General features: G+C 41.4%; 87 protein-coding genes and 1 tRNA gene (1 of these 88 running past the window's edge). 39 read left to right on the top strand and 49 right to left on the bottom strand.

The genetic code is table 11. The features are described 5' to 3' along the window. Positions 1 to 863, bottom strand: partial view of a PhoH family protein gene (locus tag WKR92_RS13895; protein ID WP_375558442.1) — the 5' portion only. 94 nt of this gene lie to the left of the window's left edge; the window shows 863 of its 957 coding nt (coding positions 1-863); it begins with the start codon at positions 861 to 863; its stop codon lies beyond the left edge, outside the window. Positions 864 to 1034: 171 nt separating this feature from the next. Here WKR92_RS13895 and WKR92_RS13890 point away from each other — a divergent pair, with 171 nt between their 5' ends. Genes WKR92_RS13890 through WKR92_RS13880 form a run of 3 tightly spaced genes read left to right on the top strand, consistent with a single transcriptional unit; the run spans position 1035 to position 4225 of the window. Further along, the gene (locus WKR92_RS13890) at positions 1035 to 1817 is read left to right on the top strand and encodes an SAM hydrolase/SAM-dependent halogenase family protein (RefSeq protein WP_375558441.1); all 783 of its coding nucleotides are present in this window, start codon (positions 1035 to 1037) and stop codon (positions 1815 to 1817) included. A 7-nt stretch (positions 1818 to 1824) separates the two neighbouring features. Next, entirely contained in the window at positions 1825 to 2355 is a 531-nt protein-coding gene (locus WKR92_RS13885; RefSeq protein WP_375558440.1) for a hypothetical protein, read from the top strand. A 43-nt stretch (positions 2356 to 2398) separates the two neighbouring features. Further along, on the top strand, positions 2399 to 4225 hold the full coding sequence (locus WKR92_RS13880; protein WP_375558439.1) for an ABC transporter ATP-binding protein: 1827 nt from the start codon (positions 2399 to 2401) through the stop codon (positions 4223 to 4225). Between the two features lie 152 nt (positions 4226 to 4377). On the opposite strand, the gene WKR92_RS13875 is transcribed toward WKR92_RS13880, so the two are convergent. From WKR92_RS13875 to WKR92_RS13865, 3 genes are read right to left on the bottom strand one after another with little or no spacing between them, the layout of a single operon-like run. Continuing rightward, the gene (locus tag WKR92_RS13875; protein WP_375558438.1) at positions 4378 to 5139 is read right to left on the bottom strand and encodes an ABC transporter ATP-binding protein; all 762 of its coding nucleotides are present in this window, start codon (positions 5137 to 5139) and stop codon (positions 4378 to 4380) included. A gap of 51 nt (positions 5140 to 5190) precedes the next feature. After that, the gene (locus tag WKR92_RS13870) at positions 5191 to 5910 is read right to left on the bottom strand and encodes a lysophospholipid acyltransferase family protein (protein ID WP_375558437.1); all 720 of its coding nucleotides are present in this window, start codon (positions 5908 to 5910) and stop codon (positions 5191 to 5193) included. 14 nt (positions 5911 to 5924) lie between these two features. Beyond that, the gene (locus WKR92_RS13865) at positions 5925 to 7028 is read right to left on the bottom strand and encodes a fatty acid desaturase family protein (protein ID WP_375558436.1); all 1104 of its coding nucleotides are present in this window, start codon (positions 7026 to 7028) and stop codon (positions 5925 to 5927) included. Positions 7029 to 7241: 213 nt separating this feature from the next. Between WKR92_RS13865 and trpS the strand changes: the two genes are divergently transcribed. Genes trpS through kdsB form a run of 3 tightly spaced genes read left to right on the top strand, consistent with a single transcriptional unit; the run spans position 7242 to position 9617 of the window. Beyond that, positions 7242 to 8237: a tryptophan--tRNA ligase gene (gene trpS / locus WKR92_RS13860; protein WP_375558435.1), complete on the top strand. Its 996-nt coding sequence runs from the start codon at positions 7242 to 7244 to the stop codon at positions 8235 to 8237. Between the two features lie 2 nt (positions 8238 to 8239). Continuing rightward, entirely contained in the window at positions 8240 to 8854 is a 615-nt protein-coding gene (locus WKR92_RS13855; RefSeq protein ID WP_375558434.1) for a deoxynucleoside kinase, read from the top strand. A gap of 16 nt (positions 8855 to 8870) precedes the next feature. After that, positions 8871 to 9617, top strand: coding sequence for a 3-deoxy-manno-octulosonate cytidylyltransferase (gene kdsB, locus WKR92_RS13850; protein ID WP_375558433.1), 747 nt, complete (start codon positions 8871 to 8873; stop codon positions 9615 to 9617). A 43-nt stretch (positions 9618 to 9660) separates the two neighbouring features. Here kdsB and WKR92_RS13845 read toward each other — a convergent pair whose 3' ends face one another. Further along, positions 9661 to 11448, bottom strand: coding sequence for a chloride channel protein (locus WKR92_RS13845; protein ID WP_375558432.1), 1788 nt, complete (start codon positions 11446 to 11448; stop codon positions 9661 to 9663). 68 nt (positions 11449 to 11516) lie between these two features. Here WKR92_RS13845 and WKR92_RS13840 point away from each other — a divergent pair, with 68 nt between their 5' ends. Continuing rightward, positions 11517 to 13658 (top strand): S46 family peptidase, encoded by a 2142-nt coding sequence (locus WKR92_RS13840; RefSeq protein ID WP_375558431.1) that lies wholly within the window; start codon positions 11517 to 11519, stop codon positions 13656 to 13658. On the opposite strand, the gene WKR92_RS13835 is transcribed toward WKR92_RS13840, so the two are convergent. From WKR92_RS13835 to WKR92_RS13825, 3 genes are all read right to left on the bottom strand, one after another. Next, the gene (locus tag WKR92_RS13835; RefSeq protein WP_375558430.1) at positions 13655 to 14842 is read right to left on the bottom strand and encodes a hypothetical protein; all 1188 of its coding nucleotides are present in this window, start codon (positions 14840 to 14842) and stop codon (positions 13655 to 13657) included. The two genes, WKR92_RS13840 and WKR92_RS13835, sit on opposite strands and share 4 nt — an antisense overlap. A 10-nt stretch (positions 14843 to 14852) precedes the next feature. Further along, a complete protein-coding gene (gene mce / locus WKR92_RS13830) occupies positions 14853 to 15254 on the bottom strand; it encodes a methylmalonyl-CoA epimerase (protein ID WP_375558429.1) in 402 nt (133 codons plus the stop codon). Between the two features lie 101 nt (positions 15255 to 15355). Next, positions 15356 to 15625, bottom strand: a complete 270-nt coding sequence (locus tag WKR92_RS13825) for a hypothetical protein (protein WP_375558428.1) — start codon at positions 15623 to 15625, stop codon at positions 15356 to 15358. 262 nt (positions 15626 to 15887) lie between these two features. Between WKR92_RS13825 and WKR92_RS13820 the strand changes: the two genes are divergently transcribed. Beyond that, positions 15888 to 16139 carry a hypothetical protein gene (locus tag WKR92_RS13820; protein ID WP_375558427.1) on the top strand — a complete coding sequence of 84 codons (252 nt, stop codon included), beginning with the start codon at positions 15888 to 15890 and terminating at the stop codon, positions 16137 to 16139. Here the strand turns inward: WKR92_RS13820 and WKR92_RS13815 are convergent, their stop codons facing one another. Continuing rightward, entirely contained in the window at positions 16140 to 17393 is a 1254-nt protein-coding gene (locus tag WKR92_RS13815; RefSeq protein WP_375558426.1) for a DEAD/DEAH box helicase, read from the bottom strand. A gap of 172 nt (positions 17394 to 17565) precedes the next feature. On the opposite strand from WKR92_RS13815, the gene pyrG reads away from it, so the two are divergent. Genes pyrG through WKR92_RS13800 form a run of 3 tightly spaced genes read left to right on the top strand, consistent with a single transcriptional unit; the run spans position 17566 to position 21572 of the window. Continuing rightward, positions 17566 to 19206, top strand: a complete 1641-nt coding sequence (gene pyrG, locus WKR92_RS13810) for a CTP synthase (protein WP_375558425.1) — start codon at positions 17566 to 17568, stop codon at positions 19204 to 19206. Positions 19207 to 19224: 18 nt separating this feature from the next. After that, positions 19225 to 21108 carry a membrane protein insertase YidC gene (gene yidC, locus WKR92_RS13805; RefSeq protein WP_375558424.1) on the top strand — a complete coding sequence of 628 codons (1884 nt, stop codon included), beginning with the start codon at positions 19225 to 19227 and terminating at the stop codon, positions 21106 to 21108. Positions 21109 to 21113: 5 nt separating this feature from the next. Then, positions 21114 to 21572, top strand: coding sequence for a Fur family transcriptional regulator (locus WKR92_RS13800; RefSeq protein WP_375558423.1), 459 nt, complete (start codon positions 21114 to 21116; stop codon positions 21570 to 21572). Between the two features lie 71 nt (positions 21573 to 21643). Here WKR92_RS13800 and WKR92_RS13795 read toward each other — a convergent pair whose 3' ends face one another. The 7 genes from WKR92_RS13795 to WKR92_RS13765 all read right to left on the bottom strand — a co-directional run bounded on the left by WKR92_RS13795 (position 21644) and on the right by WKR92_RS13765 (position 29245). Then, a complete protein-coding gene (locus WKR92_RS13795; RefSeq protein ID WP_017258669.1) occupies positions 21644 to 21865 on the bottom strand; it encodes a DUF2795 domain-containing protein in 222 nt (73 codons plus the stop codon). Positions 21866 to 21944: 79 nt separating this feature from the next. Beyond that, a complete protein-coding gene (locus tag WKR92_RS13790; protein ID WP_375558422.1) occupies positions 21945 to 22493 on the bottom strand; it encodes a cob(I)yrinic acid a,c-diamide adenosyltransferase in 549 nt (182 codons plus the stop codon). 11 nt (positions 22494 to 22504) lie between these two features. After that, positions 22505 to 23884: a putative oxidoreductase C-terminal domain-containing protein gene (locus WKR92_RS13785; protein ID WP_375558421.1), complete on the bottom strand. Its 1380-nt coding sequence runs from the start codon at positions 23882 to 23884 to the stop codon at positions 22505 to 22507. 72 nt (positions 23885 to 23956) lie between these two features. Continuing rightward, positions 23957 to 25363, bottom strand: a complete 1407-nt coding sequence (locus tag WKR92_RS13780) for a Gfo/Idh/MocA family protein (protein ID WP_375558420.1) — start codon at positions 25361 to 25363, stop codon at positions 23957 to 23959. A gap of 33 nt (positions 25364 to 25396) precedes the next feature. After that, positions 25397 to 27400: a DUF6807 family protein gene (locus tag WKR92_RS13775; protein ID WP_375558419.1), complete on the bottom strand. Its 2004-nt coding sequence runs from the start codon at positions 27398 to 27400 to the stop codon at positions 25397 to 25399. Positions 27401 to 27580: 180 nt separating this feature from the next. Then, entirely contained in the window at positions 27581 to 28678 is a 1098-nt protein-coding gene (locus WKR92_RS13770; RefSeq protein WP_375558418.1) for a trypsin-like peptidase domain-containing protein, read from the bottom strand. 6 nt (positions 28679 to 28684) lie between these two features. Beyond that, positions 28685 to 29245, bottom strand: coding sequence for an RNA polymerase sigma factor (locus tag WKR92_RS13765; RefSeq protein ID WP_375558417.1), 561 nt, complete (start codon positions 29243 to 29245; stop codon positions 28685 to 28687). Positions 29246 to 29441: 196 nt separating this feature from the next. Between WKR92_RS13765 and WKR92_RS13760 the strand changes: the two genes are divergently transcribed. Further along, complete coding sequence (locus tag WKR92_RS13760; RefSeq protein WP_375558416.1) at positions 29442 to 29636, top strand: hypothetical protein; 195 nt, start codon at positions 29442 to 29444, stop codon at positions 29634 to 29636. 107 nt (positions 29637 to 29743) lie between these two features. Then, positions 29744 to 31087 (top strand): adenylosuccinate lyase, encoded by a 1344-nt coding sequence (gene purB, locus WKR92_RS13755; protein ID WP_375558415.1) that lies wholly within the window; start codon positions 29744 to 29746, stop codon positions 31085 to 31087. Between the two features lie 18 nt (positions 31088 to 31105). On the opposite strand, the gene WKR92_RS13750 is transcribed toward purB, so the two are convergent. Beyond that, positions 31106 to 32500, bottom strand: coding sequence for a nucleotide sugar dehydrogenase (locus tag WKR92_RS13750; protein ID WP_375558414.1), 1395 nt, complete (start codon positions 32498 to 32500; stop codon positions 31106 to 31108). A gap of 89 nt (positions 32501 to 32589) precedes the next feature. Between WKR92_RS13750 and WKR92_RS13745 the strand changes: the two genes are divergently transcribed. Next, positions 32590 to 32672: transfer RNA gene (locus WKR92_RS13745), tRNA-Leu, on the top strand. A gap of 509 nt (positions 32673 to 33181) precedes the next feature. Here the strand turns inward: WKR92_RS13745 and WKR92_RS13740 are convergent. The 3 genes from WKR92_RS13740 to WKR92_RS13730 form a co-directional block, all read right to left on the bottom strand. Next, positions 33182 to 34741 carry a sulfatase family protein gene (locus WKR92_RS13740; RefSeq protein ID WP_375558413.1) on the bottom strand — a complete coding sequence of 520 codons (1560 nt, stop codon included), beginning with the start codon at positions 34739 to 34741 and terminating at the stop codon, positions 33182 to 33184. Positions 34742 to 34806: 65 nt separating this feature from the next. Continuing rightward, positions 34807 to 36084: a M16 family metallopeptidase gene (locus WKR92_RS13735; protein ID WP_375558412.1), complete on the bottom strand. Its 1278-nt coding sequence runs from the start codon at positions 36082 to 36084 to the stop codon at positions 34807 to 34809. Further along, a complete protein-coding gene (locus tag WKR92_RS13730) occupies positions 36077 to 37321 on the bottom strand; it encodes a M16 family metallopeptidase (RefSeq protein WP_375558411.1) in 1245 nt (414 codons plus the stop codon). Before WKR92_RS13730 ends, WKR92_RS13735 begins: the two co-directional genes overlap by 8 nt. 104 nt (positions 37322 to 37425) lie before the next feature. Between WKR92_RS13730 and WKR92_RS13725 the strand changes: the two genes are divergently transcribed. Beyond that, positions 37426 to 39405: an alpha-ketoacid dehydrogenase subunit alpha/beta gene (locus WKR92_RS13725; RefSeq protein WP_375558410.1), complete on the top strand. Its 1980-nt coding sequence runs from the start codon at positions 37426 to 37428 to the stop codon at positions 39403 to 39405. Positions 39406 to 39409: 4 nt separating this feature from the next. Here the strand turns inward: WKR92_RS13725 and WKR92_RS13720 are convergent, their stop codons facing one another. Beyond that, the gene (locus WKR92_RS13720; protein WP_375558409.1) at positions 39410 to 40840 is read right to left on the bottom strand and encodes an ATP-dependent DNA helicase; all 1431 of its coding nucleotides are present in this window, start codon (positions 40838 to 40840) and stop codon (positions 39410 to 39412) included. A 56-nt stretch (positions 40841 to 40896) separates the two neighbouring features. Here WKR92_RS13720 and WKR92_RS13715 point away from each other — a divergent pair, with 56 nt between their 5' ends. From WKR92_RS13715 to coaD, 3 genes are read left to right on the top strand one after another with little or no spacing between them, the layout of a single operon-like run. Continuing rightward, entirely contained in the window at positions 40897 to 41709 is an 813-nt protein-coding gene (locus tag WKR92_RS13715; protein ID WP_375558408.1) for a DUF3822 family protein, read from the top strand. Then, positions 41685 to 42227, top strand: coding sequence for a 16S rRNA (guanine(966)-N(2))-methyltransferase RsmD (gene rsmD, locus WKR92_RS13710; RefSeq protein WP_375558407.1), 543 nt, complete (start codon positions 41685 to 41687; stop codon positions 42225 to 42227). The genes WKR92_RS13715 and rsmD overlap by 25 nt, the downstream gene beginning before the upstream one ends. A gap of 5 nt (positions 42228 to 42232) precedes the next feature. Continuing rightward, the gene (gene coaD / locus WKR92_RS13705; RefSeq protein ID WP_375558406.1) at positions 42233 to 42718 is read left to right on the top strand and encodes a pantetheine-phosphate adenylyltransferase; all 486 of its coding nucleotides are present in this window, start codon (positions 42233 to 42235) and stop codon (positions 42716 to 42718) included. Between the two features lie 6 nt (positions 42719 to 42724). Here coaD and WKR92_RS13700 read toward each other — a convergent pair whose 3' ends face one another. Further along, positions 42725 to 43324 (bottom strand): NUDIX hydrolase, encoded by a 600-nt coding sequence (locus WKR92_RS13700; protein ID WP_375558405.1) that lies wholly within the window; start codon positions 43322 to 43324, stop codon positions 42725 to 42727. A gap of 22 nt (positions 43325 to 43346) precedes the next feature. On the opposite strand from WKR92_RS13700, the gene pyrE reads away from it, so the two are divergent. Both pyrE and WKR92_RS13690 read left to right on the top strand, forming a co-directional pair. Continuing rightward, positions 43347 to 44009, top strand: a complete 663-nt coding sequence (pyrE, locus tag WKR92_RS13695) for an orotate phosphoribosyltransferase (RefSeq protein ID WP_375558404.1) — start codon at positions 43347 to 43349, stop codon at positions 44007 to 44009. 26 nt (positions 44010 to 44035) lie between these two features. Continuing rightward, the gene (locus WKR92_RS13690; protein WP_375558403.1) at positions 44036 to 44431 is read left to right on the top strand and encodes an SRPBCC family protein; all 396 of its coding nucleotides are present in this window, start codon (positions 44036 to 44038) and stop codon (positions 44429 to 44431) included. On the opposite strand, the gene WKR92_RS13685 is transcribed toward WKR92_RS13690, so the two are convergent. The 6 genes from WKR92_RS13685 to arfB all read right to left on the bottom strand — a co-directional run bounded on the left by WKR92_RS13685 (position 44414) and on the right by arfB (position 49741). Beyond that, positions 44414 to 45010, bottom strand: coding sequence for a Maf family nucleotide pyrophosphatase (locus tag WKR92_RS13685; protein ID WP_375558402.1), 597 nt, complete (start codon positions 45008 to 45010; stop codon positions 44414 to 44416). The two genes, WKR92_RS13690 and WKR92_RS13685, sit on opposite strands and share 18 nt — an antisense overlap. Before the next feature lies 1 nt (position 45011). After that, complete coding sequence (locus tag WKR92_RS13680) at positions 45012 to 45533, bottom strand: KdsC family phosphatase (protein WP_375558401.1); 522 nt, start codon at positions 45531 to 45533, stop codon at positions 45012 to 45014. A gap of 1 nt (position 45534) precedes the next feature. Continuing rightward, positions 45535 to 46317, bottom strand: a complete 783-nt coding sequence (locus WKR92_RS13675) for a Rossmann-like and DUF2520 domain-containing protein (protein ID WP_375558400.1) — start codon at positions 46315 to 46317, stop codon at positions 45535 to 45537. 9 nt (positions 46318 to 46326) lie between these two features. Next, complete coding sequence (locus WKR92_RS13670; RefSeq protein WP_375558399.1) at positions 46327 to 48777, bottom strand: heme lyase CcmF/NrfE family subunit; 2451 nt, start codon at positions 48775 to 48777, stop codon at positions 46327 to 46329. A 49-nt stretch (positions 48778 to 48826) separates the two neighbouring features. Continuing rightward, positions 48827 to 49228: a cytochrome c maturation protein CcmE domain-containing protein gene (locus tag WKR92_RS13665; RefSeq protein ID WP_375558398.1), complete on the bottom strand. Its 402-nt coding sequence runs from the start codon at positions 49226 to 49228 to the stop codon at positions 48827 to 48829. A 102-nt stretch (positions 49229 to 49330) separates the two neighbouring features. Further along, positions 49331 to 49741, bottom strand: coding sequence for an alternative ribosome rescue aminoacyl-tRNA hydrolase ArfB (gene arfB, locus WKR92_RS13660; RefSeq protein ID WP_375558397.1), 411 nt, complete (start codon positions 49739 to 49741; stop codon positions 49331 to 49333). A gap of 323 nt (positions 49742 to 50064) precedes the next feature. Between arfB and cmk the strand changes: the two genes are divergently transcribed. Continuing rightward, entirely contained in the window at positions 50065 to 50751 is a 687-nt protein-coding gene (gene cmk / locus WKR92_RS13655) for a (d)CMP kinase (RefSeq protein WP_375558396.1), read from the top strand. Positions 50752 to 50863: 112 nt separating this feature from the next. Then, positions 50864 to 52798: a 30S ribosomal protein S1 gene (gene rpsA / locus WKR92_RS13650; RefSeq protein ID WP_375558395.1), complete on the top strand. Its 1935-nt coding sequence runs from the start codon at positions 50864 to 50866 to the stop codon at positions 52796 to 52798. A gap of 101 nt (positions 52799 to 52899) precedes the next feature. Here the strand turns inward: rpsA and WKR92_RS13645 are convergent, their stop codons facing one another. Further along, positions 52900 to 53199 (bottom strand): YgaP family membrane protein, encoded by a 300-nt coding sequence (locus tag WKR92_RS13645; RefSeq protein ID WP_375558394.1) that lies wholly within the window; start codon positions 53197 to 53199, stop codon positions 52900 to 52902. Positions 53200 to 53348: 149 nt separating this feature from the next. Here WKR92_RS13645 and WKR92_RS13640 point away from each other — a divergent pair, with 149 nt between their 5' ends. Next, positions 53349 to 53843: a hypothetical protein gene (locus tag WKR92_RS13640; RefSeq protein ID WP_375558393.1), complete on the top strand. Its 495-nt coding sequence runs from the start codon at positions 53349 to 53351 to the stop codon at positions 53841 to 53843. 9 nt (positions 53844 to 53852) lie between these two features. Here WKR92_RS13640 and WKR92_RS13635 read toward each other — a convergent pair whose 3' ends face one another. After that, on the bottom strand, positions 53853 to 54524 hold the full coding sequence (locus WKR92_RS13635; protein ID WP_375558392.1) for an MgtC/SapB family protein: 672 nt from the start codon (positions 54522 to 54524) through the stop codon (positions 53853 to 53855). Between the two features lie 85 nt (positions 54525 to 54609). On the opposite strand from WKR92_RS13635, the gene pnuC reads away from it, so the two are divergent. The 10 genes from pnuC (at position 54610) to WKR92_RS13585 (ending at position 72466) form a co-directional block, all read left to right on the top strand. Beyond that, a complete protein-coding gene (pnuC, locus tag WKR92_RS13630; RefSeq protein ID WP_375558391.1) occupies positions 54610 to 55209 on the top strand; it encodes a nicotinamide riboside transporter PnuC in 600 nt (199 codons plus the stop codon). A 109-nt stretch (positions 55210 to 55318) separates the two neighbouring features. After that, positions 55319 to 56995, top strand: a complete 1677-nt coding sequence (locus WKR92_RS13625) for an arylsulfatase (RefSeq protein WP_375558390.1) — start codon at positions 55319 to 55321, stop codon at positions 56993 to 56995. A gap of 109 nt (positions 56996 to 57104) precedes the next feature. Then, positions 57105 to 58781: a glycoside hydrolase family 32 protein gene (locus WKR92_RS13620; RefSeq protein WP_375558389.1), complete on the top strand. Its 1677-nt coding sequence runs from the start codon at positions 57105 to 57107 to the stop codon at positions 58779 to 58781. A 50-nt stretch (positions 58782 to 58831) separates the two neighbouring features. Next, positions 58832 to 61336 carry a family 20 glycosylhydrolase gene (locus tag WKR92_RS13615; protein WP_375558388.1) on the top strand — a complete coding sequence of 835 codons (2505 nt, stop codon included), beginning with the start codon at positions 58832 to 58834 and terminating at the stop codon, positions 61334 to 61336. Between the two features lie 82 nt (positions 61337 to 61418). Further along, complete coding sequence (locus WKR92_RS13610) at positions 61419 to 62300, top strand: phosphatase PAP2 family protein (RefSeq protein ID WP_375558387.1); 882 nt, start codon at positions 61419 to 61421, stop codon at positions 62298 to 62300. Positions 62301 to 62374: 74 nt separating this feature from the next. Then, positions 62375 to 63541, top strand: a complete 1167-nt coding sequence (locus WKR92_RS13605) for a Pycsar system effector family protein (RefSeq protein WP_375558386.1) — start codon at positions 62375 to 62377, stop codon at positions 63539 to 63541. A 6-nt stretch (positions 63542 to 63547) separates the two neighbouring features. After that, positions 63548 to 65611, top strand: coding sequence for a polyphosphate kinase 1 (gene ppk1 / locus WKR92_RS13600; RefSeq protein WP_375558385.1), 2064 nt, complete (start codon positions 63548 to 63550; stop codon positions 65609 to 65611). Next, complete coding sequence (locus WKR92_RS13595) at positions 65592 to 66464, top strand: SdiA-regulated domain-containing protein (protein WP_375558384.1); 873 nt, start codon at positions 65592 to 65594, stop codon at positions 66462 to 66464. Before ppk1 ends, WKR92_RS13595 begins: the two co-directional genes overlap by 20 nt. Further along, positions 66461 to 70075, top strand: coding sequence for a BamA/TamA family outer membrane protein (locus tag WKR92_RS13590; RefSeq protein WP_375558383.1), 3615 nt, complete (start codon positions 66461 to 66463; stop codon positions 70073 to 70075). The genes WKR92_RS13595 and WKR92_RS13590 overlap by 4 nt, the downstream gene beginning before the upstream one ends. Positions 70076 to 70096: 21 nt before the next feature. Further along, positions 70097 to 72466, top strand: coding sequence for a GAF domain-containing protein (locus tag WKR92_RS13585; RefSeq protein ID WP_375558382.1), 2370 nt, complete (start codon positions 70097 to 70099; stop codon positions 72464 to 72466). On the opposite strand, the gene WKR92_RS13580 is transcribed toward WKR92_RS13585, so the two are convergent. Next, complete coding sequence (locus WKR92_RS13580; protein WP_375558381.1) at positions 72463 to 73125, bottom strand: hypothetical protein; 663 nt, start codon at positions 73123 to 73125, stop codon at positions 72463 to 72465. The genes WKR92_RS13585 and WKR92_RS13580 overlap by 4 nt on opposite strands. 201 nt (positions 73126 to 73326) lie before the next feature. Between WKR92_RS13580 and WKR92_RS13575 the strand changes: the two genes are divergently transcribed. Continuing rightward, complete coding sequence (locus WKR92_RS13575; protein WP_375558380.1) at positions 73327 to 74487, top strand: serine hydrolase domain-containing protein; 1161 nt, start codon at positions 73327 to 73329, stop codon at positions 74485 to 74487. On the opposite strand, the gene WKR92_RS13570 is transcribed toward WKR92_RS13575, so the two are convergent. From WKR92_RS13570 to WKR92_RS13560, 3 genes are all read right to left on the bottom strand, one after another. Continuing rightward, positions 74471 to 75313 (bottom strand): glycerophosphodiester phosphodiesterase family protein, encoded by an 843-nt coding sequence (locus WKR92_RS13570; RefSeq protein WP_375558379.1) that lies wholly within the window; start codon positions 75311 to 75313, stop codon positions 74471 to 74473. The genes WKR92_RS13575 and WKR92_RS13570 overlap by 17 nt on opposite strands. A gap of 63 nt (positions 75314 to 75376) precedes the next feature. Next, on the bottom strand, positions 75377 to 77344 hold the full coding sequence (locus tag WKR92_RS13565) for a polysaccharide biosynthesis protein (protein ID WP_375558378.1): 1968 nt from the start codon (positions 77342 to 77344) through the stop codon (positions 75377 to 75379). 156 nt (positions 77345 to 77500) lie between these two features. After that, a complete protein-coding gene (locus tag WKR92_RS13560; protein ID WP_375558377.1) occupies positions 77501 to 78193 on the bottom strand; it encodes a DUF421 domain-containing protein in 693 nt (230 codons plus the stop codon). 267 nt (positions 78194 to 78460) lie between these two features. Between WKR92_RS13560 and WKR92_RS13555 the strand changes: the two genes are divergently transcribed. From WKR92_RS13555 to WKR92_RS13535, 5 genes are all read left to right on the top strand, one after another. Beyond that, positions 78461 to 79657 carry a PepSY-associated TM helix domain-containing protein gene (locus tag WKR92_RS13555; protein WP_375558376.1) on the top strand — a complete coding sequence of 399 codons (1197 nt, stop codon included), beginning with the start codon at positions 78461 to 78463 and terminating at the stop codon, positions 79655 to 79657. A 1-nt stretch (position 79658) separates the two neighbouring features. Continuing rightward, entirely contained in the window at positions 79659 to 79844 is a 186-nt protein-coding gene (locus WKR92_RS13550; RefSeq protein WP_375558375.1) for a hypothetical protein, read from the top strand. 114 nt (positions 79845 to 79958) lie between these two features. Continuing rightward, positions 79959 to 82472 (top strand): TonB-dependent receptor domain-containing protein, encoded by a 2514-nt coding sequence (locus tag WKR92_RS13545; protein ID WP_375558374.1) that lies wholly within the window; start codon positions 79959 to 79961, stop codon positions 82470 to 82472. Positions 82473 to 82867: 395 nt separating this feature from the next. Next, positions 82868 to 85981 carry a SusC/RagA family TonB-linked outer membrane protein gene (locus WKR92_RS13540; protein ID WP_375558373.1) on the top strand — a complete coding sequence of 1038 codons (3114 nt, stop codon included), beginning with the start codon at positions 82868 to 82870 and terminating at the stop codon, positions 85979 to 85981. An 11-nt stretch (positions 85982 to 85992) separates the two neighbouring features. Then, positions 85993 to 87750 (top strand): RagB/SusD family nutrient uptake outer membrane protein, encoded by a 1758-nt coding sequence (locus WKR92_RS13535; protein ID WP_375558372.1) that lies wholly within the window; start codon positions 85993 to 85995, stop codon positions 87748 to 87750. A 123-nt stretch (positions 87751 to 87873) separates the two neighbouring features. Here the strand turns inward: WKR92_RS13535 and WKR92_RS13530 are convergent, their stop codons facing one another. From WKR92_RS13530 to WKR92_RS13460, 15 genes are all read right to left on the bottom strand, one after another. Continuing rightward, complete coding sequence (locus tag WKR92_RS13530) at positions 87874 to 89838, bottom strand: c-type cytochrome (protein ID WP_375558371.1); 1965 nt, start codon at positions 89836 to 89838, stop codon at positions 87874 to 87876. Between the two features lie 25 nt (positions 89839 to 89863). After that, entirely contained in the window at positions 89864 to 91255 is a 1392-nt protein-coding gene (locus tag WKR92_RS13525; RefSeq protein ID WP_375558370.1) for a 3-keto-disaccharide hydrolase, read from the bottom strand. Between the two features lie 115 nt (positions 91256 to 91370). Continuing rightward, a complete protein-coding gene (locus WKR92_RS13520) occupies positions 91371 to 94112 on the bottom strand; it encodes a TonB-dependent receptor plug domain-containing protein (RefSeq protein WP_375558369.1) in 2742 nt (913 codons plus the stop codon). A 2-nt stretch (positions 94113 to 94114) separates the two neighbouring features. Continuing rightward, entirely contained in the window at positions 94115 to 95173 is a 1059-nt protein-coding gene (locus WKR92_RS13515; RefSeq protein WP_375558368.1) for a PKD domain-containing protein, read from the bottom strand. A 46-nt stretch (positions 95174 to 95219) separates the two neighbouring features. Beyond that, positions 95220 to 96596, bottom strand: a complete 1377-nt coding sequence (locus WKR92_RS13510) for a discoidin domain-containing protein (RefSeq protein ID WP_375558367.1) — start codon at positions 96594 to 96596, stop codon at positions 95220 to 95222. 55 nt (positions 96597 to 96651) lie between these two features. Beyond that, positions 96652 to 98373: an alkaline phosphatase family protein gene (locus tag WKR92_RS13505; protein WP_375558366.1), complete on the bottom strand. Its 1722-nt coding sequence runs from the start codon at positions 98371 to 98373 to the stop codon at positions 96652 to 96654. Positions 98374 to 98398: 25 nt separating this feature from the next. After that, positions 98399 to 100021, bottom strand: coding sequence for a DUF5008 domain-containing protein (locus WKR92_RS13500; protein WP_375558365.1), 1623 nt, complete (start codon positions 100019 to 100021; stop codon positions 98399 to 98401). Positions 100022 to 100055: 34 nt separating this feature from the next. Further along, positions 100056 to 100778, bottom strand: coding sequence for a fasciclin domain-containing protein (locus tag WKR92_RS13495; RefSeq protein ID WP_375558364.1), 723 nt, complete (start codon positions 100776 to 100778; stop codon positions 100056 to 100058). Positions 100779 to 100797: 19 nt separating this feature from the next. After that, positions 100798 to 102345, bottom strand: a complete 1548-nt coding sequence (locus WKR92_RS13490; protein ID WP_375558363.1) for a RagB/SusD family nutrient uptake outer membrane protein — start codon at positions 102343 to 102345, stop codon at positions 100798 to 100800. Between the two features lie 12 nt (positions 102346 to 102357). Beyond that, complete coding sequence (locus WKR92_RS13485) at positions 102358 to 105495, bottom strand: SusC/RagA family TonB-linked outer membrane protein (protein WP_375558362.1); 3138 nt, start codon at positions 105493 to 105495, stop codon at positions 102358 to 102360. A gap of 18 nt (positions 105496 to 105513) precedes the next feature. Then, positions 105514 to 106629, bottom strand: coding sequence for a DUF5007 domain-containing protein (locus WKR92_RS13480; protein WP_375558361.1), 1116 nt, complete (start codon positions 106627 to 106629; stop codon positions 105514 to 105516). 13 nt (positions 106630 to 106642) lie between these two features. Then, entirely contained in the window at positions 106643 to 107779 is a 1137-nt protein-coding gene (locus WKR92_RS13475; RefSeq protein WP_375558360.1) for a discoidin domain-containing protein, read from the bottom strand. An 11-nt stretch (positions 107780 to 107790) separates the two neighbouring features. Beyond that, positions 107791 to 109299, bottom strand: a complete 1509-nt coding sequence (locus tag WKR92_RS13470) for a RagB/SusD family nutrient uptake outer membrane protein (RefSeq protein WP_375558359.1) — start codon at positions 109297 to 109299, stop codon at positions 107791 to 107793. A gap of 32 nt (positions 109300 to 109331) precedes the next feature. Then, positions 109332 to 112301 (bottom strand): SusC/RagA family TonB-linked outer membrane protein, encoded by a 2970-nt coding sequence (locus tag WKR92_RS13465; RefSeq protein WP_375558358.1) that lies wholly within the window; start codon positions 112299 to 112301, stop codon positions 109332 to 109334. Between the two features lie 484 nt (positions 112302 to 112785). After that, positions 112786 to 115248 carry a glutaminase family protein gene (locus WKR92_RS13460; protein ID WP_375558357.1) on the bottom strand — a complete coding sequence of 821 codons (2463 nt, stop codon included), beginning with the start codon at positions 115246 to 115248 and terminating at the stop codon, positions 112786 to 112788. Positions 115249 to 115343 lie beyond the last annotated feature (95 nt).

Here is a 115343-nt window from a genome sequence, read left to right as displayed (position 1 = left end):
TTATCTAATAGTTTTATGGCTGTGTTTAACCCAGACTGCTGCTTTTTCGGCAAATCAATTTGTGTCACGTCTCCTGTGACAATGAACTTCGCCGTAGGTCCCATTCTTGTTAAGAACATCTTTAACTGAAGGTCTGTGGCATTTTGAGCTTCATCCAAAATAACAAAGCAGTTATCGAGGGTCCTACCGCGCATAAAAGCCAAAGGAGCCACTTCGATCACTCGGTTCTCAAGCATATATTTTAGACGCTCCGTGGGAATCATATCATCTAGAGCATCATAAAGGGGTCTTAAGTAAGGATCCACTTTTTCCTTCAAATCTCCCGGAAGAAAGCCTAAGTTCTCCCCCGCCTCTACCGCTGGACGAGTCAGTATGATCCGCTTAACCTCCTTGTTTTTTAATGCTCTCACCGCTAAAGCAACCGCGGTATAAGTTTTCCCTGTACCGGCCGGACCGATAGCAAAAAGTATATCATTTTTCGTAATACTATCAGCCATCTTCCGTTGGTTCGGTGTTCGTGCTTTGATAATCAAGCCATTTGCACCAAATACTAGAGGCTCCTCACCGCCTTTTGAACTTGGCTCCTCTGTCTTCTCTTCCCCGTCGCTTTTCTTTATATCAAAAATATTTTCGATGTCATGCGGATTCAATCGGTTAAATTTTTCTACGTGAGCTAAGATGGATTGAAAATAACTCTGGAAAGTCGCTAACTCGTTGATATCTCCTAACACTTTAAAATCGGTCCCGCGGGCCACCATTTTTAACTTTGGAAACTGCTTTCTGATTAGTTCAAAGTTTTCATTTTCAGGTCCCCACAAAACTGAGGGGTCTACCTGTTCCAGATTAATCTTTACTTCGCTCAAATTAATGTCTTTTGTTGGGTTAATTATATGCAATAAAAATTGAATATTTGCAGAGCAAAATCCTTACGCAAGATTACTAATAATGGTGGATAAAAAAAAGCAAAATAATTCTGCTTATGTTTGCAAGGATGAATTAAAAACGAATTCGGACTGTAGGAGATATTTTTAATAATGGGTATCATAACCTTAACGACAGATTTAGGACACAAAGATTTTTATCAGGCCGCGTTAAAAGGAAGCTTGCTTTCCTTACTGCCAGCGGTTCGAATCGTTGATATTTCACATGACATTGCACCCTTTGATCTGCAACAAGCAGCCTTTATCATTAAAAACTCCTATCACTATTTTCCTAAGAAAACCGTCCATCTCATTGGCGTAGATTCGGTCTATAATAAAGAGACCCGTTATCTCGCCATGAAGTATAAAGGTTACTATTTTATTGGTGCAGACAATGGTATTTTCTCGTTGATATTTGATGATCAACCTGAGGAGATTGTAGAAATTTCAATTATACAAGACCTAAAGTTTCTGCACTTCCCGCTGACAGACATCTTTGCCAAAGCTGCTTGTCATTTAGCCAAAGGAGGAAAGCTTTCAGAAATCGGCGAGCATGTTGACAATTTGGTCGAAAAGAAAACACTAGAGCCCATCGTAGACGACGACTCTATTCGAGGACGAGTTATCTATATCGATTCCTTTCAGAATGTTATTACTAATATTCATAAAGAGCTTTTCACACAGGTACAGAGAGATCGTCCTTTTGTGTTAAATTTCAAACGCAATGAAACTATCAGTCATCTAAGCTGGCATTACAACGAAGTTCCGGAGGGAGAAAAGCTTTGTCTTTTTGGAATTAGCAATTACCTCGAAATTGCTATCAATAAAGGGAATGCTAGCGGCTTACTGGGACTGAAAGCCGACGAAGTCGTTCGAATAGAATTTCTAAACAAATAAATAAACAATGTCTTTTTATCGAAGTTTATATCTCTGTTTATTCTTCACGTTTTCTTATGCACAAAGTTACGCACAAGATAGTCTTGCTTATGAGGTGCAGCGACAGCGAGTTAATGATCTACTTGATCAGCGCAGCGCACGCTTCGGTCAGTTTAATCAAAGCTTAGAAGCCAAAACAGGTATTTTTGGTCTAAAAACCAAGAAAGATATGCAAGCCTCCATTGATATCCTACGAGAAATTGTTCAGACTGATAATCGTATTTTTAAGGAGACAAAAGTTCTGTTAGATTATAAAGACATGGAGAAGAGCTTCATCTCTTATCAGGCAGAAGAAAACAAGGACCGTATCAACGGTTATGTAAACACCATCAGTAAACTCCAAAAACATCAGGAAGCTCAGAATCTCCAAATCCAAGAATTAGAAAATCAAAGCAATCGGTATTTGACCTTGCTTGTCTTTTGTTTTATTCTTGTCATTATTTTAGTCTTTATACTCTATAAGCTCAAATTTGGACGTAAAACAAAAGGTATCCATTAATTCTTAGTATTTTTGACCCCGTTATAGATCTCACAAATAAAGTATGGCACGTAAGACACCAACGTCTAAAGAAGAGCTTCCAAAAGCCAAAATAAATAAAGACACCATAAAAAGCGTAAAAAAACTTTTAAGGTACCTCAAACCCTACCGGACAAAATTTCTTATCGGTATGGTTTTTCTCTTCTTTTCGAGTGTTACTGTACTCGCCTTTCCGGCGCTGCTTGGTGCCATGATTGATGCCGCTCAATCCGTGCAAAAATATGACTGGCTCCCGATGAGCATTCAAACAATTGGTGTCATTTCATTTATAATAGTATTTTTCCAAGCCTTCGTATCCTTTTTTCGTATACGCTTATTTGTCGAAGTATCTGAAAAATCGATTGCCGACATTCGCCGCGACACCTATTTCAATCTGATATCGCTCCCTATGAACTTCTTTTCGAATCGATGGGTTGGAGAGCTAAACAGTCGCCTATCGGCAGACCTAACTCAGATTCAAACGACTATGACTACTACATTGGCGGAGATGATACGACAAATCATTTCGCTAATCGGTAGTTTAGTGTTCCTAATTATCGTATCACCAAAGCTTACTCTGCTAAACTTGACTATTCTTCCCTTAATGATTGTTGCAGCGGTCTTCTTCGGTCGTTTTATTAGGAACCTATCCAGAGAAACTCAAGATAAACTAGCCGATTCGAATACAATCATACAGGAAACCCTTCAAGGGATTTCCAATGTAAAAGCATTTGTTAATGAAGCTTTTGAAGCTGGGCGATATAAAAACTCACTATCAGAAGTTGTACAGGTTGCTATTCGTGGAGCCAATTATCGCGGAGCCTTTGTCGCATTTATCATCTTCTGCATTTTTGGTGCTATCATTGGAGTGATCTGGTACGGGTCGGTCTTAGTATACAACGGAGAACTGTCGGTCGGCGACTTAACAACCTATATTCTCTATTCAATGTTTGTAGCAGGATCCATGGGCAGCTTCCCTGATCTCTACGCGAATGTACAAAAAGCTGTAGGAGCTAGTGAACGGGTAATTGAGTTACTCGAGGAAAATAAGGAAGCAGTTTCATTGCAGCAGGTAGACCCGAGTCAAGTAGAAACACTATCGGGTAATCTTGCATTTGACCAAGTGCAATTCGCCTACCCTTCCAGAAAAGAAGTACCCGTTCTAAAGGGCATATCCTTTCAGGTAAAGGCTGGCGAGAAGCTCGCTATCGTCGGATCTAGCGGAAGTGGAAAGTCAACTATTGCTTCTTTAATACTACGCTTTTATGATCCACAAGGGGGTGTTATTAAGTTTGATGGTCAGCCAGCTGAGAGTTTTTCTTTAACCGATATTCGCAGCCAGATCGCCATTGTCCCCCAGGATGTTCTTTTATTCGGCGGTAGCATACGCGACAATATTGCCTACGGTAAACTCAATGCAACAGAAGAAGAAATCGTGGAAGCAGCGCAACGTGCTAATGCACACGAATTTATCTCTGGTTTTCCGGAAGGCTATCAAACCCTAGTTGGCGAGCGAGGTGTCAAACTCTCCGGTGGACAGCGTCAGCGGATTGCCATTGCCAGAGCTCTACTGAAGGATCCAGCCATTTTAATTCTCGACGAAGCAACATCTTCACTCGATTCTGAATCAGAACGACTTGTACAAGAGGCTTTGGAAGAACTACTTAAAAATCGGACATCCATCATCATCGCGCATCGTCTTTCCACAATCAGACAAGTAGACAAAATCATCGTTGTTAATAATGGCGAAGTAATAGAGAGTGGCACCCACGACGACCTCATGCAACAAGAGGGTGGCATGTATCGTTACCTGTCAGAGCTGCAAACAGAAAACAAACCAATTCAGCTCTAAGCTGTTTTGTTTATATGAAAAAATTATTCTTTAAGCTTTTATTAAGAATTAATAATGCTATCCTGCCACGATATGCGGGTAAAGACCCTTTAAATCTCACCGCCGTTCAAAAAGGGATATTGGCTTTTCGTTACTGGGTTCTCAAAAACGCTTTATAGATTTTCGCTATTTCGTCTCTCTTCATCCCTTAAAGCTTCTAAACGCGGCGATACACTCTTTACATTGTCATTACGATAGTCGTTTTCAATCAAACCGTCTCGCATTCTAACAATCCGATGTGCATGTTGTGCAATATCCTCCTCGTGCGTCACCAATACAATGGTATTGCCTTTCGAATGGATTTCTTCTAACAGACCCATGATCTCTACAGATGTTTTCGTATCCAAGTTACCAGTTGGCTCATCTGCTAAAATAATCGAAGGATTGTTAATCAGCGCACGTGCCACGGCTACCCGTTGCCGTTGTCCACCCGACAGTTCATTTGGTTTGTGATGAACACGATTACCTAATCCAACATTCTCCAGCGCTTCCTGTGCCCTAGCCAATCTATTGGTTTTATTAACACCAGAATATACCAAGGGCAAAGCCACATTGTCTAAAGAAGTTGAACGCGGCAATAGGTTGAATGTCTGGAAAACAAAACCGATTTCTTTGTTTCTCACATCCGCCAGATCATCTTCAGACATCTCACTCACACGAATGTTATTTAAATAATACTCGCCTCGAGTCGGCGTATCTAAACAACCTAAAATATTCATGAGGGTTGACTTCCCAGAACCTGATGGACCCATTAAGGCAACGAACTCTCCCTTATTGATCTGTAAGGAAACGGATTTTAATGCGTGGATGGTTTCCGTGCCGATAACGTACTTTCTTCCTATATCAGTAATGCTTATGAGAGCTTGATCTATCATTCTTAGTATCGCGTTTTTATTTTAGACTAAAGAGTCTGGTATTTGTTACGATTAGGTCGAATTTAAGTTCTTTTTAAAAAGGCCATACACCCTATCTCTTAGTTCGTTTGCCCCTATAGTCAAGTCTTCGTCTTCAATAGGCTTAAGTACGCGAATGTGAACGATCCCGGGTTTACTTCCTTTTTTTGCTCCGTCATCCCAAAATACTTTCCACGCATCTTCAATGACAACCGGCAAAATCGGAAGATTTAAGTCGACCGCCAACTTAAAGACACCATTCTTAAAAGGGTCAAGTACAGGTGGGTAATCTTCACCAATACCTCCTTCTGGGAATATAACAATGCTTTTCCCTTCCTGTAAGTACTCTTGTGCCCTCCGAAATGCACGGAATGACGACATCTTGCTGGTACGTTTAATCGGGATATCTATTGTTCGGAAGAAAAGTCCGGTTACGGGGTTTGTTAGCAACTCATCTTTCCCTATAAAAGAAAAGTCATGTTTACACACCTTGATCATTGCCGTAATATCTAAATTTGAGGTGTGATTCGCACAAACAATATAGTTTCGACCCCAGTCAACCTCCTTCTCCCATTGAATCTGATACTTAAAACCGACGAGCGACGAAGCTGCTAAGGCAATTTTTTTACGAATTTTTACAAAGGTCGAATAGCGCTTATGACTCTGTTTTCGTAAAATAAACAAAATCGGCCAAAACGGAATAAATATCAAGAAAACGGCTGCATAATATAAATTCCGATGTATGTGCTTCACGGCTTCTTAATACATTAAATTTCTCCATGCGCAAAAATCGATTCCTTTACGCCGCTTTTCTTCAGCAAATAATAATGGGACAACATCGCCTGGTACGCCGGATAGCATTTATATGGCAAATTATACTCCTCTGCATAACGACGGATAATAGGTGTGATTCTTGGGTAATACGTATGGGCAACATGTGGAAACAGGTGATGCGCCACGTGATGCGTAAAACCACCGAACAAGAAGTTCGCTAAAGGGCTGTCTGCACTAAAATCTTTTGTCACCATCAGCTGATGTTCTGCCCAAGTGCTATTCATCTTACCATCTTCCGGAGGCATAGGAAATACAGCGTCTTCATCCACATGAGTTGATATTAAAGCAACAACACCTAGTAAACTCGCAGAAATATGCATAACTAGCCAAGCTAGTAAAATCAAGTGCCATGGTTGAGACAGCACCAGAATAGGAATTCCGATTAGGTAGAAGAGATTAAAGATCTTCGCAGCAAACATCTTAACATATTCAATCCGCGGTATCTTCAGAATCCTTTTTAAGTAATTGTCTTTCGTCCCAAAGAAATCTTTAAAATCACGGATAAATAGCCAATTTAATGTGTATAATGGGTATAAAAGCCACATGTAAATATGCTGATATTTATGGATTTTTAGCAGTGGGCTGTCTGGAAACAGATGCACTAAATCGCTCTGCTTAATATCTGTATCCCAATTTTGAACATTCGGATACGGGTGATGTAATAACACGTGTCGTTTAGACCAGATGTAATTATTACTACCAAACAGCTCCAACACGTACATAAACCATTTGTTGTACTTCTTAGTCTTAAACACGGCGCCATGAGCAGCATCATGAAAAGCATTGATAAACAAGATGATGGTATTAAAGCCCAATAGGATATAAAAAAAGAACAACAAAAACGTGTTATTCCCAAATAGTAAAACACAAGCGTACAATACAAAATAGGATAGCAGAACTCCTATAGACTTAATCACATTCCGACGCTGAATCTTCGGATTGTTTAATACATTTTCTTGTACTTCTTTCTGCAGCTTCTTAAAGAAATCATCAGGGCCTGCTTTGCGGTACGTAGGTTTAACAAGTGTATCTTTCATTAAAATAAACAGATAAATAATTGCTCGAACAAAAACTGTAAAAATCCTATTAGCTACACAAAAATAACAATTAAACCCCATAATTCACCTCCCATTTGTATCAAATTGTTTGCGTAACGTCAAAATAGTTTACCTTGGTCACGAGACCGTGGAGTTAAATTATTCAAGACCAAGGCTTGCTGTATTGTAGGAAATCTGTATTTTCGCAGGTATATGGAAACAGTTGTTAGCGGTATCCGGAGCACCGGAAAATTACATTTAGGAAATTATTATGGGGCAATAAAGAATTTCCTGGAAATGCAGGATAATTATAATTGCTTTTTCTTTATAGCCGATTTGCATGCTCTTACCACGCATCCTACCTCAGCAGAAATGCATCAAAATGTTAGACAGGTAGTCACCGAATATTTAGCAGCTGGAATTGACCCGGAAAAAGCCACTATTTATGTACAGTCTGACGTTCCTGAGATTACCGAGCTTTATCTCTATCTCAATATGAACGCCTATTTAGGTGAATTGGAGCGCAGTGCTTCCTTTAAAGATAAGGTACGTTCGCATCCAGATAATGTCAATGCAGGCCTATTGACTTATCCGGTCTTAATGGCGGCGGACATTCTCATTCACCGAGCTACTAAGGTTCCTGTCGGTAAAGACCAAGAACAACACCTGGAAATGGCGCGGACCTTTGGCAATCGCTTCAACCGACTGTACCAGAATGACTACTTCCCCGAGCCATACGCCTTTAGCTTTGAACAAAAATTAGTAAAAATACCTGGGTTAGACGGGAAAGGGAAAATGGGAAAATCAGAGGGTGAAGGAAATGCAATCTATTTATCAGATTCACCTGATGTTATTCGTAAAAAAGTAAAGAAGGCAGTAACTGATTCAGGACCTACCGAAGAGAATCAAGAGAAGCCAGACTATATCCAAAACTTATTCGATCTCATGAAGATTGTCTCAAGCGAGGATACGTTAAACCATTTCGACGACTTGTACAATCGCTGTCAAATACGTTACGGTGATTTTAAGAAGCAGCTTGCGGAAGATATGATCATCGCAACCGCTCCAATTCGTAATCGTATTAATGACATTGCTAATGATCACGAGTATCTACAAAAGGTAGTTACCATGGGAGCTGAAAAAGCAAGAGCTTCTGCTCAAAAAACAATCTCTGACGTTCGTGAGCTCATCGGAATTAAGCCCTTTTAATTATGCATATAGCTATCGTTGGTAATATCGGTGCCGGCAAAACCACTTTAACAGAGCTGCTCGCTAAACAATTGGGTTATGAACCCCAGTTCGAAGCGGTCGAACACAATCCCTATCTGGAAGATTTCTATAGCGATATGAAGCGTTGGTCATTCAACCTACAGATTTTCTTTTTGAACAGTCGCTTTCGTCACATGTTAGCACTACAGAAAGAAAAACGCGATATCATCCAAGATCGTACAATCTATGAAGACGCTTATATCTTTGCAGAAAATCTACACGATATGGGTCTTATGAGCAAAAGGGACTTCGAAAACTACAGTAATATCTTTGAAAGTGTTTTACAGTTTGTAATCGCGCCAGATCTATTAATCTATTTAAAAGCATCTGTTCCAACATTAGTTAATAATATACAGATTCGGGGCCGCGACTACGAAGCGGGTATTCGCTTGGACTACCTATCGAAGCTAAACGACAAATATGAAAAGTGGATCAGTAGTTATAATCAAGGTAAATTGCTAATTCTCGACAAAGATAAGCTCGATTTCGCGAACCGAACTGAAGACTTGGCCTTTGTTATCGAAAGTGTAGAAAGAGAACTACACGGCCTGTTTTAGCGAAAACAAATCGAGCATGAAAACCATCGCCATCATACCAGCCAGATATGCATCTACCCGCTTTCCAGGCAAACCACTTATAGACATCGCCGGTAAGTCAATGATTCAGCGTGTATATGAGCGCACGAGCCAAGCGAAAAGTATACAGTCGGTGGTGGTTGCTACAGACGACCAACGAATAGCAGCTCACGTGCAAGAATTTGGCGGTCGCGTCATTATGACCTCTGAATCCCACACCAGTGGAACCGACCGTTGTGCGGAAGCGGCTTCTCATTTTGATGATGCCGATATAGTCGTCAATATCCAGGGAGATGAGCCGTTTATCCAAGCAGGACAGATCGATCTATTAACAGCCTGCTTTAAGGATGACTCGGTCAACATTGCCACGCTCATTAAAAAGGTGGATGACGCAGAAGATCTATTTAATCATAACATTCCCAAAGTCACTGTGACAAAGGGCATGAAGGCACTTTATTTTAGTCGCAGCACCATCCCCTATCTCCGCGACGCGGAGCAATCATCATGGCTCGATAAACATCTTTATTTTAAACACATCGGTATTTATGCTTTTCGTCGTTCTACTCTAATACAGTTGACGGAACTTCCACCATCTCCTCTCGAGCTGGCTGAGTCGCTCGAGCAATTGCGCTGGTTAGAGCATGGCTACAAAATACAAACAGCTGAAACTCCATACCAGTCACATGGCATTGATGTTCCAGATGATGTTGAGCGGGTAATTGCTCTATTTAAAGACGATCTTTAAGGAGGTCAACGTAGTGGTTCTTTCTAGCTGGTAACATTTTATTCTACTCCAAATAAGTTCCCATCCGCATTAACAGCGCTCTGTACTTATTGAAGATAGCCGACTTCGACACAAAACCCACGTATTTATTATTGGTATCTACCACTGGCAGAGTCCAGATGTCTTCCCGATCCATTTTCCGCATCACATCATACATATTCGCGTCGATCCGGATAACATCTTGTGGGGCCTGAGCTAATTCTTTCATCGTTTTCCCTCCCTGACTTTCGCCCACTAAAATCTCAAAGAGCTTTTCACTATATATAATACCTAACAATTCACGGTTATCGTCAACCACAGGAAAAATATTTCGTTTCGTATAAAGAATATCTAGTTTGCGGTCTATAGCTTTCTCGTCCGGGTGCAGTATTGTAAAATTCTTTTCCACCACGTATCTCAATTTCATCATCCGTAACACCGTTTTATCTTTATTTTCATAGGATAATAACTCTCCTTTTTCGGCAAGCGATTGTGTATATATCGAGTATTTTAATGCACTTTTGTTGATGAAATACGAAATGGCCGAAACGATCATTAAAGGAACCATTAAAGCATAACCACCGGTAATTTCCGCGATCAGAAAGATCCCCGTCAACGGAGCATGCATAATTCCACTTAGCGCACCGGCCATCCCTACCACAATAAAGTTAGCTGTATTCAATTCAACTAGTCCTGTGAGATTAACGCCGTGAGCAAAAGCAAAACCTAAGAGTCCGCCCATTACCAGACTAGGTCCAAAGTTACCCCCATTACCGCCACTGTGAAGCGTAAAAACCGTCGCGTAGGCCTTGGCGAAAACGGTGACTGCCGCATATAACACAACCAACCAACCAATATGTTGATATTCCTTGAAAATGCTATTAGACATCAAAGACAAGTTTTGCCCAGCCAACAGTTGCTGGATTGCCAAATAACCTTCTCCATATAATGCAGGAAAAACGAAAATTAAGATTCCGAGAATCAACCCGCTGACAATCGCTCGTCTGTATGGGTTTTTAAAATTATTAAACCAATTCGCAGCACGATAATTCAATCGGTTAAAGAAAATGGAAAACAGTCCTACTAAAATGGAGATAACGAAGTAAAAAAATAGAGATTCAACATGCCATGTATCAGTAACCAAATGGAATAAGGGTTCTTCATATAATAGCCTTGATACAACGGAAGAAGTAGCGGCTGCCATTAATAATGGAATAAAAGCCGGAATAGAAAACTCTGCCAACAGGATCTCAACTGCGAAGACAAGCCCCGCAACCGGACTATTAAAGGCACCAGCGATACCAGCCGCAGCACCACAGGCCAGTAACATCGTCACCTCTCGATAGTTTAATCCAAAAAAACGACCGATATTAGAACCGATTGCTGATCCACTTGCAACGATTGGTGCCTCCAGTCCTGCGGAGCCACCAAAACCCACAGTCAGCGCACTTGTAACAATTTGCGAATAGACATTATGTACCGGTATACGACTCGATCGGTTTGAGATGGAATACAAAATCGGTGTAATCCCATGTTCCATCTTTTTAGCCCTAATAAACTTTCGCACATAGAGTACGCTCAACAGAATCCCGACCATCGGAAACACGAGAAATAAATATCCTCTAAAATCCCAAGAAACATCATTTTGTAATACTGTAGCAATATAATGGGTTAATGCTTTGAGTGCAGAAGCCGCCAATCCTCCAATCAAACCAACGATCACCGCCAAGATGATCATAAAGTTTTTATTAGATATATGCTGTATTCTCCACTCGTTCAGCTTATTAACTACACGTATGGCCTTTTTTATCATGATCGTTTACTATTCGGAAAGTTCTTAACTTTGACAAATATAATATGTTCCACAGTATTTAATATTTTATGAAGATTTTTAACAAAAATACCTTAGCGATAGTTTTCCTTGTTATCGCGGGTTTCTGCAGCAATTCCTTCACGAACCTCGACGAAGGAATGTACCCATTAAGTGATCTGAACCGAGTCGACTTGAAAAAAGCCGGATTGGAAATCGACCGGACAGATATTTTTAATCCTGGAAATGTCGGACTGGTTGACGCTCTTGTCCGCGTTGGCGGATGTACAGGATCCTTTGTATCAGACGAAGGGCTTATCATAACCAACCATCACTGTGCATTCGGCGCTGTACAGGCAGCTAGCACGCCAGAGAACGATTATTTGACCAATGGTTTTGTCGCACCACAGAGAGGGCAGGAAATTGAAGCGAAAGGTTTAACCATTCGTATTACAGAAGGATATGAAGATGTTTCTGACCGCGTGCTGAAAGCTGCTGCATCAGCCCATGATCCAGCTGAAAGAATACGAATCATTACCAAAGAAAGACAAAAAATAGCACAAGAGGCAGAGAAAAAAGACCCCTCTATCAAGGCAGAGGTTTCGGAAATGTTTATCGGCAAAAGCTATGTACTCTTCCGTTATAAAACCATTGAAGATGTACGCTTGGTCTATGTACCGAAGGAAAGCATTGGAGTCTTTGGCGGGGAAAGTGATAACTGGGTATGGCCAAGACATACAGGCGATTTTGCCTTCCTCCGGGCTTATGTAGCACCGGACGGATCACCAGCTTCCTACTCGAAAGACAATGTTCCATACAACCCTAAAAAGCATTTAAAAGTAAACGCGCAAGGTGTTAAAGAAGGAGATTTTACCTTTATCCTTGGTTATCCGGGTCGCACCTTCCGTCACCGACCTGCACAATACATTGAATATCAAGAAAGATTCTTACTTCCATACACATCAGAACTTTACGAATTTCAAAATAAAGTAATGGAGGAAGCGGGAAAGAATAACAAGGCTACTGAAATCAGCTTAGCAACGCGCATCAAAAGAAATGCCAACGTAATGAAAAATTACCAAGGCAAAATGAAGGGACTGAACGGCATCCAACTTGTTGCAACGAAAGAAAAAGAAGACCAAGCCTTAGCGGAATTTATAGCAGCTAGCCCAGAGCTTAAGGATAACTATGGCAACTTGATGTCAGATATCGATCAATATTACCAAAAAGTTTTTGCGGATGCAAAACGCGATATGTGGTTCAGCCAAATCCATTCAAGTACCAGTCTATTGAATGCTGCTCGCTATATAAACTCATTTAAGGCCTCTTTAATCGCGAGCACCAACAAACCAAAAGCTTTTAAAGCCAATCTACCGAACTTAAAGAGTGCATTAGAAAGAATATATGACAGCTACTATTTTGACGTCGATAGCGCAATCTTCGGACATATGTTAGTTGACGGAGCGGAAATAGCAAGCGATCAACCTATCGCTGCCATGAAAATGGTTTCCAACCCATTACAGTTTGTTAATACCAGTCTTTCGTCATCAAAATTAAAAGACCGTGATTTTGTATTCAATGAATTATTAGAATCACCTGAAGCCCTACTTGGCTATTCCGATGAGCTTATGGTCTTTCAGCAAGCTATCAATCAACAACTTATAGAATTACGTCCTGAAGCAGAACGTCAAGAAGGAGTTCTCAATAAACTAATGGGCGATTATGTTGCAGTTAAAGAAAGGTTTCAAAAGAAAGACTTTATTCCCGATGCGAATAGCACACTACGTTTAACCTTCGGCTATATTCGGGGTTATTCGCCAGCAGACGCAACCTACGTAACACCTTTTACTACAATCAAAGGGATCATTGAAAAAGGTCGTATAGACAATCCAGAGTATGATTACCCTGAAAAAATCAGACAAGAGTGGGAAGCAAAAAACTTTGGAAAGTATGCTATGGATGAGTTAGGTGATGTACCGGTAAACATGCTATACAACATGGATACCACGGGTGGTAATTCGGGATCACCCATTATGAACTCCAAAGGAGAACTGGTAGGCGTCAACTTTGACCGTGCATACGACGCTACAATCAATGATTTTGCTTGGAATGAAAGCTATAGCCGGTCGATTGGTGTTGACATTCGCTACGTACTTTGGGTAGCTGACAAAATAGACAATGCCAACTTCCTGCTAGAGGAAATGGGTATTTAACTTATACGGATATAGCCGTAATAGTTTCTAATAAAAGCATTCCTGGAAATCCCTTTGGACGTACGGGAATGCTTTATTTCTTCACCCCAAGAGAAAATATCGAAACATATTGTCCTAACCGATGCATAGTCGCTAGTCGGCTCTCCCTTCTGATCGACCATCCGTAGACCGCCTTCGTAAGCCACCCAATGGTATTGAATGAAGTTTTTAAGATGGTAATGCGAGTGATTATAAAGCATATCCGAATCCACCAACAGAATTATCTTCGATCCCTGTTGGTAGTATCGATCCACCTCTTCTACCAGAATTTTCAATTTAATATTATCTTTCAGGTAATCCCGTATATACGTCTTTATAGGTGAAAATAATTTAAAGTGGGTGTTTTGATAGCCCAAGAAGTTCCGACCCAATTTGATCAAGATATGGGGCCAATTAATCGCACTCGCCACCTGACTTGCCCTACCTTGATATCCTAACCGACTTTCTACATTTCGCACTGAAGCTAATGTAATCCAATCGACATAGGCCATATTTCTTGGATATTGGTGATTCTTTTCTGGATCAATACGACACAAATATGCATTCGGTAAGATCAAGAAATTATTATGATGCGCATAACCGTACTGATGCAAGCGCAGGGCTAAGCGTTCATAGGTATCTGGATCGTCCTTAATCAAGAAGTAGAAAATACATGCAATACCACATAAAGAAGTGCTATGTTGACTTATTTTCCACGGGTATACTTTTCGCTCCGTTATCTCATTTAGTACTTGAGGTCTTTGAAACCAACGAAAAGCATAGTGTATCCAAAATTTAAACCTCCTTGGTCTGGTGACGACCGGAGTTCCACTTTCGTTCGTTGCTTCTTTAAAACGAAATTCTAACTGTAAGCCACCCCCTTGGAGTAAGGGGTTAACTACCGTGATTTGAAATGCTAACTCGTCTTCAGCATCAAGACGTCTATTTTGAGTATTTCGATCACTCTTAGGGAAGCAAAGCCTGATATCCCCGTCGGGAACCTGTTTGCTGTTGAGATAAAAACGGACCGATTCAATACCATCCACAGTAATATTCTGGCTTCCACCAAGCAGCAGACAATCATACTGTTTTTGAAGGATAAGACCCTCTTTTAAGTTGCCGCTACCATCGTAACCTAAGCTCGCTTTGATTATCTGTAGCTTCATTCTTAGCTATCTATTTGATCGACTGCACCAACTCTGTCAACACACCGTGACAGTCTTTTGGATGAATAAAACAAACCAGTTTATTATCAGCTCCTTTTCTTGGTTTATCATTCAAAACTCTGAAACCTTGCGCTTTAAATCGCTCAATTTCACTGTATATATCAATAACCTCGTACGCGATGTGATGAACCCCTTCGCCTCTCCTAGCTAGAAAATCAGCTATAGGGCCATTCTTGTCCATAGCTTCTAATAGCTCTATTTTGCTTTCACCAATTCTTAAAAAAGCAGTTTTTACATTTTCAGATATTACCGACTCTGTTTTATAACAAAGCCTATCCAACACCTTCTCGTATTTTGCAATCGCCTGCTTCAGGTCTACAACCGCAATCCCGATATGATCAATTTTCTCCATATACAAACAGTCTTTAACAAATATACGTGACCGTCTATAGATAAACAAAGCTGATCCCCGAGTTTGCAACTCGACTCTATTGTGGTGTTTATATTACGGTACTATCGAATATTAGGTGTAAGGTAGATAACCGTACTCCGATGTTTGTGATGCTTCCCTTTATTACCTTTGCCTTTTCCACGATTTCCTCTATTTTTTCGCTGACCAGGGGCAAAAGGTTTAGCCGATTTTGTACCAAATATCTTCTTGGCCTGTCCAGGTGGGAGACCATTGTTACCTCGTCCATTTGAATAGGTAGCACAGGATGACATGAAAGCCACACTTGCAATCATCGTAAGATATAAAAAGTATTTTCTTAAGTTCTTTTTCATAAATAATAAACATGCAAATACTACGCCATTATTTAAGAAACATTACATTTATAGTATCAAAACAATCCAATCAATATAACACTTAGAACAGGTGCGAAGAATATTCTTTTCTACATTATAAACCATTCTATTATCACCGAGCACAGATCGCTACAGAGTTTAGACAAAGTGGACTTGAGCCCCTGTCGACTGATTATGTTCATTATACACGTCCCTTATAAGCAATTAAAACAAGCACTATGCTTTAATTGTATTATAACATATGCATACAGATGAAGAAATAAAAAAGGAAGGATTCCGACAGCTCTCAGAAATGACCCCTGCGGAATTAGAAACACTTACGGAAATAGATTTCGAGGTAGTTCTACAAAAGAACGATGGCGGCTCCGAACGTTATACCATTTTCTTTGAAAGAGGCTTTGCTGACGAAAAGAGCGAATGGACTGTAAGAAACATTATCCGCCCAGATAAGCTTCAAGATCCCGAGCCGAAAAATAATGATACGATAGAGTAACTACCCTACTGCATCTGGTTTCTTTTTAGAAAAGTGTTTGCGTTGACCGTTCTTCCTAAATGGTTTTTTCTTTCGTCTGTTGTTTCCGTTTTTATTGGTTGAAGCTAAAGGATTAGACGGGCCTTCACCCAGAAACTCGGGTAAAGGAATAATATCCACTACCCTACCCATAAACTCTTCAATAGCCTTGAATTTTCGGAAATCCTTATTATTCACAAGTGTAATAGCTGTTCCGGTCGTTTCAGCACGAGCGGTACGTCCAATTCGGTGGATATAATCTTCCGGATCACCGGGAACGTCAAAGTTAACGACAAGATCGATTCCATCCACATCAATTCCTCGCGACAATACATCAGTTCCAATTAACACAGAAACCTTTTTATTTTTAAAATTCAACAAGATTTCTTGTCTTTCCTCTTGCTTTAAATCGGAGTGGAATGCTTTTACTTTTAAGCCCAACTTCCGCAGGTCAGTACTCAGATGCTTCACCTTCTCTTTGGTGGAAGCAAAAATAATGATGCTATTATAATCGCCTTCTTTTAGTAAAGAAAGCAAGAGCTTATTTTTTTGTTCGTCAAACGTGCGGTAAGCCTCTTGCTTGATTCCTTCTGCAGGTTTTGAAGTTGCTATATTGACATGTTGTGGATTATTAAGTAGCTTTTCAGCAAACTTTCTAATTTTTGCTGGCATAGTGGCCGAGAACATGAGCGTCTGTCTGACTTTAGGTAGCTTTCCAACAATACGCAATAAATCTTCTTGGAAACCCATATCGAGCATCCGGTCGGCTTCATCAAGTACAAGATATTTAAGTTGGTCTAGCAAAACACCGCCCGAATTCAAATGCGCAATTAACCGCCCGGGAGTGGCAATGACGATGTCTACCCCTTCTCTTAGAGAACGTCTTTGTTGTTCATAATCAATCCCATTACCACCGCCGTAGATAGCAATGGAGGTAATACCTGTAAAATAGGCAAGTCCTTCAACCTGCTGATCAATTTGCAAAGCCAGTTCTCTGGTAGGTGCCAATATCAATGCGCTAATGGGTGGTCTCTTTTCTAAACGACAAATACCATCCATAACTGGAAGCAAATAAGAAGCTGTCTTACCGGTGCCAGTTTGTGCACATGCGATAAGATCATGAGCTGATTGTACGATTGGAATGGCTTGGGTTTGTATCGGAGTTGGGGTTTTGAAACCCATGCTATTTAGACCATCTAATAATTGATCGTCAAAAGCAAAGTCAGTAAAAGTCAATAGTATATAGAATTAATTTAGTTACAAAAGTACGAAAAAAACGACCAATTAATCAATTATTATTATTTCGGTCTTGAAAACCAACAATAATTCTTACTTTTGTATCCCGTACGAAAACAATCAGAAAATAGTCTAAAAGCAATTTTTTTGAGGGTTTATCCAAAATAATGACATGACAAAATACATCTTCGTTACGGGCGGCGTTACCTCGTCTTTAGGTAAAGGTATTATTTCAGCATCCTTAGCTAAACTTCTTCAAGCACGTGGTTACAGTGTAACCATTCAAAAATTTGACCCTTATATCAATGTTGATCCAGGCACACTCAATCCGTATGAGCATGGCGAATGCTTTGTAACGGAAGACGGTGCCGAAACCGATTTGGACTTAGGGCATTATGAACGATTTTTGAACACGCCAACTTCACAAGCCAATAACATTACGACAGGTAGAATCTACCAACATGTAATTCAAAAGGAGCGTGCAGGCGATTACTTGGGTAAAACCGTTCAAGTTGTTCCACATATTACGGATGAAATTAAACGCAATATGCGGCTACTTGGTGAAAATGAAGATTACGACATTGTAATTACCGAATTAGGTGGTACTGTGGGTGATATTGAATCTTTGCCGTTTATTGAAGCTGTTCGCCAATTACGTTGGGAATTGGGCAATAACGACTCGTTGGTTATTCACCTCACATTAGTTCCATTTCTTGCAGCGGCTGGCGAGTTAAAAACAAAACCGACGCAACATTCGGTTAAAATGCTATTGGAATATGGCATTCAGCCCGATATTTTAGTTTGCAGAACAGAACACCATTTAACAAGCGAAATTCGTAAAAAACTAGCATTGTTCTGTAATGTTAATCTCAATGCTGTCGTCGAATCAATTGACGCTCCATCTATCTATGATGTGCCGCTCCTGATGATGAAAGAGCAGTTGGATAAAACGGTTTTAGCTAAATTGAAGTTACCGACTAAACCGGAACCAAATCTTGATCTTTGGAAAGCGTTTTTAGGAAAGTTAAAGAACCCCACTTCGGAAATTGGCATTGCATTAATAGGCAAGTATGTAGAGTTGCCCGATGCATATAAATCGATTACAGAAGCATTTATACACGCTGGTGCACAGAATGAATGCAAAGTTCATGTACATTGTCTTTCTTCTGAAGATATCACCGACGCCAATGTTGCCGATAAATTGAAGCACATGAGCGGAATCTTGGTGGCGCCCGGTTTTGGTGAACGTGGACTGGATGGAAAGATCCAATCTATTAAGTATGCACGTGAAAATCAGATTCCTTTCTTTGGTATCTGCTTGGGGATGCAATGTGCAGTAATTGAGTTTGCTCGCAATGTGCTGGGTTTAAAAGATGCGAACAGTTATGAAATGAATACCAAAACGAAGAATCCGGTGATCAACTTGATGGACGAGCAAAGAAAAGTGAAGGATTACGGCGGTACCATGCGTCTTGGATCATATCCATGTGAATTGAAAAAAGGAACGAAAGCGGCGTCAATCTACGGAAAAAGTAAAATTTCAGAGCGTCACAGACATCGTTATGAATTCAACAACAAGTATCTAAAAGACTTTGAAAGCAACGGGATGATTGCTTCAGGAATTAATCCGGAGAACAACTTGGTAGAGATCGTGGAACTAAAAAACCATCCATTCTTTGTTGGATCACAGTTTCACCCAGAATTAAAATCAACAGTTATAAATCCTCATCCACTTTTTGTTAACTTTGTGGCCGCTTCGCTGGCTTACTCGAAGAATCGTAGCGACGCTAAAAAGAAAGCAGAGAAAAAATAAACACATACGACACATACTATGGATAGAAATACCTTTACCGGACTCTTTTTGATGTTGCTTATCATTGTGGGCTCGGTATACCTTCTAAGACCTTCCGAAGAGGAGTTGAAACGAGAACAACTTCTTCAGGACTCAATAGCTAGAGCCAAATCTGCGCCAGCGGCGGGAGCTGATACGCAAACAGTCAATGCGGCGACCGATTCAACTGCTTTACTTGATAGTAATCGAGTTGCTTCGTCGCAAGACTCAATACCTGCTACCGGTCCCTTTGGTAGTGCAAAGAATGGAACAGCAAGAACCATCAGCCTGGAAAATGAGCTAATTAAAGTAAACATTAGCAACAAAGGAGGACGGATAGAATCTGTGGAGTTGCAAGACGAAACCGATTACTTAGGAAATCCTCTTATTATGTTCGAAGGCGATCAAAACACATTTGGATTACAGTTTTCAACTGCTGGGGTCAATGTCAATACAAACGATCTTTATTTCGAAACGACTAGTCAGGATGTTCAAGTTAACAGTGGGGATTCAGCCACAGTAAGCTTACGTCTCAATTATGGGGATGGAAAATACATCGATTACATCTATTCGCTAAAAGCGGAAAGCTACCAAGTAAGCTTGAACATCGTTACCAAAGGCATGCAAGATGTCGTAGCACCAACTCAGACATCGTTGTTATTAAACTGGTCAGCTACCTTGGGACAAAAGGAAAAAGACCTAAGTAACGAACAACGCTATGCGTCTGTTTACTATCGTACGGCAGAAGAAGATGTTGAGAACCTAAGTACGGGTAAGGATGACAAAGAAGATATCGGTAAAACACAGTGGGTATCGTTTAAACAGCACTTCTTTTCAAATACATTAATTGCAGATCAGTTTTTTGAAGGAGGTACCGTTGAAGTTAAAACTGTTCCCGATACAGACGTCGTTAAGGCTTATTCGACCAACTTAAATCTTGCTTTCGCACGTCAGGACATTAACAATTATCCCCTGCGCTTCTATTTTGGCCCTAACAAATACTCTACGTTAAAGAATCAGGGCTTGGCACTTGAACAACAGGTCGACTTAGGTTGGGGACCGATGAAGTGGATTAATCGCTTTATCACGCTACCGGTATTTAACGTATTGGAAGATTTCCACTTGGGTTACGGCTTGATCATCTTGATTTTAACTGTCCTGCTCAAACTCCTCCTTTCACCATTGAGTTACAAATCATATGTATCCATGGCGAAAATGCGTGTATTGAAACCCGAGATGGATGAGATTAAAGAGAAGGTCGGAAGCGACAACCCTACCCTGCTGCAACAGGAATATCTAAAACTCTATAAACAAGCAGGAGTAAACCCCATGGGTGGTTGTATACCAATGTTATTGCAAATGCCATTTACAATTGCCTTCTTCTTTTTCTTCCCGAATCTATTCGAGCTAAGAGGAGAAAGCTTCCTGTGGATGAATGACCTTTCTACATACGATGCTGTCATTACCTTCAAGCCTATTTTTGGAATCGGACATATTAGTCTGATGGTGGTACTGATGACCTTGGCCACATTGCTGTCGACATGGTATAATAACTCGGTATCAGGAGTTACAGGACAAATGAAGTACATCGGGTATTTTATGCCATTGATATTCTTATTTGTGTTAAATAGCTTCCCTTCTGGACTGACCTATTACTATTTCTTATCGACCGTATTTACTTTCGGACAGCAATTTACAATCCGTCAGTTTATCGATGACGAAAAAATACACGCTAAAATTCAGGAACACAAGAAGAAGCCGGAAACAAAAAAGAAGAAATCTGGTTTTCAAAAGAGAATGGAAGATTACATGCGCCAACAACAAGCAGCTGCAGGAAAGCAAAGCGGTTCCGTTTCTAAAACAGGTGGTGCTAAAAAGAAATAAAAGATATGCAGGGACAAGGTCGGAATTCAGCGAATAAGAAGAGTAAAGCGGAGAGATTGTTGCGTAAGCACAACCTAAAAGTAACGGTGCCCCGCTTAAGTGTTCTTTCCGTTATTTCAGAAAAGGAAACTGCAACCTCGCAACCTGACTTAGAAAAGATTTTAGGTAAAAGCGTAGATCGGGTAACTCTTTACCGTGTATTAAATGCGTTTGAAGAGAAAGGTATCCTTCATAAAATATTTGATCTTCACGGTACAGCAACCTATGCCTTATGCTCTGACGATTGCCCCGAACATATACACAGTGAAGAACACGTGCACTTTACCTGCTCGAAATGTAATAGTGTCTATTGTCTAGATGAAGTAACCCTACCTGCTATAAAGGTACCGAAGGGCTTTCAGCTAGATATGGTGGGGATTAATGCGGTTGGGGTGTGTGCCCATTGCAAATCCAAAATCAACTGATAAAATCATTTAAAATAAAAAAAGACGCTTAATTGAAGCGTCTTTTTTTATTTATTGTTCTCGTATCACTACTAATACTCATCTTCGTTAAAGAAGAAATCGTCTTTAGTAGGATAATCTGGCCATATTTCTTCGATATTTTCATAGGGTTCGCCGTCATCCTCAAGCGCTTGTAAGTTTTCAATAACTTCAACAGGAGCACCTGAACGGATTCCGTAGTCTATTAATTCATCTTTCGTTGCCGGCCAAGGTGCATCTTCTAAATGAGATGCTAACTCTAATGTCCAGTACATAGTTAATTTATTTATCAGTTCAATTTTCCGCAAAAATAGAATAATTTGTCAAATAAAAAAATTTATGAACTAATAATATCTAAACCCTTGGAACCCAGATATTTTCATTATTACCTGAGTCTAAAGCTACTTTTCGGGCTAAGACGAAAAGATAATCACTCAGACGATTCAGATAAATAATTACTTTTTCATCTACATAACTTGTTTCTGAAAGATGGACAGACAAACGCTCAGCACGACGACATACACATCTAGCCAAATGGCATGCAGACGAGGCCAATCCTCCACCTGGCAGGATAAAGTGCTTTAATGGAGGCAACTGTTCAGTCATTGTATCGATTTGCTCTTCTAAGAATTCAATATCGGTATTATATAAGTCAGGTATTTGCTTGGTAGACCGTTCAGGATCTGATGCAAGTGACGAGCCGATCGTAAAAAGCCGATCTTGAATTTCTTTCAGTGTATCATCCTGCTTCGAGTCGATCTCATAACTCCGAATTAAGCCAATATAAGAATTCAGCTCGTCGACCGTTCCGTAGCTTTCAATACGGAGGTGATGTTTGGCTACTTTGGCACCTCCAATCAGAGACGTTTGCCCCTTATCCCCCTTTTTTGTATATATCTTCATCACATTATATTTTATTGACCTTCCTTAGCTAACTCTAGAGCCTCGGTTGTTGTGTAGTATTTGGCAATCATATTAGGGACTTCCCAATCCGGCATATTGCCCTTTTTTAAATACTCAAGATACTTTTCAGTCACTTGTGCAAAATGCGCTTCGTGGCCTACCTTATATTCGTCCGGAACGAGTACTTCCCAGCCCTTGTCATACTCTTTCAACTCAACTCCCGGAAACTTTTCCTGTATTGTCTTCAGTCCAATCAAAAGTGCCTCTTTATATGCGTCGGTTTTTCCCTCTACGGGTTCTATATACAAGGCTGGTTTATAGCCCTGATCCGCACCTTGACGGATCACTAAGTTAGTTTTACTCCCTCTCATAATCGAGTAATGGGTATCGCCGGTACCTTCGGGAGCCTGAAAATTCCAAATGACGGAAACTTTGGTGTGAACACCTTTTAGTGTGTAATTCATCTCTCCATTCGAATATACCTTCAGGGAATCGCCCACGACATCCTTGTGAAGGTAGTCGGGATAATCAGACTGCTTGGTCGCCTCCTGAAATTGCTCCCTGCTCATCGTGGTAGGCCAACGCTTCGCAGACAGCATATTAATATCCCTCGTGTAATCGATCACTTCTCCCGGAAATAAAGACCATTGGATCATATCTACTAAATGTGTGGTTACATCTACTATTCCCTCTCCTTGTTGCGCTACGTCAAAAAACCAAGCAGGGCGGGTTAACGGATTGCCGGACACGTATTTAAAAAAATGGTGAACACTCTCTTTGGTTACCGCCGGATTATCCTCCGTTCCCATTTCCTGTTCACCATAAACATCTTTTAATAATGAAAATTCCTTTTGTAGCATAGTCGTAATCTCGTAACGCTCGGTCATGATATCGTATAAAAGCAAATCCTGTTCTTTTGCTTTATCAAAGGCAGTTTTCAGCACTTCGAATCCAGCGCGGTCAATTGCCATTGGCTTATCAGCCAATACATTGAACCCAGCAGCAATCGACTGGTCGATATAATTAATTTTATCCCGGTTATTCCCTGCAAGTACGACTACATTTCCCGCCTTTTCTTCAAGCATCTTTTCGAAATAATCAGAACCCGTATAAACCGCTTCTTTCCAAGCGGTTGGCTTGTCAGAATCAGAATTATATTGTTTAATCAACGCCATATGAGCATCTAACTCTGCACCTTCGGGGGCGTACACGTGAACTGTGGAGTCAACATCTGCGTACATACTTTTCTGCACCAATGCCGCGTGAAAGTGCCCGGGCGCAAGGGTCATAAGCTTTACTTTAGAATTCATTTCGTCAGAGGAATTATTGTTTGATGAGCCAGAGCAACCCGCTGCGAATAAAACAGTTAGGATCAAATAAATTTTCTTCATTTAAGATAAGGTTTGTATGAAAGCCAATTTTTCAGCTTCCAATATATGATTTTCTAATTTGTTTTTTCGACATTAACTATATTTATACTGAATATAGTTCGTCCCATAGGGATATCGTTGGGGTCTAGAAAGAAGTTTATTCGCTTCTATATTGTCTTTAAATTGTTCCTTATCGGGATCCCATTGTAATTTTCCGGGAACTTTCATCGCCGCATGAAGAATTAAGCAGGCACTGCACGACCGATGCGCCACTTCCACCGGGCTAATGGGTTCTTTTCCGTTCTCTATGCATTCCAACCAATTTTGGTGCTGCTCCGGACTTGCATATAAATGAACCTCATTAGCACCTATTTCCGATCCCAATATACTCGGATCACTTGCTTGAAAGGCTTGATTATCACCACTAGTCGGATCGCTTGCGGTAACACCTACATTTCCGCGCCCAACGAAAATCCAACCGTCGCTACCCTCAAAACGAACACCGTTCGGATAGTCGCCCATCAACATCTCGATTCCATTGGCATAACGTGCTCTAGCTTCGTATTTTCCATGAACATTCCATAAACCCGTCGTCGGAAATTCAGCGGTAGCTTCCACCTCAATTGGCCCCGTTAATTCGGTATCCATTCCCCAATGAGCAATATCAATATGATGGACACCCCAGCCCGTGATCATTCCAGCCCCAAATTGCTCCAAGCGCAACCACCCGCCACGATCATGTGGGTTCTCCGGATGCACACGATCAATCGTATAAGGCACATAAGGTGTTGAACCCAGCCACATGTCATAGTTAAAACCTTCAGGTATAGGCATCTCGGCACTTGCTCCACCAGCCGGGTCAAACGGCAAACCTATTTTTACGGTATGAATTTTACCAATCCGACCATTGCGAACTAACTCACATGCTTTTTTAAATTGTGGCCATGGGTTCATGGACCGTTGTTGGCTTCCCAACTGGAACACGACACCTGCTTTCTGAACTGCATCGCTCATTTGTCGCCCTTCCTCAATCGTTAACGAAGTAGGTTTCTGAAGATAGATATGCTTATCTGCTAAAGCAGCCTCAATAGCCGGTTGTGCGTGCCAATGGTCCGGCGTACTGATAATAACTGCATCAATGTCTTTATTTTCCAACAATTCATGATAGTCGTCATAGGACTGGATTTCTGGAGAGCGATTGTCCCGTTTTGTGTACCAACCCTCTACTAATTTTTTACATCCTACGAGTCGTTCCCGATCTACATCACTTAAAGCAGTGATACGGACGTTTTTGTGTTTAAAGGTTTCCGGCAAATCGTGAGTCTGAGCAATACGTCCGCACCCAATCTGTCCGACATTAATCTTATTACTAGGTGCATCTTTCCCTAAAACGAAAGATGGGACGATGGATGGGAAACCAGCAAAAGCAGCGGAACCGGCTGCAGCCGTTTTTACAAAATCTCTACGGTTTATGGAAGAACCTGTTCGTGTATGTGTCATAAAATAATAATTTTAGATTTAAAAATTGAGACTTCAGTAGCGGACTTCATCGTCCCGTCCTCTTGCATAAGCTTCAGTGTAATCCAATGCGCCCGTTTCATTGAACACATACTGAATTCCCTGTAAAATATGCTGCATAAACACAGGATCCTGATAGCTTTCTTTCATATGGCCAAGGGTGCTTATCCAAATTGTACCTCCGTCAAACTTCTGATGCCACACTGCCGGATATAATTCACCAAAGTGTGCAGAGTGCTCTTTTACTAAACGCTCCTGATTGTCTGCTAAGCTGAGATCTAACGAATTCAAATCGTGCGCCATCAAAACCTTAATTCCAGGATACATCTCCTTTGTAAAATAACATTCATCCTTTCTGACCCATCTTTTCGGCAACCCTTCTACAGACGGATGCTCTGGTCGGATATTAACTACTGTAAACTCCTGGAGAACAGCATGCCAGGAAAAACTACCACCGACCATTTTCTTAAACCAAGTCCAATTCCTCTCTGTTCCGGTAACCGAGTGAATTCCAACAAAACCTCCACCTGCTTGTATATATCTGCGGAAGGCAAGCCGTTGATCATCTGTATCAAAGACATCGTTATTAGTGCTTGAAAATATGAGCAACTTGTATTGCTTTAAATTGTCTTCTGTAAAAACCGAGGGATCTTCTGAGACGTCGACTTGAAAATCGTACTCAGCACCAAGTTTTTTAATAGCCTCTACCGCATAGGGAATATTATCATGTACGAAGCCTTCGCCATTTTTGGTATAAAGCAAGACTTTGCGGCTTTCCTTCACGTCTGATGTTGAACCAGCAATGGCTCCAGCACTGAGATCGACTGCAACTTTTGGTGGGTGTGCATACTGCTGCCAAGCTTCTTCTGCACGCTGCTCGTCCATTTCTCCATTGTAAACAAGAAAGCGATATTTCTGAACATAAGTATTCCCCGGATAGAGCGGCCAATCCCGATCTTTCGTAGGTGAGAAATTGGCAAATACATCCCCCCGGCCATTGGTACCTTCAGGCCAGATTCGTAGCGGTTCAGGATGATTATAGTTTATCGGGTACGACATCATTAGTGCACCTCCATAATCGGCGCCCAAGCTGCCTTGTACAATTACCCAGCGTGCTTTGGTGCCATCAGCATTTTTACGAGTATTTCCTTCCGAGGTCAATACTTCGCTGTTATCGTCGTTCCATGCTTCCGTTGCCCTCCAACCCAAACCTCCATAGCGGTACTCCTGAAGGATGACTGGACTGGCAGAGGCGCAATCTAGCTCTACGGTAATATCCATGATGTAATAATCATCTTCTGTATCCGGTTTGTAGATTCGTACAGACTGTACTTCGTTAAGAGCAGTTTTTTCGCTGCCATCTTTTTTAAAGGCAATATGCTCATGTACTGTTTGATAATCTCCGTAAATAGCGCCTTGATTTCTTGAAATAAGATGAGCGAAACGAACAGTCCCTTTACCGTCTCTTATGTTCCAGAAGTCGACCGTATCACCGTCAAACAACACCCTGGTCCACGGATTCCATAGTCCGAAATGATGATAGTGATCGGGTGGGTCGATCCGCGTGAGCTCTTGTCCGTTCGGTGTCCAAAACGGATGGATAAAGCCGCTGCGCTTATAAGCACTGTCGACCCCCTCGGGTGGATAATGTGTTTTATAAACATAACGCAGTAGGTTATTTCCGGACGACTGGATGAGCAAGGCTCCATTCTGATCTAGGACCTGCACCGCAGCTTCAACTACGGTTGGCTTACCCTTGACAAGCTCAAAAACACGTTCCCTCTTTTTTTGCCCCTTTTTATTCGGACTTAGCAACCAGTGCATTTCCCTGTCTTGTCCATGTTCAATTTGGTATGCAACCGATCGGCGATCACCATCAGTTATTTCAAAAAGTGACAACATTGAATCAGGGAGCACGGTAATATCATCCAACGATACAGAGACCGGAACATGAAAGCTTCCCGAAGTATTGTTAATCGGCACAGTTAAGGTTGCTATTTTCTGGGCCGAAACCGACATAGTAAAAATAAAAAAGATAGAGGCAAGAACACTTCTAAGCATATAAGCACATAAATTTAGGTTTGAAAAACTAATTTAGTAATTTCAAAAGTGCTTATTCAACTTTATAGTAAAATTCTTTTCTAAAAAAAAAGCGTATTACCATAGATAATACGCTTTTTCTAGAAAAGATAGATCGCTCTAATACACCTTCACCATATAGATATAATCTCTTATTTTCTTTATTTGTGCAGTTCGGGGAAGACCCTTTAACAGATTGGTTTTATTGTAAACTAACTTTTTGTCTAAAGAGTCACGCGACACGTTTTCTAGAGACTTTAGTAAATATTCGGTTTTTACCGCAAAAGCAGCTCCATCGGCTTCTTTTTGCTTTCCACTAATAACACCAATGATGTTTCCTGAATCATCCAATACCGGACCACCACTATTCCCCGGGTTTACCGGAATTGACACTTGGTAAGCAACTGTGTCGCCACCGTATCCTGTATTTGAACTCAAATATCCCCTACCATATACGGGTTCTTCACGTGGAAAGCCAATAGTGAAGATATCCTGTCCGAGTTCAGACTCTCCTGTCTTAAACGTATAGGGAAGTGGGCTTAAGTCCTGAAATGCAGGGTCAATGATTTCCAATAAAGCGATATCATAGGCGGGATCGATATAAACGACATTTGTTTTATACGACACCCCTTCCCCGTTTTGTACATACACAGAATCAGCCCCGCTAATAACATGATAGTTTGTAGCAATATAACCATTGGAGGTTAAAGCAAAGCCTGTTCCTCCAAAACTACTAGGTTCCGATTTTTGTACATTGGAACTAATGGTGTTAATTACACGATTTTGTGCATTTACATTGCTTTGAATACGATTCATATCACGCTTCAACGCGCTGTATTTGCTTGTGTTATCTTTTACATTACTATAAAACCCCGACATCCACAAGGTTGAAAAGACAATCATTAAAGCAACTGAAGCCGCAATCAATGTTGTCGCGCCGTGGTTTTTCCAGAAGCTGACCATAGCGTTCGACTTGTTGTTACGCTTTTGCTCTGTGAGATTCAAATGAGCACTTATTTGCTCCAGCTTTGCTCTAAACTCTCCCCGCTTCTGATATTCGCTCAGCTTTTCCACCAACAAATGATGTTCTTCATAAAAAGCAGCAGCCTCTGGGTTGTTTTTGCAATATATTTCAAACTCATTCCGCTCTTCTGGACTCATTTCACCTCTGATATAAGCATCAGCTCGTGCAACAAAATCTACATCCTTCTTCATCATGTTCTTTTATTTAAAAAATAGTTTCTTTAATCGTTGTAAGCATTTATACTTTTGATTCTTAGCATTATCTGCATTCGTGTATCCAAACTTTTCGCATATCTCCTGCATTGATAAATTGTGGAGATAGAAATCACTTATAATCGTTTGGCAAGGTTCGCCTAACAGATGTAAAGACTGTTCCATCAATAGAAATTGATCCTCTCGCTCGTAGTATTCCGCCAAATCATCTTCCACACCTACTAGCTCGTCCTGCTCTTGCGTATTTAAAATGAGGCGATCTGACTTATTTAGTCGCTTTAACCAAAGCCGCCTACAAACAGAGTAGATAAAGGTTCCTAGTTTACTGCTAAGAACGAAGTTGCCAGACTGAACTTTGTCATACAATACAATCACGGCTTCCTGAAAAATATCCTTCGCATCATCCTCTTCGCCGCTATTCTTAACGATAAGCTGATAAACCATCGGATAGTATCGTGTGTATAGATATTCCAATTCTGTTGTTGAACCTTCCGCTATACCTCTTAGTATTTCCTGATCGTCTCTGTATTCTTCTTGTACTCTGTTCACCTTTTAATACTTAAAACGAATAAAAGTAACCCATTTTTTGATAAATATATAAATATAAATTTGTGCTCGTTAAAAAGAAAGAGTGGGCCATACAGAAAAATATTTAAAAATTTTTGAGTTACCGGGGTTACCTTTTGAGATATGAGGTATTAAGGATAAAATAAACTAGTTATTTTAACAACAAAAAACAATTAAAATGAAAAATCTATTCAAATTTGGTTTCTTAGGCCTAGCTTTGACTTTCGCAGCAGCTGCTTGTAACACTCAACCAACTGAATCTCAAGAAGCAGAAGAAGTTGATGTTGTAATCGAAGAAGATACTGCAATCGTTAATGATGTAGATACTGCAGTTATCGATTCAGCTGATATCGATACTAACGTTATCGACTAAGCAATCTGAGAAATCTCTGATAACAAAAAAGCCCGCACAATATCTGTGCGGGCTTTTTTGTTAAATCTAGGTTATTATTTACATTTGTCATCTCAAAAGACTGATTCATGACACTTTCTCCCCTTTCTGCTATTTCACCAATTGATGGCCGCTATCATAAGGTGACGACGCAGCTGACTAACTACTTCTCGGAATATGCACTTATCCGTTTTCGAGTGCTTGTTGAAATAGAATATTACATTGCGTTGAGCGAAACAGAGATTCAACAATTGTCTAAATTAGACGATCCTACGAAGAAAAAGCTGCGTAATATTCTTGACGAATTCTCGAAAGAGGATGCAAAACGAATTAAAGAAATAGAAAAAACAACAAATCATGATGTTAAAGCTGTCGAATATTTTATCAAAGAAAAATTTGATTCGCTCGGCATCAAGGAAAACAAAGAGTTTATCCATTTTGGACTAACTTCGCAGGATGTTAACAATACGGCAATCCCGCTGTCATGGAAACAGGCCGTAGAGGAAGTGTATCGTCCAGAACTACAATCTATTCTTGAAAAACTTGGCAACCTATCAGAAACGTGGAAGAATATCTCTATGCTGGCTAGAACACATGGTCAACCTGCATCACCCACTCGCCTCGGAAAGGAAATAAAAGTTTTTATCGAACGTTTGGAGAATCAGGTTAAGCTGTTGAATCAAATACCATTTTCTGCAAAATTCGGTGGGGCAACGGGTAATTTTAATGCTCATCATCTAGCCTATCCACAAATAGATTGGGTTACATTTGGAAACAACTTTGTCAACGAACAGCTCGGCCTTAGTCGCTCACAATTCACCACGCAGATAGAGCATTATGACAATTTCGCTGCTCATTGCGATACGCTGAAACGCATTAATAATATTCTGCTGGATCTTTGTAGGGATATCTGGACCTACATCTCGATGGATTATTTCAAACAGGAGATTGTTGCCGGCCAGATTGGCTCATCAGCGATGCCACACAAAGTAAACCCGATCGACTTTGAAAACGCGGAAGGAAACTTAGGGATAGCTAATGCTTTACTAGAGCACTTGGCAGCTAAGCTTCCTATATCAAGATTACAACGAGATTTAACCGACTCAACGGTATTAAGAAACATTGGGGTACCGTTCGCGCATACCTTAATTGCTTTCAAATCGCTCATGCGAGGATTGAACAAGTTGATTATCAACGGAACAGCTTTCCGGTCAGATTTAGAAAACAATTGGGCTGTTGTGGCTGAAGGAATCCAGACAATCCTTCGGCGCGAAGGTTATCCGAAACCTTATGAGGCATTGAAGGACCTGACAAGAACCAATGATCAGGTTAATGAACAAACAATTGCCGCATTTGTAGATGGCTTAAACGTTTCGGACGACATTAAAGCCGAGATTAAAGCAATTACACCCTGGAACTATACGGGAATATAAAATAGCTGAAAGGCGAGTCTATCGTACACCGATAGACTCATACATAAACCCGATTTCTTTCATCTTTATAGCATCCAGCAGGTTTCGCCCGTCAAAAACAAATGCTGGCTTTTTCATATTATCAAATATCTTTTGCCAGTCGTATGTGTTAAACTCATCCCACTCTGTCAAAATAGTGACAGCATGTGCATCTTTACAAACCTCATAAGGGTCAGAAGATACATCAACAAGCTTTCTGTTTTCTTCCGGAGCACGCGTTTTAAGATAATCTAAATCAGCATAGATGGTTTCCTTGTCTACTTTTGGATCAAGCACCATTAGTTCGGCTTGTTCGTTTAACAAGATATCGGCCACATAAATTGCTGCTGACTCTCGTGTATCATTTGTATCTTTTTTAAAGGCCCAGCCCAAGAAAGCTATCTTCTTACCAGAAACTGTATTGTAGAGAGTTCGGATAATATTATGCGCGAAGCGTGTTTTCTGATAATCGTTCATGATAATGACCTGCTCCCAATAATCGGCAACTTCGGTCAGTCCGTATGACTTAGCAATATAAACCAGGTTTAAAATGTCCTTCTGGAAGCAGGATCCGCCGAAACCAACCGAGGCTTGCAAAAACTTACTACCGATACGACTGTCCATTCCAATGGACCTCGCCACTTCGGTGACGTCTGCACCTGTAACTTCACAAAGTTCGGAAATCGCATTAATTGATGACACCCGCTGAGCCAAAAAAGCGTTTGCTGTCAACTTTGACAACTCAGAAGACCATACGTTTGTCGTTAGGATCTTTTCCTTCGGTATCCAAGCCTCATATATCTTAACCAATGCATCGATAGCTTTTTGGCCTTCTTCGTTATGGTCACCCCCTATTAATACACGATCTGGATTTTCTAAATCACGGATCGCCGTCCCTTCAGCTAAAAACTCTGGATTCGATAAGATCTGATATTGTACACCGTTACCGGTATGCTTAAGAATACTTTTAATGGTCTGCGCCGTACGTACCGGTAAGGTTGATTTCTCAATAACAATCTTGTCATCTTTAGCCACATGAGCAATCTGTCGCGCACATAATTCAATGTATTTTAAATCGGATGCCATTCCCTTGCCTTTACCATAGGTTTTAGTCGGCGTGTTCACAGAAATAAAGATCATTTCTGCGTCAAAAATCGCTTGATCGACGTCCGTAGAGAAAAATAAATTTCTCCCTCTAGTCTCGGCTACGATATCGCTTAAACCGGGTTCGTATATAGGGATATTATTGACATCGGAATCGTTCCAGGCAGCAATACGTGCAGCATTCATATCAACGACAGTGACTTTGATATCAGGATTGTGCTTTGCAATAACGGCCATGGTTGGTCCACCTACATAACCGGCTCCGATACAACATATATTGGTAATCTTCATCTTTCGTTCAATCTTTATTTAAATGCAAAATAGTAACAAAATAATACAATAATTCTTAATGAAATGATATATTTGCAGTCCGAATCCTTACCCGGGTGGCGAAATTGGTAGACGCACCATCTTGAGGGGGTGGCGCCCTAAGGGCGTGGCAGTTCGAATCTGCTCCCGGGTACTTTTATTCTCCTTATGCACCTTATAATCAACAACTTACTGGTTTATCACTCTAAATAACCACAGTATTAGCCACACTAAATCAGGTATTCACGTATTTTATATCCGTTTCATCTGCCGTCAAAGATATTATTTTAAAATAACTCTCTCCAATACCAATTAATGGGTATTCTAAAATAAATCAGCTTAAGGATTCGTTCTGCTATAAGTCTTATCAGATACCCTGTTCACTCGCCTATTCGTCGAGTATTCATACCGTATAGCTATGTTAGGTCCCTGATAACTGGCTCTCAACACCGAGAGAAGGCAAAACAAGTCTTAAAGAAAAAAGATTTATAAAATAAATATGGCCCCACAATGGAGGCCATATTTATGTTTCAAATTAAGTATAGCTTAAAGTACCTGTAAAAAATGGGTTAAAGTTTTAATTCGGTTCAATAAACTAATCAAAAGTACTGCCTTTTAAAGAATTATCAATACCTATAAATGGTTATTTTTAAATTTAGGGTATTAATCAATTTCCTGTGCCATGATTCGTGCAGCCTCTTCGTCTTCATACTGTTCGATCAATTCGGCCAATTTCGCTTTCAACTTGGCAGTAGTCTTTTCATAGCCCGGTTTTCCATAGAGGTTTTCCATTTCATTGGCATCTTTCTTCAAATCGAAAAGTTCCCAACTTTCTACTCGCTTATAAAAGCGAATCAATTTATAACGCTCTGTGCGGACACCAAAATGTGGTGAAACAGAATGCTCGCCATTTTCATAATAGTGATAAAACATAGCGTCTCGACCTTTGGCTGACTTCTTGGTCAATACCGGCAAGAATGATTCTCCCTGCATTTCGGCTGGAATCTCCAAACCAGCAACATCTAACATCGTTGGCGCTACATCTAAGTTCATGATAAAATCATCCGACTCAGTCCCAGGCTTAATCACACCAGGATAACGGACCAGCATCGGTGTCCGAAAAGACTCCTCGTACATAAATCGTTTATCAAACCAACCATGCTCACCTAGATAAAACCCTTGGTCAGACATGTAGATGACAAGCGTGTTTTCAGAAAGATTATGCTCGTCCAAATAATCCAATACTCTACCTATATTTCTGTCTAAAGATGCCGCTGTTGCCAGGTAATCCTTCATATAGCGCTGATATTTCCATTCGGTTAGCTCATTTCCCTGTAGGTTTCTTGCTTTTAAATCGGCTTCTATAGGTCCATAAAAGTCTTGGTATTTCTTCCTTTGCTCTGGAGTCATGCGGTTGACGGTTCCTTCGTTTTCTACTCCTGTAAGCATTTTTAAATCATAACCCATTACCATGGTTTTGGAAATAGTCATGTCTTGAACTTCAGCTGCCTCTCTCCCATCATAATCATCATAAAAGTTGTGTGGTAAAGGAAAGGTCACATCCTCAAACATATCCAAGTCGCCCGTATCCGGCATCCAAGTTCGGTGTGTAGCCTTATGGCCGACAATTAGACAAAAAGGCTGATCAGATTCTCTTTCATCAAGCCAGTCGACCGTTAAATCAGAAATCACGTCAGACACATAGCCTTCATAATGCGCACGTGTTCCGTCCATTTTCAAAAAGTCCGGGTTAAAATAGCTGCCCTGACCTGGAAGAATTTCCCAGTAATCAAAACCCTGGGGTTTGTTACCTAAATGCTGCTTGCCAATCCACGCTGTCTCGTAACCGGCTTTTTGTAGTCTTTTTACAAAAAGATCTTGCCCATGATCAAAAGTGGACGTTTCATTATCTTTAAAACCATTCTTATGACTGTACTTTCCAGTAAGTAAAACAGCTCTACTCGGGCCACAAATAGAATTCGTCACGTATGCCCGATTCAATAAGACCCCTTCTTTGGCTAAACGATCCATATTAGGGGTCTGCATTAGATTGCTACCGTAAGCACTAATTGCTTGAAAAGCATGATCATCTGAAATGATTATTACGATGTTCGGAGGTTTTTCATCGCCTTTTACTTGAGCAAAGGCCGAGGATACGATAGAAATAAAGAAAAGCAAGCTTATGCTGCTCAAAGCAGCACTTCGTGTAAATGGTCTCTTCATAAATAGTTTATTCATAATCTAGATCAATGTAACAATTATTATGTGATATTTAATTTTTTTTATCGCTAAATCTTTCCAACGAGCACTTTAGTCATCTGACTAAAATCAAGGTATTTATTTGCTAATCGTTGTACATCTTCGGGTATCATTTGATTAACTTGCTGGGTGTAATAATCATAGTAATCCAGTGATAAGCCAGAATAATACACTTGTCTAAATTTGTCGACATGAGAAAATACGTCTTGCAGGCTACCAAGCAATGAACCTAACAAATAATTTTTCACCAGGGCCAGTTCTTCATTAGAAACCGGTTCGTTCTTCAGACGATCTATCTCGTATTCAACTTCGGTCAATGTTTGTGATGTAAACTCAGCACCAACTTCCGTCGCGACCGTCAAATATGCGGCATCCGACAAGGAAACTAAATGAGACCCAATTCCATACGTATACCCTTTATCCTCACGAATATTAGCCATCAGTCGGGAGCCAAAAAATCCACCGAATAAAGCGTTCACCACTTGCAAAGAAGGGAAATCAGGATGACTACGCCCGATACTTATATTACCTAATCGGACGGCAGTCTGCAATGCTTTATCTTTCTGAACAACAACTTCTTTTGTTATTCCATTTAAATTTTTTATTCTACTTTCCGGTTCCAGCTTATCACCTTTTTTCCAGTCTTTTTCAAGCGTCCGAAAAACATAGTCAGTCATCGCGTTATCAACCTTACCGGAAAGAAAGATGGAACAGTTTGACGGATTTATTTGCTGCCTAAATAACTCTATTACATCTGTCCTTTGCAGATTATTATAGTCTTCTTCCCCTGCCTTGAAACCGTACAAGGTATCGCCGAACAATGCGTTATTAAATTCGCGTCGAGCAACAGAATCATTTTTCTTCAGCGCAATTTTCAATGATTGTTTTGAATTCCGACAATAGGTATCGAGCTCCTCTTGCGGAAAGTTAGCATCATTTAGTATATCAACCACAATCGGCAAAACTTTATTGAGGTGTTTTCCGAGGGTAATAAGACTGAGAGCTGTATGATCATAGCTAAATTCCGGATAGAGGAAAGCTCCATAATAATCAATAGACTCGGCAATGATTGCACTCGAGTGCTTTGTCGTTCCTTCCATCAAATTAGCACTTAAAGCTGCATGTGCGAGTGGCTTGTCTATTTGAAATCCTCTATTGTTAAATACCCATTGCACTCGAATCAAATCTTGATCGCCAGCCGAAAACACAAATAATTTGGCTCCATTACTCAGCTCCATTGACTCCGGAGAAAGAATATTTACACGTTCTATAGGATGAAAAACAGGTGGGTCTATTCGATTAAGCATGTTCTTGGGATAAATAAATTAACGTAGATGAGTTTTCTTTTCTAAAAAGCTGACTGCTTACTCTCCGAATATCTTTCGGAGTAACAGACAAATAGCGTTCGGTTTCTGTATTGATCATTTCGGCATCTCCCAGCAATTCAAAATAAGCTAGGTTCATTGCTTTATTCAAAATAGACATTTCTGAGAATGCCATTGTAGATTCAATTTTATTTTTAACTTTTTCGAGCTCATAATCCAGCACATCTTCGTCGGCCATCGAGACAAGCTCCTTCCAGATCGCTGCTTCGGCTACCTCTACAGAGACACCGGGTAATGGCTTTCCTTCGACCACAAACAGCCCCTTATCAATACTGCCCATGACATAGGCGTTGATTTCACTAAACATCTCCTGTTCTTTTAACAGCCGTCGGTATAAACGTGACGACTGCCCTCTTGATAAGAGATCAGAAATAAGATCGGATACATAATAATCGGGGCTATCATGTTCGCACATTTGAAATGCTATATAAAGACTATCGCTAGGCACATCGGCATGTACAATCTCCCTTCTTTCGTCATTTTGTTCAGGCTCTAACGGGAGGTTTCGAACATATTTATTACCCGGACTAATAGGTTCGAACCATTTCTCTGCCAATAGCTTAATCTCATCGGTCAGCACATTCCCGGCGACAACCAAAATGGCGTTCTGAGGCGTATAATGTTTATTGAAGAAAGCCTTAACGTCAGCCATCTGTGCGTTCTCAATATGCGATAGTTCTTTCCCAATTGTAGCCCACTGATACGGGTGGTTTTTATATGCCAAAGGTCGCAATTTTAACCAGACATCCCCGTAGGGTTGATTAAGGTAACGCTGCTTAAATTCCTCGCAAACAACATTTTTCTGTACATCTAAACTCTTTTGACTGAAGGCAAGGCTCAGCATCCGATCGCTCTCTAACCAAAAGGCTGTTTCAATATTCAATGCAGGCAAGGTTAGATAGTAATTGGTAATATCATTACTGGTAAAGGCATTGTTTTCTCCACCAACCAACTGCAGTGGCCTATCATACTCTGGAATGTTCACGGAACCGCCAAACATCAAATGTTCAAACAAGTGTGCAAACCCGGTCTGATTAGGATTTTCATCGCGGGCGCCCACATCGTATAAGATGTTAACTACCGCCATAGGCGTAGAAGGATCTTCATGAACTAACACTCGAAGTCCGTTTTTCAAAACAAAACGGTTGTATTTTACCATATTCTTATTCTTTTGTTCAAGCAAATAGCTACAAATTTAATTAAATAAAGAAAACATGAAGAGATTTCGTAAATTAACCAGGAACAATTAACACCTAAACGACTATGGACTTCGATCGCTATATGCTGAGCACGGAAGAGCAATTAGCACTGTATCAAGCACTTTTATTTCCGCGTTTATTCGAAGAGCGGATGCTGATTTTACTAAAACAGGGAAAGTTAGGCAAATGGTTTTCGGGCATCGGACAAGAAGCTGTTGCCGTCGGTGCAACCTTGGCAATGAAGGAAAGCGAATACATCCTTCCGATGCATAGGAATCTAGGTGTGTTTACGAGCAGAAATATAGACCTGGTCCGTCTGTTGGATCAGTTTCAAGGGAAAGCAAGTGGCTTCATCAAGGGACGCGACCGATCTTTCCACTTTGGGAGCCAAGAGCTTAAGATTGTCGGCATGATCTCTCATTTGGGGCCGCAATTAGCCGTTGCTAATGGAATTGCCTTAGGTCATAAACTTGATGGGGACGAAAAGTGTGTGCTCGTATTTACGGGCGAAGGTGGAACCAGTGAAGGTGATTTCCATGAATCCGTCAATGTCGCCGCAGTTTGGGATCTCCCTGTAATATTTATTATAGAAAATAATGGCTATGCACTATCAACGCCAACAGACGAGCAATATCGATGTGTTAATCTTTCAGATAAAGGAATAGGCTATGGCGTTGAAGCTATTCAGATTGATGGAAACAACGTTTTGGAAGTGTATACAACCATCAAGGAGAAGGCTATTGAAATCCGAAATAACCCAAGACCTATCATCATCGAATGCAACACATTTAGAATGAGAGGACATGAAGAAGCGTCGGGTACGAAATATATCCAACCGGAAGTTTTTGAACCTTGGAAAATGAAAGATCCACTTTTATCTTATGAATCATATTTAGTTGATAGTGAGATTATAGAACAGGGTGAAATAGACCGTTTATACACTAAGTTTAAACACGAGATTGAAGCCGCCATTAATGAAAGTTTTGGTTCACCAATTGAGCCGATCGACCCAGATAGCGAGATCGAAGACATGTATTTTCCTCACCAACCTGAGATTGTAAATCCGGTGACAGAGTCGACAACAGAAAGACGCTATTTAGATGCCATTTCAGACGCCCTTCGAACAGCCATGAAAAAGTATGATAAACTGATTATGATGGGTCAGGATATCGGTCACTATGGTGGTGCATTTAAAGTAACCGAAGGTTTCGTCGATGAATTTGGTGCGCATAGAATCCGCAATACTCCTTTATGTGAATCAGCTATAATAGGCTCAGGACTAGGATTATCAGTCGGCGGATATAAATCAGTTATTGAAATGCAATTTGCTGATTTTGCAACAATGGGTTTTAATCAAATCATTAACAATTTGGCAAAGTCTCATTATCGGTGGGGGCAGAATGCAGATGTCGTGATTCGCATGCCTACAGGCGCCGGAAGCGGTGCAGGCCCCTTTCACTCCCAATCCAATGAAGCTTGGTTTATGAAAACTCCGGGGCTCAAAGTTGTATACCCGGCTTTCCCTCATGACGCTAAGGGTTTATTGCTTTCAGCTATCAACGATCCCAACCCAGTAATTTACTTCGAACATAAATATCTTTACCGTTCGCTCCACCAGGAGATTCCTGATGCCTATTATACCACACCCATAGGAAAGGCAAACACAATCAGGGAAGGCTCCCATCTGTGCATAATAACCTATGGTTTAGGAGTCCACTGGGCTTTAGATTACCTAAAAAGTCAACCCGAACTCTCCATTATGTTGGTTGATTTACGGAGCATCTTACCTTGGGACAAAGAAGCGGTGGAAGCTGCCGTGCGGAAAACCGGACGCGCACTCATCTTACACGAAGACACGCTCGTCGCCGGCGTTGGTGCTGAAATTGCCGCGCATATTTCGGAACATTGTTTTGAATACTTAGACGCGCCCGTTATGCGTTGCGCAAGCCTCGACACCGCTGTTCCGATGAACAAGGGCTTGGAGCGAAACTTTCTAGCTAAAAGTCGCCTTCCAGAAACAATCGAAAAACTACTCGCCTACTAAAATTCTATTGTTGGTTTTCCACAAAAAATTGATCTGAAAAATTCAAGAGAAACAGTTCGGTAGTCGCCCGCGTGCAAGCTGTATACAGCCAACGCATAAATTCTGTATCGACCATCTCTTCGGTAAGAAAACCCTGATCAACAAAAACAGCACCCCATTGCCCACCTTGAGCTTTATGACAGGTCACTGCCATTGAAAACTTGACTTGCAGTGCATTATAATATGGGTCTTGTTTTATAGCCTGAATTCGGTCCCGTTTATTTGGAAGGTGTTGGTAGTCCGCCATAACCGACTCAAAAAGTTTATTTTGATCCTCACGAGAAAGGTTGGGACTGTCCGAATACAATGTGTCGAGCAATACGCGACAACTTAAAGGTTCATTATTTACGGAGTCAATAAACTCAAGCGACACATCTGCAAAACGAAATCCAAACTGCTCGTGAACATTACCAACACGGCGCACCTTGGCCATGTCACCATTGGCAATAAAACTTTGATTATCATCTTCTCCAGTCCAGAAATAATTATTTTTAACAATCATGATATGATCCCCTCCTGTCAATTCTTCTTCTCGATACAGAACACGATTACGAATATTCTGATTATACAGATTAGCGTTTTTATTAGAACGACAGACGACCAGGGTATCCTCCATTCCATATTTGTTATAGGCGTATTCAAGTCCTTCAATCAGGCGTTCGCCAGTCATCCGGTACACATCCTTGAACCCGCGAACGAGCAGTTGCGGATAACGAACCTCTCCCTGATCATCATCGGCATCTAACAACTGATTACGAATGGTCGTCGCGTTATAGAGAATACCCGATTCACTTTGCTGTCTCACAACCTCTCGCAACTCCACACCAAACATTTCTAAGCTAAACAAGGTTGAAAGCGTTTTGAGTGATAATGCCGGACTTTCGATCAACCCCACAGGAGGAAGCTGTGCGGTATCACCGACCAACATCAAGCGACAGTTTTCACCATTATAAACGTATTCTATGAGGTCTTCTAATAGGCTCTGGCGTGAAAAGGCAATCCGCTCATTCGAAATCATGGATGCTTCATCGACAATAAAGAGTGTATTTGAGTGTTTGTTTTCTGCCAGCATAAAATCCATCTCCGGGGTTCCGGCAACCTTTTTTCGGTATATTTTCTTATGGATTGTAAAAGCAGATTTTCCAGAGTAAGCGGTAATAACTTTAGCTGCCCTACCTGTAGGCGCCAACAGGACTGTGCGCATCTTCAGAATCGGTAGCGCTCTAACCAATGTACTAATCATCGTTGTTTTCCCCGTACCTGCATAGCCCTTTAAGACGTATGCGGCGAATGATTGACGAGAATTAAGAAAACGGACGAACTCCTGAAAGGCCTTCTTTTGATCCTGTGTCGGATTTGCCGGAAAATATTGCTCGAAGAATTCAGCTTTAACCACATTCAAAGTTATGAAAAGGTTTGTCAAATCGAATTGAAAAGCTATTTTTGTTGTAGATGGATACACAAGCCGAAATAACCGAAAACGAAAAATTTGTTAAGGAGAATAGCTTAGAATGCAAGTTATATATTCACCAAACAGACCGTACTTGTCAAATTGCTATTGTTGATCATCATAATCGAATTCGGCTATTGCGGGAATCGGCAAGTGACCAGGCTTTTAAGGAAAATACAGAAATCCTGAGTCTCCGGTTTCAACAAACGAGCTTAGTTGTTTTCCCAAAAAAGATCTTTCTCCTCCCGCAGGAACTGCAAGAAGGCAAACACTACGACACGGTTGCTGAAATGAATGATATCGATGTTAATGAAGTTCAAACAGCGATCATAAGAAGCCAAGAATGCGTAGCAAACTTTATTCCTCGCGACGAGTATCAGTTCTGGATATCCGTACTAAAAGATGCCGACTTAATTCCGACTACAGCAGTCATTATCAACAAATTAAGCAACGTAAAAGTTAAATACAAGGTTTTGGTAGGCATTCATTTTTTCAACGATGCTTTTGAGATTGTTTTACTGGAAGACAATGCGTTAAGGTTCCATAATATTTTCAAAGCGAATACACCGGACGAATTTAACTTCTTCATACTAACAGTATTTAATAAACTGAATATCATACCATCGATAACCCAGTTCTACCTTTGGGGAGTAGAGGATGAGAACAGTGTTTATTATAAGAAGTTGGAAAAATATACCAGAAACATTTCCTTTCCAACAGGATCTAGCGAAATCATTGACGTTCATGATAGTGAACATTCCGACATACACATACTAACAGGAGCTATAGAATGCGAATCATATCAGGCGAGTTAAGAGGTCGTAAAATCAACCCACCAAAGGGTCTGCCAGTTAGACCCACAACTGACATGGCCAAAGAAGCGCTGTTTAATGTGCTCACGAACCGTTTTCATTTTGAACAGATACGAGTACTCGATCTGTTTAGTGGAACGGGTAGCGTAGCACTTGAATTTATATCAAGAGGCACCCAGAGCCTGGTGGCGGTCGATCAAAACAACAAATGCGCTGCCTTTTTAAGTGAGATGGTTGAAAAGTTTGATCTTTCTAATCTCCGGGTAGTGCGAGATAATGTTTTTAAATTTATAGAAAGAAGACATGAACCTTTTGATATCATTTTTGCTGACCCACCTTATGATATGGATAAACTGAAAGAAATTCCGAAACGAATTCAAGAGAGTGGATTACTGAAAGAAGACGGATGTTTTATCTTAGAGCATCCATCTTATTTCGACTTCGACAATGAGCTAAACTTTACCGAAAAACGTAAATATGGGCAAACAGCCTTTTCTTTTTTTCAGTCACCGTCAAACTAAACCAGATGAGTAATATTGCGATTTTCCCCGGTTCTTTCGACCCCATCACCAATGCTCATGTAGACATCATTGAGCGGGCTTTACCTCTTTTCGACAAGATTTATATTGCCATCGGTGTAAATAGTTCGAAAAAGCCATATATCGAACTAGAAACGAAGAAAGCAATTCTCGAAGAAGTATTTAAAGGAAAGCGTGAACAGGTCATAATAGATAGCTATCAAGGATTAACGGTCGACTATTGTAAAAAAGTCGGTGCTCAGTTCATATTACGAGGCATGCGGAGTGCTAAAGACTTCGAATTTGAGCAGCCAATCTCGCAAAACAATCAGTTACTAAACGAAAGCGTACAGACCATTTTCTTGATTAGTAGCCCCGGCTACGGACATATCAGCTCAACCATTGTACGCGATATACATTCCAACGGTGGTGATTTAGGGAAATTAGTACCCCAAGCAGTGATCGACCATCTGGACGGTCGTGATCAGCGCTAGCTTTCGCTATTGCTTTATAACCGGAAACAAGTCGCCTATCATTTCTTTTATTAATGGATACGTGTTTTTCAATACAGATGCGAAACTATCTGGCTTTATCCATAGGGCTTGTTGGATATCTTCCTCGATCTGCGGCACCAAAGCAGGAGTGCCCTGAACAGACATATGATACCAGTTTGTTTTTTTAAGGATGAACTCTCCCCGAAGGAAGTAAACATGGTAAGTGGATCTGATTTTTTCGCCGAGCGATTCAACGCTAACACCGCACTCTTCTTCTACTTCTCGTACCGCCGTCTCATCCATTCTTTCACCTGTCTCCACCTTGCCCTTTGGAAGGTCCCATTTACCCAAACGCTCGATAAACAAATAAGCGGACTCCGCATTTTTTACCAGTCCGCCAGCTGCTTTAATTAGCGTTACAGAGCGTTTTATTTCCTTAAAGCGCTGTTTCGGGTCGTTTACACGCATTAAAAACGTGTCGACAAGACCATTTTCTTCAACATCCTGAAAAAGCTTTACTATGTCAAAATATTGACTATCAATCTCTTGAGCCTCAACCGGTATTTTTTCGCTAAAATCAGTGATAATCAACACCGATTCGTTCATATAAATTTTATAGATTTGTGCCATGGATAACATGAGTGAGATTGAACAAAAAATCGCTGAATTTCTTTTGCAAATAAAAGCAATAAAATTGGAACCTACGAATCCGTTTACATGGGCGTCTGGACTAAAATCACCTATTTATTGCGACAACAGAATTACCTTATCCTACCCTACAATCAGAACCTATATTCGACAAAAGTTTTCTGAAGTGATCCATGAGGAGATCGGATCTATCGATATGATTTCGGGTGTGGCAACGGCAGGTATTCCACAAGGTGTATTGGTTGCACAAGATCTTGGTTTACCGTTTACCTACGTTCGTTCAAATGCCAAAGGACACGGTCGTCAAAATCTGATCGAAGGCGAAGTGGTCGACGGTCAGCGCGTAGTTGTTATTGAAGATCTGGTTTCAACGGGTAAAAGCAGCCTTGCAGCAGTCCAAGCATTGCGCGATGCAGGTTGTAATGTAGTAGCCCTCCTGTCAATCTTTACCTATAATCTACCTATAGCCGAGGAAAACTTTAAAGAAGCTAAATGTCGCTTTATTAGCTTGTCTAACTATGATGCTTTGGTACAATATGCTGCAGCGAATCAATTTATTAATGACAACGAAAAGTCATTGCTAGATAGCTGGCGACTAGATCCTGAAAAGTGGAGCGAAGAACAAACTGCTAAATCCAAATAGATCATCACGCTAGAGATAAACAAGCCATGACTTCCTTTATCAGTAAAATAAAAATAGATAAGCCTGTCGAACAAGTTTATCTATTTTTGGAGGATTGTAACAACCACGAAAAACTACAACCTGAAAACATCTATAATTGGACGTCTACCCGCGATGAGGCTCATTTTACCATCCAAAATATGGCGAAACTATCACTGGTTGTGAAAGAAAGAATCGCTAATCAATCTATTGAATTCGTACCTTCTGGCAATGCCCCCTTTGATCTCTTTTTAAAATGGATGCTTAGCCGCGACACGGACGGATCCAGTAATGTTATACTAGAGTTATCAGCGGATCTGAATATGATGATGAAAATGATGGCATCCGGACCGCTTCAGAAACTGGTTGACTACCAAACGGCAAAGTTAGCCGAAGTTCTGTAAAAAAGATTTGATTTCATGATAGACCCTAGCCGTAGGTAAGCCTACAACATTGGTATAAGAGCCGTCAATTTTATCAACCCCAATCATTCCTATCCATTCTTGAATACCGTATGCACCAGCTTTGTCGAAGGGTTGGTAGTTTAGGATGTAGTACTCGATTTCTGAATCAGTCAATTCTTTAAAATGAACAACTGTCTTTTCAAAAAATGAAAATATCTTTCCTCGATGCAGGAGTGCGACACCCGTAATCACTTCATGACTGCGAGCAGAAAGCGCATTCAGCATTTTTTTTGCGTCCTGATAATCAACAGGTTTTCCAAAGATTTCATCATCTATGGTAACGACGGTATCTGCGGCAATCAACAACTCTGAACTCACATGTTCAACAAAAGAGTTGGCTTTCTTTTCAGCAATATAGACAGCGACTGCCTCTGGTCTAAAGCTCGTTGGGTACGACTCATCGATGTCTTTCGACTTCACCTCAAAATCAATTCCCAGCTGACCAAGAAGTTCCTTCCTTCGCGGTGAATTGGAGGCTAGTATTACATTGATATTTGAAAGGTATTGTCTCAGATCCATTTTATTTACTTTTAACGCTTGTGTCTCTGTTCCATTGTCCCTGTAGCTTCATGACTTTCTCAATTACATCCCGAACAGCACCTTTACCACCGGCACAGGTCGACACATACTGAGAAACCTCCTTGATTTCCTCGACGGCGTCAGAAGGGCAGCTCGCTATCCCAGCTTCTTCCATCACAATCAGGTCCGGGATATCATCACCCATAAATAGTAAATCATCCACCGTTAAGTCTTGGGCTTTCAGCCATTCATACAAAACTGCACGCTTGTCGGTCACACTTAAAAACACATCGTGTATACCTAATCCATTTAAGCGTAACTTGACCCCGTTAGATCGCCCCCCAGTAATAATAGCGATCGGGTAGCCTTTTTTGATTGCAAGTTGCAAGGCATATCCGTCCTTTATAGAAAAGCTACGCAACTGCTCCCCCTCTTCAGTAACCAAGACCTCGCCATTCGTTAACACACCGTCAACGTCAAAAACAAAAGCTTTAACCTTTTTAAATCGCTCGAATAATTCCATATTATTTCTGGGTCGATATTTTTATTAATTCTTCGCTCAGCAATTTATAAATTTCCTGCCAGTCTTTTTTATATTCCAAAAACTTTATATGATCGCGCACAATGCTCATATCCTTCCGTATAGCCGGTCCGGTTTGAACATCTTTTGGCGCATGTAATTGCGCCTTATCAGCTGTCTCCTTAATCAAAGGCCTTATCAGACCGAAATCTAAATCATGCTCTTCTAGGAGTTGCTGAGCGATAGCATAAAGAAAGTTTGTATAGTTGCAGGCAAAGACAGCTGCAATATGCAAGGATTTTCGCTGAGCGGATGTGACTACTTCTACCCGATTCGATATAGACGAAGCTAGGTTCTTTAACAAATCGAGTTGTGAAGAGTTTGAAACCTCTAATAAGATTGGAATTGCTTGAAAATCGACTTCCTTGCTTTTTGAAAAAGTCTGCAGAGGATAAAATACTCCAACCTTATCGAATCGACCTCCAAACACGTCCATGGACGTACTACCAGAGGTATGGACAAGCATGCCGTTAAGGTTCCCCTTTATGTGCTTTAGCTGTGTGATAAGGTCAGAAATAGCATCGTCCACAACCGCGATGATATAAACATCGGCATTGAGGTCCACTTGGTCCAAACGATCCGTAGATCTCGCATTAAGCCTATGAGCGAGCTCTTCTGCGTTTACCCCTTGGCGGCTCCAGACCTGCAAGATATTATTACCGGCGTGGACAAGTGCTTTACCCAAATGGGTAGCCACATTACCACTTCCCAGTATAACAATATCCATATTTCCTGATTACTTGACTTCCTTGTTTCTTCTTACTATCGACATGATAAAGCCAATGGTCATAATAATTGTACCCGCCCAGAAAAAATTAATATAAGGGAATTCAATTGCCTTCATCACAATCCATTTCCGTTCTTCGGGTGGACGCTGATAAACCATTAATTCCAATATATTTTCATCCGGCTTAATGTTTGTAAAGCGGAACTTTAGACCCTCTTCTGTTACGTCTTTTCCAAAATCATAAACACGACCATCTTTGATAAGGTAGATAGGCTCGGCAGTATATTGCTTATCGTCGTTAGCATAAACCTCTAAGGTCATCCCAACCGCAATATCACTATCTGCCACCGGGATGTTTTGTATAGTAGCGTTCCGGTTCACCTCCTTCACAATGATGTAACCACTACGATAACGCAGCGTGTCACCAATATTTACTTCATAGGTGGCAGGCTCTTCATATCCTTCATAAGGCGAATGTCCTTCATGATCTTCGTGCGTACCCTCCTCTAATAGTGCCTCAATCTTTGGTGCGGCCGTTACGATCGTGTAAATATCTTTCGTTAGGTAATGACGGGTACTCGGTGTACCCACCAGACCCATGTCCGGGTTTTGCTGAGCTCGAGGAGTCAACTGGAATCTTTCCTTCACATTTCCGTCTTCGTCCTTCCGAACGTAGTTTACTTTATAATATACATCCACACCTTTCACACTGTCCCCAACATAGGTGATGGTATAATCACCCATTTGTATAGGTTCATTGATATACATAAATAAGTTATCTCCCGGAGTTTCAACTTCATCAAAACCTTCAACCGCGATAACCCCAGAGCTGTTTTTTGAAATGACACGTTCAGTAGCCGCGGCAACCAAGGCTCCGATTAACAGTAATGCAAAACCAATATGTGCCACCGCTGAACCAGCGAGTCTCCACTTACCCTTAAAGGCATCTCCCAGTACTTTAGCATTGGCTATGATAGAGAACACAGCTGCAAAGGTCAACAGAATATACATAAAATTGGTGTACACACCCGTTACATACAACACGATTGCCGTAACCACAGCAGCTACAATCACCGAACTTATAATACTTCTATAAAAGGTCTTAATATTTGTCTTCTTAAATTTCATAAACTGAGCTAACGCTGAAAGAATAGCGATAACTACCGCAAAAGGAACCTGCCATTTATTATAATGAGCAATCGGATCTGCCGGTGGCGCTACCTTGGTTCCAAATACCGCGTTGAACACGGGGATCGATGTACTTGCGATGATCTGAACACAAGCTACCAAAAGAACCATTGAACCAATGAATAGCCAAAACTCTCTAGAATAGGTTTCTTCGTCCTTTTTCGTAATTGGCAATTCTTTCCAACGAGCTACCAGAGCCCATATCATTAAACCAAAGAATATGAGGTTGAACAGTACCAACTGCCAGAACATTCCCAAATCAGTAAACGAGTGTACTGAAGTTTCTCCCAGAATACCGCTCCGAGTTAGGAAGGATGCATAGATCACCAACACAAAACTAATCATAACAAGCAATGCTGCGGTAAAATACGAATGGCCTGAGCTTTTATATGCGATAAGGACGTGTACTGCAGCGATCAAAGTAAACCAAGGAATGATGGATGCATTTTCGACTGGATCCCATGCCCAGAAGCCACCAAAATTTAATGCTTCATAGGCCCAGAAGGATCCCATGATAATACCGGCACCCAGAATCATCACAGCAAATAAAGCCCAGGGCATGACTGCTTTAATCCATTCACTATATCGTCTCTGCCAAAGCCCTGCAAATGCGTATGCAAAAGGAACGATCATTGACGCGAATCCTAAAAACAAGGTCGGCGGGTGAATAGTCATCCAATAGTTCTGCAACAAAGGATTCAGTCCCCTACCGTCAACAATCATTTTCAGATAGTCAGGGCGAGAAAATACCGGACCTTCCATCGCATCGCGAAGTAATATAAACGGAGAACTCCCTACGCGTTCGCCAAGCACCTCGATGCCCAGTAACATAGATGCCAATACTAGTTGGCATAACATCACGGTGGTCATTACGGAACTTTCCCAACTCTTTGCTTTAAAAACAAGGATCCCCCCTAACATGGCTTGCCAGAACATCCAAAGCCAGAAGCTACCTTCTTGCCCTTCCCAGAAGCTGGAAATAATATAATAGACAGGAAGTTTGGTCGACGAGTGCGCAAACGCATAATGATACTCAAACAAATGATTATAAATAATATAATACAATGTTGAACCAATACCGATTACAGCCGCCGAGTTAACCCAAAACGAAATTCGTCCTATTTTTTTCCAAGTTGCCGAAGATTCATCTTTGTATATAGTTGCGCAGAGATAACCGATAAACGATAATAAAGCGGCGCCAAATGATAAAACTATAAAGAACTGACCCAGTTGTCCGGGCAATAGGTTTTCACCTAGGTAATTAATCTCCATTAAAAAAGTAATAAATGTTTACGTGTTTGCTTTAGTATGCTGCTATCGACTATGAGGTTGCAATGGCCTCGCTAACTTCAATTTCCTGTTCGTTGTATTTCGACGGACATTTCATTAGAATCTTGGAAGCATGGAATTCTTCACCTACCATCTTACCGGTCAATACAATTTGTTCCGAACGTTCAAAATCTTGAGGTTTTGAACCATAAAATACCACTTTACGTTCCGCTCCTTCTTCATCTACCATGTAAAACGCAAAGTAGTTAGCGTTTTCAGTAGGATTGTATACGAGCTCTTTATCTTTATTCAACTGGCCTACGACGTGCAACTCTGCTTCGGTCTTCTGTGCCTCATCAAAAGAAGCGTATGTGCTTGAGTCACCGTAAATACTGATAACAATCGCAATCAATACTGCAATTAGAACTATTCCTAAAATCGAACTCTTTTTCATTGTCTATCCGATGATTATATTATGAACTGCAAAAATACGAAACCCAAGTCAAATGGGCGAACAATACAATAGCTGCATATTATATAGAACAATTCTAAATAACTATGAATCCCAACGAATCTGGCGATCGATTTTCTTAAGCGCCTGCTTCCTTTTTTCTGTCAATCGTGCTTCTTTTGCTTTCCGTGATGGTTTGGTTTTCTTACGGACTTTCTGAACTTTCAGTGCTTGTGTCAATAGTTGATAAAGTTGATCCATTGCCAATAATTTGTTCCGCTGCTGAGACCGACTTTCTTGAGAGATTACCTGTAAAAGATTATCCGATTGAAACCTGGAAGACAGCTTGTTAGCTATCCTATTCTTCTCTTCGTCATTAAAAACTGTAGCATTCCAAAGATCGAACCGAAGTTCAACTTTCGTAGCAACTTTGTTAACGTGCTGCCCGCCTTTACCACCGCTTCTGGAGGTGTGAAAAGAGATAAAAGGCATCAAGTCTTCTTTCGCAAAATTCATAATTCAAGTATAGTAAGTATAAAATAAATTTCAATAGATTCAACAAATAACTTTTAAATCTCGTTTGTGAAGCCGACGAAAATGTTACGAAAAAAACAACCCTTTCCTAACAAATACACCTATATAAGTCTCCCATAGAATGAGTTGAAGATACCCCTTCTACGGTTGTGCCGTAGACCTGCTAGAACGGCCGTTTGAATATGTTCACCAGCCGACCACTCGACGACAACCGCGGGAACATCCTGTACAAGGCCCGTACAAGACATTAGCTTTTACCTTCCATGTCTTGTATATAAAAAGCGATTTCTTTAAGTTTGCGGTACATGGACAGAAAGAATATGATAATCGCTATCGACGGTTATTCATCTTGCGGAAAAAGCACGGTGGCCAAGGCTCTCGCCAAGCACTTAAATTACGTATATATCGATAGCGGCGCCATGTATCGAGCAGTAACCCTGTATTTCATCCAAAACGACATAGATCATCAACAGCCGGATCAGGTAGCAAAGGCTCTGACAGAAATCCATATCGAGATTCATACAGAGAGAGGAGCAAACAAGTACTTTCTAAACGGAACAGTCGTTAATGACGACATTCGCGAAATGCGAGTTTCCGAACTTGTGAGTGAAGTAAGTGCCATTAAAGCGGTACGTACCGCCATGGTTGCCCAACAAAAACGAATGGGAGCGAATAAAAACATCGTTATGGACGGCAGGGACATTGGAACCGCCGTCTTCCCGAATGCCCAGATCAAAATATTTATGACTGCTGATCCGCAGATCCGTGCGGAACGCAGGTATAAAGAACTACAAAATGCTGGCAAAATGATTACGATAGAAGAGGTTATCGCAAATCTGGCATATCGTGACCATCAAGATACTACCCGAAAAGAGAGTCCACTAACAAAAGCCGATGATGCTGTTGTATTAGACACTAGTTCTATGAATCAGCAAGAACAACTTGAATTTGTTCTAAATGAGGTAAAAAACGCTTCGAAACCCCTCGATTAAGTCCCTATCAGCAAAATATCCTTATAAAATAGCTTTTTTTTATTAATTAAAATATTATTTACATACCTTTGCAGTCCTGATCAAAGATCGGGAAAAGGAGATAAATTAATTAATGGCAAAAAAACAAGAAGCAGAAAAAGAACTAGAGGCTAAAAAAGCCGAACTTCAGGACACTGATTTAAACTCAGTTAAGGAAAAGGAGAACATCGAATCAGAAGCTGATTCAAAGTTCATCGATGAAATCAAATCGACCACTTGGAGTACCCCGGAAGGAGACTTCGATTGGGACAAAGACGACAAAGGTTTCGGTAATTACGATGACGCTGAGCGCGAAAAATTGGAACAAATGTATTCCGGCACTTTCAACTCTATTAATCAAGGGGAAATTGTAGAAGGAACGGTTGTTTCCATTAACAACAAAGATGTGGTACTTAACGTCGGTTACAAATCAGATGGTTTTGTATCTTTTACTGAATTTCGTGACCTTCCTGACTTAAAAGTTGGAGATAAGGTTGACGTATTCGTTGAAACTCAAGAAGACGAAAACGGACAATTAATCTTGTCACGTAAACGTGCGAAAACGCAAAGATCTTGGGAAGCAATCAACGAGGCTTTAGAACAAGACCTTATTATTAAAGGTTTCGTGAAAAGCCGTACTAAAGGAGGTTTAATCGTGGATATCCAAGGTGTAGAAGCATTCTTACCTGGTTCACAAATCGATATTAAACCAATCCGAGATTATGATATTTATGTAGGTAAAACAATGGAATTCAAAGTTGTTAAAATCAACCATGAATTCAAAAACGTTGTGGTATCTCATAAAGTTCTTATTGAAGACGATTTAGAAAACCAAAAAACAGAAATCGTTGCTAAGCTTGAAAAAGGTCAAGTTCTTGAAGGAACTGTTAAAAACATTACTGACTTCGGTGTATTCATCGACTTGGGTGGTGTTGACGGCTTACTTCACATTACTGACATCTCTTGGGGACGTATTGAACATCCGAAAGAAGTATTATCACTTGATGAAAAAATCAATGTGGTAGTATTAGACTTTGACGATGAGAAAAAACGTATCGCGTTAGGTTTAAAACAACTAACACCTCACCCTTGGGAGTCGTTAGACACTGCGCTTGAAGTAGGTTCAAGAGTGAAAGGTAAAATTGTTACTGTAGCTGATTACGGTGCTTTCCTTGAAATTACGCCAGGTGTTGAAGGCTTGATTCACGTTTCAGAGATGTCATGGTCACAAAATCTACGTAGTCCTCAGGACTTTATTAAGACTGGTGACGAGGTAGAAGCTGAAATCTTGACGCTTGACCGTGAAGAAAGAAAAATGAGCTTAGGTATCAAACAATTGACGCCAGATCCATGGAAAGACATTGCTGATCGCTACCCTGTTGGAAGCAAGCACAAAGCAATCGTTAAAAACATGACTAACTTTGGTGTGTTTGTTGAAATCGAAGAAGGAATTGATGGATTGATCCATATCTCAGATTTATCATGGTCTAAGAAAATCAATCACCCGAACGAATTCACAAAACCTAACGAGGAAATTGAAGTAGTGGTTCTTGAGCTTGACGAAGAAAATCGTAAACTAAGCTTAGGACATAAACAACTTGAAGAGAATCCTTGGGATACATTTGAAACGATCTTTACGCTTGATTCACTTCACGAAGGAACGGTTTTAAAAGTTGGTGACAAAGGTGCAATCGTCGCTTTAGCTTACGGTGTAGAAGGCTTCTGCCCTAGCAAACACAGTATTAAAGAAGATGGTTCAGCATTAAAAGCTGATGAAACCGCTCAATTTAAAATTATTGAATTCAACAAAGACGCAAAACGCATTGTGATTTCACATTCTCGTATCTGGGAAGATGAACGTGCCGAAGCACGCGTTGAAGAGTTCAATGCTCGTAAAAAAGAAGCAAAAGCTACTTCTGGAGCAGTTAAGAAAGTGAAGGATTCAGTAGAGAAATCTACTTTAGGAGACTTAGACGTTCTTGCTAAATTGAAGAAGCAAATGGAAGGCGACGAAGGAAAAGGGGAATAATTTATTCACCGACCCGACCAACCTTTCAATACTTAATAATGAAAAAGGAGGCTAAATCAGCCTCCTTTTTTTTACTATATGCACCCTTAACAAAAAAATTATCACATCGCTTCAACAAGATAGGCCTTAGGTTCCTCTCTTTTTTTCCGTTCGAGATTAGTAAGGCGATTTTTTACACTGCAGTAGCCTGTTACCCCCCGGTATAGCAGTGCACCTCCCAATATCAGCTCCCATACCGCGTTGGACGGCTTTGAAAATGTATCTGTCAAGCCCTTCGAGATCATAAATGTTCCAGTAGCAGCGGAGACAACTCGCTCCGAAGTACCGACATTAGCATTCTCAGTTGATTGTAAAACAACATCAACTACCGAATCCATTAATTTGTTCATATTGCTCTTCATAGTTACAGCATTTGTTTATGTAATACTTACTTTCTAACAGTTGTCAATCCAGGTTGTTTGAAAATTTCGATTTATATACAAGACTGAAGCTTGGACTAGTTTTTGTATTACATGCTGATAATAAGTCATAAACATTAAAACCAACGATTATGAAACGCAAAAATATAAATTTTATTCTCATCGGTTTTCTAGCCTTCTTCATTATAGGTTGCTTAGGGGAACGTTCATTGAAAGACGAGGATAGTGCCGACTCAACGGATATGACAACTGAAAACGTCTCAGCAACGATACCTGATGAAGCTATGTGCTTTTTACGTACAGACGGAACAAAACACCAGGATTCAACCTATGTTTACATTCGGTTAAAAGGGGATTCGGTCAGCGGCATACACCATTGGGTTCCTGATTTGAAGGATGCTAGACGCGGCGTGATCACCGGCACGAAAAGAGGCGATACAATTGATGTTGTTTGGAATTATACGCAAGAAGGTATAAGTGATACCCTACATACTGTATTTTTAATGGAGGACGGTCTGCTGAAACAACAAGCATATGCAGTACGAGAAGACGGACGCCAGGTTCTTGACCCGAATGCTCCCTTCGATATCATATACAACCCAACGGATTGTCCTAAATTTGAATGATAATACGCTCTAGTGATAATCGATACCCGTTACACGGTCGTCTTCGTTTAGATGTCCGGCGAGCTTCTTTAGAGTTTTTTTGTCACGAGAAATTATTTTGATTTCTGAGCCACCATCATCTGTGCGGTCTATCGAGAAGTGATCAATCATTAAAACATCATCCGCTAGTAATTCCTTTAAAACTTGCTTAGACTCTTCGACTGCTTTCAACCGCACAATTAAAAGAGGTCCGTTTTTCTTATTCGAAAACAGAAATGCTTCCACTTTTTGGAAAACCAACAAGATAACCAAAGCGATGATGGTGGTAGCTACGGCGGCCCAATACATACCGGCCCCTACCGCTAAGCCAATTGCCGCAACCGTCCACAGACCGGACGCGGTTGTTAGTCCACGAATAATACCTCGATGCAAGAAAATAATTGTACCTGCTCCTAAGAACCCGATCCCACTCACCACCTGTGCCGCGATACGAGTGGGATCAAACTGAATACCCTCGCGACCTACGAAATGCTCAAATCCGTAGGCGGAAACAATCATATAAAGAGCTGAGCCAACAGCAACCATCATATGTGTTCGCATGCCGGCGGTCCACTCCTTGCGTTCTCTTTCGATGCCAATTAACGCGCCACAAAAAGCTGCACAACTCAGTCTAATTATGATCTCGTAGGTATCTATGCTCATATATGCTTCTATTGATAACTTAAATTTAATATTAATCTTTCAAAATAAGCGCCAAATTAGTTAAAATTAGTTTACTTTGTTCTCAATGGAACTTAATACATGGCTCGAAATTGTCTCGGTTATCTTCGGTATTCTGTATTTGGTTTTGATGGTTAGAGAGAATATTTGGTGCTGGATATTCGGTATTCTTTCGTCAGCCATCACGGTTTATCTCTACACGCACGTCACACTTTACCTGGAAGCAGTTTTAAATATATACTACATCCTAGCTGGGTTTTATGGCTGGCATTATTGGCTTAATCATACGGTGAAGGATTCAAGCATTACGCCGGTTGTTACCTGGAAAGTCAATCATCATGTCATCACCATCATCAGTTGCGGCCTACTTAGCGTACTTCTTGGATACGTAATGGACCATTATACTGATTCTGAACGACCGTATATAGATGCATCACTCACCATATTTAGTTTTGTAGCGACTTATATGGAGGCCAAGAAAGTGCTTTCCACATGGTATTATTGGTTTGTGCTAAATTTAGTGTCTATCGGCCTCCAATTCGACCGAGGCTTATATTTTTTCTCGGCACTGTCGGTATTTTACACAGTGATGTGTATCTACGGATACCGACGTTGGAAAAAAACCATGCTTTCTCAAACGTCTATCGATACTTCTCTAGATAACTAAATTATCAGCAAAACCCGATTTGTATATTCGTTAATTTTTCTTCATTTTTGATTTAAGCGAATTGCTAAAACGATTCACTATATTCCAAACAACCGTTACTGCACCTATTATGAAAAATTTATTGTTACTACTCTTATCCATCTTATTTTTATCAGCAAATAGCTACTCACAAAAGAGGGAAACAAAAACCAATCCTCCGAATATACTTGTCATCATGGCGGACGACTTAGGCTACTCCGATCTCGGATGTTATGGAGGTGAGATTGAAACCCCCAATCTGGACTTTTTAGCTAAAGAGGGTGTACGCTTCAAACAATTTTACAATACCTCCCGATGTTGCCCCAGCCGCGCTGCACTACTAACCGGACAGTACAATCACGTGGCAGGCATTGGTGAGATGACCACTCAAACTGAGGCACCCGGGTACCAGGGACATTTAACGGATAATACGGTCACCTTAGCAGAAGTATTAAAAGAGGCAGGGTATCAGACGGCTATGGTTGGAAAATGGCATGTATCCAATACCATTGTTCAACCGGACGCAAAAGAACAGCTTAAATGGTTAAACCACCAGTCTACCCACCCCTTGTTTTCGCCAATCGAACAGTATCCGACCCGACGAGGTTTTGACAAATACTACGGTACAATTTGGGGAGTTGTAGATTTTTTCGACCCGTTCAGCTTAGTTAACGGCGAGGAGGCAGTAAGAAGCGTTCCGGACGACTATTACCATACGGATGCTCTAAACGATACAGCAGTAGCATATATTGAAAACTTCTCCAAAGACCAACCGTTTTTTATGTATCTGGCCCACAATGCGCCCCACTGGCCATTACAAGCTTTACCTGAAGATATTGCGAAATACGAAAACACCTATCAAGTAGGCTGGCAGGCCATACGCGAGCAGCGCTACAAGCGGATGGTTGATCTAGGACTCATTGATCCGAAAACCGAACCATTATCCGAGCGACTCCACCCTGAGCAATCTTGGGAAGATAATCCAAACAAAGAATGGGATGCACATGCCATGGCGGTTCATGCAGCGATGGTCGACCGTATGGATCAAGGTATCGGTCGGATTATTGACAAGCTGCGAGAACGGGGACAACTTGATAACACACTGATTGTTTTTTTAAGTGACAATGGAGCCAGTCCAGAGAATGCTATGCGCTATGGTCCTGGTTTTGACCGCCCTAGTCAAACAAGAGATGGTGAAACTATACACTACCCGGTTGATAAAGATGTCCTCCCTGGACCGCAAACTACGTTTACTTCATTTGGGGCCAACTGGGCGAATGTATCAAATACTCCTTGGCGAGAAGCTAAAGCTCAGTCTTTTGAAGGTGGCGTTCGTACACCCATGATTGCTTTTCTACCAAAATCCATGAAGGCTAAACGTGGTAGTATTAACAATCAGCACGTAGGACACATTATGGACTTCATGAACACCTTCATCGAAATTGCAGATGCAGACTACCCCGCTACATTTAATGGTCATGAAATAACGGCAAGTGACGGAATTAGTTTCCTAAGCGCTCTCCATGGTAAAAAATCGAACGGACACGAAGAGCTGTTTAATGAGCATTTTAATGCTAAGTATGCAAGAATCGGAGATTGGAAATTGGTTGTACGGCCGCGAGCAGAAAGCAAATGGGAACTCTACAACGTAAAGACGGACGCTACCGAAACAAAAAACCTGGCAACCACATATCCGCAGAAGGTAAAAGAAATGAGCGAACGTTGGAAAGTATGGGCAGATCAACATCAGGTATACCCAAAACCTTGATGTTTACTTATCAACAAGTTTTCAATCACTTCAATATCTTTCTTAATCATATTTAACATACCATAACATGCTCTACTAGATCATTCACGAATCTAAACCAAAGCATACTATGAAAAAAACTCTCTCCTTCATCTTAATCCTCATGGTCACTGCTGGGCTATCATATGGTCAGACAGATTTCCAACAAGACTTTGTTGCAGAAAAACAGTATCTGCGTCTTCCAGTAAAGAATGGAGCGCCTAGCAAGACAGTTGAAATAAAATCTGAAGGTGAAAAATTACGTTGGTTTACTATTGAGCTCGCAGAGGGAGAAGCAGACTGGTACGCATATTTAGATATCAGTGCATGGAAAGGCGACACACTGAGCCTCCATGTAAATGAACTAAGTAAGGGAGCCAACGTATTTCAGCCCATTGTACAAACCGACGAAGACAAAAACGAAGGGGTACTTTATGAAGAAAAGCTTCGCGGACAGTTTCATTTTTCACCCAAAAGAGGCTGGAACAACGATCCCAACGGTTTAGCTTTTTACAAGGGTGAATACCATCTGTTTTTCCAACATAACCCTTATGGACGGGGCTGGGGAAATATGCACTGGGGGCATGCGGTTTCCAAGGACCTCGTACATTGGGAAGAGATAGACATAGCGCTCTACCCCGATAAATATGGAACGATGTTCAGCGGAGGCGGCGTTGTGGATTCAAATAATACAAGCGGCCTCGGAGAAATCGGTCAAGCGCCACTCATACTCTACTACACCGCTGCGGAGCATTCATGGAAACAAGGCCTAGCCTATTCTGTCGACGGAAGAAATTTTAGCAAACTACCTGAACCTATTTTGGATAAGATAAGCGATGGGAATCGGGACCCTAAAGTTATTTGGCACGAACCGAGTAAGCGCTGGGTGATGGTACTTTATGTTACTGAAGCAGACGAACTGCATAGCATGTATTTCTTTACGTCGACTAATATGAAACACTGGGAGTATGCCAGCAAGTATTCTGGTGGGTATGGAAATGATCGCTATATGTATGAATGTCCAGAGTTTTTTGAGCTGCCGGTGGAAGGAAATCCTTCGGTAAAGAAGTGGATATTAACGGGTGCCAACGGTCAATATGCTATCGGAACATTTGATGGAAAAACCTTTAGCCCGGAAGAAGAAAGACTATTCAGTCAGCATGGACGCGACTACTATGCCGCTCAAACCGTAAGCAACGAACCGAAAGGGCGACGCATAGAAATCGGCTGGTGGCGTACACATACAGATCGCAACGAGATGAACTTCAATCAGAGTATGAGCATACCTACGCAACTCAACTTGAAACAAACGGAAAACGGATTGCGATTATTCAGGACGCCGGTTGAAGAATTAAAGGCTCTGAGAACCGACAGCTACGAGGCATCAAGCATCAAATTAACACCCAATGGCGACAATCCTTTATCGAAGCAAAAGAGCGAAACTGCCGAAATTAGAATGACGATTGACCCAGAAACTGCGAACAATCTGCAAATTAATCTTCGTGGCCTTGTACTGAACTATCAAATGAACGACGAAGAAATCATCATCGACGGTATCCGAACGCATGTCCCTCTCGTAAATGGGAAACAAGAGTTTATCATCTATGTTGATCGTACTGGTGTAGAGATATTTGCTAGTGGCGGACAGGTTTTTATCCCTGTGAATTACAACTTCGCTCCCAGCAATACATCATATGATGTCAAGGTGTTGGGTGGTGATGCGGTAATTGAAAAACTGGAATTTCATAAATTAAAAAGCATCTGGTAGGCAGCTTGTGTTTAAAGTATTAAATTAGTCGACAAATAAAAGACACGATAATGCATAAGTCAACTTACATCAACTCGTTAAGGCTAGTAGCCGTTCTTCTGTTTATTGCATGTGGTTCATCGAACCTTCCAGCGCAATCCTCGATCGACATCAAGGCCACCTGGCAAGTTTTAGGAGAAGACGATGCCGGAAAGCGGTCAATATCTCAGTTTGTCATATACAACAACTCGGACGATTCTGTTCTTAGTTCTGAATGGTCGCTATGGTTCAACTCCATGCGCTCGATCGATGTGACCCAAACAACGGGTTATAAGTTGACCCATGAGAACGGCGATTTGTATAGACTTCAATTTGCAGATGGATTTTCGGGAATAGCACCTGGCGATTCGATCGAGGTTCCTATCGAGTTTAAGAGTAAAGTAATCAACTTTTCCTTTGCTCCTTCGGGACTTTATCTCGCATCAGATGACTCAACGGTTAGAGCAATTGACATTGAAGACTATCAGGTCCTACCCTATACCGGGTATCAAGAGTTACAACTCAATGCATTAGCAGAGCAATACGATTTAAACCAACGTTTAGCTGCTTTGAAATCGACCGGACGACTAATAATCCCGCAACCGGCTCAACTAGACATAGACAAAGAAAGTGGTGCATTTGACTTAAGTCCCAATACCACCATATCAGCAGACAGTCGCTTTGAAAAGGAAGCAGCGAACCTAAATCTTTCCTTGCAGAAAATATTTGGGAAAAGCCTATCTACAACGGCATCCGATACAACATCAGATATTCGCTTTGTATACGCGGCGGAATTCGATCATGAAGCCTATAGTTTGGAAAGTACGGCAACAGAAATCGTTATTAAAGCCGCTGACCCGGCGGGAGCGTTCTACGGAGTGCAAACATTGAAAGCACTTTTCCCGTTAAACGCTTGGTCGCAAAAAGGTGGTCGCCCTGAATCCGTCTCCTTGCCATTAGTAAGCATTCAAGATGCACCTCGCTTTGCTTACCGTGGCTTTATGCTGGATATCGCGCGTAACTTCCATTCCAAAGAAGAGATTTTAAAGGTTTTGGATCTGATGGCTACTTATAAATTGAATAAGTTCCATTTGCATTTTAGTGATGATGAAGGGTGGCGACTTGAAATCAAGTCACTCCCGGAGCTTACGGAAGTGGGAAGCAAACGATCTGCCGATTTTAAAGACGGGCTATCTATCCAGCCTTCTTATGGCTCCGGTGCTGTTGCGGAAGAAAAACAATACTTAAGCCAAGCAGATTTTATAGAAATACTTCGCTTTGCTGCGGACAGACATATTACGGTTATTCCGGAAATTGAAACACCCGGCCATGCGCGCGCTGCAATCAAATCAATGGATGCACGCTACAATGCATTGATGAAGGAAGGGAAAGAGCGAGAGGCAAAGGAATTCTTACTTCGAGACTTTGAAGATAAATCTGAATATAGTTCTGCTCAATATTGGAATGATAATGTAATGAACGTAGCTCTCCCCTCTACGTTCCATTTTATAGAAACAGTAATCGATGAAATTGTTGGCATGTATAAAGAAGCGGGTCTGACGCTCAGCACTATTTCTTTAGGCGGCGACGAGGTTCCTCGTGGAGTCTGGGAACAATCGCCTCAGATCAAAACCCTTATGGAACGTGAATCTATTAAGTCTGTAAACGGGGTTTGGACGTATTATATCAACAATTTACTCCCTATTCTTCAGGAAAGAAACCTCCAAATGGCTGGCTGGGAAGAGTTTGGTATGGTCAATACAGGTAATAAAATGCAACCTAACCCACAGTTTGGTGCTGACAACATTCTTTTAGACGTGTGGAACAATGTAGCCGGTGCGGGAGCTGAAGACTTAGCTTATCGCTTGGCTAACCTGGGTTATCCAATTGTATTTATCCCGGCAAACAACTTCTATTTAGATCAGGCTTGGGATAATACCTATCAAGAACCGGGGCACAATTGGGCTACATACACAGATCTTGAGCGTTCATTTAGCTTTATTCCTTTAAACTTTTTCAAGAATATTAAGACCTCCGGATCTAGATCTTTAGAGAACCTAACCGAACAGGGAAAGGAAAATATTGTCGGTGTAAAAGGAGGACTTTGGTCTGAAAAGATAGATAATGATAACCGACTCGAATACATGCTTTTACCGCGTCTACTTGCCCTTGCAGAGCGAGCATGGGCTGCGGAGTCTCAATGGGAGAAAAACGGGGCAAACAATTGGCAGGAGCTTTATCAGAGTGACTGGCTTGAATTTGCACATCATGTAAATAGTCATGAGCTGGCAAAACTTGACTACCTTCATGGAGGGTTCAACTATAGAATTCCAGATGCAGGAGTCAAGGTTATCAACGATCAAATACATTGCAACGCGGTTTCTTCGGAATTTACAATTCACTACACACTGGACGGCACGGAACCTACAATTGACAGCCAAATCTACACAGAGCCGATATTGGCGGAGGGAACTGTTAAATTGAGAGTATTCAACGAAATGGATCGTGGTGGTAAAACCGTGACTATTCATAATTAAATACAGAAACAGGAACACACACACAATATGACGTAAGGATGTTTTAATTTTTTAGAACTTTGGCTTTCCGAATTTTAAAAAAATGAGAACGTTTATTCTGTTTATCGTACTTTTTACCTGTAGTCTTTTGGTAAGGGCTGACAGCGGCAATTTCCCGTTAGTTGCTACTGAAAATACAAGCGAAAAATTAACATTTACATTCGATCCCGACACACAGAAGGTATTGCATGTTCATGATGCCTTCCGTTTTACTGACGCAACAGCACATGCTGTATCAGCGCCTCTACGCTGGAAGAAAAAGGACTGGTTAAAAACCGGAGGCGTCATAGCGGGCACAGCTCTCATCACCCTGATAGACAAGCCGGTTCGTTCATTTTGGCAGGATCGGGATTCCAAGGTATGGAACACCGTGGAACGAGCAGGTTTTCATCTAGGCAAACCGTATGCTGCCTTTATCCTTACCGGAGGTTTTTACCTGACCGGAGTAGTCATCAACAATGAATGGGCAAAAGAAACAGGCTTAATCTTAGGGGCGGCTTACTTGACAAGTGGTGCTGTTCAAACATTGATGAAAACAGTCATCGGCCGCGCAAGACCGGGAACGAACGTAGGTCCCTGGGCTTTTGATCCGATGTCACCTGAAGCCGCGTATCATTCTTTTCCATCAGGTCATATTCAGATTGCTATGGTAAGTGCTTTAGTTTTAGCTAATCGGACTGATAATCCTTGGTTGAAGGCAGGACTCTATGCAACAGGTGGAATTACCTTGGCTTCTCGGATGTATTCCGACTCGCATTGGCTTTCGGATATGGCTTTTGGTGCTGCTATATCGTGGTTTTGTACGAATGCAATTATAAAACGCATGGACGAAACCCGATACACCAACCCTTTAAAAAAGGATAACAGCATTGAATGGGCATTGGTTCCTACTGTTCATGGTCTTGGATTGAGAGGAAGGTTCTAACCAGAACGCTCCAATGGTTTATTGAGAATTATTTACTAAATTTAAGTAGTTCCCACCACAAACAAATATGTCGAATGGACTATAACAAATTAATTGAACAAGCAGCAAACCATGTTCAAACTTATATCGATGAGCGCAAGGATCCAAATCTTATCTTTCATAACAGTATACATGTCAAAGAAGTTGTAGAGGCAGTCAGGAAGATCTCTGCGCATTATCAGCTGGGAGAACGCGATTCGGCTATTGTAAAAATTGCAGCATACTTCCACGATATTGGATACTATGAAGCTGGCTGCATAGGCCATGAGATGCGAGGCGCAGATCTCGCCGAAGCCTTCTTAAGACAAAATCAGGTAGACGAAGAAATGATCGTGCAAGTGAGAAACTGTATTCTTGCTACTAAACCGCCTCAGGATCCTAAAAATCTTTTGGAAGAAATAGTCTGTGATGCAGACCTATACCATTTGGGAAGCGATTGGTTTACCATACGGAACAAATTGATGCGCAGGGAAGCCGAGGCAACGGGAGTTCAGGTTGACAAAAACGAATGGCGAAGACAAACGATCAAATTATTAGAAAACCATAAATATCACACAAGCTATTGCCGCAACTTATTAGAAGAAAAAAAACAGGCAAATACGAGCGCATTGAAGCAAAAAGAATTGGAAGAGATAATCAATACAGAAGTTAGTAACAAGCAGAAAAAACGCCCCGATCGTGGAATAGAAACGATGTTTAGAATTACGTCAACCAACAATCAGCGTCTAAGCGATATGGCAGATAACAAGGCAAATATCCTCATTACCGTAAACTCGATTATCTTATCAGTGGTCATTGCTTTATTGTTGAGAAAACTAGATAACAACGCACACCTTATCATTCCGACCGCCATCCTTCTCACCGCGAGTTTAGGCACGATGGTTTTAGCAATTTTGGCTACGCGGCCGTCGATACCCAATGTTAAACATAGCGTGGAGGAGGTGAAAGAAAAGAAAGTTAATCTCTTGTTTTTTGGAAATTTCTATAAAATGCAACTGCCCGATTACGATAGAGGGATGCGAGAAGTGATGGAAGATCGCGACTATTTATATGGCACATTAATTAAGGATGTCTACTCACAAGGTGTCGTACTCGGTCGAAAATTTAAATTACTCAGACAGGCATACAGTATATTTATGTATGGACTGATCGTCTCGGTGATTGCATTCATAATCGTTGTAATGACGAACGTAAATGTGTAAAGAAAAATGGAAAGACGGGCGCCTATCTTTTTTAACCGGGATCTCAGTTGGTTGTCATTTAACGAGCGTATTCTAGACGAAGCCGCAAAAACGGACGTACCCTTGCTGGAAAGAATTAATTTTCTGGCTATTTACTCTTCGAACCTCGATGAATTCTATCGTGTGCGAATGCCAGTGCTGTCCGCATTAAAGAAGATAAAAAAGCTAGCTGAGCCTCTAAATTTGGATGTACGTGAAACGGAAGTCCATAAAAAAGCCAAAAAAACCATCTTAAGAAACCAAGAGCGCTACGGCGAAATTATGACCGAACACATCATCCCCGAGATGAAGAAAGGTCATGTTTATTTAGCATATAATGAGGAAATCCCAACTCCTGTCCAACCACAAGCAGAAAGTTATTTCTATTCAAGAATACTTTCATCTTTAGAGCTTATTCGTTCGGATCAATTGGCGAACTTTTTTCCTGAAAACAATCAGTTGTATTTTCTGGTTACCCTCACCAAAAAACAAGAACGCGAATTGGCTATTGTAAAAATCCCTTCGAACGAGGTGGGTCGATTTTTTACAATGGAACACCAGTCGACACAGTACGTTCTTCTCATAGATGACATCATACGTCACCACCTTGCAGACATATTTGGAGGTTACAGTAAAATCAAAGCGTATTCTTTTAAAGTTACACGGGAAGCGGAACTCGATTTAGATGATGAATACAAAGGCGATATCGCTGTTAAAATCGAAGAACAGCTCAGAAAACGCGACTACGGACTCGCTACGCGTATACTGTATCAATTTAATATGCCCAAAAAGCTCCTCAACGAGCTAATTGGCCTCTTTAATATTCCCAAGATTAGTACCATGCCCGGGGGATCTTATCATAATTTGCGAGATTTCTTTTCTTTTCCGGTCGACCGCCCATCGTGGAATAACAATGCGCAACCACCCTTGCCTCTTACCCTACCAAAAAATCAAAGCCTGTACGAGACACTACAGAACCAAGATCTATTAATCAGTCCGCCGTACCAATCATACGACACGGTCTTACGATTCTTTAACGAAGCAGTTATCAACGATGATGTTCAAGAGATCTATACAACGATCTATCGTGTGGCGGAAAGCTCCCTGATCTTAAAAGCACTTATTTCCGCTGCGAAGAATGGAAAAAAAGTAACGGTGTTTGTCGAGTTGAAAGCTCGGTTCGATGAAGGGAACAATCTCAAATGGGCAAAGGAAATGCAGAAGGCCGGCATCAAAGTTTTGTTCAGTATTCCCAAACTAAAGGTACACGCCAAAGTAACCTTAGTAAAACGACGAGGGGCAAAGGAGAACAGATATTTAGGATTGTTTTCAACGGGAAATTTGAATGAGAAAACGGCGACGGTCTACGCGGATCATGTATTGTTAACAGCGCACGAAGGCATGTGCCAAGAGTTAGAACGGGTGTTCAATTTCCTTTCAAGACGGCGTCGGGTGGTAAAAACAACACAGTTGAACTTCGAACACCTGCTGGTTGCTCAGTTTAATCTTGCGGAAACATTTATAGCGTGTATAGACCGCGAAATAAAACATGCCAAAGAGGGCCTGCCTGCAGAAATAACCATTAAGCTAAATAATCTCGAAGAGAAGACAATGATTAAAAAGCTATACGAAGCAAATAATGCCGGTGTTAAAATTAACCTCATTGCACGCAGCATCTGTCGCCTCATACCCAGCGTAAAAGGTATGAGTGAACATATAAAAGTTAGGAGGATTGTCGACCGCTACCTAGAACACAGCAGGATATTTATTTTTCATAACAATGGTGATGAACAGATGTATATGGGTTCAGCCGACTGGATGAATCGCAATATTCACAACCGTATTGAAGTTTGCTTTCCGGTTTATGATAAAAAGCTGAGACAAGAGATTAAAGATGTTCTTGCATTTCAGTTTAACGATACAGAATCTGCGGTTTATATTAATAGCGATTTAGAGAATGTCCCCGTGAACGTGGACTCTGAAAATGGAGTCCGTGCTCAGCGAGAGACATACATTTACTTTAAGAACAAACATGATAAAAAGTCCACTTAACTCCTTGCAATCTCTGGCGAGCTTGGTTTTCTTCTTGATAGTTCTATCTGCATGTGCTCAAGACAACACGGTCTACACAAGCCCCGAAGGATATACGCTTACTGATCCGGAAACATATTATCTTTCTGACGCATTGCATGAAGTGTCAGGAATAACTTTTCCTTATAAAGGCTCAGGCGTACTCGTAGCTATTGAAGATGAGACAGGAACTGTGTACCAGTTACAGCTGGATGAAAATAAGACCATCCTAGGGAAATTTGGTAAAAGTGGCGATTATGAAGGGATCGCCGCAACGCGACAGGATCTGATTGTTTTACGTAGCGATGGTGTACTATTCATTATGCCACTAGCAAACAGCAAGGAAGAAAAAATTCAAGATGTTATCATGACAGATGATCTGATACCAACTGATGAATATGAGGGTTTGGCAGTAGACCCCACAGATGATTTGATCTACGTCTTATGTAAAAAATGCGATGTTGATAAGAAGAGAGAGAAAGTAAGCGGATACATTTTCGAAATAAGAGATCATCAACCTCGCTTAAAAGGTCAATTTGAGATTGACGAAAATCAAATTGATTCTTTCGAAAGCCTCAAAGGTAAAGATTTTCGCCCTTCAGCGCTGGCAAAGAACCAGCTCCGCGATGAATGGTATATTCTCTCATCGATCAATAAGATGTTGGTGGTCGCCGACTCCAGCTGGAATGTTAAAGCAGTCTACCCACTAAACCCTAAACATTTCAATCAACCAGAAGGCATTGCTTTCGATGCAGATAACAATCTATTTATCAGCAATGAAGGTGGAGATAAAACAAGAAAGGGAACCATACTTAAATTTAATGAGACACAATGAGATATTTTTATATCATCCTAATTGGCTTATTTTTCACAGGCAATTTCGCTACTGCCCAAGACGACGACATCGTAAACCGGGTTATCTTTATCGGAGATGCTGGAGAAATCAATTTCAAGCAGGAAACGATTATTCCTCGTGCGTCCGACTTGATTCTTGACGGGAAAACCCAAGTGGTTTATCTTGGCGACAACATCTATCCACGCGGAATCGGCTTGCCCGGAAGTCCTGAAGAAGAATCCACTAAAGATATATTGAGGTCACAATTTGAACCGATGCGAGCAAAGGGTGCTCCGGTATTGTTTATTCCAGGGAATCACGACTGGGACCGAATGGGTAAAGATGGCTTGGCAAAAATTAAGGCGCAGGGACAATTCATTGAGGCGCAGGGCGATTCGCTACTGAAGCTATTACCTGCAGACGGATGCCCCGGACCAGTTGAGTTCCCGATTTCTGATGATGCTGTCATGATTGTCTATGATAGTGAATGGTGGTTATTCCCGTATGACACGAGCAGTCCCGATTCTGACTGCGAATGTACCACAGAAGACGAATTCCTAAATAAACTAGAAGAATTACTTTATAAGAATCGTGATAAAACCATTCTGTTAGCATCTCATCACCCCTTTTACACCTACGGCGTACATGGTGGCTATTACTCCCTTAAAGATCATCTGTTTCCTTTGACGGTCCTCGACAAAAACCTATGGATACCCCTTCCCGTCATCGGATCCCTCTACCCTCTTTTGCGGTCGTCCGTATTTCTGAACCCGGAAGACATGCCTCATCCAGAATACCAGAATCTTATTAATAGCGTCAGTGACGTCATCGATGGTTTCCCTAACGTTATCCTCGTCGCAGGTCATGAACATGGCTTACAATTTATTAAAGAAGATGGAAGGTATCAAGTAGTTAGTGGTTCTGGGGCAAAAAGCTCCTATGTAAAAAAAGCTGACAACTTGCTATACGGCACATCTTTGCAGGGCTTTGTGACGGTAGATTTACTTGATGACCGCAGTACCCAAATTACGTATTATCAATATGCTGACGGGTCTATTAATTCGACTTTTGAATATCAAGTAGACTATATCGACGAGTCGCTTATCAACAACCAAATGGCTATTGACCCTATCGAAGGGGATAGTATCGTGATACAAGCCAACCCTGAATATGATGAACGAGGCAATCTCCACAGAAAACTATTCGGGGAAAATTACCGGAAAGAGTGGGCCGCTGACACCGAGGTGCCCATCCTTCGCGTCTCTGAAATCGAAGGCGGTCTGATTCCAATTAAACGAGGTGGCGGAATGCAAACCGTTTCCATCAGATTGCAGGATAGCACCGGCAAACAATGGGTACTGCGCAGCGTCAACAAAAACTCCGAGTCACTGCTACCTTCTGCACTTCACAATACCTTTGCGAGTGATTTCATCGACGATGCAGTCAGCGCCCAACACCCCTACTCGGCATTAATGGTGCCTGCGATTGCCAATGCTGCTAAAGTGCCTCATACCAATCCTATTATCGGATGGGTTGCCCCCGATTCGCTGCTCGGTGTTTATAACTTAACCATAGCGAATACCTTAAACCTACTGGAAGAACGTGAACCTTTGGGAGACTCCGACAACACTATAAAAATGTTGGATAAGGTATTCAATGATAATGACGATACATTTGGAGCAAAAACCTTTTTTCGGTCACGACTGGTAGATTTGCTGATAGGTGATTGGGATCGGCACGAAGATCAATATCGTTGGGTTGATGAAAAAGAAGGAAAAGATAAAGACTACCGAGTAGTACCGCGCGATCGCGATCAAGTTTTACGCGTGATGGAAGGTGTTTTTCCTTCCATTGTATCCAGAGAATGGGCTGTACCCACTATCCAAGGTTTTGACGACCATATCCGTAATATGAAATATTCGATGCTGAAGTCTGATTTCCTCGACGCTCATACAAAAATGCAATTTAGCTACGACGAGTGGATGGAACTCACTGAGGAATTTGTCGATAATGTAAGCGATAGCGTCCTTTGGAAAAGCGTTCATAGTCTGCCACCGTCGTCCGTAGAAATAAGAGGACAGCAATTATATGAAACCTTAAGAGCAAGGCGGGACGCAATACCCCAGGCAATGGACAAATACTATCAATTTGTTCATTCAATCATAGATATTCGTCTTTCTAATAAGAATGAGCGGGTTCAGATCAGCGACGATCAAGATGGAGCATTGCGGATATTAATTAATAAAATCAATAAAGATGGAGAAGTAAAAAGGCAGTTCCTGAATCGCGTTTATCATCCTGATACCACGAAGAAAATCAACATCTATTTATCACAAGGAAAAGATAGCGTCGAAGTTGACGCCCCACATTCACCCATCCGGTTACGGATTATCGGAGGTCAGGAAAATAAAGTCATAGAAGTGAAGCAAGCCAGACGGAAGGTCCATGTGTATGATTTGATCAAAGACTCATCGACTTATTTGGGAGACCGGCGAGCCATGAAGACACATTTCTCTAACGATAGTACGCATACGGAGTTTGTACCTGTTAATCTTTACAATACAACCATGCCACTGGCGTTGGTGGGCTACAACGTGGATGACGGTATTCTACTGGGTGCAGGATTCAAGTATACCCATCAGCGAGGATTCAGAAAAACTCCGTTTAATCACAGTCAGAAAGTGCTTTTCTCGGGAGCGTTAAAGACTGGTTCCTTTAAAGTCGATTATGAAGGTCACTGGAGAGAACTAATTGGCAAGGCAGATCTGGTTGTTAGTGCCTACGCCTTTGTTCCTAATAATACACAAAACTTTTTTGGTTTAGGCAACGGCTCTGAATTTGATGAATCATTATCTTCGGGATATTACCGGGCACGTTTCAACCTGTATGAGGTTGAGCCCAGCTTGCAATGGACGAAGGAAACCAGTTATTTCAAAATTGGCCCATCACTTCAATATTATAGTTTAGATCCATCGAAAAACCAAGGACGATTGATTCTGGATGAGGAGTCGCTTAAAAGCTACGATCGTTATCATATTGATGAAAATAAAGCCTTTGCCGGTCTAGTCTCAGAATATCGTATCGATAACCGCGACAATCAACTGATTCCCACTCGCGGCGGCTTTTTTAACACCAAGGTACGCGCTTACGCAGGACTAAACGAGTACTCCAATTCTTTTGTTCAGGTAAGATCCAACATCGGCGTTTACAAAGGCTTTGCCAATAACGCTATCATCATCGCGAACCGACTCGGCGGAGGGGTGACATTCGGCAAGCCAGCGTTTTACCAAGCACTGTTTTTGGGGGGACAAGACAATTTATTAGGGACAAGAAAGTATCGCTACGCAGGAGACCATCTATTTTATAATAACTTAGAAGCCAGGATTCGCTTAGCCCGGGTTGGCAGCTTTATTCTACCGGGGCAGCTGGGACTCGTTGGTTTCTATGATATTGGTAAAGTATGGGCGGAAAATTATAATACGAAGGCTTTGCACCAAACCTATGGAGGAGGATTATATTATGCACCTGCAGAAATGGCTGTATTCCAGCTTGTAGCCGGACATTCTAAAGACGGTTGGTACCCTCATTTCAATATGGGATTCCGTTTCTAAAATTAAGTTTTAATCAGAAAAATGAAATTAAACATATTCAATTTTATTGAAAAAAAGAAAGCTCATCTGTCGAAAGCAGAAATAAAGATTTCCTTTGATAGCTTTATCGAGTACCTGCGGAAACGAACAGAGAGTACAAAGGCACTCAATACTTCCTTTTTGAAAGAGGTTCTTCATAAATTAGAAGATGCTATTGAACGAAACGGCGAAGTTGAGCTCGGTAATCTTGAGAAATTTGAAGACGAACTATCGGATATCTACAAATGCCTGACATCGCCAATAGCGGATGAAACCGAAACATTTTGGGCATTGGCAATGCCTTTTGGGCAATGTCTTTTTTACGGTACAGACCCTTTCTATGATCTGCTAAAGGAGCGCTACTGTGATGTAAATGACATGTTGGGACCGAACGGCGATATGCTAAAGAGTGATGATAGCTATAACCGACTTCTTTACTCATTGATTCTGGAAAAGCTTTACGGCTTTAAATTCAATCAAAAGCATGAAATAATCCGCTCATTACCAGACACAAAGACTGGCCTATTAACGTATTATCGCGTGAATATCGATAGTCGATTTATCGACGTCGAGCTTCATGAAGAGTTGCCCGACCTCAATTACAATGAATTTAAAGATCATAGTTCAGATAGTTTCAATTGGAAGGATTTGCAGGAACGACTTCCTCTTCAGAATTTTATATTTAAGGGCTTTTCTATCCTCACGGTTGATGATGTGACCATCAGTCAATCCCTCGAAGACATCAAGAACCTGATTATCCATGGCAAAGAAAAGGATTCTATCTATGAGCAATTGACGCTGTCTTTAAAAAGAATTGTGGGCCATCCAGATGTAGAATTTGGTATCGTACCTTTTCTAAAGATTAATGAACGTATCGTCTTCGAACCCTCTACCCAAAGAAACAGCATCATCCTCGATCTGTTACGCAATAGTGAGATACCTCCCGAACGTATTGACAACCTGATTGACCAATACTTAATATCGCCCGAAATTCTATTTTTTAACACCGGGAAACTGCCGACGCACGACGATGAAAATGTAAGCAACCTTTTCCGTGGATTAGTCGTTTCGAATATCAAATCATACGCACTTCTTCCGGTTTATCATAATAGCGAGCCAGTTGGTGCACTTGAAATTTATACAAAACAAGAAAACCTGCTGGATGAAAACCTCTTAGTAAAACTGTCGGATGTACCTCCCCTGCTAGGCCAGATACTTCGAGATAATGCGGTTGATTTTGAGGGAAATATAGATGATATTATCAAGGAAAAATTTACATCTTTACAGCCTGCCGTTCAGTGGAAGTTTAATGAAAAAGCTTGGGAGTATAAAAAGAGAATCATACCCGAACAGCCCAAGCCTATTATCGAAGATATTAAGTTCGAACACGTATACCCATTATACGGTGCCATTGACATACGAAATTCGACGATTGAAAGAAATGCAGCCGCAAGTGCTGACCTGAGCATCCAGCTAAATCTGCTGCATGATACGCTCTTAAAATTAAGGGATTGTATAGACATTGCTTTTCTCGAAGAACTAATACACGTATGCGAAAACTGGTTAGAAAAGGTAGAATCGGAGATGCTGAGCAGCATTGAACTGACTATCAGTGACTTTTTAAACAAAGACGTGCCAGAAACACTAAGGTACTTCAAAACGCATGAGCCCAATGCAAAGGAAATCATACGAGCCTATGAAGATGCACTCTTGCCAGAAACTGGTGAGGTCTTTAAAAATCGGCGATCGCTCGAATCATCTATCCGACTTATTAATACTGCGGTGAATTCCTACCTTGAAATGTTCAATGATGAGATCCAAGGAACTTACCCCTGCTATTTCGAAAAGTTCAGATCAGACGGCGTAGAATATGATATCTATATTGGTCAGTCAATTGCTCCCAAAAAACCCTTCAATATCCTATATCTTAAGAATATACGATTGTGGCAACTGACGTCAATGGCGGCTATTGGAAAGGTAACCTATAGTTTAATAGATCAAATGGAAACTCCACTTCAAACCACGCAATTAATATTTGTCAACTCGTCGCCAATTGACATCAGCTTTCGTATCGATGAGCGTCGCTTTGATGTAGAAGGAGCCTATAATATTCGCTATGAGATGGTCAAAAAGAGAATTGATAAGGTATGTATCAAGGGCACGAATGAGCGACTCACTCAACCTGGGAAAATAGCTTTGGTGTATTTTAGTCCAAAAGAGATCAGAGAGTTTAGAAATTCAATCAGCTACCTACAAAAGAAGGGCATGTTATTGAATGACTTGGAAGATCTGGAGTTGGAAGAGCTGCAGGGTGTCAATGGTTTGCGTGCTTTGCGAGTTGGCATTCAACTAGAACCATCGAAACAGGATTAACCTGTTTCGATGTCAAGAAAAGTTTCCGGCTGGCTACCAAAAGCATAGGCTTTGTTTACCATCTCGACCGGTGTAACGGAACCAACCTTTTCTTTTATGCTTAAATACTGATTTGAAATGTAGTTCAATGATTTTCTCAGCACCTCTTGTTCTTTAATCTCTAAGGTCTCGAGAATAAGCATAATGAAAGATCCGACAGAAAAGAGGAATTGATACTTAAATAAGGATAAAGGCTCTTTGTATGAAACCTCCAAATCGCCGTCTGAATCTTCATGCAGATTAATGCGAATAGCCTTTTTCTTTACCCTCCCTAAGGTAGCCGATAATTCAAACGCGAATTCTTTCTTGAAATATTTATTTATTTCTGCTTGCGTCAAATTTTCTGCGGTGACAGAAGATAGGAACTTCAGTATATGTTGCTTCTCTGAATGCTTACTACGGTGTAAGGAATCCAAGACATGTGCAGTAAGCCCCAATGCTAAGACAATCTTCTCTTTGGGCTGTACAACCTGTTTCTTTTTGCGGGCATCGACAATATAATAATACCCGTCAACAGTACCAATATTCAGTTCAATAACTTTTGTATGATTGGCTTTGTTATACCTGCTCCAGGTATAATAGCCTAAAAACGATGCACCGACAGCTGCTGCAATCCACATAGACAAAAAAAATTTATTAAGTGTTTGTTTAGTTTCTTATAAAACTGCAATATCGGACTTTTTGCTACAAGAATATTAAAATAAATTAAATTTATTCTGAAATTAATGTTAAAACCAGTCGCTTCAAAATATATTTAAATCATACCTATTTGCGGACGTAAAAAAAAGATGTTACTTTTAAGACAGTAAAAACCTAAGTCCATGAACAAAATTGCACTCTACTTAACGCTCATATTTCTCTGCTCTCATGTGTTTGCTCAAAAAACACCGCTTAGTGAAAAGACAATTAAGAGCACCGAAAAGGAAATAAATAAAGTTATTGACAAATTTGATGCTGTAGGGCTCTCCATCGTCGTTGTAAAGGCCGATGAAGTGATCTATTCGAATAGTTTTGGTTATAAAAATCTGGAAACCAAAGAAACTTTAGAGCTTAACGATATTTTCAGAATTGCGTCTATCTCCAAGTCATTCTCGGCTACAGCTATTATGCAGCTAATAGAACAAGGAAAAATATCGCTCGATGATGATCTAAGCGATCTGATCGGCTTTAAGGTTCGAAACCCTAAGTACCCCAACACAGTAATAACTCTCAGGATGGCCCTTTCTCACACATCCAGCATCAGCGATTCTAAAGGCTATTTTAAACTGGATATTATTGACCCGCGGAAGAATCCCGATTGGGCATTGTCTTATAATGACTACAAGCCGGGAACGGACTATGAATATTGCAATTTAGGCTTTAATATGATAGGAACGATTATAGAACGCATCTCCGGTAAACGTTTCGATCATTATATCAAAGACAACATATTGAGCCCACTAGGCTTGTACGGCGGATACAATGTTAACGAACTGGATAGTGAGCGATTTGTAACACTTTATAATTACGACAAGCAAATCCAACGGTTCGAACCATCACCGTCAGCCTATGCCAAACGAACGGAAGACATAGAGAATTATGTTATGGGCTATAGCGCACCTATATTTTCTCCTACCGGCGGAATGAAAATTTCTGCGCCTGACTTGGCGACGTATATGACAATGCACATGAACTTCGGCAGTTATCAGGATATTGATATTATCTCGGAGAAAAGTGCCAGAATGATGCAAAGCCCGGTGGCACATAAAGAAGGTTATGGCCTAGCTTTGCGAAAAACTGACGAATTAATCGACGGTGTTAGCCTAACCGGCCATACTGGCTCCGCATATGGTTTATACAGCGCTATGTTTTTCCACCCTGAAGACAAATATGGTTTTGTGGTCATCACAAACGGAATAAATATTCCACCTACCGACGATATAAACTCGTTTCAAAAAGCAATTATAAGCTGTTTATATAAAAATTTTATTCAGGGTAAATAGCGTCGGAAACTTCAATTGGATAATCGGATTCCAATACACTGGCACCATCTAAAACGATGTTGCGGTAAGCCTCGGCTCGCTCGGCTTTAGTATCAAGCTTATCATAGCTAGATGCCGATGAAATCATGCAACGAACACCTTTCGCATGTAGCAAATCATAAAGCTCCCTGTCTTCAGCTTTTGTCTTCGGCCCAATATAAGCCATTACCTGATTCCATGGTATACCGGCGTCTTCGTACTCACGGAATTGTTTGACCGTCTTGATATGAGCAGAAAACATACTCTCTGGGATTCTTTCTAAATAAAACAAAGCTTGTTCGGGCGAATGAACTGTAAACATAACAAATGCTTCCGCGTTTAACTCTTTAACCAATCTTGCTGTCATCTCCATCGGCACATCCTTGATGTCCAAATTCAAGATTGTTTTGCCTCTCGCCCACTCGATTGCTTCCTCCAAAGTCGGCACCCTATAAGATGTCACATTCCCGTGTTTATCTTTCAATTTGAGTTTTTTCACTTCACTCCACTCGTATGCTCCCAGCTTGCCCGTACCCGTTGTAGTCCGGTCAAGCGTAGCGTCATGCATCAAGACGATGACACTATCTTTAGTTAACCGAGGATCAACCTCATAAAAAGCGGGCGTAAACTTTAGCGTATTTTCGAATGTTTCTATGCTATTTTCGGGAAAACCTGCAACCATCCCACCTCGGTGCCCGCTAATAATAACGGCAGCATCTTCTTTATAACGGAAGAATTCATGGAGCTGACTGGCCGTCTCGAGACGAACGGTGTGAAGATTTTGAACCTGAGCCAGAACAGGCGACATCAGAAATAAACTAAATAGAATGAATGTGAAACAAAAAAAGATTTTCATCCCCAAATATAAGATTTAAGCATCGGCCGTATCCAAGTGTTTGCGATCTTTTTCTATGCGTCTGTCTAATAGTTCGTATTCAGAATTTTTGCTTTTAAACTCTGGGACAATCTCTTTCATTTTAAAGACCGTATTTTCTTTGATCTGAAGCTTATTAATAGTCAACAACTCTTCAACCTGCTCGGCGATTTCTTGATACTTATAGCTTCTCACGCGAGCGATACTGATCTTCTCATGATGAGTGGGAATTGTTTCCTCGGCGCTAGCGAGCAACTCCTCATAAAGTTTCTCTCCAGGGCGTAAGCCGGTAAACACAATTTTGATATCCCGATCCAGTTCCAAACCAGCCAACTTGATCATTTTTTTAGCCATGTCAACGATCTTAACCGGTTCACCCATATCGAATACATAGATTTCGCCACCCGTACCCATTGTTCCAGCCTCAAGCACAAGTTGTACCGCTTCTGGTATGGTCATAAAATAACGAGTTATTTCAGGATGAGTAACTGTCAGTGGCCCACCCTTTTCAATCTGCGATCTAAATCTAGGTATAACGGAACCATTGGAACCTAAAACATTTCCAAAACGCGTGGTTATAAAACGTGTTTCGCCGCCCAGATAACTATTTAATGCTTGTATATAAATCTCCGCCAAGCGCTTACTCGCACCCATGATATTCGTCGGATTTACCGCCTTATCCGTGGAAACCATGACAAATTTTTTAACGCCAAAGCGAACCGACAGATCCGCTAAATTTTTAGAACCGCGGACATTGACATTAATCGCCTCAAAGGGATTGCTTTCCATTAATGGCACATGCTTATAGGCTGCGGCATGATAAACAACCTGCGGGCGACTTTTTTCAAAAATCTCCTCCATTCTGCGATAATCGCGGACATCCGACACAAAGAGGGATACTTTAGCGGACGGAAAGCTTTCTTCAACCTCCAACTGCATATTGTGTAAAGGCGACTCTGCATTGTCACACAAGATCAAAGAAGACGGGCCGTAGGAAAGCACTTGGCGGACAATTTCAGAACCAATTGATCCAGCTGCACCGGTAATCAACACTCTCTTCCCCTGTAAATCGTTCCGAACTTCAGTCTGATCTATCTTAATCGGTTCTCTTTGTAACAAATCTTCAATTCGTAAATTTTTGATCTGTTTTTTATCTAATTTGCCAGACAGCCAAGTGTTAACGGGTGGAACAGTTAGCACCTTTACACCTAATGCTACTGCCCTTTCTATCACTTCTTTGTTATGAGCCTTATCCAGGCCTTCGTTCACGACCACCAATTCATCTATACGTTTACGATTCACTACCTGTTCAAGGTGATCTGACTTGTAAACTTTCTTCTGTTCAAGATAACTGTTTAACCGAGTAGTATCTGTATCAATAAAACCCTCGACACGGTAAATTACATCACGATTCGTTTCTATTCCATGCTTTAAAAGAACAGCATTTTTATCCGAACCAAAAATAAGCACCCGATGAACCTTTTTATTGTATACATTTCTAGTCAGCATAAAAAATACGCTTTTCGCGAAAACCCGCAAAGAAGCTAGCAGGCAAGTGCAGATGAAAAAGTTCACAACTAAAATCAAGACGAATTTCTGCATCCCCTCGCCGATCACGGATGCGCCGAAAATCATCATCTCAAAAAAGAACAAACCGCTAAATGTAACGGTCGCTGCGAAAATCCGAAATAGATCTTTAGTATTGGAATAACGTAGCAAACCAGTATGTAATCCACCGAAATACACTACAGGCAATGCTGTAAGGCAATAAACGCCTGTGTAGATAACATACTGACTAAAGTTTACTTGCTGAAAATCAAACAGATTAATCAGTCCAAATGCCAAGGTAAACGACATATAGATAATCAACATATCTGCAATGAGAATCATCCAATGCGGGAGATGCTGATCATTTAAAAGAAAATCTTTTATTATTTTAAGTCTGCGGAGTCTGGGTGCGATCATAGAGTATTTATTAATACAAACCTTCAATAGCCATTTTTCGAAAAACTAAAAAGCAAATACCTTGCCTAATATTATTTAAGTATTAATCTCCTAAATAACTTAACATTAAAACAACAATTTGGTTTCATCTCATAAGCAAGTAAAACTGACTTAAGATCAAGCTCCAATCCGTCTTCGGTCGATCGCAGACACCCACTCCACGTTATCACAAACCTCGCACAATACACGCTCCACAGGCTCTAAATGTTTTGTGTTACCACAGTATGAGCAAGCATACAACCCGCTAGATGTTATCTTAGAACTTTTTTTATTATACTCATCAGGTAATATGGGCAAGCCGGGCTTCACTTCCTCGTCTGAATAGAAAAAAACGCTGAGATTACCGGTATCCTCCAGGATAACACAACGTAGTTGCCCTAGATGCTCGATGCTTTGTGTACGCAGCTGCCCAAAAAACTCATCTGAACCCAGTTCATCACTGGGCATCTCCCCGATACAGAGTCTCCCCTCTCTTATAATATAATGCGGTTTACCTTCTAGTAAAACCTCCGCGCTTTTATTCCGGGCTATCAAAATTATAAGGAGTCGGTATGAGGTTAAGACAACTACAAAAACAGCTAGCGCATGTAAAATACCCACATCGTCGTAAAACATTGGGTCGCCCGCAGCGGAACCCAACGTTACGATCATTACCATCTCGAATATCGACAATTGCTGTACTTCGCGTTTACCGGCAATCCGCAGCGTAACTACTGCGGCAATAAACATAATTAGTGTACGAATGAATATTTCGACAAAGTACGAATAGGGTTGATCGTTAAAGAGGATCCGGTGCCAATCTAATTCCATAGGGGATCTGGTGTCTGTTTCGATTATAAGAACGCAACGAACGATTAAATTGTTTTTGCGGGTAAATCTTCATGGCCTCGGCATACACATGGAAAGGAATGCGACATAAATTTTAAAGGATATCCAATGCGCTATTCAGATTGTTTCTAAATAAATTCAGTTTATCCTTGTTTGGACTAATTATAAATAATACATTTGTTACATCTTTATGACATTCATAAACGGAATTAAAATTCACCTAACGATCACTCAGATTAGCACTGACCCATGAAAGCAACGACAATAAAGACTTGGTTCCACCTTCACAAATGGACGAGTCTTATCAGTACGGTGTTCCTATTAATGCTCTGCATTACAGGTTTGCCACTCATTTTCACCGAAGAAATAGATCACATGTTAGAAGATGAGGTGGAAATAGCTGCGCCTGCGAATGGACAAGACGCTACTGTTGATATGACAATTAAAGCGGGGATGGATCACCTTCCTGGCAATGAAATGAAATATGCCTTTTGGGATGAAAAGCATCATCCCGGGCAAGTATTTCTTACCATGGCAGACTCCTCAGAGGCGCCAATAGAAGCAGATCATTACCTAACTATGAATGCTCGTACAGCAACGGTTCTAGAGAATCCACCGAATGAAATGACTTTTATGTTATTTATGTATTACCTGCACGTAGAGATGCTAGCGGGAATACCCGGTAAACTTTTTCTTGGGTTGATGGGGGTTCTATTCTTTATCGCGATCATATCAGGTGTTGTTTTATATGGTCCGATTATGAAGAAATATGATTTTGGGATGATCCGAACCCAAAAGTCGAAACGCCTTAAATGGCTGGATTTACATAATTTATTAGGAATTGTAACACTGGTTTGGGCTAGTGTTGTGGGTTTAACCGGCGTTATCAATACACTTGCTGAGCCAGCTATCGAGTTATGGCGAGCGAATGATTTGGCTGAAATGGTGGCTGAATACAAAGATGCACCTAAGGCTAAAGGTGAACTTAGCTCATTGGATGATGCGATCGCGAAAGCAGAAGCTGCCGCACCTGACATGGAGGTATCGTTTGTTGCATTTCCCGGTACTCTCTATTCGAGTAGCTATCATTATGCAGTTTATCTAATTGGCAACACTCCCCTCACCTCGCGGATCATCAAGCCCGCATTAATCGACGCCAAGACCGGTGAATTTACGGCAATTCGGGATCTTCCATGGTATTTGAAGACCATCCTGATTTCTCAACCTTTCCACTTTGGTGATTATGGTGGTATGCCGATGAAGATCTTGTGGACACTATTCGATATTGCTACCATTATCGTCTTGATATCCGGATTATATCTTTGGTTTGCCAGAAGACGCGCTAAATCGGAACAGTTAGCACGATTAGTTAAAAATGCGGAATCCTTAGCCCGCCCGTCAGAAGAAGAAACCGAATTTGTAAACGACCAAGAAAGCCTCCGATAAAATGACAAACGAACAACGTAAACAGCAATATAAATTATGGGGGATGCCCATCATCTTGGGTATCCTGACTATGATCGGCTTGATTGCCGCTATTTTAGGCGTCGGAGTTTGGCATTATATCTCTTGGCTCGCATTAGGTATTCCCCTTTACTATTGCTTAAAGTTTGGCGCCAAATTCTTCCGCTAACCAAAGCGCAATATTTCTCCTTTTAACGTCTTTATTTGTCCGTCTAGGGTCCTATTTTATACGTACTAAAGTCTATTTTTGCCTTTAATTTATAACTATTCTAAATAACTACAAATGAAACCATTTATATTAAAATGCGGTACGATATTATCTGCTTTTTTGATAGTCAACTCAACATACGCTCAACTGTCAGGACCCCATCCTAATGTAGAAACCGAGCGTGTCGAATCTACAGATGAGTTGCAAAGACCAGGTTCTATTTCAGGGTTGATCCTCTCGGAAAACGACGAACCACTGGTAGGAATCAGTTTAAAACTAGAAGAAATCTCCTTGGGCATTACAAGTGATGAAAACGGATATTATAAACTAAAAGATATCCCGCCGGGCAGTTATACCATTACCGCCTCCGGTTTAGGTTATGCCGCATCCAAGCAAAATGTAATTGTACGTGGAGGAAGAAATACGGAGCTGAACCTTCAATTGAACAAAACTGCTCAGTCACTCAATGAAGTCATCATCACAGGCAGTCAAAACCGCTTCGCTCGGAAGGAAAGCGATTTTGTAGGTAAAATGCCTCTGCTCAATATTGAAAACCCACAAGTCTACAACTCGATCGGAAAAGAGTTACTCACCGAACAATTGGTTTACTCAGTAGATGACGCGATGCGCAACGCACCTGGAATTCAAAAAATGTGGGAAGCAACGGGCAGAGCCGGCGATGGCGGTGCTTATTATAACACGCGCGGTTTTATCACACAGGGCTTATTAAGAAATGGAATTGCAGGAAAAGTGACGAGCTCAATTGACGCAATCAATATAGAGAAGATCGAAGTAATTAAAGGCCCTTCGGCAACATTATTCGGAAGTTCGCTAACCTCCTACGGGGGCTCAATTAATCGGGTGACAAAGAAACCTTTCGAAAACTTCAGCACCGAAGTTACGCTAGCAGGCGGCACGAACGATTTTCACCGGATTAGTGCCGATATTAACACACCGGTTACTGCCGACAAATCATTGTTATTCCGATTAAACACTGCCTATAATTATGAGGGAACCTTTCAAAAAATCGGGTACAATAAAAGTTTTGCCCTAGCCCCGAGTTTAACGTACAAAGCCAACGACCGGCTTACGGTAAATTTAGATGTGGAATTCTTCTCGGTAAACGGTACTGGCAAGCAAATGATATTCTTTTATCACCCGGCCGTAGCACTTGGAATTAGCAGTGCGGAAGATATGAATCTGGATTATGAGAAATCGTATATGGGCGAGGGTTTAACACAAAAATCGGAGAATATCAACTTTTTTGGACAGGTAAATTATAAGATTTCCGATTATGTTACCTCCTCTACCAATTTTACGACAACTACCAATTCTTCAGAGGGTTTCGGAGCATACTTCTACTTGGTGCCGGATAATCTTGTAACAGGAAATGACGCAGATGCGGGACAAGCGAATTACCTAGCCCGAGCGGATCAATCCACCATAGACAGCAAAGACCGTAGTTTTGAGATTCAGCAACTATTTACGGGCGACTTCCACATAGGGAGTATGAGAAACCGCGTGGTCTTGGGACTCGATTATTATGTAACGAATATCGATGAGCTTTTCTATGGTAGTGAATATGACATCGTTCCTCTTCATAATCCGAACTTCGACTACAGCCAATTCAACGGCGAAAACCAAGCGGCAATGTATGACAATGAGGATATCGACTTTACTTGGCCGGTAAACAAACAATCGAAAACATACAGCGCCTTTGTTTCAGATGTTTTAAACCTTACGGATCAGTTGAGCGTCTTAGCAGCACTTCGTATCGACCGCTTTGAAAATGCTGCTGGTGTTGAGGGTGTAGCATATGAAGGTTATGATCAGAACGCATTATCTCCTAAATTTGGTATTGTTTACCAGCCAATTTTGGATAAAGTCTCCATATTCGCTAATTATCAGAACAGCTTTACCAACAAAGGGTTTTATAGCGCTTACGACGCAGAATCGTCACAGATTGTCCAAGAGGCAGCCGATTTGGAGCACGCGAACCAGGTGGAAGGCGGTGTCAAACTCGACCTCTTAAATGGGAAGTTAACGACTTCTTTGAGCTACTACAATATCTTGGTCGAAAACATGTTGCGAGCGGACCCTAATCCAGACGCGGCTCAGCTTTCGGCACAGATACAGGATGGATCTCAACGTAGTAAAGGTTTTGAAGTGGATCTTATTGCCAGCCCATTAGAAGGTCTCAATATCGTAGCCGGTTTCTCATACAATGATTCTGAATATGAAAAATCAGATGCGGATGTTCTGGGACGGAGGCCTACAACAGCTTCGTCTCCCTACTTAGGCAACTTGTGGGTTAGCTACCGCTTCCCTCAACATATTGCAAAGGGATTTGGAATCGGGTTTGGTGGGAATTATGCCAGTGAAAACAAAATCCTGAACAGTGTATATTACGGGGAGTTTTCACTTCCTTCCTATACCGTTTTAAATGCTTCAGCATTTTACGATTTCCCAAAAGTTCGCATTGGTTTAAAGGTTGACAACATTACAAACGAGCATTACTGGATTGGTTACACGACAGCTAACCCACAGTCAACCAGACAAATGGTCGCCAGTTTATCTTATAAATTTTAAGTAGTCGAAACGCTGTTAGCAGCTTCTACGAATAATAAAAGGCTCAGATAAAAGATATCTGAGCCTTTATTATTTTTTATCAGTCTTACAAACGTAGATCAACTCTTTACAAGCGTGACTCCACTTTTAAATTTTTAAAAATTCCATGGAAACGTTTGCATTGATTTATTATTTTGTATAGATTCGTATAACAATCATACTTAATTAACCGGATTATTTAACAAAACTAAAATTATGAAATCATTTTTACGTTCCCCTATTTAGTTGGTCAACCATCAACACAGATACTAAAACCTAAATTGTGAGTTTATAATTAGGCTCTTTTCTTCGACAAGCTATACTTCAATTTTTATTGAACAGGAATCCTATTGTCTAATTTCTAAACCATTAACCAAATGATCAAATTACGATTTAAATCAACAATCCTGCATGCCAAGTATGTGGGTTTGTGTTTGTTGTTCCTGCAACAAACAAATGAAGCTTACTCGATGGTGAAGCTTCCTGACAAAGCTATGGTGCCTATCGGCCTACAACAGAAGGCTGTAACCGGGAAGGTAACGACTGCGGAGGATCCGCAAGGTCTGCCCGGTGTAACCGTTACCATTAAGGGTACCAATGAAGGAGTGAGTACCGATTTGGATGGTAACTACCAACTACTTAATGTTCCCGGCGATGCCGTGCTCGTCTTCAGCATGGTGGGTATGGAACCTCATGAGGAAGCGGTGAACAACCGACAGACCATTAACGTAGTCTTAACTTCAACAGCGTCAGATCTGGACGAAGTAGTTGTTGTCGGCTACGGCGTTCAGAAGAAAGCGACCAAAACAGGAGCTATTTCACAAGTAAAAGGTGAAGACCTGAAACAAGCACCGGTTGTGAATATTGAAAACACCCTCGCTGGAAGAATTCCAGGGGTAATGGGATTGAACCAAAGCGGTGAACCGGGATATGACGGTTCCAATATCCTGATCCGTGGTAGAAATACCTTAAACTCAGATAACTCCGGACCGCTAATCGTTATTGATGGTATTCCGGATCGTGGAGGAATGGGACGTTTAGACCCGAATGAAATAGAGAGCGTTTCGGTGTTAAAAGATGCTCAAGCTGCTATTTATGGTTCACGTTCTGCAAACGGCGTTATCGTAATCACCACCAAACGCGGGGTAACCGGCGAACCTAGAATCAATTATAATTTCAATCAAGGTTTCGTAACGCCGACCAAACTTCCTGAAATGGCTGATGCAGCACTGTATGCGCAGCTTGAAAATGAAATCTTGGAATATGGAGGCGATCAATTGAAATGGACAGAAGAGGACATCGAGCATTTTCGAAATGGTGACGATCCATGGAGGTATCCAAATACCGATTGGCTGGATGCGGTGATTGCCAACAACTCACTTCAGAATAAGCACTCGTTATCTATTCGTGGTGGTACAGAGAAAATGAGATACTTCGCCTCACTCGGTACGCTATTCCAAGATGGTATCTATAAAAACAGCGCAACGAACTACAAACAACACAATGCCAGAATCAACCTGGATGCGAATGTCGGTGAAAATCTAGATTTAAAACTGGATTTAGCCGCTCGTTTAGAAGATCGGAATTTTCCACCGAGAAGTGCCGGTTCCATCTTCCGCGCGGCCATGCGTGGGCGACCGACTGAAGCAGCTATTTGGCCAAATGGCTTACCTGGGCCAGATATTGAATATGGTGACAACCCGGTAGTAACAAGCACGAACGAAATTGGTTACGACAACCATAAGCGCTGGGTTCTGAATGGTACCTTGGGAGCTACGTTCAGAGTACCAGGCGTTCAGGGTCTTTCATTGGACGCAAACTTAGGTATTGATGAGATGTTCAACTTCCAAAAGAGATGGACAAAGCCATGGACACTTTATACCTTGGATGGCTTCGACGAGAATGGTGAACCAATCTTAAGTGGGTCAGAACGCGGTGTGTCTCAACCTGAACTATTCCAACGCTATTACCAAGATCAATACATTACGATTAATGCGCGTGCCATTTATGAACGTTCATTTGGCGATCACAATCTGAACACCTTTGTAGCGGTTGAGCAGATTGAAAATGTAGGTGATAATTTTGAAGGGCAGCGTAAGTATTTTATTTCATCAGCGATTGACCAACTTTTCGCTGGCGGCGACTTGGAGAGGTCAATCACCGGTACGGGATATGAAAATGCTCGCCGGAATGTTTTTGGTCGTGTTTCCTACAACTTTGCTGAAAAATATTTGTTCGATTTCAACTGGCGTGTTGATGGATCGCAACGCTTTCCTAAAGACAATCGCTTCGGATTCTTCCCCGGCGTTGGTGTGGGTTGGGTAATTTCCTCTGAAGATTTCTTTAAAGACAATATTTCAGTAATTAATCATTTAAAATTGAGAGGTTCTTACGGACGCTTGGGTAGCGACTTGATTCCTAACTTCCAGTACTTAAGTACGTTTGCATTCGGAACAGGGGTTATCATGGATGGAGAATTGGCGAAGTCTGTATACCAATCACGTATGCCTAACCCAAATATAGCATGGGAACTTTCAGATAACTATAACGTTGGTTTAGAAGTCGAGTTAAACGAAGGAAAGTGGGCTTTAGAAGCCGATTGGTTTATGAACAATCGATCGAATATCTTAACACAACGTTCGGCATCGATGCCATTGTATGTCGGCTTTAGTTTACCTGATGAGAATATCGGGACATCCACCAATCGCGGTATTGAAGGGGTGATTACCCACAGAAACGTATTTGGAGATCTTTATCTGAATGTGTCCGCCAATGCGATGTACGCCAGAAACAAACTGACCTATTGGGATGAAACACCAGGAGCGCCTGATTATCAACGGTCGACTGGGAAAACATTCGATGCTCCTTTATATTATGAGTCGATCGGTATTTTCCGCGATGATGCACATGTGGAATCCTACCCCCATATCTCAGGAGCACGACCAGGTGATATTATTTTTAAAGACATCAATGAAGATGGCGAAATTAATGACCTAGATAGAAAACGCTATGATTACACCCAATACCCGCGTTGGATATTCGGATTCAACCTTGCCGCTGCCTATAAAGATTTCGATCTGACAATCCTCATGCAAGGTTCAGCAGGTGCAAGACAATATGTTAGAACCGAATCCGGTTTAATAGGCAACTTCCCAGTAGCCTTTGTAGAAGACAGGTGGACCGAAAATAACATTGACGCATCTTGGCCCAGGACTTATGACCGGGATCGAGAGTATTGGGTAAATCGAGAAAACACCTTCTGGTGGTGGAAAACCGATTTTCTCCGTTTAAAAACAATCGAACTAGGTTATACACTTCCTCAAGATCTAACAAAAAAAGTATCGATAAGCTCACTGCGACTTTTTGCTAGTGGTCAGAACTTGTTGACCTTCTCGAAAGTCGACTTCTTCGACCCTGAAATACCAAGCGGATCCGGACAATATTATCCGCAAACTAAAATTTACAATGTGGGTGTAAGTGTAACCTTTTAATCAAACGAACGATGAAAAAAATAGATAAAATATTAATTGGCTCACTGGCTCTTGCGCTATCTGCAAGTTTCAGCGCCTGCCAAAAAGACTTTTTAGATCGCAAACCGTTAACAGAAATATCGGAACTCGATGTGTGGACTGACCCGAACCTAACCAAGGCTTTCGTAGCTAGAATATACGAAGAGATGGATCATGGGTTTGCGGAAGTAATGATTTCATCCTTGACAGATGAATCCAGGTTTATTCACGACTATAATACCTCACGCGTTTTGCAAGGAAACATCAGTCCGGATGAACATGGTGCTGCATGGAATTTTGCAGACTGGGGCAAATTCTATCGAGTTATCCGGAATACCAATATGTATCTTGAGAATATCGAGCAGGTACCATTTAGCGATGAGAATGACAGGAACCAATTAACGGGTGAGGTACATTTTATGAGAGGCTATAATTACTTCGCCTTGCTTCGTATGTACGGCGGGGTGCCTCTGATTACAGAAACCTTTGATTTAAACGATGATGAAGCAATTCAGGCAGTTACAAGAAACACATATGAAGAAACCGTCAACTTCATTGTAGCTGAATGTGATAAGGCAATTGAACTTACAAATGAAGAAACACCAAGAGGCGTTGTGAATAAATCGGCTGCTCGTGCATTGAAATCACGTGTATTACTATATGCAGCCAGCGATTTGTATAACAAACCAGGAAACTCCAATGCACTGGTGGGTTATACAAGTGGTAGTCAGGCCGACCGTTGGAGAGCAGCTAAGGATGCAGCTTATGATATCATCGAAACGAATTTGTATTCGTTATATGATAAAAGCGAAGATCCAAGTGAAAACTACGCGAACATATTCCTTGACAAGACCAGTGAAGAAACCATTTTTGCTAAGCTATTCGACAAAGAGTTGTTAGGCACCTCACATGACCTTTATAATGGTCCGAATGGTTACAATAACTGGGGTGGAAATGTTCCACTACAGAACATGGTCGATGTTTATCAAATGGAGGATGGGACCAACTTTAGCTGGAGCAATCCGACACATAAGGCGGCGCCTTATGAAAACAGAGACCCCCGCTTTGCAGCGACCATCTTGTATAATGGAGCTCCTTGGAAACAACGTGGTGATAATGGTATCGGGCTTGATCCTGTGGGTGTGATACAAACTGCGCAGTACGAATATTGGAATGGCAGTAGTGTGGAAGTCCGTTGGGGATTAGATACTCGTAATTCGCCAATAGAAAGCTGGAACGGTACATTTAGCGGATATTATTTACGTAAGTTCATGGACATTACTCTAGACGCTCAATTTATTCGTGGCGATCAAGACTGGATCTATTTCCGCTATGGTGAGATCTTATTGAACTATGCCGAAGCTTGTATAGAACTTGGCGAAGAAGGGGAAGCGAAGAAATATCTTAAAATGGTACGGGAGCGCGCTGGCATGCCTGGTTCAACCGTTGACAATGCATCCGGTCAAGCTTTGGAAGACTTATATCGATATGAACGCCGTGTAGAACTTGCTTATGAAGGCCACCGCTTCTTTGATGCCCGCCGCTGGATGACTGCTGAGGAAGATTTCAGCAAACCGGCGCAAGGTATCATTATTTACGGGGAGCTACAGCCCGATCATGAGACCTTGATATATAGTTATACAGTCGATAATATTCAGGATCGTGATTTCCCCGAAAAGATGTACTTTATGCCAATACCAATCGGCGAAAGACGTAAGAACGAACAAATTGACCAGAACCCTCACTACTAAGGGCAGAGGTTTATCAATAAAAAGCCCCCGATGCGTTTTGCATCGGGGGCTTTTTATTGATAATGCTTGGATTAAATGATAGCGCTTGGGTCAACGGCCCCAGCGATCATCAAGAATTTTCTTTTAATTTAAAGATGTGATCCAGGCTGCAATCTTTTCGATATCCTTTTTTGGAACATGCGACATCGGAGGCATCTCCGTAGCATAACCAGGCCAATTAGCTGGTTGAGGAGTGATGATCAGCTTAACCATCTCTTCAACTGTATAATTTTTCTTTGCAATTTCCTTATACGATGGTCCCACTTGTCTCTTGTCCGGATTGTGGCAAGCGACACAGGTGTGGCGGCTTAACAAACCTTTAACCTCATCATAAGTAGGTGCTTTAGCAGCTACCTGCTTCGCAGGAGTTCCTGTAGACGCAGTAGCTTTTTTCGCTGGCGTCTTCGCTGGTGCTTCTTTCTTTTCTACTACCGGAGGAATAGATGAATCTTTCGTTGAAAGCTCGCCCATTGCCAATTTATCACCCGAAGGAATATTATGAAGCGTATAATATGCTGTAGGATGAACCAAAGAATAAAAACGATCTTTAGAACGTACACCATCTAAACGAAGGGTATGAACATAGTGTTTTCTCAAATCATCCGTGACGATACGAACACGCATACCATCGTCTGATAATTTCACACCTTTGATTTTCGCTGTCTCCTGATTTACGGGAGGGCTACCGTATACGGAGTTATATTTATAGGTATGTGTTTCCAACGAATACGATGCGATATCTTCTGCTGATTTTGCATCTACAGGCAATGTAAATTCAATTTCAAATCCATCAGGCATAGCACGTACAGCCTTCATTTCGAAAGGCATCTCTTCAACATCATATACCAAACGCTGCAAGCCTTCGTTTGCATCACCTGCAGAGCCCCAGCCACGGTTGGTCTCCCCTACGAAAAGAGATCCATCTTCGGCCCATGCCATACGAAGGACACCTGAACGAAAACCACTGCGGAAAGCAATAGCAGCTCCTTGATATTCACCATTTACCTTCTCCAAGAAAATACGGTTGATCATACTCATACCTTGATCTCCCACCAATACTTGTCCTTCAAAAGGCCCGAAACTCCCTTCCGGAATAACCGTTGGTTCTGAAGTCGATATTCCTAAAATACCATGTGGCAACCAAACGGCTGGTAACTGCAGTTCAGGAATATGTTTCTTCACATCAGCCATTGTTTTAAAGTCAGTTTCGTGAATAATATTCTCTGGCTTAACAGCTCTTCCTTCAGCATTTCTTATTCGTCTTTCATCAACCAAATTAAAAAGATCCTCTTGTGTTACTTTAAGCGGTGAATTCGGTAGATCCGTCCATACTAAACCAGCAGCATGTCCTGTCCATGCACCTTTTGGTAAGTGCCATAATCCGCCGGAACCAATCCAGTCTCCCTGATTTTCAGTATAGAATAGTTCTCCATAAAGAAAACCCGGTCCAGCTGGTGAACGCATTCCGGTTGCCCATGGTTTCATCGTTCCATCTTCAAAGATCTGCATGGTCCACCCTCTCCAAGGCACACGACTCTCACCTCTCCACCATTCTTCGTCGCCAAAAGCAACGTTGCCGGTAACAAAGAATGAACCGTCAGGACCGATTTTTGGTCCAAAACTGTATTCATGATAGTGTCCTGAAATCGGCCAAGCATAGATGGTTTCATAAACATCCGCTTTACCGTCAAAGTCGGTATCAATTAATTTCGTTAGCTCACCACGTTGTGCACAGTAAAGAGCACCATCTTTATAGGCTAAGCCAAGGATTTCATGTAGTCCCGATGCAAATTTTCTAAAATAAGGCTGAGAACTTGTGGGGTTCTCTACGATGAAAACGTCACCACGACGTGTTGAAACAGCCAAATCTCCATTCGGCATGGTAACAAGTCCTCCTACTTCTAACAGAACTCCCTCCGGCGCAGGCACCTTCAGTATTTTGTAGAAATCCTCTTCTTTGGGGGTTTCTTGTGCAAAGAGCGGCACACTTCCTATCATCAGGAAAGTAAGAACCGCTAATATATAATGTATAGATAATTTCTTAGTCATGTCTTTTCTAGTGATCTGCGTTTACTTAAAATAAAATAGTATAGCTGATTTCGCCTTGAACGGGAACAATTAATTCTTGTGTTCCATTGATATCGCGGATATAAGCCTTGTTCGACTTAGCATCTTTTAAATTCAAATAATACTCTTTGTCGCCGATGATATAGCTTCCGCGAGATGTTTCTTCGATTTTTGATGCAGTTGCCAAGCGCAATGATAAACCGTCTGCATTAACAACACGGATCGTCCGGTTAAAACCTTTACCATCCGTTCTGGCTTGGATAAAATCATCAACCTCAGTACCGTATATCAGATACTTAAATGTTGGTTGATTATCGGAATTAACTGCGTATCCTTTTTGACGGAATTGTGTTCCAGCTGTGTCTACCGGCCAAGCACTTTGCTTGTCAGCCAATTTAGCAAGACTTAGTGCTGGTTTCCCAAAACGTTGAACTGTACCACGTGGCACTGATGTTCCGTTTCCTCTTCCATCCCACATAGGAGTCGTATTCAAAAAGTCACCGCGCCATACTTGAACCAATGCACCATAATCCATATCATAGGTATAATGCACATCTTCCGGACTGCCGACTGAAACGGCGTGCACCGATTTTTCACCATTATCCAAATTCATAAAACTCCGTAAGATAGTCGTTACCGGAGCGTCCAATAAAATTGGATCTTTAGCATTGTTATTTTGTTTAGCCTGCTCTTTAACGTCAAGTTCCTTAATAGAGATATTTCTGAAGGCAACGGCACCATGATCGCCTTGAATTCGTAAAGGCGCTTTCGCTACCTCGTCTTGACTAACAGCACCTTGAGTAGGACCTGCTAATTCAAGGTTTTCCTGTACAAGAACTCCATTCAATACAACGTAAAGTAATCGTGCGTTCTCTGTCTTATTTCCACTAGCGTCAAAGCGAGGGGCTTGAAAGCCTATTTTTACGTTTTGCCAAAGACCCGGTGCTTTACTTGCATTGACCCTTGGGGGTGCCACTTTGTAAACACCTCCGTTACTAGCCGATGTGATATGGTCTTCCTGCCAAGAATCGAAGAGTTGAATCTCATATCGACCCTGGAGGTAAATACCTGAATTACCATTACTTGGAAGAAGATAGTCTAGTTCTAACTCGATATCTCCAAGCTCGGCTTTCGTAAATAAATCCTCGCCCTTCACTCTGCGGGACGGACTGTTAGCTAAAATTCCAGATCCGCTCGTAACAGACAGTGCATTTTTTTCAGAAATGTCGCTATAAACATTCCCAGCAATCTGCCAGCTTTTCCCAGGATCATTAAAAGCGGATAAATCTTGTAAGGTAATCGGGTCGCTAGCATACTCGTGCGCACTGAAGCCGGCGCTGAGTGTCCATAATCCGATACCAACGCCTAAAAGGCCTAAGTAGTTTTTTCTTTTCAACATGAAATTGGTTAAATAATTATTCTCAAATTTTGATAAAAATATTAAAACGTTTTAGCAAAGCAATATTGACTCTATAACTTTTTTGTGACAGAAAAATACAATAGATTGTAAGCAGTTAATTTCCAACATCATACCGAATAACCTTTCTGGTGATACCTCCATCAATAGCTACCCCTTCAATCACCACGCGGTACGACCCTTCAGTAGCGTTATAATACTCTAACATGGTGTCTCCAGATGTCTCAGTCTGCACGACGGGATTCCAATAAATGGTCGTTCTTGTATCTGCTTTGGTGTCTAGCAAATCGCTGACACCATATTTTGGAGAATAGAATTTACGGACGTTGCTAAATCCTTGTGGGGCAAACGTTTTAATATTATAGACGGTCCGCTGTCCTGGAGTCCAACCGGTTGTGTTGATCAGAATAACACCGTTAGAGCCACTAGGGCCATACATGGCGAGCAACGATGGAGAACGCAATACCTGTATATTTAAGATACTTGCCGGATCAATCATATTCTGATCGAAAACCCCTGCAATGTCCATTAAACCACTTTCGCTACCTGCCTCTAGGGGGCGTCCATCAATAGCTACGAGCATCCTACCGCCTCCACGTGTATTTATAGGAAAGCTTACGGGGCCGACGTTGGTTTGTTCCGATACAAATCTGACACCCCGCAAGCGCCCTTCTAAACAAGAACGCAAAGTGGGGCAAGCCTTCAATTCATTCCCAGAAATTGTTTGGTCGGCTCTACCTGAAGGATTTAAATTATTGGAGCCCCGAATACTCGACTGTTTGGTAACGGTCACTGTCTCCAAGTGGATGACTCTACTTTCTAATCCCAAACTTGAAAGAGCATCGTCTTTTTCTTTAACCCGTTCAAGGTATATCTTTAAAGAATCTTGAGGATCAATCATATAGTCACCGCGATTGCGTGTTGGCGTAATCCGCATGCCTGGTATACCGTCCAGCAGGATTTCGACATTGTCTTTTCCTTTTGCAGAGAGCCCTTGAACTGAAAAGCGGATACTATCTGTAAGCAGCAAATTGTCGAATGAAAAATTACCATCCGCATCGGTAATTGTATCTAAGGTCACTTGAGCCGCAAAGGAATTCAGTATCACTGTACCATTGGCAACAGGTTTACCTAACAGTGTTTGCAATCGCCCACTAATTGTCGTTGTAAGCTCTTCTGGAGGGAATTCAATGGGCTCAACTTCATCTTCGAATAAATCCTCCCAGATAAACTTGCGGTAACCTTGGGTTAGCATCAAAACATCTAAATGATCTCTTTTTTTAGTATCGATGTTCCTAAAGTAGTAATTAGGTTTCTCGATATATCCTGAAAGTTCAGACTTTAGCAACAACTCGGAATATATGGTACTTTCCATATCTGGATCGAAAGGCGTATCGTCTTCGTTTACAACTGAAACTGAAAAACGGCCCCTTACGGGTTCACCTCCTGTATTAAGCGACTTTAACGATAATTTTGTTAACTCCCGCGGCTGATAGGTTTCTTTGTCTAACACGGTTTCTACTGAAAATTCATCAAATTTATCAATAAACACCAATCGTTCATTCACGGGTTTGCCTTTCGCATCGAACAAAGTAAACTGCGTAATACCAAGTGGAAAGTCGGCTACTGGCAGCCGTAGGGTATTTAGATTCTTACTAATATCGAAACCGCCCGCGAATAATACTTCGCCATTATTCTGTGCTACCATGTTGACGGGTCCAAAACTCTGATCTGCAGCTAAGATACGCACGACCAACGTATCACTGTCACCCTGTGGGAAAATATTGAGTACGTAGCCTTCCGTAGCCACTTCAGGCAGATCAGCTGTAAAGCTGCTCCCGTCGGTCAACTGGATCGTAGCTTGATAAGATTCCCCTGCGAGAGGCGTTATGTTAAAAGTTCCCATTCCCAAATGTTGGCTTTGAAATTCAGTAACCGCATTACCTTTCGAATCCTTAATCGTACCCTTAATATCTACTCCGAGCCCATCTGTACCGATGGCTTTAAATGCGACTCGGACAGGTAAACCGGCAACTAGATTCCCGCTTTCGGGAAAGAACTGTACATCAGTTTCATAACCTTTGTATTTGACTGGAAAAATTTGCCTATCCCACTGATTCTTCTCAAGCTCTACTTCGCTTAATATGTATAGGCTGTTCAAATCAACATCCTCATCATCTAATGCAGAAGTTTTTACCTCGATCTGGATACTCCCGTTCTCGTCTGTCTTTACATTGTCAGTAAGAACAATTTCGTTTGATGTTCTGACTTGATAGAATATACGCTCATCCGCAAGGGGTTGTGAGCTTTCATCTAAATAATTAATCGTAGCGGTAAGACGTGGATTCGAGCTTTCTCTATCAAAGGCGAATGATATTTCAGATTTCGTTTTCTCTTCAGATATACTACCAATGACAAAAGGATGTTCATAAAAATAGGCCGGATCCCCGTTCCGCATCCATTGTGTATATGCTCTTAATCGATAGTTTCCCGGTCTTAAATCTGCTGGCAAATCGATATTTCCAAAAGCTAAGCCAGCCATTACAGGCAGCTTTAATGCTGCGGTTAGTGAATCTGTATCACTAATGAGATCGACATATACCGCGCCGCTGACGGCCGATAGCTTATGTCTCCCGCCGACCATAACATAGGCTTTCAGCCAAATCGTATCACCAGAAGTATAATACGGTCGATCCAAATGGAGATGAACCTTTTCCTGGGGATATCGCTCCGCCCAACGTTCGAGAGGATTTAAAATCTGCTCAACTGTTGTCTGCGAGAAACTTACAACTGGAAGAGCCAACAGAAAAAACAGATATAATAGAGCAGATTTTTTCATTCCTATTCGCTTGTCGTTTCGCCCGTTGTTGTTTCTTGAGGTAGCTGAAGCATTCTCCATTCCGCTAACTGGAATAACCCGCCGGAACCAACTTCTGTTACATACACTCGGTAGAATAAATAGGCCTCCGTGTTGTCAAATGTAAAGATTCTTGTCATAAAACGGTCTTCAAACACCTCGTCTGTACGAGTATCTAATACAACCCATTCCTCTCCATCATTCGATGCCTGTAATGTCCAATTCTTAGGATCACGTTGTTGGGCGTCGTTAGCTGATGTAAACGTATAAGCGCCAATAACCTGTGGTTGGAAATACTCTAATTGGTACCATAGATCCCCAACATAATCAAATTGAAGAAATTTCGTATTGGTATTATTGTCAACAAGCTTTAATGAACCTTCACCAGCTTCCGGGCCACCGTTGTTGTCCCGAGAGACAGAAAGGTTTCCAGCGTCGGTGACATCTCGGACAATACCTATATCAGTTAATAACTTGGATATCTCAGCAATGGACCCTTTTGGTGTCTTTACACGTAGCGTATAGTCTTGAAACTGCCCACTTGCCACCTCTATATTGGCAACCGGCCCTTGATGAATGAGCTCTGCAGCCGTACCAATACCTTTATACCAGAACAAAGAGTCTGTCTCGATATTAGAGCTTAAGCTTAAATTAAGACTTCCATCCTCTTGTAGTTCCGTATTGATAATCAACACGCTATCAGGAGATATATCAATAACTACTTCTTTCTGTGCCCAATAACCTTGACTATTCTGCGTGTTCATTTTAACAGTGAACTCTCCTGTTTTCAAAAAGGTATGGGTAGGCGAAACGTCTAGAGAGCTACTATCATCACCAAACTCCCAACGTACAATCTCATAATCTTTAGATTGATTCTCGAAATGGAAAGTAAATGGGTCACTTTCTTCTACTTGCTCAAAAGTGAAGGCTGCCGTCGGTTTTGGCACCTCTGGCTCAGGTACTGGTGGATCTTCACTTTTACAGCCCTGAAAAAGAACTCCCAACAGTACAAATAGCATTAAAAAAGAACTCCTATTTTTCATCTTATTTTCTTTTAATCGTAATCTTTTATTTTCAGACGTGTCAAGCTTATGGCACTCTAATCATTCTCCATTCTGTCATTTGGAATAAGTTGCTATCACCGTTTTCTGTTATATTCATACGGAAATGCGTATAAGCAACCGGTGTTGCGATCTCAAACCGTCTGGTTTCTAATCGTGTAGGAAAGGTTTCGTCAGAACGTTCATCAATCGTCACCCAATTTTCACCATCGTTGGAAGCCTCCAGATACCAGTTTTTCGGGTCACGGCCAGGGGCATCGTTTCCAGACGTAAATGTATAAGCACCGATAAGTTGCGGTTCATCATAAACTAACTGCATCCAAAGATCCCCTATAAAGTCCCCTTGTAAAAATTTAGAATTGTAGTTATTGTCGATGAGTTTCAATGATCCTTCACCTGCTTCTGGACCACCGCCATTATCTCGGCTAACGCTGTAGATTCCATCATTCGTAACATCCACCTCAACAACCAGGTTTGGATGAATTAAGATCACGGTCGTATTCTTTTCATAATCAAGAATATGTCGAGATGGATCTTCCAATACAACCGATAGAGCTAAGGTATGGTCCATATTCGATTCAATTACAGACCATGGGACATTAACAGTTAAAGGACCAGAACTTAAGTTACTACCGATCGTATGAAGTTCATCCAAATCATACTCTCCTGGTTGTAAAGCAATTACATTGTCAGGCAAAATACCTTCGGATTTCAGCTGTGCAATGGTATCAGTATTAACCGTCGATTTAACCGTAAAGGATTTACTCGGCACGCCCGCTAGCGTCACGCCCAACGGAATGGTCAACCCAGCTGATGTAACTGTATAATTTTGACGGTTTCTGGCTTCGAGAATTTCTCCTCCACCATTTGTAAATGAAACATAATGAATTTCGCTTTCATTCAGCAAGTCCTCGGTATTCAGCACAACAAGGCCAGAGCCTTCGGAACCAACATGATTGCCTTTGCCTGGATCTACCAAATTAAAGGCAAAAGCGATAGCTTGTCCATAATATTTCTCAATCGCCGTCACGCTTATTGAAACGTCAAAAGATGCCGTACTAGCACCGTAGGCTACTTTTACAACATTAGGCAATTCTACTGCATTCGCTGGAAGAACTGCTGTTCCGGTCAGTACATTATCCTCAACCAACTGCTCTACCGTATCGACATTCAAGGCAACACCAACTTGAAAAGCTTTGGTTGCCGGAGTTGACAAGGTAACTTGAATAGGAACCGTAATACGCTCGTTCGATTTGACAATGTCACCTACTACGTCCCCTGCAGAAACCGCTGAGGGAGCTGTTTGCTCAATAGCGAAATCCTCCAGATCGTGATCCTTACAAGCCGCTAGGCCTACCGCAAGGACAAAGAACATATACATTTTATATTTAAATATCTTTCTCATAATCTATGGTCGATTTATAATGATGTTTTTCTTCTATCTTCCTCTATACATGGTATTATCTATCAAGCCAAACCCGTCCATCTAATTGCCAACTCTCCTGTCTGGATATTCTCAACCAGCTATAAATTTGTGCAGGTATGTCAACATTTCTCGGAACTAGTTCACCTAGGTTCTCAGCCGATGGTGCACAGATATACTCAGAAAGTCGATCCCAATCAAAATCATCGCCTCTTAAAGTCATGTGACTTCCAAGCGGCCCCTCGTCACGTATAATACCGTCATCTCCGCTACCGATAACAGGCCAGTAACCTGCAAGTGCATCGTAGTATGGATGATCTTCATCAACACCGATATTACATGAGTATTGTTCAATGACATCATCTGGCAAAGCAGCTTTCCAAATCCGAACATCCGATATATATACGTCCGGCTCGCCATGACCCGAACCATTGATATAGCCCATTCTTAATATGGCATCATTATCGAAGTTTCCCCAACCTTGAACGTTGGTTTCATTATTAAAGACACCATTGGTATAAGTTCGTACAAATCGCTCGTTATCTCTGATTACACCCACTACCGTCAAGCTATTCCATGTCGCATCAGCAAGTGTCCCACCTCGCACCTGATTTCCGTCACCAGTACCACGTGCATTAAACATCCAAAAATTATCTTCTAAGAACACAACCCAACCGTTAGAAGCCCAGCCAGACGACCATTCCGGTCTTTTTCCAAGGACAGCTGGATAGTAGAATTTATAATTATTATCAGGGCCTGGATTTTTCTTAACCTTAAGCTCAATCGTAAAGGCTTCATCTCCTAAGTTATAAATCGAGTTGTCGCCCGCTGTTACTTCGGCATATTTTTGGCCTTGGAATCTAACAAAATCCCCTTGGAACTTGCTACCTAAAAATGGCTTTCCGATAAATCGAGTTTGGTATTTATCCGCATAGAAGATTACGAATGTATTTACATCCGGATTACTAAAAACGGTATTATCATTTTCATCCTCTGGAATTTCAAAATAGCCACCTTCACTGGAAGCGATAACGACTAGCCAATTCTCTTCATCGTAAGACTCCCTGCTTTCTAGCGCTGCTAGAAGTTCTCCTACATAGCCATCAAAGGTGAGGATCGCCTCTTTATACTCAGGCACTGAATTGTCATAACCAAACTGCGCCCCAACCTTGTCTACCCCAGTAAAATGAGCGGTAATCAACGTTGCGTCATCACTACTCAAGCTCGCCACGGCAGCGTCCTTAACTGCAGCATCGTTGCTCAACACCTCACTAACATCTACGCCCGCACTGAAATTACTTTGAAATAAAGCGGAGGATGTGAACAGTTCCGTTCCACTTTCTTCATTCGCTGCTTTAATTCTTTCAGTAATCAATGGAAAAGCATCCAGATTACTGTCATCGAAATCATTTCCGACAATACCATGCTTGTCTTTTTGAACTCCGGTCAACATATCAGCCCAGTTCGTACCCGTTTGTTGAACCTCCGGATCACTTATTGAAACAAAGGAATAAATACTACTTGGTAATAAAGCATCTATGTTAGTCGCCCCAGCGGTTCGTACCGATTCGCCACGTGCACCATCCACGATAATATACAATACCTTAGGCGCACCAAACGTAACATCCACCGTATCCTGACCATAATCACGATCAGGAATTACCTTTTCGAATTCTTGTTGACAAGCCGTCAGGAAAACAGCAAGTAACATCACGGCTCCTCGACCTATTAATCTATATTTTTTAGCGTTCATCATCATTTGATTTTCTATTTAGCTGTTTAACCTATTCGATGGTTACACGAATTATATTGTTAGCCGGCAATCCGTCGAATTGCCAGAAACTTCCGATCAATAAAAGAGCTCTTTTGCCATCTTCAGACTCAGTTTCGATTATATCCCACAATGATCCGGAAAATGCGCCTGTAGCATTATAGCCCGGAGCTAAATCTCCATTGCTTTCCAGAATCATAAAGCCATCACGGTATACGCCTCCATAGCTTTTGAAATAACCAGATACTACTATTTTACCATCACTGAGCTGTCTAGCCTGTTGGATGTAACCTCCTGTAATCAATTTCGGCTTAAATGATTCATCGACGGTACCATCGGCATTTAAGAGAACGATCTGTTCACTAGCGACTCCATTGTAGGTCCTAAAGCTTCCGGTAAGAAGATATTTCCCCGTTTCCGGATTATATGAGCCTGATCCTACATGATAGTCTGGCCCTTCACCACCTGCATTAAAAGTTTCATCAATCGTGCCATCTGCATTTAAGCGAGTCACATAGCGTTTGTTCGCTCCGTCGAATGTCGAAAAGGATCCGAAAACTAAGAGTTTATCCTTCAATTCACCTTCCGTATGAAGGTAGGTGTTGATAGAACCATTACCGGCGTCCGGACTGGAATTAGTACCTTCGTTAAATCGATAGGTTTTATCCAGCGTGCCGTCAGGGTTCAAGCGCGCAATTTGTCGAACTTGCGTACTATCCAAGATCACGGTATCTCGTACTTCCAAACGATTCGGTTGATCATAGGTACGGGTAACATAGTATCTGAAATTACCTGTTACCAATAGCTTCCCATCCTGCAGATACATCTTGTCCACGGATGAATTAAATCCACCATTAAAGGTTGGATAGTACTTCGTTGTATCCGTCTGATCTGGTCTGCGATAGGGTTCAACACCCATGGTATCAATGCTTCCATTATTATTCAGCATCGTGATGTTACTGATATTATCCCCACGCTGTCCGTAGCCCCCAAATGCACCGGCGATATAGAACTTATTGTTATACTGAACAACCGAATTTAGAAAACCATTCGCACCTTTGCCGGTACGCAGACTTGCGTCATAGGTACCATCAGGAAAGATTCTAACAATTCGGTTGATCGGTCTAATAATCCCTTTATTATCATAATTCGTAAAACCACCGACAAGAATCTGTTTCCCGTCATCTGTATTCAATATATGTGCAACCGTACCATTCGCTCCCCTCGTTGCCTGAAAGGTCGGGTCAAGCTTAATCAAGCCGGTTACTGTAAATCTAGGTCCAAATACCACGACCTCGCCTACGGAGATAGAAACGACGCCCGTACTTGCATAGTCTGGCACTTTTACCTTCACCTCGCTATCCGTCACCGACAAGACTTCAGCCTCTTCTCCGCTAATTCGAAATATCATCTCATCCTGATATGGGACTAAGCCGGTAACTTTAAAAGTTACTTCCGTTCCCGGCAATCCGCTTTCAGGAACTGGCGTTTGGCTTGCATCGATTTTAATTCCTAAAGGCGCCTTACCTTCTCCGTAAGGCTCGCTAAACTCTTGCTCCTTTTCCCGGCAGCTAACGACCATGAGTGGCAGAACCATCACAATAGTCAATTTAAATAGTGTTTTTAATATCTTCATAATGCAATTCGCTATAACATTAATTTCTTTAACCCTAATTACGTTTACTTTCTAAAATATCGTGCACAACATCACCCTGTCGGAAACCAAATGATCCATTTGTGTAATCTAAGGCGTGGACAATCCCATTGTTAGGCTCTATATCCGAAGATGCAACCCGAACGGTAATCCATGATGTAGGGAATGACACATCGGGGATATAGGATATATGCAATTGTCGGTATCCCATATATTTTATTCCGCCAGCATCATTATACACGACGCCTATATTTGATACCTCACCACTAAGCGCATAATAATTCTGTCCTGGATAAATATTAAGCAGATTGTAATCTATCTGTGGATAATCCATCAATTTATTTTTCCCAGTAAACATATGTCTGAGCAAATACCGCCTCCAAATAATTGAATCCACGTCAGCAAGAGTTACGATAGTATCCCTTCCTAAAACATATAACTGCTGGTTTACCCCTCCTCGATCCAAGGCGCCAATCAGATCTTTAATATCCTCATCGCTTGGTGCAAAGAAGGTAAACTCACCTGTTTGAAACATCTCTTCTAATCCACCCAGCCTAACGATCTGCGCAATGGTATCAAATTGCATTGGTTTCGAGTCTAGATAATCCATCACACTTCCCTCGAATATTGGATTCGCTAAGCCACCGTCCACATAGTAATCATCTTTACTGCATGCGGTTGTCAACAACAGCACACATGCCATTAAAGTTGTTAATCTTTTTAATATTGATATTCTCATTTCAAAATGAATTAAATATTTACAAACCAGTTGTTAACCAATATTCGTTCAAGGTCATAAACGGGTTATTTACCCTTGCGCTTTGATCAATCGGCCAAGTCCACGCCCGTCTATTGTATTGATCTTGATTCAGCGGCTTATATGCCCACATCGAACTCAAAATACGGCGTGTTCTTATTAGGTCAAAATAGCGGTGACCTTCACCTATTAATTCCCGCGCTCTTTCCAAGAATATAAAATCCTTCAAGTGCTGACCGCCAGGCCCATCGTATAAAGTTGCTTCCGCACGCTCCCTTACCACATCTACTACCGCTTTAGCCTCCGCATCTCTTCCAAGTTCTGCTAGTGCTTCGGCACGCAGCAATATAGCTCCGGCATAACGGAAAATCATAAAAGTGTTATCCGGGTTCTTGTCCTCATTACCAGATGCATAAACGTTATATCCAAATTTCTTAGCGATAAATTGGCCGCTATTAGACAACATGTCCTCAAACCAAAAATCTCTTCTTTTATCGGCTACACTTTCGGGATACAACTTTTCCATATATTCAGAACGGAAGTAGCAGTGACTGATCTGATTATTAAAACGCGGAAATTTATACGGCCAGCGTAAGAAGTGATCACCAAAAGGCGCAAGAGCCGCATTAGCATCACCGTAGTTAATACTTCTATAAAACTCAAACAGACTTTCATCCGAACGCCCTTTTGTTACCCTTGCCCAGCCTTCTTCGTCAAGTGGCAGCAAACGATAGGAGTTGCTCTCCATTAACTCAGCACCTAAGGCAGCGGTCGCTTGATAATACTTCTGTGCATTACCCCGGTCGAATCCGGCATTCCACATGTTCATGTTCATAAGCAAGGCGACAATGCTGCCTCTACTCGCACGTGCTCCCTTTAAAGCGGGATCCGAGAATGTCCAGGGCATATCATTTTTAAGAGGCTCAAGATCGGCAATACACTTATTTAGAACCGATACCATATCTTCACGAGGCAGTGCTTCTGAGTGGTACGGGTCTGTATAATAGACTACATCACCATATAATCTAACCATCCAGAAATACGTAAAGCTTCTCAAAAACACCGCTTCAGCTATATAGCGATTTGTGTCTTCTTGAGAGAGACCCGGAATACCTTCATTCAACTTGTCGATGAGGATATTGGCGGTCTGAATCACTTGATAATATCTCGTCCAATTGGTTATTCTTTCCATGTGATACCACTCCCAAGGAGCGCTTGGATCCATGGCACGGATCAACTCATTTCTACCCAATACTTCAACAATGACACGTGAATTATAGTTATTCGCACCCGGAGATGCGACAATCTCGCCAGATCGAGCTTCCCCTATCGCGCCAATCACCCAAGTTTCATTAAGTTTGTCAAAGAACATGCTGTACATATTCGCCATATTGGCCTCTACATCATCTTTCGATTGATAAAAGTTATTTCCCGTCAATCGGTCTTTGGGTTCGATGTTCAAATATTCCTTACAAGAAGTAACACTGACTAACATCAGAACGGCTATAAAAGACCCTAAGAACTTCATATCTATTTTTATTTTTTTCATGACAGCTTTGGATTAAAATTCGATATTAAAACCAACATTATAGGTCCTCGGCACGGGATAACCTTCCGAAATATCACGTCCCATACTGGTCACGTTTTCCGGATTCGGCCCGCTATAGCCAGAGAATGTTTTTAAATTGTCGGCGGATATATATACCCTAAGATTTTCAAGCCCAATACTACGCATCAATCTCTTATCGAACATATAAGACAATGAAACACTATTAATTTTCAAATAAGAGCCATCTTCCGCCCAAAGCGTTTGGTCGAATCGGAACGGTAATATAGAGCCATAACGTGTATAGTCATAAGCGTATGGATACCTAGCGATATCGCCCGGCTGACGCCACATATCGACATCATCCAAAGGCACTACCACCCGGTCACCGAATGGATCACGCATGAGATCTAAACGCTGTGCCATTGCATTATTTAAAATAGTACGCTTGGCCGTAAAGGATGCAAAAATATTTAGTCCAAAATTCTTATAGGTAATATTGGTTGAAAGACCTCCTGTAAATAGAGGCTGCGTGTTGCCCGTTCTCGCATAATCGTTAATATCCAAGACATAATCGCCATTCAGGTCAGTGAATATAGGATCACCACCCAAGAACTCCTCATTGTTTGTACGATAACGCAAGCCGGTAACCGGATCTACTGGAACTGCCGCGTCATCGGTATAAACACCTTCATTTAAACGTAAATAATTTGACATGGTAGCTGTACCGACACGATACACATTATGTTGTAGGTGATCATTCGATCCTTCAAAACGAATAAACTGACCTCCGTAGTGCGCTGGCAACTTCAACAGAATATCTTGGTTATAGGCAGCATTCGCTGTAACCGTTAGCCCCACGGCTCTGCTTGGATCCAAGGGCCTGAGTGTAATAGACAACTCGTGACCATAGTTAGCAATCCCAGCGTCATTACTTACCAACTTTCCAAAACCCACTGTATTCGATAGGAATTGGTCAAACAAGATATTATCCACCTTCTTATAATAGGTATCGTAAATCAGCTCAAACTTACCGTTAAACAAACCTACGTCAAAACCAAGGTTATACTGACTGGTTGTGGTTGGTTTCAGGGTCGGGTTTGGAATCTGACCAAAATCCAAGCCTATCCCCTGCATGGAGTTATAATTACCGGTAATATTATAGCGTCCATAGATACGTTCCAGTGTACCATTAGGAACAATATTGGTACCCCAACTCATTCTCACCGCCCCATAATCTAACCAATCCAATGACTGTAAAAACAGCTCTTTATCAAAGTTCCACCTAAATCCAATGGCGGGATTCTTCGAATACAAATTATCAAAACCGTTACCAGATGAACCGTCAAGTCGATACGAAAGATCCAATACATATTTCTTTTTATAATCGTAAGACGCTGCTAGAGCAAACGATGCCGCCCTTGCATCTTGAAAATTGGTTAATACCCCACCACCTCTCGAGAAATACGCGTCGAAACCGAAAGGTCCCTGGAACTGATCATTCGGGGTACGTTGCTGCAATGAAATCGCATTTTGCCTACCTACAATTCTAAATTCATTGAACGCGTTTATAAAAATATTATGGTCCTCATTAAAGGTCTTTGAATAGTTGATAATGTTACGATTATAAAGCTGTGTCTCCCGACCGTTGAAAGCGTATACGCTCGCAAATTGATTGTTAGCTGCAGCCGGTGTAAAGGTATCTTCTATTTTTGAGACAAATTCGTAGCTCAAGCTAGTAGAAGCTCTCAAACCCGGAATAAAATTATATCCAGCTTCTACATAGGAACGTAATAAGCGCGAGCTGTTATCATTCACTGTCTGCAAAGCCGAAACATAATCGCCTGAGGCTTGGAAGAATGACGGCCCCGGTAGTAAAGTAGATGCCAGTCCATTATTAGCAACGCCGGTCTGCAATAGGCCCACGCCATCCCCTTTATTTTGCTTACCCACGTTTCCAGTCAACTGCCCAATAAAATTAAATTTATCATTCGGTTTATATTCCATTCGCATATTGGCCGTATAGCGATCAAAGCCCGTATTTCGAATAATTCCCTTCTCCGAGAAATAACCTAAGTTGGCTTTATAATTGAAGGACGGGTTACCACCATCGATTGCCAGGTTATGACTTTGGTTATAGGTTGTCCGATAGAACAGATCCTGCCAGTTAGTCGAATTATTCCAATAAGGGTTCAAACTATCTGATAAAAACCAGGTTGACGATATTCTGCGAACATCTGCTTCATCTAAAGCGTTTCCTAAAATTTGCTCGATTTTCAGTTGGCGCTCCAAGTTACCACCCAGCGTTGCACGCAAAGCAGGCGGTGTCTTCATAAAGGTATTGTGCGTATAACGAACACGTGGTATTGGAGAATTACCTCGTTTGGTCGTAATAATAATAACCCCATAAGCTGCCAAGGATCCATACAAAGACGTTGCTTGTGCATCCTTTAGAATCTCAATGCTTTCTATATCTTCCTGTGGAATCATGGAAAGCGGACTCACACCCGGACCTTGTTGTTGGAAACCGAATTCTGTAGCTCTATCTGCATCCATGGGCACGCCATCAATTACATATAAAGGGGAAGTCGGTTGTAAGAAGGACGAGTTACCAGAACCGGTAACAGATAGCGTTGAAAGACCACGAATCTGGTTAGATCCACGAAAACCTGGTGCACCAGTATTGACTTGAACGTTCATCCCCGGTACCATCCCTTGTAACATGGACTCAATATTTGCTGTTGGAACTTCGGGTAAGTCGTCACCGCTGATTCCAAATGACGAACCGGTACTCAATTCCTTCGATCGTTTTACATAACCACGAATCACAACGGCCTCCATCTCGCTGACATCTTCTTTCATGCGTACTGATATGCTTGTTTGGCCAGGATTAAGCTTCACGGTTTCATCTAGGTAGCCTATAAACTTAAAGACCAATGTAGCACCGCTTGGTACGTTGACTGAAAACTCACCTCGTGTATTGGTACTGGCTACACCGGTAAGTGGTGTGCCCGAAAATACCGTAACGCCAGGCATCGCTAAATTGGATTGATCGGTGACGATACCCTTCACCACAACTCGATTCTGAGCCTGCAAGTCTTTCGTCAAAAAGCCCAAGCCGGCTAATAACATTATATATATATATCTTCTCATAGCAAGAACTTTTTGCAATTATTCATCTTCAAACTTTGGATTATCTCCTCTAAAATGGAATACGATCTCCCAATCGCCCGGCTCAAATATTCTAAAATCAAGTCCGAAGGCAGCCGTCGTTAAATTACCGCCAAAACCTTTTCTGGAATATGAGAATTCAACCTTTGCATTACTTCCATTCGTAAACCTCGTGTTAATATTTACCAGGGGAATCGGGTAAGCGACATCGTATTGCACGTATTCGTCGGTTTTTACCATATTAAAGCCGTGTACCAATTGATCCCACTTCGTCTCATTGAACAGATCCGGGTTCATTGGATTACCTTCTTTGTCAAGGAATACAAATCGTAGGTTCTTCCCTGATCCTCCTTCAAAAGGTCTGATATAAACGACCACATCTTTCTTTTCGTCATCACTACGCAAGCTGAGATCTGTACTTTCTCCAATCACATTCCGAAGCCATGGCCTGATATAATCTCGCTTGTTCGGGTTTTCTGGATCTAACGGATCGGGAGCCACTTCACCTGTATAAGGGTTGATATCCGTTGATGGCTCATAAGGTCTTTCTCTCCATGGAATGACTTGAAAGTCCTTCAATAGAACCTCTCCACCTGTATTGGTAATCTTCAAGTCAAAAAAGCGGATATCCTGAACCAGGTTACTGCTATCCGTTGGTCTTGGCTCAATCAGCTCATTCGTGGAAGCTGCCCACATGATGAACTGACCAGACTCACGAACCTCAAATAATGGGCGTTCTTCCAAATGGCGTTTCGCTTCTATCTCTTCCAAACTAGTTTCCAATCCATCATAGGCAGCATCCCATACCCAAACCTCTCTGGTCTGAAATAAGTCAGTGACCGGTCGTCCATCACCGTATCGTGGGTTTACAATTTCAAAGGTCAATGGTAGCGTGGAATTATCGGTTGAAATATTTCCCAGCAAGCTTGTTCTACCCAATACAGGTTCCAATATCTTACTTTGATAGTTGATATTTTCGCTTATAAAGTCCTTTTCTTCAGGAAGGTTATAAATCTCTTTACATGAGCCCACCAATAGTAGCATCACCAAAGCACCACTCCATATGGTCGATGAACCGTATCGAAACCTTCTTCTTATTTTTTCTCTATGTTCCATTCGCATGGTATCTTTATTCGTTAATTGTTAAACTTGCTTGAGCATCCTCCATTGTGGTATTATTCACACTCCAATCTGCCATCTGCATTGAGCTGCCTCCTCTACTTCGCGTGATATTTAGTCGGTAGAATTTGTACGCCACTTCATTGGATATATGGAATATCTTCTGTTGGAAACGTTGGTCAAATATCTCTGCTGAACGAGAGTCAAGCGTTACCCAATTTTCACCATCATTGGACGCCTGCAGATTCCAGTCGATCGGGTCACGATCAGGGAAGTCATTAGCTGACGTTACCGTATATGAATCAGCAACTGTTGCTTCATTCAACTCAAACTGTAGCCATTCAGAGCTGAAGCCGCCAAGTAGGAATTTCGTTTCCGGGTTACCATCGAAGGCAAACTGCGATGCTTCGATAGCGTTCGGGCCACCACTGTTCTCACGAGAAACGGACGCTGTGCCCCCTATGATTTGGAATAGATTCGGTGGTGGCGGGATAAACGTTAAACGGCTCACGAAGTCGTCAAATCCGAATACATGATCCTGATCAACCACATGGACAATCGCGTTATCCGTTTCAATATTGATCGAGCTTGTTGACGTAACTACCCAGTCGCGTTCAAATTGACTGCGTTTGGTATCACTGAACGTAATAATTTCCGGCCCGCCATCAACATAGCCTGATGAGGTTGTTTTTGCTAAACGAGCCTGCATCGGATAACCATAGCGAACGCCTAACAAACGCAGACCATCTTGTTTCTGCAATGAGTCGCTCACATATTTCCCTCTCATGATATACTGCGTAACCATTGTATCCAAATGCTCGTAGGTAACGCTTTCTAAATATTCGTTAGGTCGGTCTGCCAATCGACGAAGATTATTCAAGTTGGTAATAGCCAGTTGAAAGCTTTGATTGGTCAATGCGAATAGCGTAATATTACTATCCTGAACAATTGATTGCATACCAAGTCGATCAATCACCTTTACCAAAGAGTCATAAACACCGGGTTTACTTTTTAAGTATTCGTACGCATTTCCCTGAAAGTCTCTTTCTATGACTTTAGGCTCATAATACCCGCCGTCTTTTGTACAGGATGAAATAAACACACCTGCAAATAATAAGAAACCGCCTATATAATGTACTATTTTCATAAGTGTCGTATTTATTTCCAATATGAATTCTGAACTAATTGATCGTTCTGAGCGAGAATCGACCGTGATATTGGCCAGTAAATCCCGTCTTGTGCAATCAGCTGATTATATTTTTCGTTGTTTCTACGGATTTTATTATAGCGGACCAGATCATACCAACGGTGTCCTTCACCCATTAACTCGCGTTGCCTTTCACGGAAAATAGCATCCACTAAGTTTCCATTCTCTTCTTCGCTATAGTTTTCCAATCCTCTACGAACTCGAATTTCATTTAAATATTCGATTGCTGCATTTCTCTCTCCCAACACGGCCAAGGCTTCGGCACGTAGCAAGGTAACATCTTCAAGCCGAGTGAAGACAATAGCACTTGAAAAGATGCGGAAGGAAGGATCGGAGGATCCGCCCATGATAACTTTGATTTTACTGAAGATAGGGTACTTCCCGTTGAAGTTGGCGAAATAGCGCTCTTCACCCGGATTCCCCAGTGTATCCAAACTAAAGCGTTCGTCACCCATTTCATTAAAAATATTCAAGATTGAATCTTTAGGAAGATAGAGGTCAGGTAAGCTTTTATTGACTACGGGCTCTGCTAAAGTTAGCTCTTCTATGTGACCGGTAAAACTCGCCGCCACGTGTCCCCAGTCGAAATTGAAAGCCAATAACTGATTAATATTCTTGTTATAGAAGAAGCCATTGGCATCCGTTAGGTTCGCTGTGGAAATATAACCATTACCTGCTCGTTCATAATTATCGGTAACAAATTTAGAATAGGTCGCAACATCTGGATAGTTCCCTTGCCAAGCGGCTACGTGTGCCAGTACCGCGTATGCTGATAGCTTTCGAACCAAAGCTCCATCCCAACGTCCGGAAGTTTCATTGTAATAGTCTCCTTGTTGTTGCTCATCACCTACACTGTAGCGGTACGGTAATAACTCTGCCGCAGCTGCCATCTCCTGCTCTACCCATGCAAGGATTCTATCTTTATCTTCCCGTGGTTGATTAACGAAATCGCCATCAAAAGAAGACGTGATAAAAGGCACATCGCCCCAAATACGAACCATGTAGAAATAAGCAAAGGCTCTTAAAAAACGTGCTTGTGCAATATCCACGGTCATGTTGTTATCCGTATAGCGCTCATCAGCTTCCTTAACTTCGTGAACTCGCTCCAAGAAAATATTAGCTGCATTAACAACCGCAAACCAGCGTCTCCAATTTGACAGGGCTTCCAACGACGGGTATGAACCGTTGAGATCATTGTCGATTATTGCTTTTAAATCTTGTCGGTTCGGGCTGGCAAACTCACCTGCCCGAACGTCACCATAGAGCCAATGGGCATTATGGTCAGCCATCGCAGTCTGCGTTAAGCCATAGACACCCATGAGGGCCGCTCTCGTATCTTCGAGCTTATTCCACATATTCTCCTCAGAAACTGTGCGCGTTGAATCAATATCGAGCATCTTCTCGCAACCAAAAAAGGAGAATACAACAAACAACCCAAGTAATATTTTTTTCTTCATCATAAGCTATTTTAAATGTTATGCATCATTTCTTATTATAAATCCACTTTCACGCCGATCGTGTAGGTTGTTGGTATGGCCATTCCGTAACCCGTATCATAGCCTGTAAAATTCACCAATTCAGGATCTCTACCCGAATAGGATGAGATGGTTAACAGGTTATGAGCTGAACCGTAGACATAAATTCTATTAATAGACGATCTTCTCGACTTCAAAATGGACGAAAGATCATATCCCAAAGACACCGTACGTAATTTTAAGAATGATCCGTTCTCCAAGAAAAGATCCTGTTCTGCACGGTAGGGAATTACCGAACTCCATGGATTATATAGTGGGTATTGGCTGTAATCGCCTCTTTCCTCCCAATAGGTAATCTCCTTCACTGAGCTCATTTCAATATTACCTTCGCGGTTAATAAAGTTGAAGCGGTTTGACATTTCTTGATTGACGATGTTTCTACCCAAATTGAAGTAAAAATCAACTCCGAGTGACCAGTCCTGATAGGTGAACGCATTATTGAAACCACCTGTCACTTTCGGGAAGATATTACCCATTAACGTTTTATCAGCATCGTTAATTTGATTATCATTATTCAGGTCCGCCCATTTGGGATCACCCGCATGCATTTCATTACCATTATAAGATAAGCGTGTCCCATCTTGTTCAGGAATTTCCGCATCAGACTCGTATATGCCATTGTTCGTGTACAACCAAAAACGATCTACAGCTTCACCAACACGCAACAAGCGATCCCCTATGACAATCTCATCCAATCCATTAGGTAGCGCAGTCAATTGATTTTGGTTATAATTCATTAGTAATGATGTCGTCCAGCCAACCGTCTTATCATTATGGGCTAGCACATCTGCACCCAACATCAGTTCTACACCCATATTGCGAACATCCATACCTGGGTGATAAGACTGGGTATATCCAAACTCTGCAAAAGAAGGGATACCTAACATCTGGTTCTTGTCCTCCTTATAATAAGCATCCACACTCATACGATAACGATCGTTAATCCAAGACGCGTCAACTCCAACATTCACTTGATCTGTATAAGCCCATGGGATTCCATAACCTACCCATCCAAAATCATAAGGTCTAGTTAATACTGCTAAACCATTGTAGCCTGGATTAATTTTATTACCGGTATAGCTTAGTTCAGCTGTATATTGTGGCCCCTGCGAATAATTATCAAAGGAATTGAGTTTGCCTAATCGACCGGCATTTAGTCGGAGGTTCAGGTTGGACCAAACTGTGTTCCCAGCCATTAGATCGTTCTTCACATTCCAGCCCAAGGCTAATGTCGGACTAATAAACCAACGTTCTGTTGGCTGTGCATTAGACGAGCCGTCTGATCTTAACAAGAAGGAAACTGTGTATTTTGAGTCAAAATTATACGAAGCTCTACCATAGAATGAAACCAAATTTCGTTTCGTACGATCCAAGAATTTATAAACCAATTCACGAGGGAATGCTGTTGGTATCAGATAGTTGGGATTATAAGGATCCGACTCCAGAAGATTTAGCTTAATAAAGTCGTTCACTCCCTTGTAAGCATATGCATAATTATATTTATGTGCATCCCATTCCAATATTGCACTGCCTTCGAGGTACAGACGATTTCTATCGTCAATATCCCAATCGTAAGTAAGCGTATTATCGAAGATCAAACGTTGATTAAACCCGTAATAATTGGATGCATAACTATTTTCTTCCAATAGCGGACGAGGATAGAATAAGTCGCGGTAACCTTCATTATAATCCACAGCTAAACGTGTGGTAAAGCTTAAGCGATCTAAATCGACTACCAACTTCGCGTTTCCTTGAATTAAATTGGTAAAGTTATCATCGAAACTGTTTTCAAATTTGTCCAGATAGCCGCTATAAACCTCATCATTCGGAGCTAAAGGAGATGACAAATCCGGCAAATAATTCATTTGCGCAAAACGATCGCGTAAATTCTTGTTGCGGTGCCGCTCGAGTCTGTTTCCATTTACCATGGCAGAAAACATTAACCATTTCAATGGCTTCATATTAATGGCGAACATCGCACTATAACGATTCAAACCGGTATTATCCGCGATACCCTTGTTACTCATATTTCCGACCGAGAAACGGAAATTGGCGCGTTCTGATCCCCCGGATATATCCGCTGATATACCATGAATCAAGTTATTCTGATAATAAGAATCTGACCAATCAGACGGGCCATAGTAAGAACTGTTCAGCGAGTCGCTTAAGTAGATCGGATAAACATCATCATCGTTATAGCGACCATTGGTTGTGTATTTGTTATAAAACTGTCTACGGAAGTCATTTTCATAAGACCCATTAATAGTAGTTACAGTAGGTCGCTGAACCATTCCAAAGTAAGAATTAAAGCTTATCTTTTTGCTTTTCTTCTCCGGTTGTTTTGTGGTTATCTCGATAACACCATTTGCCGCTTTCGGTCCGTATTTTGCCGCTGAAGCTAAATCTCGTAAAACACGAACAGATTCGATGTTATTCATATCAACCGAAGCCAGCAGATTCGTTGCAGGTCCAATTCTATCGAAACGATATTGCTGGATATCAAAAGCAAAGGGATGGTCGTTAGAAATCAAAGGGATACCATCAACAACCACTAATGGCTGTGCATCGTAAAGATCTCTATGTGACAGAACCGGCACACTAAGGCCACGAATAAACATCGACTGAACGACCCCTGGCTCACCGCTGGATTCGTGGACGTGGACTCCCGGTGCATTCCCTTTAATATACTGCTGCAATGAAACCGCAGGGAAAATAGACAAGGCCCGAGGGTTCAATACCCCTTCAAGCGGCACGTCCGTAAAAATAGAATCTCGACCTATGTCGAACTCATTCGCCTGCAATGAAGTATCCCTCGCGGACGTATCCTGAAGGGTGGTATCCTGCTGAATCACCATGGCGGGCATCAATGCAAAACCATTGCTACAAAGCGCCAATAAGAGGGAAACGGTTACTAATAAAATGCGCATACTCATTAAGTTATAACTGGGAAACTAAAAACTCTGAAAAAGACATAGCTATCACATGTCAACCCTAACGTCGATGCTAGGGAAAAATAAACATGATCAATAAAAACTGAAACCTTAGGTTAATAATCTATTTGTTTCGTTAATGATGACTGTTGAAGAGTAAAAGTTTCTATTCATAATTTTTTGTTTACAATGTCATAAAATTTATTTCGACTACAATAAGATCTCCTGATCTTCCTTAATCGCGAAATAGTTTACTGTTTTATTCTGGCTTATTACTATTACTGGTTATTTATTAAGTTTATAAAGCTAATTTATCAAATAAAAACGATTTAGCAAATATTTTCTAAAAATATTTTATTTTTTTATTGCCCCTACTTTTTCGTTTCTAAAAACATCCAATCTAGATCGGTATTAACGGCATCGTAACACCCTTGTGATAGTAATACGTTAACGTTTGTCATAAATGGCTATTTTGGTTATATTATTTATTTCTGATCTTTTTCTCAAGTAACTTCATGAAGTAGCCCCCTACTACACTCCTTGCCTGAAAGTTTTGCTTTTCAGCATTCTTTGTGTCGTGCCAATCGGAAATCGGCACGCGACTAGGCGTCTCAACTGCGTATTTATACATGGGCTCAATCAATGCCTTAAAATCACGATCGTTATCTGTCATCACGGCAGTCCACAATACCCAATCTGATTTAGTATAATCCCGACGGCTATCCAGTGGAAGTCCGTACTTGTTTTGTTTGGTCAAATAATAGGCAATTTCTTTGCGTTTCACTTCTTCTGGGAACAAGTTCAGGTCAAGAACCTTATCCCAAACCAGATTGTACTTCTGACTCCAAGTACCCTGCCCATCAAATGTCAATGCATAGTGATCTCCATCATCTGCCAGCTTCATCCATTTAGGCACCATCGCTTCGGCACTCTTCCTAAAACGCGCAGCCGTCTCTTTCTCTCCTAACATATCTGCCATCATCGCATAAGCTCCTATTCCCATGATCGCCTTTATAGATAGGTTTGCATTCCTAGCTAAATGTCCTGCAAAGTCGTCTGTAGACAATTGGTTCGCAGGGTCGAAACCTTCCTTTACTAAATATTCAGCCCATGCGCTTAATACATCCCAATGTTGCTTAGCATACTCCGCATTCCCTTCAACTTTCGCGATAGCTGCGGTCGATATAATCATATTACCCGCTTCCTCAATCGGCATATCTTCACCATAGGTTTGACCATTTGCTAAAGGATATGTTCCTAAATCATGTGCGGGAAAAGGCTTTTTCCATCGACCACTTTCACTATAATAGAAAATCCCATTTAACATTCCTTTTAGAAGGTCTGGATTATAAATTAAATAAAGTGGCGAAGATGGATATGTAATATCCACCGTATTGATAGACCCATTGCTATAATTCTCCTTCGACATAAAAAGGAGGTCACCTTGCGGCGATTCTAAAAGTTTATGAGCTGCGACCGATTGGCGGTAAGCCATAATACACAATTCAGCGTATTTACTTCCTCCCACATCCGTTGTTTCTTGACGTAATTCCCTGTCAAATGCCTCAGCTTTGGAAAAAACTTGTTTATAACTATCCGCTGCTGCTTGAATTTCATTTTCAATAGCGTTATTACCCGATTTATTCCACCAAGGACGAAGGTTTTCACCAAAATATTGAACAGAATACAAATCATCATATGCCAGCATGACGAATTGCTCTTCTTGCTTAGACCCAACCGTCCCATAATCCAATATGGTATTCATCATGATGCTTCGTCCGGTTATTTGGTCAGCTGAAAAGTGTACACCGCTTCCTTCCGAGCTTCCGAAGACAGGCGCCTGATTGGATAAATACTGAGTGCTTTTCTGAGATTGAGGCACCGCAACATAAACGTAGCCCCAATCAATTCGTACTCCATCACCCGAACGCTGCAATATCGGCTGTTCAACCGTACCAGCTTTCAACAATTCCAACCCTTGGCTCGTGTATCTCTCGGCAACCACCTCTTGCGAAGGTGTGTGAACCGCCAACGTACTCGACACGCCCATCCAAATACGCACATCGTGATCCTTTCCATCATTCGCCTTGACTTCGCTCGTTATGTAAGAGACAGGCCTTGCAACCAGGTCTAGATCATCAAGCAATAATGGGCTGGTGAATGTTAGCTTCAAATCGATCCCGCCAGCTTCAAAAGTGTAAACCGTTTGTGTTGCTTCAAACTTGAGATCTGTTTGTTCAGCGATCAATATTTCACCACCTTCCTGCTCTTTTTCTTCAACAATCCCCCCATCCAAATAGGTTCCACCAGCTGTGTTGACGACATGCATAGCCAACACATTGTCCTTTTTCTTAAGTCGTCCTTTTATTGAATCGTGGATTTCATGATATTTAAACTCTTCGGTCCATCCATTATGTCGATAAATAATATCACCATTCAGGTAGACAATGATATTATCATCATGATCAAGTTTCAATAATAAGCTACCTAAATCTCTATCCGGAATATCAAATCTGCGCCTCACCCACAAATCACGGCCATCCCAAGCTGTTGCAACCTCGCTGTTACGATTGCCGAAAGGGGCCGCTCCTACTTTCCAGTCAGCATCGTCAAAGTCAGCATCCACCCATCCGTCGGCAGGCTGAACTAAACTATACTTGACCGTATAGTTACCCTTATCGGCAGTGGGTACAAGCTGATTATAAGCTTTCTCTAGCTGACCCATAAAGCGGTAAGGTTTACCATCAACCTCCACTACACCTACCATAGGATGCTCACTACCAGTCCAATGCCTTGTAGGCTCATCGGTCAACTTATCCGTGAATGTCCAAATACTGAAGTACGGATCGTGGGTTATTAGCGGATACGCCGGAGCCTTTCTCACCTGAGAAGAAGCAGCTGTATAGAACAACGTACATAATAATATCGCTAATATTCGCTTCATAATCGACGGAAAATTTAGGTTAAGTAATCGATTGCGTTACATCAAAGCTAAATTGTTTTAGTCGTATTTCAAAATATTAAATAAATATTTTTTTA

Source organism: Albibacterium profundi (assembly GCF_042159835.1).
Taxonomy (GTDB): domain Bacteria; phylum Bacteroidota; class Bacteroidia; order Sphingobacteriales; family Sphingobacteriaceae; genus Albibacterium; species Albibacterium profundi.
Note: the sequence above shows the minus strand (reverse complement) of the source record. Positions and strands in the feature narration are given on the sequence as shown.

Excerpts from the sequence above, each read along its gene's own strand:
- WKR92_RS13890 (WP_375558441.1), top strand. The coding sequence starts at position 1,035 with ATGGGTATCATAACCTTAACGACAGATTTAGGACACAAAGATTTTTAT.
- WKR92_RS13885 (WP_375558440.1), top strand. The coding sequence starts at position 1,825 with ATGTCTTTTTATCGAAGTTTATATCTCTGTTTATTCTTCACGTTTTCT.
- WKR92_RS13880 (WP_375558439.1), top strand. The coding sequence starts at position 2,399 with ATGGCACGTAAGACACCAACGTCTAAAGAAGAGCTTCCAAAAGCCAAA.
- WKR92_RS13875 (WP_375558438.1), bottom strand. The coding sequence starts at position 5,139 with ATGATAGATCAAGCTCTCATAAGCATTACTGATATAGGAAGAAAGTAC.
- WKR92_RS13865 (WP_375558436.1), bottom strand. The coding sequence starts at position 7,028 with ATGAAAGATACACTTGTTAAACCTACGTACCGCAAAGCAGGCCCTGAT.
- trpS (WP_375558435.1), top strand. The coding sequence starts at position 7,242 with ATGGAAACAGTTGTTAGCGGTATCCGGAGCACCGGAAAATTACATTTA.
- WKR92_RS13855 (WP_375558434.1), top strand. The coding sequence starts at position 8,240 with ATGCATATAGCTATCGTTGGTAATATCGGTGCCGGCAAAACCACTTTA.
- kdsB (WP_375558433.1), top strand. The coding sequence starts at position 8,871 with ATGAAAACCATCGCCATCATACCAGCCAGATATGCATCTACCCGCTTT.
- WKR92_RS13845 (WP_375558432.1), bottom strand. The coding sequence starts at position 11,448 with ATGATAAAAAAGGCCATACGTGTAGTTAATAAGCTGAACGAGTGGAGA.
- WKR92_RS13840 (WP_375558431.1), top strand. The coding sequence starts at position 11,517 with ATGAAGATTTTTAACAAAAATACCTTAGCGATAGTTTTCCTTGTTATC.
- WKR92_RS13835 (WP_375558430.1), bottom strand. The coding sequence starts at position 14,842 with ATGAAGCTACAGATAATCAAAGCGAGCTTAGGTTACGATGGTAGCGGC.
- mce (WP_375558429.1), bottom strand. The coding sequence starts at position 15,254 with ATGGAGAAAATTGATCATATCGGGATTGCGGTTGTAGACCTGAAGCAG.
- WKR92_RS13825 (WP_375558428.1), bottom strand. The coding sequence starts at position 15,625 with ATGAAAAAGAACTTAAGAAAATACTTTTTATATCTTACGATGATTGCA.
- WKR92_RS13820 (WP_375558427.1), top strand. The coding sequence starts at position 15,888 with ATGCATACAGATGAAGAAATAAAAAAGGAAGGATTCCGACAGCTCTCA.
- pyrG (WP_375558425.1), top strand. The coding sequence starts at position 17,566 with ATGACAAAATACATCTTCGTTACGGGCGGCGTTACCTCGTCTTTAGGT.
- yidC (WP_375558424.1), top strand. The coding sequence starts at position 19,225 with ATGGATAGAAATACCTTTACCGGACTCTTTTTGATGTTGCTTATCATT.
- WKR92_RS13800 (WP_375558423.1), top strand. The coding sequence starts at position 21,114 with ATGCAGGGACAAGGTCGGAATTCAGCGAATAAGAAGAGTAAAGCGGAG.
- WKR92_RS13795 (WP_017258669.1), bottom strand. The coding sequence starts at position 21,865 with ATGTACTGGACATTAGAGTTAGCATCTCATTTAGAAGATGCACCTTGG.
- WKR92_RS13790 (WP_375558422.1), bottom strand. The coding sequence starts at position 22,493 with ATGAAGATATATACAAAAAAGGGGGATAAGGGGCAAACGTCTCTGATT.
- WKR92_RS13785 (WP_375558421.1), bottom strand. The coding sequence starts at position 23,884 with ATGAAGAAAATTTATTTGATCCTAACTGTTTTATTCGCAGCGGGTTGC.
- WKR92_RS13780 (WP_375558420.1), bottom strand. The coding sequence starts at position 25,363 with ATGACACATACACGAACAGGTTCTTCCATAAACCGTAGAGATTTTGTA.
- WKR92_RS13775 (WP_375558419.1), bottom strand. The coding sequence starts at position 27,400 with ATGTCGGTTTCGGCCCAGAAAATAGCAACCTTAACTGTGCCGATTAAC.
- WKR92_RS13770 (WP_375558418.1), bottom strand. The coding sequence starts at position 28,678 with ATGATGAAGAAGGATGTAGATTTTGTTGCACGAGCTGATGCTTATATC.
- WKR92_RS13760 (WP_375558416.1), top strand. The coding sequence starts at position 29,442 with ATGAAAAATCTATTCAAATTTGGTTTCTTAGGCCTAGCTTTGACTTTC.
- purB (WP_375558415.1), top strand. The coding sequence starts at position 29,744 with ATGACACTTTCTCCCCTTTCTGCTATTTCACCAATTGATGGCCGCTAT.
- WKR92_RS13750 (WP_375558414.1), bottom strand. The coding sequence starts at position 32,500 with ATGAAGATTACCAATATATGTTGTATCGGAGCCGGTTATGTAGGTGGA.
- WKR92_RS13740 (WP_375558413.1), bottom strand. The coding sequence starts at position 34,741 with ATGAAGAGACCATTTACACGAAGTGCTGCTTTGAGCAGCATAAGCTTG.
- WKR92_RS13735 (WP_375558412.1), bottom strand. The coding sequence starts at position 36,084 with ATGCTTAATCGAATAGACCCACCTGTTTTTCATCCTATAGAACGTGTA.
- WKR92_RS13730 (WP_375558411.1), bottom strand. The coding sequence starts at position 37,321 with ATGGTAAAATACAACCGTTTTGTTTTGAAAAACGGACTTCGAGTGTTA.
- WKR92_RS13725 (WP_375558410.1), top strand. The coding sequence starts at position 37,426 with ATGGACTTCGATCGCTATATGCTGAGCACGGAAGAGCAATTAGCACTG.
- WKR92_RS13715 (WP_375558408.1), top strand. The coding sequence starts at position 40,897 with ATGGATACACAAGCCGAAATAACCGAAAACGAAAAATTTGTTAAGGAG.
- rsmD (WP_375558407.1), top strand. The coding sequence starts at position 41,685 with ATGCGAATCATATCAGGCGAGTTAAGAGGTCGTAAAATCAACCCACCA.
- coaD (WP_375558406.1), top strand. The coding sequence starts at position 42,233 with ATGAGTAATATTGCGATTTTCCCCGGTTCTTTCGACCCCATCACCAAT.
- WKR92_RS13700 (WP_375558405.1), bottom strand. The coding sequence starts at position 43,324 with ATGAACGAATCGGTGTTGATTATCACTGATTTTAGCGAAAAAATACCG.
- pyrE (WP_375558404.1), top strand. The coding sequence starts at position 43,347 with ATGGATAACATGAGTGAGATTGAACAAAAAATCGCTGAATTTCTTTTG.
- WKR92_RS13690 (WP_375558403.1), top strand. The coding sequence starts at position 44,036 with ATGACTTCCTTTATCAGTAAAATAAAAATAGATAAGCCTGTCGAACAA.
- WKR92_RS13685 (WP_375558402.1), bottom strand. The coding sequence starts at position 45,010 with ATGGATCTGAGACAATACCTTTCAAATATCAATGTAATACTAGCCTCC.
- WKR92_RS13680 (WP_375558401.1), bottom strand. The coding sequence starts at position 45,533 with ATGGAATTATTCGAGCGATTTAAAAAGGTTAAAGCTTTTGTTTTTGAC.
- WKR92_RS13675 (WP_375558400.1), bottom strand. The coding sequence starts at position 46,317 with ATGGATATTGTTATACTGGGAAGTGGTAATGTGGCTACCCATTTGGGT.
- WKR92_RS13670 (WP_375558399.1), bottom strand. The coding sequence starts at position 48,777 with ATGGAGATTAATTACCTAGGTGAAAACCTATTGCCCGGACAACTGGGT.
- WKR92_RS13665 (WP_375558398.1), bottom strand. The coding sequence starts at position 49,228 with ATGAAAAAGAGTTCGATTTTAGGAATAGTTCTAATTGCAGTATTGATT.
- arfB (WP_375558397.1), bottom strand. The coding sequence starts at position 49,741 with ATGAATTTTGCGAAAGAAGACTTGATGCCTTTTATCTCTTTTCACACC.
- cmk (WP_375558396.1), top strand. The coding sequence starts at position 50,065 with ATGGACAGAAAGAATATGATAATCGCTATCGACGGTTATTCATCTTGC.
- rpsA (WP_375558395.1), top strand. The coding sequence starts at position 50,864 with ATGGCAAAAAAACAAGAAGCAGAAAAAGAACTAGAGGCTAAAAAAGCC.
- WKR92_RS13645 (WP_375558394.1), bottom strand. The coding sequence starts at position 53,199 with ATGAAGAGCAATATGAACAAATTAATGGATTCGGTAGTTGATGTTGTT.
- WKR92_RS13640 (WP_375558393.1), top strand. The coding sequence starts at position 53,349 with ATGAAACGCAAAAATATAAATTTTATTCTCATCGGTTTTCTAGCCTTC.
- WKR92_RS13635 (WP_375558392.1), bottom strand. The coding sequence starts at position 54,524 with ATGAGCATAGATACCTACGAGATCATAATTAGACTGAGTTGTGCAGCT.
- pnuC (WP_375558391.1), top strand. The coding sequence starts at position 54,610 with ATGGAACTTAATACATGGCTCGAAATTGTCTCGGTTATCTTCGGTATT.
- WKR92_RS13625 (WP_375558390.1), top strand. The coding sequence starts at position 55,319 with ATGAAAAATTTATTGTTACTACTCTTATCCATCTTATTTTTATCAGCA.
- WKR92_RS13620 (WP_375558389.1), top strand. The coding sequence starts at position 57,105 with ATGAAAAAAACTCTCTCCTTCATCTTAATCCTCATGGTCACTGCTGGG.
- WKR92_RS13615 (WP_375558388.1), top strand. The coding sequence starts at position 58,832 with ATGCATAAGTCAACTTACATCAACTCGTTAAGGCTAGTAGCCGTTCTT.
- WKR92_RS13610 (WP_375558387.1), top strand. The coding sequence starts at position 61,419 with ATGAGAACGTTTATTCTGTTTATCGTACTTTTTACCTGTAGTCTTTTG.
- WKR92_RS13605 (WP_375558386.1), top strand. The coding sequence starts at position 62,375 with ATGGACTATAACAAATTAATTGAACAAGCAGCAAACCATGTTCAAACT.
- ppk1 (WP_375558385.1), top strand. The coding sequence starts at position 63,548 with ATGGAAAGACGGGCGCCTATCTTTTTTAACCGGGATCTCAGTTGGTTG.
- WKR92_RS13595 (WP_375558384.1), top strand. The coding sequence starts at position 65,592 with ATGATAAAAAGTCCACTTAACTCCTTGCAATCTCTGGCGAGCTTGGTT.
- WKR92_RS13590 (WP_375558383.1), top strand. The coding sequence starts at position 66,461 with ATGAGATATTTTTATATCATCCTAATTGGCTTATTTTTCACAGGCAAT.
- WKR92_RS13585 (WP_375558382.1), top strand. The coding sequence starts at position 70,097 with ATGAAATTAAACATATTCAATTTTATTGAAAAAAAGAAAGCTCATCTG.
- WKR92_RS13580 (WP_375558381.1), bottom strand. The coding sequence starts at position 73,125 with ATGTGGATTGCAGCAGCTGTCGGTGCATCGTTTTTAGGCTATTATACC.
- WKR92_RS13575 (WP_375558380.1), top strand. The coding sequence starts at position 73,327 with ATGAACAAAATTGCACTCTACTTAACGCTCATATTTCTCTGCTCTCAT.
- WKR92_RS13570 (WP_375558379.1), bottom strand. The coding sequence starts at position 75,313 with ATGTCGCCTGTTCTGGCTCAGGTTCAAAATCTTCACACCGTTCGTCTC.
- WKR92_RS13565 (WP_375558378.1), bottom strand. The coding sequence starts at position 77,344 with ATGATCGCACCCAGACTCCGCAGACTTAAAATAATAAAAGATTTTCTT.
- WKR92_RS13560 (WP_375558377.1), bottom strand. The coding sequence starts at position 78,193 with ATGGAATTAGATTGGCACCGGATCCTCTTTAACGATCAACCCTATTCG.
- WKR92_RS13555 (WP_375558376.1), top strand. The coding sequence starts at position 78,461 with ATGAAAGCAACGACAATAAAGACTTGGTTCCACCTTCACAAATGGACG.
- WKR92_RS13550 (WP_375558375.1), top strand. The coding sequence starts at position 79,659 with ATGACAAACGAACAACGTAAACAGCAATATAAATTATGGGGGATGCCC.
- WKR92_RS13545 (WP_375558374.1), top strand. The coding sequence starts at position 79,959 with ATGAAACCATTTATATTAAAATGCGGTACGATATTATCTGCTTTTTTG.
- WKR92_RS13540 (WP_375558373.1), top strand. The coding sequence starts at position 82,868 with ATGATCAAATTACGATTTAAATCAACAATCCTGCATGCCAAGTATGTG.
- WKR92_RS13535 (WP_375558372.1), top strand. The coding sequence starts at position 85,993 with ATGAAAAAAATAGATAAAATATTAATTGGCTCACTGGCTCTTGCGCTA.
- WKR92_RS13530 (WP_375558371.1), bottom strand. The coding sequence starts at position 89,838 with ATGACTAAGAAATTATCTATACATTATATATTAGCGGTTCTTACTTTC.
- WKR92_RS13525 (WP_375558370.1), bottom strand. The coding sequence starts at position 91,255 with ATGTTGAAAAGAAAAAACTACTTAGGCCTTTTAGGCGTTGGTATCGGA.
- WKR92_RS13520 (WP_375558369.1), bottom strand. The coding sequence starts at position 94,112 with ATGAAAAAATCTGCTCTATTATATCTGTTTTTTCTGTTGGCTCTTCCA.
- WKR92_RS13515 (WP_375558368.1), bottom strand. The coding sequence starts at position 95,173 with ATGAAAAATAGGAGTTCTTTTTTAATGCTATTTGTACTGTTGGGAGTT.
- WKR92_RS13510 (WP_375558367.1), bottom strand. The coding sequence starts at position 96,596 with ATGAGAAAGATATTTAAATATAAAATGTATATGTTCTTTGTCCTTGCG.
- WKR92_RS13505 (WP_375558366.1), bottom strand. The coding sequence starts at position 98,373 with ATGATGATGAACGCTAAAAAATATAGATTAATAGGTCGAGGAGCCGTG.
- WKR92_RS13500 (WP_375558365.1), bottom strand. The coding sequence starts at position 100,021 with ATGAAGATATTAAAAACACTATTTAAATTGACTATTGTGATGGTTCTG.
- WKR92_RS13495 (WP_375558364.1), bottom strand. The coding sequence starts at position 100,778 with ATGAGAATATCAATATTAAAAAGATTAACAACTTTAATGGCATGTGTG.
- WKR92_RS13490 (WP_375558363.1), bottom strand. The coding sequence starts at position 102,345 with ATGAAAAAAATAAAAATAGATATGAAGTTCTTAGGGTCTTTTATAGCC.
- WKR92_RS13485 (WP_375558362.1), bottom strand. The coding sequence starts at position 105,495 with ATGAGAAGATATATATATATAATGTTATTAGCCGGCTTGGGCTTTTTG.
- WKR92_RS13480 (WP_375558361.1), bottom strand. The coding sequence starts at position 106,629 with ATGGAACATAGAGAAAAAATAAGAAGAAGGTTTCGATACGGTTCATCG.
- WKR92_RS13475 (WP_375558360.1), bottom strand. The coding sequence starts at position 107,779 with ATGAAAATAGTACATTATATAGGCGGTTTCTTATTATTTGCAGGTGTG.
- WKR92_RS13470 (WP_375558359.1), bottom strand. The coding sequence starts at position 109,299 with ATGATGAAGAAAAAAATATTACTTGGGTTGTTTGTTGTATTCTCCTTT.
- WKR92_RS13465 (WP_375558358.1), bottom strand. The coding sequence starts at position 112,301 with ATGCGCATTTTATTAGTAACCGTTTCCCTCTTATTGGCGCTTTGTAGC.
- WKR92_RS13460 (WP_375558357.1), bottom strand. The coding sequence starts at position 115,248 with ATGAAGCGAATATTAGCGATATTATTATGTACGTTGTTCTATACAGCT.